The sequence below is a fragment of the Nocardia barduliensis genome (assembly GCF_013315795.1).
GTDB classification, from domain to species: domain Bacteria; phylum Actinomycetota; class Actinomycetes; order Mycobacteriales; family Mycobacteriaceae; genus Nocardia; species Nocardia barduliensis.
Window position 1 is genome coordinate 1 of record NZ_JABLTE010000013.1, and the last position, 107,459, is coordinate 107,459.

Annotated in this window: 110 protein-coding genes and 2 pseudogenes; 53 read left to right on the forward strand and 59 right to left on the reverse strand. The window is 68.9% G+C overall.

The features are described from left to right. Both HOV91_RS08265 and HOV91_RS08270 read right to left on the reverse strand, forming a co-directional pair. Positions 1-916 (reverse strand): histidine kinase (locus HOV91_RS08265; protein WP_246349927.1); only part of this gene is annotated, 916 nt, incomplete at its 3' end. Positions 917-1,033: 117 nt separating this feature from the next. Next, complete coding sequence (locus HOV91_RS08270; protein WP_174184843.1) at positions 1,034-1,642, reverse strand: TetR/AcrR family transcriptional regulator; 609 nt, start codon at positions 1,640-1,642, stop codon at positions 1,034-1,036. 107 nt (positions 1,643-1,749) lie between these two features. Here HOV91_RS08270 and HOV91_RS08275 point away from each other — a divergent pair, with 107 nt between their 5' ends. The 3 genes from HOV91_RS08275 to HOV91_RS08285 all read left to right on the forward strand — a co-directional run bounded on the left by HOV91_RS08275 (position 1,750) and on the right by HOV91_RS08285 (position 3,330). Continuing rightward, positions 1,750-2,397 carry an FMN-dependent NADH-azoreductase gene (locus HOV91_RS08275; protein ID WP_174184844.1) on the forward strand — a complete coding sequence of 216 codons (648 nt, stop codon included), beginning with the start codon at positions 1,750-1,752 and terminating at the stop codon, positions 2,395-2,397. Position 2,398: 1 nt separating this feature from the next. Further along, a complete protein-coding gene (locus tag HOV91_RS08280) occupies positions 2,399-2,719 on the forward strand; it encodes a DMT family transporter (RefSeq protein WP_174184845.1) in 321 nt (106 codons plus the stop codon). A 170-nt stretch (positions 2,720-2,889) separates the two neighbouring features. Next, positions 2,890-3,330 (forward strand): OsmC family peroxiredoxin, encoded by a 441-nt coding sequence (locus HOV91_RS08285; RefSeq protein ID WP_174184846.1) that lies wholly within the window; start codon positions 2,890-2,892, stop codon positions 3,328-3,330. Positions 3,331-3,395: 65 nt separating this feature from the next. On the opposite strand, the gene HOV91_RS08290 is transcribed toward HOV91_RS08285, so the two are convergent. From HOV91_RS08290 to mhuD, 4 genes are all read right to left on the reverse strand, one after another. Next, positions 3,396-3,878, reverse strand: a complete 483-nt coding sequence (locus HOV91_RS08290; protein WP_174184847.1) for a hypothetical protein — start codon at positions 3,876-3,878, stop codon at positions 3,396-3,398. A gap of 35 nt (positions 3,879-3,913) precedes the next feature. Beyond that, a complete protein-coding gene (locus HOV91_RS08295; protein ID WP_174184848.1) occupies positions 3,914-4,705 on the reverse strand; it encodes a CbtA family protein in 792 nt (263 codons plus the stop codon). Continuing rightward, positions 4,696-4,890 carry a CbtB domain-containing protein gene (locus HOV91_RS08300; protein WP_039794710.1) on the reverse strand — a complete coding sequence of 65 codons (195 nt, stop codon included), beginning with the start codon at positions 4,888-4,890 and terminating at the stop codon, positions 4,696-4,698. Before HOV91_RS08300 ends, HOV91_RS08295 begins: the two co-directional genes overlap by 10 nt. Positions 4,891-5,152: 262 nt before the next feature. Next, entirely contained in the window at positions 5,153-5,467 is a 315-nt protein-coding gene (mhuD, locus tag HOV91_RS08305; RefSeq protein ID WP_043686001.1) for a mycobilin-forming heme oxygenase MhuD, read from the reverse strand. Between the two features lie 58 nt (positions 5,468-5,525). Between mhuD and HOV91_RS08310 the strand changes: the two genes are divergently transcribed. Continuing rightward, positions 5,526-6,272 carry an alpha/beta fold hydrolase gene (locus HOV91_RS08310; protein WP_174184849.1) on the forward strand — a complete coding sequence of 249 codons (747 nt, stop codon included), beginning with the start codon at positions 5,526-5,528 and terminating at the stop codon, positions 6,270-6,272. Between the two features lie 75 nt (positions 6,273-6,347). Here HOV91_RS08310 and HOV91_RS08315 read toward each other — a convergent pair whose 3' ends face one another. Next, complete coding sequence (locus tag HOV91_RS08315; protein ID WP_312884518.1) at positions 6,348-7,265, reverse strand: HhH-GPD family protein; 918 nt, start codon at positions 7,263-7,265, stop codon at positions 6,348-6,350. A 90-nt stretch (positions 7,266-7,355) separates the two neighbouring features. On the opposite strand from HOV91_RS08315, the gene HOV91_RS08320 reads away from it, so the two are divergent. Then, entirely contained in the window at positions 7,356-7,979 is a 624-nt protein-coding gene (locus HOV91_RS08320; protein ID WP_174184850.1) for a carbonic anhydrase, read from the forward strand. Positions 7,980-8,102: 123 nt separating this feature from the next. After that, positions 8,103-8,753: a hypothetical protein gene (locus HOV91_RS08325; RefSeq protein WP_174184851.1), complete on the forward strand. Its 651-nt coding sequence runs from the start codon at positions 8,103-8,105 to the stop codon at positions 8,751-8,753. A gap of 225 nt (positions 8,754-8,978) precedes the next feature. On the opposite strand, the gene radA is transcribed toward HOV91_RS08325, so the two are convergent. Both radA and HOV91_RS08335 read right to left on the reverse strand, forming a co-directional pair. Continuing rightward, the gene (gene radA, locus HOV91_RS08330; RefSeq protein WP_174184852.1) at positions 8,979-10,376 is read right to left on the reverse strand and encodes a DNA repair protein RadA; all 1,398 of its coding nucleotides are present in this window, start codon (positions 10,374-10,376) and stop codon (positions 8,979-8,981) included. 355 nt (positions 10,377-10,731) lie between these two features. Further along, positions 10,732-11,454: a hypothetical protein gene (locus HOV91_RS08335; RefSeq protein WP_174184934.1), complete on the reverse strand. Its 723-nt coding sequence runs from the start codon at positions 11,452-11,454 to the stop codon at positions 10,732-10,734. 467 nt (positions 11,455-11,921) lie between these two features. Here HOV91_RS08335 and carD point away from each other — a divergent pair, with 467 nt between their 5' ends. The 6 genes from carD to HOV91_RS08365 all read left to right on the forward strand — a co-directional run bounded on the left by carD (position 11,922) and on the right by HOV91_RS08365 (position 16,634). Further along, positions 11,922-12,410 (forward strand): RNA polymerase-binding transcription factor CarD, encoded by a 489-nt coding sequence (gene carD, locus HOV91_RS08340; RefSeq protein WP_011206964.1) that lies wholly within the window; start codon positions 11,922-11,924, stop codon positions 12,408-12,410. An 8-nt stretch (positions 12,411-12,418) separates the two neighbouring features. After that, on the forward strand, positions 12,419-13,138 hold the full coding sequence (ispD, locus tag HOV91_RS08345; RefSeq protein ID WP_438822644.1) for a 2-C-methyl-D-erythritol 4-phosphate cytidylyltransferase: 720 nt from the start codon (positions 12,419-12,421) through the stop codon (positions 13,136-13,138). 2 nt (positions 13,139-13,140) lie between these two features. Beyond that, positions 13,141-13,608, forward strand: a complete 468-nt coding sequence (ispF, locus tag HOV91_RS08350; protein ID WP_174184935.1) for a 2-C-methyl-D-erythritol 2,4-cyclodiphosphate synthase — start codon at positions 13,141-13,143, stop codon at positions 13,606-13,608. Between the two features lie 64 nt (positions 13,609-13,672). Further along, on the forward strand, positions 13,673-15,079 hold the full coding sequence (gene cysS / locus HOV91_RS08355) for a cysteine--tRNA ligase (protein WP_174184854.1): 1,407 nt from the start codon (positions 13,673-13,675) through the stop codon (positions 15,077-15,079). Next, positions 15,079-16,056 (forward strand): 23S rRNA (guanosine(2251)-2'-O)-methyltransferase RlmB, encoded by a 978-nt coding sequence (rlmB, locus tag HOV91_RS08360; RefSeq protein ID WP_174184855.1) that lies wholly within the window; start codon positions 15,079-15,081, stop codon positions 16,054-16,056. Before cysS ends, rlmB begins: the two co-directional genes overlap by 1 nt. A gap of 299 nt (positions 16,057-16,355) precedes the next feature. Beyond that, positions 16,356-16,634 carry a DUF4190 domain-containing protein gene (locus HOV91_RS08365; protein WP_174184856.1) on the forward strand — a complete coding sequence of 93 codons (279 nt, stop codon included), beginning with the start codon at positions 16,356-16,358 and terminating at the stop codon, positions 16,632-16,634. Positions 16,635-16,793: 159 nt separating this feature from the next. On the opposite strand, the gene HOV91_RS08370 is transcribed toward HOV91_RS08365, so the two are convergent. The 7 genes and pseudogenes from HOV91_RS08370 to kstR form a co-directional block, all read right to left on the reverse strand. Beyond that, entirely contained in the window at positions 16,794-17,600 is an 807-nt protein-coding gene (locus HOV91_RS08370) for an enoyl-CoA hydratase/isomerase family protein (RefSeq protein ID WP_174184857.1), read from the reverse strand. 55 nt (positions 17,601-17,655) lie between these two features. Beyond that, a complete protein-coding gene (locus tag HOV91_RS08375) occupies positions 17,656-18,828 on the reverse strand; it encodes an acyl-CoA dehydrogenase family protein (protein ID WP_174184858.1) in 1,173 nt (390 codons plus the stop codon). Between the two features lie 199 nt (positions 18,829-19,027). Then, positions 19,028-19,897 carry a metal ABC transporter permease gene (locus HOV91_RS08380; protein ID WP_312884520.1) on the reverse strand — a complete coding sequence of 290 codons (870 nt, stop codon included), beginning with the start codon at positions 19,895-19,897 and terminating at the stop codon, positions 19,028-19,030. Between the two features lie 143 nt (positions 19,898-20,040). Continuing rightward, positions 20,041-20,901: pseudogene (locus HOV91_RS08385) on the reverse strand (metal ABC transporter ATP-binding protein); the annotation flags it as partial. Positions 20,902-20,905: 4 nt separating this feature from the next. Next, positions 20,906-21,787, reverse strand: a complete 882-nt coding sequence (locus tag HOV91_RS08390; RefSeq protein WP_174184860.1) for a metal ABC transporter solute-binding protein, Zn/Mn family — start codon at positions 21,785-21,787, stop codon at positions 20,906-20,908. A 162-nt stretch (positions 21,788-21,949) separates the two neighbouring features. After that, positions 21,950-24,523, reverse strand: coding sequence for a trehalose-phosphatase (gene otsB / locus HOV91_RS08395; protein ID WP_174184861.1), 2,574 nt, complete (start codon positions 24,521-24,523; stop codon positions 21,950-21,952). Positions 24,524-24,780: 257 nt separating this feature from the next. After that, positions 24,781-25,431 (reverse strand): cholesterol catabolism transcriptional regulator KstR, encoded by a 651-nt coding sequence (gene kstR / locus HOV91_RS08400; RefSeq protein ID WP_174184862.1) that lies wholly within the window; start codon positions 25,429-25,431, stop codon positions 24,781-24,783. Between the two features lie 145 nt (positions 25,432-25,576). Here kstR and HOV91_RS08405 point away from each other — a divergent pair, with 145 nt between their 5' ends. From HOV91_RS08405 to HOV91_RS08435, 7 genes are all read left to right on the forward strand, one after another. Next, positions 25,577-27,724, forward strand: a complete 2,148-nt coding sequence (locus HOV91_RS08405; protein WP_174184863.1) for an acyl-CoA dehydrogenase family protein — start codon at positions 25,577-25,579, stop codon at positions 27,722-27,724. Positions 27,725-27,746: 22 nt separating this feature from the next. Continuing rightward, positions 27,747-28,811, forward strand: a complete 1,065-nt coding sequence (locus tag HOV91_RS08410; protein ID WP_174184864.1) for an acyl-CoA dehydrogenase family protein — start codon at positions 27,747-27,749, stop codon at positions 28,809-28,811. After that, positions 28,796-29,956: an acyl-CoA dehydrogenase family protein gene (locus HOV91_RS08415; protein ID WP_174184865.1), complete on the forward strand. Its 1,161-nt coding sequence runs from the start codon at positions 28,796-28,798 to the stop codon at positions 29,954-29,956. Before HOV91_RS08410 ends, HOV91_RS08415 begins: the two co-directional genes overlap by 16 nt. Before the next feature lie 18 nt (positions 29,957-29,974). Then, a complete protein-coding gene (locus HOV91_RS08420) occupies positions 29,975-30,910 on the forward strand; it encodes a bifunctional MaoC family dehydratase N-terminal/OB-fold nucleic acid binding domain-containing protein (protein WP_174184866.1) in 936 nt (311 codons plus the stop codon). A 70-nt stretch (positions 30,911-30,980) separates the two neighbouring features. Beyond that, entirely contained in the window at positions 30,981-31,400 is a 420-nt protein-coding gene (locus HOV91_RS08425; protein WP_312884521.1) for a MaoC family dehydratase, read from the forward strand. Continuing rightward, positions 31,393-32,571, forward strand: coding sequence for a lipid-transfer protein (locus HOV91_RS08430; protein WP_174184867.1), 1,179 nt, complete (start codon positions 31,393-31,395; stop codon positions 32,569-32,571). The genes HOV91_RS08425 and HOV91_RS08430 overlap by 8 nt, the downstream gene beginning before the upstream one ends. A 104-nt stretch (positions 32,572-32,675) precedes the next feature. Next, a complete protein-coding gene (locus tag HOV91_RS08435) occupies positions 32,676-33,113 on the forward strand; it encodes an NUDIX hydrolase (RefSeq protein WP_174184868.1) in 438 nt (145 codons plus the stop codon). Positions 33,114-33,118: 5 nt separating this feature from the next. Here the strand turns inward: HOV91_RS08435 and HOV91_RS08440 are convergent, their stop codons facing one another. Further along, on the reverse strand, positions 33,119-33,697 hold the full coding sequence (locus HOV91_RS08440; protein WP_174184869.1) for a TetR/AcrR family transcriptional regulator: 579 nt from the start codon (positions 33,695-33,697) through the stop codon (positions 33,119-33,121). Between the two features lie 62 nt (positions 33,698-33,759). Here HOV91_RS08440 and zapE (HOV91_RS40470) point away from each other — a divergent pair. From zapE (HOV91_RS40470) to HOV91_RS08470, 7 genes and pseudogenes are all read left to right on the forward strand, one after another. Beyond that, positions 33,760-34,239 (forward strand): annotated as a pseudogene (gene zapE / locus HOV91_RS40470) (cell division protein ZapE); the annotation flags it as partial. Between the two features lie 182 nt (positions 34,240-34,421). Continuing rightward, on the forward strand, positions 34,422-34,772 hold the full coding sequence (gene zapE, locus HOV91_RS40475) for an AFG1/ZapE family ATPase (protein ID WP_312884522.1): 351 nt from the start codon (positions 34,422-34,424) through the stop codon (positions 34,770-34,772). Between the two features lie 178 nt (positions 34,773-34,950). Continuing rightward, positions 34,951-35,868, forward strand: a complete 918-nt coding sequence (locus HOV91_RS08450) for a DUF4129 domain-containing protein (protein ID WP_174184870.1) — start codon at positions 34,951-34,953, stop codon at positions 35,866-35,868. 34 nt (positions 35,869-35,902) lie between these two features. Beyond that, positions 35,903-36,388: a hypothetical protein gene (locus HOV91_RS08455; protein WP_174184938.1), complete on the forward strand. Its 486-nt coding sequence runs from the start codon at positions 35,903-35,905 to the stop codon at positions 36,386-36,388. 29 nt (positions 36,389-36,417) lie between these two features. Beyond that, positions 36,418-37,380 carry an AAA family ATPase gene (locus HOV91_RS08460; RefSeq protein WP_174184871.1) on the forward strand — a complete coding sequence of 321 codons (963 nt, stop codon included), beginning with the start codon at positions 36,418-36,420 and terminating at the stop codon, positions 37,378-37,380. Then, complete coding sequence (locus HOV91_RS08465; RefSeq protein ID WP_174184872.1) at positions 37,377-38,651, forward strand: DUF58 domain-containing protein; 1,275 nt, start codon at positions 37,377-37,379, stop codon at positions 38,649-38,651. The genes HOV91_RS08460 and HOV91_RS08465 overlap by 4 nt, the downstream gene beginning before the upstream one ends. Beyond that, positions 38,648-39,109, forward strand: coding sequence for a hypothetical protein (locus HOV91_RS08470; RefSeq protein ID WP_174184873.1), 462 nt, complete (start codon positions 38,648-38,650; stop codon positions 39,107-39,109). The genes HOV91_RS08465 and HOV91_RS08470 overlap by 4 nt, the downstream gene beginning before the upstream one ends. Before the next feature lie 357 nt (positions 39,110-39,466). Here HOV91_RS08470 and chsH3 read toward each other — a convergent pair whose 3' ends face one another. Next, complete coding sequence (chsH3, locus tag HOV91_RS08475; protein WP_174184874.1) at positions 39,467-40,333, reverse strand: enoyl-CoA hydratase ChsH3; 867 nt, start codon at positions 40,331-40,333, stop codon at positions 39,467-39,469. Between the two features lie 190 nt (positions 40,334-40,523). Further along, positions 40,524-42,224: a 3-oxosteroid 1-dehydrogenase gene (kstD, locus tag HOV91_RS08480; protein WP_174184875.1), complete on the reverse strand. Its 1,701-nt coding sequence runs from the start codon at positions 42,222-42,224 to the stop codon at positions 40,524-40,526. Between the two features lie 114 nt (positions 42,225-42,338). Between kstD and HOV91_RS08485 the strand changes: the two genes are divergently transcribed. Genes HOV91_RS08485 through dmpG form a run of 4 tightly spaced genes read left to right on the forward strand, consistent with a single transcriptional unit; the run spans position 42,339 to position 46,720 of the window. After that, positions 42,339-43,964: an FAD-binding protein gene (locus HOV91_RS08485; protein ID WP_174184876.1), complete on the forward strand. Its 1,626-nt coding sequence runs from the start codon at positions 42,339-42,341 to the stop codon at positions 43,962-43,964. A 1-nt stretch (position 43,965) separates the two neighbouring features. Further along, positions 43,966-44,751, forward strand: coding sequence for a 2-keto-4-pentenoate hydratase (locus tag HOV91_RS08490; protein WP_174184877.1), 786 nt, complete (start codon positions 43,966-43,968; stop codon positions 44,749-44,751). Positions 44,752-44,761: 10 nt separating this feature from the next. After that, entirely contained in the window at positions 44,762-45,670 is a 909-nt protein-coding gene (locus HOV91_RS08495) for an acetaldehyde dehydrogenase (acetylating) (protein ID WP_174184878.1), read from the forward strand. A 12-nt stretch (positions 45,671-45,682) separates the two neighbouring features. Then, the gene (gene dmpG, locus HOV91_RS08500; RefSeq protein ID WP_174184879.1) at positions 45,683-46,720 is read left to right on the forward strand and encodes a 4-hydroxy-2-oxovalerate aldolase; all 1,038 of its coding nucleotides are present in this window, start codon (positions 45,683-45,685) and stop codon (positions 46,718-46,720) included. Between the two features lie 162 nt (positions 46,721-46,882). Here dmpG and HOV91_RS08505 read toward each other — a convergent pair whose 3' ends face one another. Next, positions 46,883-48,022, reverse strand: coding sequence for a baeRF10 domain-containing protein (locus HOV91_RS08505; protein WP_174184880.1), 1,140 nt, complete (start codon positions 48,020-48,022; stop codon positions 46,883-46,885). Positions 48,023-48,301: 279 nt separating this feature from the next. Next, positions 48,302-48,865, reverse strand: coding sequence for a YdeI/OmpD-associated family protein (locus tag HOV91_RS08510; protein WP_174184881.1), 564 nt, complete (start codon positions 48,863-48,865; stop codon positions 48,302-48,304). A 61-nt stretch (positions 48,866-48,926) separates the two neighbouring features. On the opposite strand from HOV91_RS08510, the gene HOV91_RS08515 reads away from it, so the two are divergent. Then, the gene (locus tag HOV91_RS08515; RefSeq protein WP_312884523.1) at positions 48,927-50,513 is read left to right on the forward strand and encodes an AAA family ATPase; all 1,587 of its coding nucleotides are present in this window, start codon (positions 48,927-48,929) and stop codon (positions 50,511-50,513) included. Between the two features lie 149 nt (positions 50,514-50,662). Next, a complete protein-coding gene (locus tag HOV91_RS08520; protein ID WP_174184882.1) occupies positions 50,663-51,520 on the forward strand; it encodes a 3-hydroxyacyl-CoA dehydrogenase in 858 nt (285 codons plus the stop codon). Between the two features lie 157 nt (positions 51,521-51,677). Here the strand turns inward: HOV91_RS08520 and HOV91_RS39450 are convergent, their stop codons facing one another. Genes HOV91_RS39450 through hsaA form a run of 5 tightly spaced genes read right to left on the reverse strand, consistent with a single transcriptional unit; the run spans position 51,678 to position 55,493 of the window. Beyond that, positions 51,678-51,884 carry a PIN domain-containing protein gene (locus tag HOV91_RS39450; RefSeq protein ID WP_217439900.1) on the reverse strand — a complete coding sequence of 69 codons (207 nt, stop codon included), beginning with the start codon at positions 51,882-51,884 and terminating at the stop codon, positions 51,678-51,680. Positions 51,885-51,943: 59 nt separating this feature from the next. Next, complete coding sequence (gene hsaB / locus HOV91_RS08530; RefSeq protein WP_174184883.1) at positions 51,944-52,516, reverse strand: 3-hydroxy-9,10-secoandrosta-1,3,5(10)-triene-9,17-dione monooxygenase reductase subunit; 573 nt, start codon at positions 52,514-52,516, stop codon at positions 51,944-51,946. Between the two features lie 20 nt (positions 52,517-52,536). Next, a complete protein-coding gene (hsaC, locus tag HOV91_RS08535; RefSeq protein ID WP_174184884.1) occupies positions 52,537-53,442 on the reverse strand; it encodes an iron-dependent extradiol dioxygenase HsaC in 906 nt (301 codons plus the stop codon). Beyond that, the gene (gene hsaD, locus HOV91_RS08540; protein WP_174184885.1) at positions 53,442-54,320 is read right to left on the reverse strand and encodes a 4,5:9,10-diseco-3-hydroxy-5,9,17-trioxoandrosta-1(10),2-diene-4-oate hydrolase; all 879 of its coding nucleotides are present in this window, start codon (positions 54,318-54,320) and stop codon (positions 53,442-53,444) included. The genes hsaC and hsaD overlap by 1 nt, the downstream gene beginning before the upstream one ends. A gap of 9 nt (positions 54,321-54,329) precedes the next feature. After that, the gene (gene hsaA / locus HOV91_RS08545) at positions 54,330-55,493 is read right to left on the reverse strand and encodes a 3-hydroxy-9,10-secoandrosta-1,3,5(10)-triene-9,17-dione monooxygenase oxygenase subunit (RefSeq protein ID WP_174184886.1); all 1,164 of its coding nucleotides are present in this window, start codon (positions 55,491-55,493) and stop codon (positions 54,330-54,332) included. Positions 55,494-55,691: 198 nt separating this feature from the next. Here hsaA and HOV91_RS08550 point away from each other — a divergent pair, with 198 nt between their 5' ends. The 3 genes from HOV91_RS08550 (at position 55,692) to HOV91_RS08560 (ending at position 58,282) form a co-directional block, all read left to right on the forward strand. Next, the gene (locus tag HOV91_RS08550) at positions 55,692-56,963 is read left to right on the forward strand and encodes a 3-ketosteroid-9-alpha-monooxygenase, oxygenase component (protein WP_246349928.1); all 1,272 of its coding nucleotides are present in this window, start codon (positions 55,692-55,694) and stop codon (positions 56,961-56,963) included. After that, on the forward strand, positions 56,963-57,295 hold the full coding sequence (locus HOV91_RS08555) for a hypothetical protein (protein WP_174184887.1): 333 nt from the start codon (positions 56,963-56,965) through the stop codon (positions 57,293-57,295). Before HOV91_RS08550 ends, HOV91_RS08555 begins: the two co-directional genes overlap by 1 nt. Positions 57,296-57,463: 168 nt before the next feature. Beyond that, complete coding sequence (locus HOV91_RS08560) at positions 57,464-58,282, forward strand: MBL fold metallo-hydrolase (protein ID WP_174184888.1); 819 nt, start codon at positions 57,464-57,466, stop codon at positions 58,280-58,282. A gap of 6 nt (positions 58,283-58,288) precedes the next feature. On the opposite strand, the gene HOV91_RS08565 is transcribed toward HOV91_RS08560, so the two are convergent. Together HOV91_RS08565 and HOV91_RS08570 are read right to left on the reverse strand one after the other, a co-directional pair. Continuing rightward, a complete protein-coding gene (locus HOV91_RS08565) occupies positions 58,289-58,699 on the reverse strand; it encodes a cupin domain-containing protein (RefSeq protein WP_174184889.1) in 411 nt (136 codons plus the stop codon). Between the two features lie 22 nt (positions 58,700-58,721). Next, positions 58,722-59,771, reverse strand: a complete 1,050-nt coding sequence (locus tag HOV91_RS08570) for an NAD(P)H-binding protein (protein ID WP_174184890.1) — start codon at positions 59,769-59,771, stop codon at positions 58,722-58,724. Positions 59,772-59,867: 96 nt separating this feature from the next. Between HOV91_RS08570 and HOV91_RS08575 the strand changes: the two genes are divergently transcribed. Continuing rightward, complete coding sequence (locus tag HOV91_RS08575) at positions 59,868-60,785, forward strand: AraC family transcriptional regulator (protein WP_174184891.1); 918 nt, start codon at positions 59,868-59,870, stop codon at positions 60,783-60,785. Between the two features lie 214 nt (positions 60,786-60,999). On the opposite strand, the gene HOV91_RS08580 is transcribed toward HOV91_RS08575, so the two are convergent. Then, positions 61,000-61,752 carry a DUF427 domain-containing protein gene (locus HOV91_RS08580; RefSeq protein ID WP_174184892.1) on the reverse strand — a complete coding sequence of 251 codons (753 nt, stop codon included), beginning with the start codon at positions 61,750-61,752 and terminating at the stop codon, positions 61,000-61,002. Between the two features lie 179 nt (positions 61,753-61,931). Continuing rightward, positions 61,932-62,423: a cupin domain-containing protein gene (locus HOV91_RS08585; RefSeq protein ID WP_174184893.1), complete on the reverse strand. Its 492-nt coding sequence runs from the start codon at positions 62,421-62,423 to the stop codon at positions 61,932-61,934. 75 nt (positions 62,424-62,498) lie between these two features. On the opposite strand from HOV91_RS08585, the gene HOV91_RS08590 reads away from it, so the two are divergent. Further along, positions 62,499-63,092, forward strand: a complete 594-nt coding sequence (locus tag HOV91_RS08590; RefSeq protein WP_217439905.1) for a TetR/AcrR family transcriptional regulator — start codon at positions 62,499-62,501, stop codon at positions 63,090-63,092. A gap of 10 nt (positions 63,093-63,102) precedes the next feature. Here HOV91_RS08590 and HOV91_RS08595 read toward each other — a convergent pair whose 3' ends face one another. The 6 genes from HOV91_RS08595 to HOV91_RS08620 form a co-directional block, all read right to left on the reverse strand. Beyond that, on the reverse strand, positions 63,103-64,500 hold the full coding sequence (locus tag HOV91_RS08595; RefSeq protein WP_174184895.1) for an FAD-binding oxidoreductase: 1,398 nt from the start codon (positions 64,498-64,500) through the stop codon (positions 63,103-63,105). Between the two features lie 217 nt (positions 64,501-64,717). Further along, on the reverse strand, positions 64,718-65,773 hold the full coding sequence (locus HOV91_RS08600; RefSeq protein ID WP_174184896.1) for an acyl-CoA dehydrogenase family protein: 1,056 nt from the start codon (positions 65,771-65,773) through the stop codon (positions 64,718-64,720). Positions 65,774-65,912: 139 nt separating this feature from the next. Next, complete coding sequence (locus tag HOV91_RS08605; protein WP_174184897.1) at positions 65,913-66,944, reverse strand: acyl-CoA dehydrogenase family protein; 1,032 nt, start codon at positions 66,942-66,944, stop codon at positions 65,913-65,915. Continuing rightward, positions 66,941-68,083: an acyl-CoA dehydrogenase family protein gene (locus HOV91_RS08610; RefSeq protein WP_174184898.1), complete on the reverse strand. Its 1,143-nt coding sequence runs from the start codon at positions 68,081-68,083 to the stop codon at positions 66,941-66,943. The genes HOV91_RS08605 and HOV91_RS08610 overlap by 4 nt, the downstream gene beginning before the upstream one ends. Further along, on the reverse strand, positions 68,083-68,988 hold the full coding sequence (locus tag HOV91_RS08615; protein WP_174184899.1) for an enoyl-CoA hydratase: 906 nt from the start codon (positions 68,986-68,988) through the stop codon (positions 68,083-68,085). Before HOV91_RS08615 ends, HOV91_RS08610 begins: the two co-directional genes overlap by 1 nt. Beyond that, positions 68,988-70,541 (reverse strand): FadD3 family acyl-CoA ligase, encoded by a 1,554-nt coding sequence (locus HOV91_RS08620; protein ID WP_312884524.1) that lies wholly within the window; start codon positions 70,539-70,541, stop codon positions 68,988-68,990. The genes HOV91_RS08615 and HOV91_RS08620 overlap by 1 nt, the downstream gene beginning before the upstream one ends. Before the next feature lie 75 nt (positions 70,542-70,616). On the opposite strand from HOV91_RS08620, the gene HOV91_RS08625 reads away from it, so the two are divergent. The 5 genes from HOV91_RS08625 (at position 70,617) to HOV91_RS08645 (ending at position 75,458) form a co-directional block, all read left to right on the forward strand. Continuing rightward, entirely contained in the window at positions 70,617-71,834 is a 1,218-nt protein-coding gene (locus HOV91_RS08625) for an acyl-CoA dehydrogenase family protein (protein ID WP_174184900.1), read from the forward strand. After that, on the forward strand, positions 71,831-72,628 hold the full coding sequence (locus tag HOV91_RS08630; protein WP_174184901.1) for an SDR family oxidoreductase: 798 nt from the start codon (positions 71,831-71,833) through the stop codon (positions 72,626-72,628). The genes HOV91_RS08625 and HOV91_RS08630 overlap by 4 nt, the downstream gene beginning before the upstream one ends. 243 nt (positions 72,629-72,871) lie before the next feature. Further along, positions 72,872-73,600, forward strand: a complete 729-nt coding sequence (locus HOV91_RS08635; RefSeq protein ID WP_174184902.1) for a hypothetical protein — start codon at positions 72,872-72,874, stop codon at positions 73,598-73,600. Between the two features lie 96 nt (positions 73,601-73,696). Next, positions 73,697-74,254, forward strand: a complete 558-nt coding sequence (locus HOV91_RS08640) for a TetR/AcrR family transcriptional regulator (RefSeq protein WP_217439949.1) — start codon at positions 73,697-73,699, stop codon at positions 74,252-74,254. A 49-nt stretch (positions 74,255-74,303) separates the two neighbouring features. Next, positions 74,304-75,458, forward strand: coding sequence for an acetyl-CoA C-acetyltransferase (locus HOV91_RS08645; protein ID WP_174184942.1), 1,155 nt, complete (start codon positions 74,304-74,306; stop codon positions 75,456-75,458). A 182-nt stretch (positions 75,459-75,640) separates the two neighbouring features. Here HOV91_RS08645 and HOV91_RS08650 read toward each other — a convergent pair whose 3' ends face one another. From HOV91_RS08650 to HOV91_RS08665, 4 genes are read right to left on the reverse strand one after another with little or no spacing between them, the layout of a single operon-like run. Then, positions 75,641-76,420 carry an ESX secretion-associated protein EspG gene (locus HOV91_RS08650; protein WP_174184904.1) on the reverse strand — a complete coding sequence of 260 codons (780 nt, stop codon included), beginning with the start codon at positions 76,418-76,420 and terminating at the stop codon, positions 75,641-75,643. Continuing rightward, the gene (locus HOV91_RS08655) at positions 76,413-77,714 is read right to left on the reverse strand and encodes a hypothetical protein (RefSeq protein ID WP_174184905.1); all 1,302 of its coding nucleotides are present in this window, start codon (positions 77,712-77,714) and stop codon (positions 76,413-76,415) included. The genes HOV91_RS08650 and HOV91_RS08655 overlap by 8 nt, the downstream gene beginning before the upstream one ends. Further along, the gene (locus HOV91_RS08660) at positions 77,711-78,091 is read right to left on the reverse strand and encodes a hypothetical protein (RefSeq protein WP_174184906.1); all 381 of its coding nucleotides are present in this window, start codon (positions 78,089-78,091) and stop codon (positions 77,711-77,713) included. Before HOV91_RS08660 ends, HOV91_RS08655 begins: the two co-directional genes overlap by 4 nt. A gap of 9 nt (positions 78,092-78,100) precedes the next feature. Continuing rightward, positions 78,101-78,712 (reverse strand): DUF3558 domain-containing protein, encoded by a 612-nt coding sequence (locus HOV91_RS08665; protein WP_174184907.1) that lies wholly within the window; start codon positions 78,710-78,712, stop codon positions 78,101-78,103. Positions 78,713-79,143: 431 nt separating this feature from the next. Between HOV91_RS08665 and HOV91_RS08670 the strand changes: the two genes are divergently transcribed. Beyond that, a complete protein-coding gene (locus HOV91_RS08670; protein ID WP_246349929.1) occupies positions 79,144-79,956 on the forward strand; it encodes an alpha/beta fold hydrolase in 813 nt (270 codons plus the stop codon). A gap of 360 nt (positions 79,957-80,316) precedes the next feature. On the opposite strand, the gene HOV91_RS08675 is transcribed toward HOV91_RS08670, so the two are convergent. Then, a complete protein-coding gene (locus HOV91_RS08675; RefSeq protein ID WP_174184908.1) occupies positions 80,317-80,688 on the reverse strand; it encodes a VOC family protein in 372 nt (123 codons plus the stop codon). A gap of 104 nt (positions 80,689-80,792) precedes the next feature. Between HOV91_RS08675 and HOV91_RS08680 the strand changes: the two genes are divergently transcribed. Continuing rightward, on the forward strand, positions 80,793-81,269 hold the full coding sequence (locus tag HOV91_RS08680; protein ID WP_312884525.1) for a MarR family winged helix-turn-helix transcriptional regulator: 477 nt from the start codon (positions 80,793-80,795) through the stop codon (positions 81,267-81,269). Positions 81,270-81,473: 204 nt separating this feature from the next. On the opposite strand, the gene HOV91_RS08685 is transcribed toward HOV91_RS08680, so the two are convergent. The 9 genes from HOV91_RS08685 to HOV91_RS08725 form a co-directional block, all read right to left on the reverse strand. Further along, positions 81,474-81,776 carry a hypothetical protein gene (locus HOV91_RS08685; protein WP_174184910.1) on the reverse strand — a complete coding sequence of 101 codons (303 nt, stop codon included), beginning with the start codon at positions 81,774-81,776 and terminating at the stop codon, positions 81,474-81,476. A gap of 13 nt (positions 81,777-81,789) precedes the next feature. Then, complete coding sequence (locus tag HOV91_RS08690) at positions 81,790-83,265, reverse strand: ADP-ribosyltransferase family protein (protein ID WP_174184911.1); 1,476 nt, start codon at positions 83,263-83,265, stop codon at positions 81,790-81,792. A gap of 6 nt (positions 83,266-83,271) precedes the next feature. Next, the gene (locus HOV91_RS08695) at positions 83,272-83,565 is read right to left on the reverse strand and encodes a WXG100 family type VII secretion target (protein WP_174184912.1); all 294 of its coding nucleotides are present in this window, start codon (positions 83,563-83,565) and stop codon (positions 83,272-83,274) included. Continuing rightward, complete coding sequence (locus HOV91_RS08700) at positions 83,562-83,885, reverse strand: WXG100 family type VII secretion target (protein WP_174184913.1); 324 nt, start codon at positions 83,883-83,885, stop codon at positions 83,562-83,564. The genes HOV91_RS08695 and HOV91_RS08700 overlap by 4 nt, the downstream gene beginning before the upstream one ends. A gap of 241 nt (positions 83,886-84,126) precedes the next feature. Next, complete coding sequence (locus tag HOV91_RS08705) at positions 84,127-84,591, reverse strand: YbhB/YbcL family Raf kinase inhibitor-like protein (protein WP_174184914.1); 465 nt, start codon at positions 84,589-84,591, stop codon at positions 84,127-84,129. Positions 84,592-84,964: 373 nt separating this feature from the next. Then, positions 84,965-86,059 carry an NAD(P)H-dependent flavin oxidoreductase gene (locus tag HOV91_RS08710; RefSeq protein ID WP_174184915.1) on the reverse strand — a complete coding sequence of 365 codons (1,095 nt, stop codon included), beginning with the start codon at positions 86,057-86,059 and terminating at the stop codon, positions 84,965-84,967. Then, positions 86,056-86,814, reverse strand: a complete 759-nt coding sequence (locus HOV91_RS08715; RefSeq protein ID WP_174184916.1) for a CoA-transferase subunit beta — start codon at positions 86,812-86,814, stop codon at positions 86,056-86,058. Before HOV91_RS08715 ends, HOV91_RS08710 begins: the two co-directional genes overlap by 4 nt. Then, positions 86,814-87,689, reverse strand: coding sequence for a CoA transferase subunit A (locus tag HOV91_RS08720; RefSeq protein ID WP_174184917.1), 876 nt, complete (start codon positions 87,687-87,689; stop codon positions 86,814-86,816). Before HOV91_RS08720 ends, HOV91_RS08715 begins: the two co-directional genes overlap by 1 nt. A gap of 89 nt (positions 87,690-87,778) precedes the next feature. Further along, complete coding sequence (locus HOV91_RS08725) at positions 87,779-88,543, reverse strand: enoyl-CoA hydratase family protein (RefSeq protein ID WP_039794869.1); 765 nt, start codon at positions 88,541-88,543, stop codon at positions 87,779-87,781. A gap of 62 nt (positions 88,544-88,605) precedes the next feature. Between HOV91_RS08725 and HOV91_RS08730 the strand changes: the two genes are divergently transcribed. The 4 genes from HOV91_RS08730 to HOV91_RS08745 all read left to right on the forward strand — a co-directional run bounded on the left by HOV91_RS08730 (position 88,606) and on the right by HOV91_RS08745 (position 91,914). Beyond that, positions 88,606-89,397, forward strand: coding sequence for an SDR family oxidoreductase (locus tag HOV91_RS08730; protein ID WP_174184918.1), 792 nt, complete (start codon positions 88,606-88,608; stop codon positions 89,395-89,397). 95 nt (positions 89,398-89,492) lie between these two features. Continuing rightward, positions 89,493-90,404 (forward strand): SDR family oxidoreductase, encoded by a 912-nt coding sequence (locus HOV91_RS08735; RefSeq protein WP_174184919.1) that lies wholly within the window; start codon positions 89,493-89,495, stop codon positions 90,402-90,404. 525 nt (positions 90,405-90,929) lie between these two features. Then, entirely contained in the window at positions 90,930-91,148 is a 219-nt protein-coding gene (locus tag HOV91_RS08740) for a hypothetical protein (RefSeq protein WP_174184920.1), read from the forward strand. A gap of 409 nt (positions 91,149-91,557) precedes the next feature. Continuing rightward, positions 91,558-91,914, forward strand: a complete 357-nt coding sequence (locus HOV91_RS08745; RefSeq protein ID WP_174184921.1) for a hypothetical protein — start codon at positions 91,558-91,560, stop codon at positions 91,912-91,914. Positions 91,915-92,205: 291 nt separating this feature from the next. On the opposite strand, the gene HOV91_RS08750 is transcribed toward HOV91_RS08745, so the two are convergent. Next, on the reverse strand, positions 92,206-92,622 hold the full coding sequence (locus HOV91_RS08750; RefSeq protein WP_011207048.1) for a helix-turn-helix domain-containing protein: 417 nt from the start codon (positions 92,620-92,622) through the stop codon (positions 92,206-92,208). Positions 92,623-92,981: 359 nt separating this feature from the next. Continuing rightward, complete coding sequence (locus HOV91_RS08755) at positions 92,982-94,145, reverse strand: steroid 3-ketoacyl-CoA thiolase (protein WP_174184922.1); 1,164 nt, start codon at positions 94,143-94,145, stop codon at positions 92,982-92,984. 102 nt (positions 94,146-94,247) lie between these two features. On the opposite strand from HOV91_RS08755, the gene HOV91_RS08760 reads away from it, so the two are divergent. Continuing rightward, positions 94,248-95,549, forward strand: a complete 1,302-nt coding sequence (locus HOV91_RS08760) for a cytochrome P450 (protein ID WP_246349930.1) — start codon at positions 94,248-94,250, stop codon at positions 95,547-95,549. A gap of 53 nt (positions 95,550-95,602) precedes the next feature. Here HOV91_RS08760 and HOV91_RS08765 read toward each other — a convergent pair whose 3' ends face one another. Genes HOV91_RS08765 through HOV91_RS08785 form a run of 5 tightly spaced genes read right to left on the reverse strand, consistent with a single transcriptional unit; the run spans position 95,603 to position 100,062 of the window. Next, positions 95,603-96,019, reverse strand: a complete 417-nt coding sequence (locus HOV91_RS08765; protein WP_174184924.1) for a nuclear transport factor 2 family protein — start codon at positions 96,017-96,019, stop codon at positions 95,603-95,605. Between the two features lie 28 nt (positions 96,020-96,047). Beyond that, entirely contained in the window at positions 96,048-96,932 is an 885-nt protein-coding gene (locus HOV91_RS08770) for a TIGR03619 family F420-dependent LLM class oxidoreductase (protein WP_174184944.1), read from the reverse strand. Positions 96,933-96,937: 5 nt separating this feature from the next. Continuing rightward, positions 96,938-98,104, reverse strand: coding sequence for a thiolase family protein (locus HOV91_RS08775; RefSeq protein ID WP_174184925.1), 1,167 nt, complete (start codon positions 98,102-98,104; stop codon positions 96,938-96,940). After that, positions 98,101-99,129 carry a thiolase family protein gene (locus HOV91_RS08780; protein ID WP_174184926.1) on the reverse strand — a complete coding sequence of 343 codons (1,029 nt, stop codon included), beginning with the start codon at positions 99,127-99,129 and terminating at the stop codon, positions 98,101-98,103. Before HOV91_RS08780 ends, HOV91_RS08775 begins: the two co-directional genes overlap by 4 nt. 12 nt (positions 99,130-99,141) lie before the next feature. After that, complete coding sequence (locus HOV91_RS08785) at positions 99,142-100,062, reverse strand: Zn-ribbon domain-containing OB-fold protein (RefSeq protein ID WP_174184945.1); 921 nt, start codon at positions 100,060-100,062, stop codon at positions 99,142-99,144. Positions 100,063-100,222: 160 nt separating this feature from the next. On the opposite strand from HOV91_RS08785, the gene HOV91_RS08790 reads away from it, so the two are divergent. After that, a complete protein-coding gene (locus tag HOV91_RS08790) occupies positions 100,223-101,260 on the forward strand; it encodes an LLM class F420-dependent oxidoreductase (protein ID WP_174184927.1) in 1,038 nt (345 codons plus the stop codon). A 73-nt stretch (positions 101,261-101,333) separates the two neighbouring features. Further along, positions 101,334-102,872: an acyl-CoA synthetase gene (locus tag HOV91_RS08795; RefSeq protein ID WP_174184928.1), complete on the forward strand. Its 1,539-nt coding sequence runs from the start codon at positions 101,334-101,336 to the stop codon at positions 102,870-102,872. A 162-nt stretch (positions 102,873-103,034) separates the two neighbouring features. Here the strand turns inward: HOV91_RS08795 and HOV91_RS08800 are convergent, their stop codons facing one another. Continuing rightward, positions 103,035-104,033 carry a sigma-70 family RNA polymerase sigma factor gene (locus HOV91_RS08800; RefSeq protein ID WP_174184929.1) on the reverse strand — a complete coding sequence of 333 codons (999 nt, stop codon included), beginning with the start codon at positions 104,031-104,033 and terminating at the stop codon, positions 103,035-103,037. 182 nt (positions 104,034-104,215) lie between these two features. Here HOV91_RS08800 and HOV91_RS08805 point away from each other — a divergent pair, with 182 nt between their 5' ends. Continuing rightward, positions 104,216-104,635, forward strand: a complete 420-nt coding sequence (locus tag HOV91_RS08805) for a VOC family protein (RefSeq protein WP_174184930.1) — start codon at positions 104,216-104,218, stop codon at positions 104,633-104,635. 76 nt (positions 104,636-104,711) lie between these two features. Here the strand turns inward: HOV91_RS08805 and HOV91_RS08810 are convergent, their stop codons facing one another. Continuing rightward, a complete protein-coding gene (locus HOV91_RS08810) occupies positions 104,712-105,494 on the reverse strand; it encodes a crotonase/enoyl-CoA hydratase family protein (protein WP_174184931.1) in 783 nt (260 codons plus the stop codon). A 60-nt stretch (positions 105,495-105,554) separates the two neighbouring features. On the opposite strand from HOV91_RS08810, the gene HOV91_RS08815 reads away from it, so the two are divergent. Further along, the gene (locus tag HOV91_RS08815; protein ID WP_174184932.1) at positions 105,555-107,204 is read left to right on the forward strand and encodes an acyl-CoA synthetase; all 1,650 of its coding nucleotides are present in this window, start codon (positions 105,555-105,557) and stop codon (positions 107,202-107,204) included. Positions 107,205-107,459: the final 255 nt, after the last annotated feature.

Below are 107,459 nucleotides of genomic sequence, written 5' to 3' on the forward strand. Positions count from 1 at the left end.
GGGCGGGTGGCGGCTCGGCCGTTGCCTCGGTCGTGTCCTCGTCGCCGTCGTCGCTCGAAACATGCTCGGGCGCAGCCGAATTACGGTTGCGTATGGAGCGGCGGCTCCGGCGCCTGCCGGTTTCCTCCACGTCGGCGTCGGTCGTGGCCGGTTGCTCGTCGTCCTCGGTCGCGGCGGTGCCGGAGCGGATGGTGTGCAGCAGCGCGTGCACCTCGGCGAGCGCGTCGCGGCTGGCGTTCTTGATCGCGGTGAGTGCCGTCTCGGCCTGGTCCGGGCGCTTGTCGAGCAGTTCCAGCGCGACGGAGGACTGCACGTTGATCATTGAGAGGCTGTGTTCCAGCACGTCGTGCAGTTCCCGCGAGATGGCGAGGCGCTCCTCGCTGGCCCGCCGCTCGCGCTGCGCTTGCTCGTCCCGGCGCGTGGCCTCGGCGCGCTGCCCGCGCGCGACGAGCACGGCCCTGCGCTGCCGGATGCCCTCGGCCGCCAGCAGGAGGACGACCAGCCACGCCATCAGCGCGGAGATCTGCCACAGGTGGGCGGGGTGGCCGAGTAGCGCGGGCAGCGGCCAGACCAGCGCGAGATACCCGAGCGGGACGAGCGGGTAAGTCCACCATCGCGATCCGGCGCTCGCGGCGGTGAGGAAGGCGACGACCAGCGCGACGAAGACCGGCCCGTATCCGTAGCCGCGCAGGAGATACGCCGCGCACATGGCCAGCGCCACGATCAGCACGGGCACCGGCTGTACGCGCCGCCAGATCAGCGCCACCGGCCCGGCGAGCAGCAGGAGATATCCGAGGACGTCGAGCGAGTGCACCCCCGTCTGCCGCATATTCGCGAAGGTGCCACCGACCAACTGCACTGCGGCCACGACGAGCGCGACCCCCCAGTCCCAGCCGACCGAACTTCGATCCGTCATCCCTGCCACCCGCACCCACGTAGCCTATGCGGCTCGGTCGCGATTCGACGGCCGCCTGGGAACGTATTTCGCGAGAATCGCGCCGATTCGGGCGGTTTCCGCTGTCGCGGGCCGGCGTCACCGAGCGCCGAGGACCGACTCGGCGATCGATCGGAGGGCCTCGGTGATCTGCTCGGAGGTCAGTCCGCGCTCGCGCTGCTGCCGATAGACCTCGGCCGCCAACGGGGCGAGGAGCGGATCGACCATGGCGTCCGGGGCACGGATTCCGGCGGCTATCAGGAGCGTTCGCACATGCGCGTACCAGAAGCCGTAGGCCCCCGTCGCGTAGCGCGCTCCGCCTGTCTCGGCGCCCAGCACCAGATGCGCGTGCGCGTCCAGCAATTCGACCATCGCGGCGTAGAACGCCGCCAGCCGTTGTGCAGGCGGAGCGCCGGGGCCGAGGGGCGGCGGGCCGGACAGCAGTCTGTCCTGCAGCGCTCGTTCGTGTTCGTCCAGGAGGGCTACCGCGACCGAATGGGTGTCCGGGTATCGCCGGTACAGGGTGCCGCGGCCGACGCCCGCGGCCTTGGCGATGTCGTCCATCGTCACCGTGCGGGGTTCCCGGGTGGCGAACAGTTCCGCGGCGGCCGCGAGCACCTTGGCCCGGTTGCGTGCCGCGTCGGCGCGTTCCGCGGGGGCCGCCGACGGGCCCGGCCCGGTGGCGAGCAGGTCGGATCGGGGTTCCATGCCGTGACTGTAACCGATTCGAATGTAAGTGGACAATATGTCCATATATGCCTATCGTCGATCGGGTACGAATCGGACGCGATGTCCAGTTAGTCGGAGGCTTGATCATGAGTACGTTGTTGCACCTCGACACCAGCGCCCGGCGGCAGTCGATCAGCCGGGAATTGAGCGCCGCTTTCGCCGACGCATGGCGCGCGCGACATCCCGGCGGCGGGTACCGCTACCGTGACCTCGCGGCCGAGCCGGTGCCGTTCATCGGTGCGGCGTGGACCGAACTGTGCGACGCGGTCCTCGCCTTGCCGAGCACGGACCTGGAGCGGCTCGGTGACCTGGTCCGCACCCCGGAGCAGGCCGCGGCGTGGGGCATCGTGGAGCCGCTGCTCGCAGAATTGCTGGCGGCGGACGTAATCCTGATCGGCACGCCGATGTACAACTACTCCGTACCGGCCGCGCTGAAGGCCTGGCTGGACCAGGTGACGTTCCCGCGAATGACGCTGGGACACCGAAGGTTCGTGGTGACGAGCGCCCGCGGCGGCGCTTATTCGCCTGGCGCGCCCAAAGCGGCCTACGACTACCAGGAGCGCTTCCTGCGCGACTTCTTCGCGGGCCATTTCGCCGTGTCCGACACCGTCTTCGTGCACGCGGAACTAGCCAATTCCCGCCAGGACCCCGCGCTGGCACACCGGCGTGCCGAGCACGACGCGTCCTATGCCGACGCTCTGGCCACCGCTCGCGCTCTGGCCGGGAAGTATTGAGATGAGCTGGGTCATCCTCGCCGCGGCCGGTCTGGTGGAGATCGCCTGGTCGCAGAGCATCAAGCCGACCGAGAATTTCACCCGCTTCGTCCCGACTCTAATATGTTTCGCGCTCGGGGTCACCGCCGTGTACCTGCTGTCCCGAGCCATGCAGACGTTGCCGGTCGGCATCGCCTACGCGGTGTTCACCGGCATCGGGGCGCTCGGCGCGATCACGCTCGGGATCGTCGTCCACCGGGATCCGCTCAGCGCGGGCCGGATCCTGGCGCTCGCGTTGATCCTCGGCGGCATCGTGCTGGCCAGGATCACGAATCCGGAGTAGTCCCGCCGACCGCGCGGATTCGCCTGGCGCGCGGAAGGTTTACCGCCGAGTCACCGTGCCCGCGGTCCGCGCCGCGCCGTGGACTCGATCGGCGAACCGGTGGGCTCGGGCGAGTCGGCCGGGGTAGGTTCGTGCTGCATCGTCAAACGATCATCGGCGAAAGGACCGTGATGCCCACACGTACCGCGCGTACCGCCTGGACCGGCACCCTGCAGGAGGGTTCGGGACAGGTCGAACTGGCCAGTTCAGGGGTCGGTAAGTACGACGTGTCGTTCCCGAAGCGTTCCGCCGAGGAGGCCGACGGCACCACCAGCCCGGAGGAACTGATCGCGGCCGCGCACTCCTCCTGCTACGCGATGGCGCTCTCGGCGCAGATCGGCAACGCGGGTGGCACCCCCGAGAGCCTCGATGTCACCGCCGACGTGACCCTCGGCCCCGATCCGGCGGGCGGTTTCCGGATCAACGGGATCAAGCTGACCGTCCGCGGCCGTGTCTCCGGTATCGACGCCGACGCGTTCCAGGCCGCCGCCGAGGCTGCCAAGGCGGGCTGCCCGGTCAGCAAGGCGCTCGCGGGAGTCGACCACATCACTCTCGACGCGGCGCTCGCCTGATTCGGATCACCGCCTCGTGCCCCGCACCGGGAAGTGCGGGGCACAAAAGCGCGGGTGCCCGCGCGTCAGCGCTTGCCGAAGTAACGCCTGGCGGGGCGAGTGTAGAGGGCGGGGACGGCGATCAGCACGGCGATGACATGGACCGTGCGGAACGCGGCGAGCAGCAGCGACGCCGCGGACGCGTCCCGGAAGAGGTCGCGCATGTCGTCGGCGGACATGGCAGCGGCGAGTGGTTCGACGATCAGTGACAACAGACCGAATACGCCGATGCCGACGGTGATCAGCAGCCGGGCCCAGCGGTCGCCGTAGGTCATCCGTACCGCGACTGCCAGCACCAGAAGGTAGATCGCCGTGCGCGTGCCCGCCCCGGTCGCGAGGTCGGCCGGATCGGTGTGAGGAAAAGCGCGGGCGGCCCGTACGATCGCCTCGGCCATCCCCGCGAGCAGAGCGACAACCAGAGCGACGAACGCGACCCGTACTGCCCGCGGTGGTCCAGCGGGGTGGACACGCAGCGGTGCGGGCCAGACGGAGAAGGCAGTGCCGATCATGGGACCGACACTGCCTCAGCTCTCCTGGACGCGAATCACCCCGCCGTAGCGGCCGCTGCCCCTACCGGGGTATCGGTGCGCGTCGCGAATTCGGTGAGCGCCGCGAAGCCCAGGGCCAGGCAGGCCCACAAGGTCGCGGTCTCGGCCAGTGACGCCACCCGGAACTCCCACAGCAAGGTGGCCGGGAAGTTCGCGCTGACCTCGTTCACGCCGGGCAGCAGGAGATAACCGAGCGTGGTCACCAGCACGAATGCCGCGACGCCACCGATCAGCCGGAACGTGGGAAGCTGGGCGCGCAGCGCGGTGAACGCCGCCACCGCCGCGCCGACCGCCACGATGCCGAGCACGACGGCCGCCAGCCACAGCAGGGTGCGCTCGTTGATGGTGTCCGGATCACTCACCGCGGGCGGGTTCGCCGGGTACTTGAAGAACGGCACCGCGACGATCGCGGCCCACCCTGCCGCGCCGAGCGTCAGTGCGAGCCGTGGACCGGACAGCGCGGTGTAGCGCCGTGCGAAATGCGCGACCGAGGCGTAGATGGCGCCGAGCGCGAGCCCGGCCAGTCCGAGCGCCAGGAACTGCCCGAACTTCTGGCCGCCGCGGCTCACCAGCGGTTCTTCCTCGTCACCGTGGGTATGCCCGCCCGGCGATTCGGCGTGCTCGCCGTGCGTGTGCTCGGCGGCGGAGCCCGCTTCCTCGATGGCGATGGCGGCGTCCACCTTGGGTTCGCCGACGAAGTAACCGACTGTGGCGGCCAGCAGGCCGGCGACGAGGCCGGCCAGCAGGCCGCGCAGCAGCAGTGTGCGGAGCGAACCGGTCAGTGGCACGGAAGCCCCAGCAGGTGGCGTCCGTCGTGCATCAGCTCGTGCAGGTACATCCCGCTGCGCGAGATGACTCCCTGGTCGAAGCCGACCAGGTACAGCGTGAGCAGTGCGAGAAGAACGACACCTACCGTGACGAGCACGGTGGCCAGGGAATCGGTCGCCCGGCTGGGTGAATGCGCGATGGCCATTCGAGTCCTCCTTGGGATGCGCGTCCCATCGGGTGGTGGCGCGACGGTGCCGGTGTCTGGCTTTCCGGCACCGGACTCGATGCGTGGAACACAGTGGCGCGACCGCTCCGGATTCGCACCGGAATTACCGCGTCACCCTCGCGTTTGTCCTTCGAACTGTGACACCCGCATGCCCCCGGCGTCAACCAGGTCCGGCACGGGCGTACCACGGCGTCGGGCGAGTCGCCGGGCAGGCGGACCTACCCGGCGGCCGGAGTCCGACTCAGTTCGCGGGCTTCGCGTCGACGTCGAGCACGACCTCGAATTCGAGCAGGGACGCACCCGTCGAGACCGGCTTCTGGCGCTCGCCCGCATGCGCCTCGCGCGCGGGCCCGTCCCGCCACGCCGCGAAGGACTCTTCCGAATCCCACTGCGTGACAACGAAGTACCGCTTCTCCCCGGCGACCGGACGGAGCAGCTGGAAGCCGAGGAAGCCGGGGGAGCCCTCGACCGCGTGCGCGCGGTGGGCGAACCGCTTCTCCAGCTCGGGGCCCGCGCCCTCGGGAACCTCGATCGCGTTGATCTTCACAACAGCCATGCGTCCAAGCTAGCGGCTGATGCCGAGCAGGTGCTCGGTGCCTCGTATTGTCGGAGCGATGTTGCACGACGAAGGCGGAGCGGGCGCGCCGATCCTGCTGCTGCACGGACTGATGGGCAGCGCGCGCACCTGGCGCGATCAGCTGGACTGGCTGCGCGAGCACGGCCACGTCTACACCTTCGACGCCGCCGGTCACGGCAGGCCCGCGCCCGCGGAACTGACGACTGAGGCCTTCGTCGCGGACCTCGCCGCCTGCACCGCCGCGATCGGCGAGCCGATGGTGGTGATCGGGCATTCCATGGGCGGCCTGCACGGCTGGGTCTTCGCCGCGACCCACCCCGATCGGGTCCGGGCGCTGGTGATCGAGGACATCGCGCCGGACTTCACCGGCCGCACCGCCGCGCACTGGGCGGCGATGATCGAGGCATGGCCGCAGCCGTTTCCGGACGAGGACGCCGTCCTTTCCTTCTTCGGGCCGGTGGCGGGGCGGTACTTCCTGAACTCCTTCGAGCGCGGGCCGGAGGGATACCGGCTGCACGGCTCCGTCACCACCTTCCGCGATATCTCCGAGGAGTGGGGGACGCGCGACTTCTGGCGGCACTGGGACGCGGTGCGCGTCCCAGCGCTGCTGTTGGAGGGCGAGCACAGCATCACCCCGCCGGGGCAGATGCGGCAGATGGCCGCCGCGCATCGGGGGGCCGACTACGTCCTGGTCCCCGGTGCGGGTCACCTCGTGCACGACGACCAGCCCGAGCGCTACCGAGCGGAGGTCGAGCGCTTCTTGCGCAGGGTGCTGGCCGACTAGGGGGAAGGGCTTCGGCCGGTCCGATCACCGGTCACCGCGACAATTTGCCGCACGCCTGCGCGGACGGGTCGCGGCTCAGCTGGGCGCCTCGGGGTGCCCGCCCTCGCCCGCCAAGGCGAACAAGCCGTCGGGCGTCTGTTCGATCAGGCCGTCCACCAGCAGCGAATCCAGGGCGCGGTCGCGCTGGCCCGGGTCGCGGGTCCAGGCCAGGTCCAGGCGCATCCGCTCCACCGGCCCGCTGGCATGCCGCAGGACGTCCAGCAGGCGGCCCCGCGCTTGACGGTCGGTGCCCTCGTACTTCTGGGTGCGGCGGACCACGTCGCTCACCGGCCGGCCCGCGGTGACCCACGCGCAGCTCGGCAGCGGGCAGCGCGAGCAATCGGGGGTCCGGGCGGTGCACACCGTCGCGCCGAGTTCCATCAGGGCGGCGGAGAACACCGCGGCGCGGTCGACCTGGAGCGGGAGCAGCGCCTCGGTTTCGGAGAGATCCCGCGGCGAAGGGTTGCCCGCTTCCGCCCGCCCGTGCACCGCTCTGGCAACCACTCGGCGAACATTGGTGTCCACCACCGGGACGCGTTGCCCATAGGCGAAACAGGCCACGGCGCGCGCGGTGTAGGCCCCGATGCCGGGCAGGCCGAGCAGCACGTCCACGTCGGCGGGCACCTCGTCGCCGTGCTCGGCCGCCAGCACCCTGGCGCACTCGTGCAGTCGCAGCGCCCGGCGCGGATAGCCGAGCTTGCCCCAGGCACGCAGCACCTCGGCCTGCGATGAGGCGGCCATCGCCGAAGGAACCGGCCAGCGCGCCACCCACTCCCGCCAGATCGGCTCGACCCGCACGACCGGGGTCTGCTGCAACATGATCTCGCTCATCAGGATCTGCCACGCGGTGACGCCGGGCCTGCGCCACGGCAGATCGCGCGCCGTCTGCCCGTACCAATCCAGCAACGTGTCCGCGTCGATGTCCCTCGGTGCGCCGTTCCGCACTGCCCTCACTGTCCCCGTCCTACTGCCGCCAGGCGGTATTTGCCCACACGTAACCAACCGAACTCGCTGGTAGCGCTGTCATCCTGCACAATGGTCGGTATGCCGGATTCCAACCCGATCAGTGCCTGGAAGTCCCTGCGAGAAGGCAACGAGCGCTTCGTCAGCGGCGCGCTGCTGCATCCTAGCCAGGGTGCCGCGGACCGGGCCAAGCTCGTCAGCGGCCAGCACCCGCAAGCGATCCTGTTCGGTTGCGGCGACTCCAGGGTCGCCGCCGAGTTGATCTTCGACCAGGGCCTCGGCGACATGTTCGTGGTGCGCACCGCGGGCCATGTGGTGGACAGCTCGGTGCTCGGCTCGATCGAGTACGGGGTGCAGGTGCTCAACGTGCCGCTCATCGTAGTGCTCGGGCACGACAGCTGCGGAGCCGTGAAGGCCACCATCGACGCCTTGGACGGCGGCGAGGTGCCGGGCGGGTTCATCCGCAGCGTGGTCGAGCGGGTCACGCCGTCCATTCTGATCGGACGGCGCGAAGGCCTGTCCACCGTCGACGAGATGGAGGCCAGGCACGTGGTGGAGACCAGCCGCCTGCTCATGCAGCGGTCGATGATCATCTCGCAGCAGGTCGCGACCGGTGCGCTCGCGATCGCCTGCGTGACCTACAAACTGGCCGAGGGCAAAGTGCAGCTGCACCGGGTCGTCGGCAATATCGGCGAGGTGGTCTGAGCCGGGGCGCGTCCCCGGTTCGCCCAGCGTGCCGGCGGAATGTACTCGTCGCCGATGGGGGCGGGCGGCCGACACGCCGTGCCCCTGAGACGATGTGCCCGAGCGTGCCCTTACCGTTGAGTCGTGCTGGAACCGAATGGACCGCTGCCACCGGAGATCTATTGGCGTCGCCGCGCGTTCGCCATCGGAGTCCTGGTGGTCGCGCTGGCGCTGGTGATCTGGGTCGTGCTCGCGGTCGCGCGCGGCGGCGACTCGCCCGGTGACGCCAAGGCCGCCGGGTCCAGCTCGGTCGCGGCCAAGCCCGTCGACGCGGCGGCCAAGCCGCCGGGCGAGTCCGGCCCGCCGAAGACTTCGGCGGCGGCCACCAGCGGCGCGGCGGCGGGCCCCTGCCCGGACCAGTCGCTGGCGATCAAGGTGACCGTGGAGCAGCCCACCTACAAGACCGGCGAGCAGCCGGTGTTCGGGATCGTCATCACCAACATCTCGGCGGTGGCGTGCACCCGCGACATGGGCTCCGGCCTGCAACAGGTTTCGGTGCACACGCTCGACGGCCAACGACGGCTGTGGTCGAGCACCGACTGCTACCCGGACGGCCAGCCCGACGTCCGCACCATGAGTCGCGGTGAGCAGGCGGCATTCACGGTGACCTGGTCGGGCACCACATCCCAGCCCAATTGCGCGGGCGAACGCGTCCAGGTGCCGCCGGGGCCGTACAGCGTCATCGCGCAACTCGGTTCGGTACGCAGCATGGCCGAGCCGTTCAATATCGCTTGAGGTGTGTTTGATTGGCCGCGACTTCGTCGGGAACGGCGGATGCTTGGTCTCGCTTCGGTCGAAAGTCGTGGTTGCGGTGGGCTGGGCGCGCTGAGCGGTTCGGGCCGTGACCGGCGGATGGTCGGTCTGGTTCCCACATCGGTGGTTCGGCCGGTGCGCCTGCGTGGTGGGTGCCGGCGATTTGCCGGTGTGGGTGGCGGTGGCGCGGTAGGGGGGCCGGCCTATTCAGCTGGCTGCCTCTTCGGGGGCGGCGCGTAGTTTGCGCAGGCCCGCGATGCGGATGGCGGAGCGGAGGTCGGTGACCTCGTGGATCTTCATGGTGTTGCGCACCGGGGAGAGGCCGGGCGGTATCAGGGCGGTGGTGAAGCCGAGGCGTTCGGCCTCGGCCAGTCGGCGGTTGAGGCCGGTCACCTTGCGGACCTCGCCGGCCAGGCCGACCTCGCCGAGGATCACCCAGCCCGGCGGGATCGGGACGTCGGATTCGGCGCTGGCGATGGCCAGCGCGATGGCCAGGTCGGCGGACGGCTCGACCAGGCGCATGCCGCCGACCGTCGCGGCGTAGACGTCGCTCTTGCCGAGGAACACCCGCCCGCGGCTCTGCAGGACGGCCAGCACCATGGCGACCCGGTTGTAGTCCAGTCCGCTCACCGCGCGGCGCGGCTGCGGGATCTCGGTCTTCACGGTCAGGCCCTGCACCTCGCCGACCAGCGGTCGCTTGCCGTCCATGGCGACGGTCACCGCCGTGCCGGGCACCGAATCGGTGCGGTGATGCAGGAACAGGCCCGACGGGTCGTCGACACAGGCGATGCCGTCCTCGTGCAACTCGAAACAGCCCACCTCGTCGGCGCTGCCGAAACGGTTCTTGATGCCGCGCACCATGCGCAGCGTCGAGTTCTTGTCGCCTTCGAACTGCAGCACCACGTCGACCAGATGCTCGAGCGTGCGCGGGCCCGCGACGTTGCCGTCCTTGGTGACGTGCCCGACCAGCAGCACCGCGATCCCGCTCGACTTGGCCAGCGACGTCAGCGCGGCGGTCACTTCGCGTACCTGGGTGACGCCGCCGATCACGCCGTCCACCTCCGGTGCGAGCATGGTCTGCACCGAGTCGACCACCAGGAGCGACGGCCGTACCTGCTCGACATGCCCGAGCACGATCGACAGATCCGATTCCGCCGCCAGGTAGACCCGGTCGTGCACCGCGCCCGTGCGATCGGCCCGCAGCCGGACCTGCCCCGCCGACTCCTCCGCGGTGACGTACAGCGCCTTCTCCTCGCGCTGGGCCGCCCATCGATGCGCCACCTCGAGCAGCAGCGTCGACTTGCCCACCCCCGGCTCGCCGGACAGCAGGACCACCGAGCCGGGCACCACCCCGCCGCCGAGCACCCGGTCCAGCTCACTGACGCCCGTCGGCCGGGCCTTGGTGATCTTGGAGTCGATCTGCGAGATCGGCGCGGCCGCGGTGCTGGGCAACATCGCCTTGCGCCCCGGCGAACCGACCGCACCCGCTCCGACGACTACCTCGTCGACCGTCCCCCAAGCCCCGCACTCAGGGCACTTGCCCACCCATTTGGCGACTTCGTGCGAACAGGCGGAGCAGCGGAAGGTCGGCTTGGTCTTTGCCACAGGGGCACCATACGGTGTTTGATCGGCCGCGACTGCGTCGCGGCGTGTTCGCGGCCCTCTTGTGGCTCGCGTTTGCGCGGCCGCCGCTTGCTCCTTCGTCGCTTGCGCGGCGGCCGCGCAAACTCGAGCCGGGCCGCGAACGGGCAATGCTCGGTCTCGCTTCGCTCGAATGACGTGGTTGCGGTGCGCTGGGCGCGTTGGGGCTGGCCCCGGCCACATGATGTGTGCCTCTCAGCCGGAGGCTTGCCAGGTCGAGCGATCCATGTTCTCCCGGCCCGCGCGGGGTCCGAGTCTTACGGGTGGCGTTCCCGGCCCGGGAGGGGCCGGGAGACGCCGTGGGTGCGGCTGAGCGAACTCAGTGGCCGCCGCTGCCGTGGGCGCCGCTGCCGTGCTCGGTCTTGGCGGGGCCGGACTTGTCGGACTCGTGCCGTTCGGTGTGCAGGCCCGCGTCGACCGGGACCTGGATCTGGACGGTGCCGTTCTGCTTGAAGTTGAACGAGATGTTGTAGGTCAGACCAGGGGTGATGTCCTTGGTCAGGCCGGTGATCTCGATCTGGATCGGCTGAGCCTCGGGGTCGGCGGCGGGCTGGGAGCCGTGGTCGTCCCCGCCGTGCGAATCGGCCGTGGTGGTCGGCGCGGTCGTTCGCGCCGTGGTGGTCGGCGCGCCCGCGGTGGTGGTCGGCGCCGCGCTGGTGGTGGTCGGCGCGGCCTCGCGCTTGACCGGCGTGCTCGCCGCGACCACGGTCTGCTGCGGAGCCAGCTCGACGACGGACTTCCCACCAGGTCCGGTGAGCTTGACGGTGCCGAGGTCGGTGGTGATGCTGGTCAGCTCGTCGGGGACGGACGGGCTGTTGTTGATGATGGACAGCGCGATGAGCGCCTTGCCGCCCTTCGCGTTGTTGTACCCGCCGCCCTCGTTGGGGTACACGATGTGCACGTTGCGCAGCGCGATGCGGCCGACGTCGGCGTAATTGCCGTTCACGGCGGCGACCTGGTCCGCGGTCTGCGAGATCTGGCCCGCGCCGCAGCCGGACAGTGCGATCGCCGCTCCGGCAGCGAGTGCGGCAACCGTCACCATGCGACGTCGCGCCCCCTTCGGGGCGGTCACAGCTTTCAGGGCAGTCACGGGTTGTCCCTCCATGTCGACCGGGCTCTGCTCCGCGCGGGAGCGTAGTAACTAGGCAGCGTAGTAGTTCCTCCGGCAGCGCGGGCGCGGGGGCCGTGTCAACCCGGTTGCCCGGGTGTCGACGGCTCGCGCGCTCCGGAGGGCCGCGGTGGGGCGGAAGACTGGGACGTCCGTGCCGACACCCCCGTGTCGATAACAGTTCGGTCGAGCTTCGAAGGTTGCCGGGAACATGCCGGGCCGTGGGACGGGAACGACGCCGACCGAGCCGGGAGATAACTCGTTCTGGCACAACGTAATGCACACCGCCTGGCATCTGTCAAGCCCCAGGGTTGCCTCGTTGTGGCCCTGACCTGCACAGTTGATCGCGCCGTTATCGAGTCGCATGTTAAACTGTGAACATCGAAAGGGGCACGGGACACATGATTTTTAAGGTCGGAGACACCGTCGTTTACCCCCACCACGGAGCGGCGCTGATCGAAGCAATCGAGACTCGCACCATCAAGGGTGAGCAAAAAGAGTATCTGGTCCTGAAGGTCGCCCAGGGCGATCTCACTGTTCGGGTTCCCGCGGAGAACGCCGAATACGTCGGCGTGCGTGACGTCGTGGGTCAGGAGGGTCTCGATCGGGTCTTCCAGGTGCTTCGGGCGCCGCATACGGAGGAGCCGACCAACTGGTCCCGCCGCTACAAGGCCAACCTCGAGAAGCTCGCTTCCGGCGATGTGAACAAGGTGGCCGAGGTCGTCCGCGATCTGTGGCGCCGGGAACAGGACCGCGGCCTGTCCGCGGGTGAGAAGCGCATGCTCGCCAAGGCTCGGCAGATCCTTGTCGGTGAGCTCGCGCTGGCCGAAGGCACCGATGACGGCAAGGCTGAGACCCTGCTCGATGAGGTCCTCGCAGCGGCTTCCTGACCGTGTACATACCTGACAACGGTGTCCGTTCCACCGACGGGCCCGTCGTTGCTCTGGTGCCTGCCGCCGGCCGTGGCGTGCGTCTGGGTGAATCGACACCCAAGGCGTTCGTCGCGGTCGGCGGCACGCCCATGGTCCGGCTCGCCGTCGAAGGCTTGATCGCCTCGGGCGCGGTCGACCGGATCATCGTGATGGTTCCCACCGAATTCGTCGACAGCGCCGTTGCCCTGCTGCCGCCCACGGGTTCGGTCCAGGTGGTCGTCGGCGGCGCCGAACGCATCGACTCGGTGCGCGCGGGTATCGCCGCGGCGCCCGACGCCGCCTACTTCCTGGTGCACGACGCCGCCCGCGCCCTCACGCCGCCCGAGCTCATCGCCCGGGTCGCGGCGGAACTGCGCGCGGGCCGTCCCGCCGTGGTCCCCGGTCTTCCGGTGGCCGACACGATCAAATCCGTCGACGCGGCGGGCGCGGTGACCGGTACCCCGGACCGCGCGCAGTTGCGCGCCATCCAGACCCCGCAGGGTTTCGCGGCCGAGCTGCTGCGCTCCGCCTACGCGACCGAGGGCGTCCAGGCGACCGATGACGCGGGCTTGGTCGAGCGGCTCGGCGTCGGAGTCCACACCATTCCCGGCGATCCGTTGGCTTTCAAGATCACCACTCCGCTCGACCTCCGGCTCGCGGCCGCGGTGCTCGACGGCGCGGGCATCGGACCGGCGGTGGCGCGGTGACCATGCGCGTCGGCATCGGCAGTGACGTCCATCCGATCGAAGCGGGCCGGCCCTGCTGGATGGCCGGTCTCTTGTTCGACGGCGACGACGGCTGCGCCGGCCACTCCGACGGCGACGTCGCCGCGCACGCGCTGTGCGACGCGCTGCTGTCCGCGGCCGGCCTCGGCGATGTCGGCGCGGTGTTCGGCACCGGACGCCCGGAGTGGGTGGGTGTCTCCGGCGCCGCCATGCTGAAGGAAGTGCGCAGGCTGCTCGGCGAAGCGGGCTTCGAGGTGGTCAACGCCGCGGTGCAGGTGATCGGCAATCGTCCGAAGATCGGGCCCCGGCGCGCCGAGGCGCAACAGGTGCTCGGCGAGCTGCTCGACGCCCCGGTCTCGGTGTCCGGCACCACCACCGACGGCCTCGGCCTGACCGGTCGCGGCGAGGGCGTCGCCGCCGTGGCGACGGCCCTGCTGCAATCCTGTCGTTGATCCTGCTCCGGCGGACCCGAGCCGGTCCGTGAACGACCTTATACACCAGCTAGGATCGACTGCCGTGACCCTGCGCCTCTTTGACACCGACACGCGGACCATGCGCGACTTCGCGCCCTTGGTCCCCGGCCGTGCTTCGGTGTACCTCTGTGGCGCCACCGTGCAGGGCGAGCCGCACATCGGCCATGTGCGCAGCGGAGTCGCGTTCGACGTGCTGCGCCGCTGGTTGCTGGCGCACGACGTCGACGTCTGGTTCATCCGCAACGTCACCGATATCGAGGACAAGATCCTGATCAAGGCCGCTGAGGCGGGCAGGCCGTGGTGGGAGTGGGCCGCCACGCACGAGCGCGCCTTCGACCGCGCCTACGAACAGCTCGGCGTGCTGCCGCCGTCCGCCGAGCCCCGCGCCACCGGCCACATCACCCAGATGGTCGAGATGATGCAGCGGCTGATCGACCGCGGTCACGCCTACGCCTCGGCGGGCAACGTCTACTTCGACGTGGTCAGCTTCCCTGATTACGGAAAACTGTCCGGGCACCGGCTCGATGACGTGCACCAAGGCGAGAGCGCGGGCGAGGGCAAACGCGACCCGCGCGACTTCACGTTGTGGAAGGCGGCGAAGCCGGGCGAGCCGACCTGGCCCTCGCCGTGGGGGCCCGGCCGCCCTGGTTGGCACCTGGAGTGCTCCGCGATGGCCGGGTTCTACCTCGGCCCGGAATTCGACATCCATTGCGGCGGTATGGATCTGGTGTTCCCGCACCACGAGAACGAGATCGCCCAGTCGAAGGCAGCCGGTGACGGCTTCGCCAGGTACTGGCTGCACAACGGCTGGGTGACCATGGGCGGGGAGAAGATGTCCAAGTCGCTGGGCAACGTGCTGTCGGTGCCGAATGTGCTGAAACAGGTGCGTGCCGTCGAACTGCGGTTCTACCTGGGCAGCGCGCACTACCGCTCGATGCTGGAGTACTCCGACAAGGCGCTGCACGACGCGGCGCAGTCCTACCAGCGCATCGAGGCATTCGTGAATCGGGTGCTGGACCGGGCCGGTGAGATTCCGGTGGGCAAGTGGACCGACGCGTTCGCCGCCGCCCTCGACGACGATCTCGCGGTGCCGAAGGCGCTGGCGGAGATCCACCGCGCGGTGCACGAGGGCAACAAGGCGCTGGAGGTCGGCGCGGTCGACTCGGCGCGCGATCTGGCGAGCCAGGTGCGTGCCATGCTCGCCGTCCTCGGCGTCGACCCGCTCGACCCGCACTGGTACACCCCGAGTGATTCCTCCGCCGCGCTCGGCGCGCTGGACGTGCTGGTGCGTGCGGAACTCGACCGCCGCCAAGAAGCGCGGGCGACGAAGGACTGGGCGACCGCCGACGGGGTGCGCGACCGCCTGCAGTCCGCGGGCATCGAGGTCACCGACACCGCCAACGGCCCCGAATGGGCGCTCGGCGCACCGCAATCCGGAAAGGCCGAGTAATGGCAGGAAATTCGCAGCGCCGAGGTGCGGTCCGCAAGACCGGTAGCAAGAAGGGGGCCGTGGTCGGCTCCGGTGGCAAGCGCAGGCGCGGGCTGGAAGGCCGTGGCGCGACTCCGCCCGCCGAGATGCGGACCAAGCATCCGGCGGCCAAACGCGCGGCCGCGAAAGCCAAGGCCACACCGAGTCGTTCGACCGGTCGCGGCGCGGCGGGCCGGCCCGCGGGACGCAAGACCGACGACGGTCCGGAGTTGGTGCTCGGGCGCAATCCGGTGGTCGAGTGCCTGCGCGCGGGCGTGCCCGCGACGGCGCTGTACGTCGCGGTGGGTACCGAGAACGACGACCGGCTGACCGAGAGCGTGCGGATCGCCGCCGACGCGGGCATCTCCATCCTGGAAGTTCCGCGCACCGACCTGGATCGGATGAGTGCCAACGGATTGCACCAGGGCGTGGCCCTGCAGGTGCCGCCGTATCGCTATGTCCACCCGGACGACCTGCTCGACCGGGCTCGCGGTTCCGCGCAGCCCGCACTGCTGGTCGCCTTGGACAACATCTCCGACCCGCGCAACCTCGGCGCGGTGGTCCGCTCCGTCGCGGCCTTCGGCGGCCACGGTGTGCTGATCCCGCAGCGGCGCAGCGCGAGCGTCACCGCGGTGGCCTGGCGCACCAGCGCGGGCGCCGCCGCTCGGCTCCCGGTCGCCCGTGCGACGAATCTCACTCGAACGCTGAAGGATTGGGCGGCCCAGGGGGTGCAGATCGTCGGTCTGGACGCCGGTGGCGACACCTCCCTGGACGACTTCGACGGCCGTGAGCCGACCGTGATCGTGGTCGGCTCGGAGGGCAAGGGGCTGTCGCGCCTGGTCCGGGAGTCCTGTGACGCGATCCTGTCGATCCCGATGGCGGGCCCGGTGGAATCGTTGAACGCGTCGGTCGCCGCCGGTGTGGTGCTGTCCGAAGTCGCCCGGCAACGTCGCGCCTGAGAACGTCGACGCACCGCTCGGGCCGATCAGGCAGTTCTGGCCCGGTGCGGTCGCTCGGTCGACCCGGGACGTTCCCGCGTCCATGAACTGAGCGCTGGTTACGCGGAACCCACTGGTACTGCCGCCCCGGCTCGCGGAAAAACAAGCGTGTCAACTCATTTCGCAAGAGGATGGGTACCTCGCCGGTACGCCCAGAACTGCGGTATCACCAAACGTAAGTTCTGAGCGTAAATCTCGCGTTCCCGACTCGTCCGGCCTAAAGACTCGGAGAGGCGGCACATCCCAGTAGAATTCGGCTGGTGGTGATACCCAATCAGCCCATCGGTCAGACGGTCGAGCATCCGAACGCGACGGCGGTGTTGTTCCTCGGCGCGGCGAGCGTCCTCTGCTGCGGGGTGCTGGGGCCGGTGGCGTGGGCGCTGGGGCGGCGCGCGCTCGACCAGATCGAGGAATCCGGCGGCGCGTTCAGTGGTCGCGCCCAGGTGATGGTCGGCTACATCCTCGGCGTCATCGGCACCATCCTGATGATCATCTTCGCGGTGCTGTTCCTGCTCATCCTGCTCGGCGGCAACGCCTGAGCAGCGGGGCGCCGCCGGACCGAGTGGGCAAGCGGTAGCGCGCGGCCACGGGGCGGCGGGACGGAGGTTCGTGCACCACGCCGTGCTGTGGCAGGCAGGGGCCGTAGTTCGGGCCGGAGGCCCCTCCACGGCGCTGTACTCGGCTGAGCGGGGTGTTGCCTAGTCCAGGCTGGGCCGTTCGCGCTCTGCGCCGTCCCAGGCGGGCCATTCCGTGCTGACGCTGCCGGACCAGCTGGGCTGTCTGCGATCCCGGAAGGCGGCCATGGCCTCGCCGCCGTCGATGCTCTTGCTCGCGTGCTGGTTCAGCTCGGTCTCCAGCTGCCCGACCACGGTGGGGCTCATCCCGAGCCCCTCCCAGAGCAGCCGCTTGGATAGCGCCACCGGTAGCGGTGCCGATCCGTTGGCGATGTCGTGCGCGACGGCCAGCGCGGTGGGCAGCACCTCGCCCCCGGGTAGCGAGCTGTTGGCCAGGCCCATCGCCTTCGCCTCGTCACCGTCGAACGTGCGCCCGGTCAGCATGATGTCGGCGGCGTTGGCCATGCCGACGAGCCGGGGTAGCGTCCAGTGCGCGTAGCCGTCGGCCAGGACACCGCGGCGGACCTGGTTCAGCCCGTAGACCGCGTCGCGCGCCATGTACCGCAGGTCGCACTGCAGGGCCAGCGCCAACCCGATGCCGACGGCATGGCCGTTCACCGCCGCGATCACCGGTTTGCGCACCCGCCACGGCGGCGGATCGATGGTGGCGCTGACCTCGCCGACCCGATTGGACAGGTCGGCGCCCGCGCAGAACGCGGGCGGGGTGCCGGTGACGATCACGGCACGAATGGCGTCTTCCGCGTCGCAGCGCTGCAACGCGGCGCCCAATTCGGCGGCCATCGTGGGGGTGAAGGCATTTTGCTGCGCGGGCCGGTTGAGCGTGAGCACGGCGACGCCCCGGGAGACGTCGACGTGCAGTTCCGAACTCATGCCACAGGATGTTAGCCGACGGAGGCGGACCTCACCTCGGGCCGAAAGTCCTCTGCTATCCGCGCAGGACTTTGCGCCCGATAGCGTACTTGTGCACCTCGGTCGGACCGTCGTAGAGCCGGAAGGCGCGCATGTCGCGGAAGATCATCTCGACCACGGTCTCGTCGCTGATGCCGATGCCGCCGAGCACCTGTACGCACCGGTCGGCGACCTTGAACAGCTCCTCGGAGACGAACGACTTGGCGATCGAGCTCTCGTGCCGGGCCTTCTCGCCGTTGTCCATCAGCCAGCACGCGTGCCAGATGGTCAGCCTGCACTGGTGCAGCGCGATCTCGTTGTCGGCCAGCATGAACGAGACGCCCTCGTGTTCACCGATCGGCTTGCCGAAGGCGGTGCGGGTGCGCGCGTGCTCGACCGCGATGCTCTGGGCTCGTTCGGCGGCGCCCAGCCAGCGCATGCAGTGGGTCAGGCGGGCCGGGGCGAGCCGGAGCTGGGCGTAGCGCAGCGCCTGCCCCGCCTCACCGAGCAGCGCCTCCCTGGGCAGCACGAGGTTGTCGAAGCGGACAACGCCGTGCCCGGCGACGTAGTTGCGGTCCATCGTGTTCATCGTGCGTTCGATGACGATGCCGGGCTCGTCGCCGTCGGCGAGGAACAGCGTGGGGCCCTCGGGCAGGTGCGGGTTGGCGGCCAGCCGCGCCATGATGATCCAGGTCTTCGCGCCGTTGGCGCCGGTGATCAGCCATTTGCGGCCGTTGATGGTGAAGTTCGCGCCGTCGAAGGTGGCCGCGGTGGCCAGCTGGGCCGGGTCGGAGCCGGCCCCGTCGGGCTCGGTCATGGCGAAGACCGAGCGCTGGTGGCCGGCGATCACGGGAACCAGGTAGCGCTGGACCTGGTCGGGGTCGGCCACCTTGGACAGCAGGAACATGTTGCCCTCGTCGGGAGCCGCGCAGTTCATCGCGACCGGGCCGAGCGTGGACCAGCCCGCCGCCTCGTAGATCACGGCTTGCTCGATGTGGGTCAGTCCGCGCCCGCCGAGCGCTTCGGGCGCCTGCACGGTGAGCAGCTTCTCGGCGCGGGCGAGTTCGACCAGTTCCTGCCGCAGCTCGTCGGTCGGGCCGTGCGCGGTCAGGCGCGGGTCCCGCTCGTACGGGACGATCTTGTCGATGACGAACCGCCGTACTCGGTCGCGTTCGGCGGCGAGTTCGGCGGGAATCGCGAAGTCGATCATCGTTGGTCACCATTCGTTCGGGGGCGCGATGGGACGAGCATACGAAAGCATGCGTGCATGACTGAAGGCGGCTGCCATCACAGGGTGCGTCCGTTGTGCTCAGGGGTATTTCCGGACGACGCTTCCCGCGGATCACCGTCTGCGGCACTGCGCGGGCTCCGGGATGCGCCAGGTGGCGCAACTACGTCGGAGAGCGGTCTCAGCGGGCGCGGGCGAGCTTGCGGTTGCGGTTGCCCAGCAGGCGGCAGGCGAGGTAGACCAGGAACGAGATGGTGGTGACGAAGGTCGACACGGGAACGCCCGGCGCGAGCGAGAGCAGGATGCCGCCCACGGCGGCCACCTCCGCGAACAGCACGGCGAGCAGCGTGGCCCGGATCGGGTTCGCCGTGAGCTGGGCGGCCGCGGCGGCCGGGGTGATCAGCAGGGCGAGGACCAGCAACGCCCCGACGATCTGGACGCCGAACGCCGCCGTGATACCCAGCAGCACGGCGAACACGATGGACAGCCCGCGCACCGGGACGCCGCGCGCCACCGCGACTTCCGGGTCGGAGCTGGCGAACAGCAGCGGCCGGTAGACGAACGCGAGCACGGCGATCACTCCGGCGGTGCAGACGGCGAGCAGGCCGAGGCCGTTGTTGCCGACGCTCACCACCTGACCGGTCAGCAGGGAGAACTTCGAGCCCGCCCGATCGGGGCCGAGCCACAGGAACAGCACCGAGAGGCCGAGGCCGAACGAGAGCACCACCGCGATCACCGAATCGCGCTCGCGCGCCCTGGTACCGAGCAGGCCGAACAGCACCGCCGCGACCACCGACCCCGCGATGGCGCCGAGACCGACCCCGATACCGGCGAGCAGCGCGGCGGCGGCCCCGGTCAGGGACAGTTCGCTGGTGCCGTGCACGGCGAAGGACATCTGCCTGCTGATGATCAGCGGACCGATCACCCCGGACAGCAGCCCGAGCAGGGCCGCGGCGAGCAACGCCTGCTGCACGAAACCGTAGGACAGCAGGTTCGCCGTGGTGCCGAAGTCCAGCATCTTGCCGAGGACGCCGGAGAGCTTGTCGATCACGAACGCACTCCGCTTTCATCCGGATCCGCGGACCGGGCCGGGCGGTTGCCGTTACCGTCCGCCAGGTCGGTGGGAACGTGGGGGACCGGGTCCGGCGCGGTCACCCCGCCTGCGAATTCGTCGCCTGCCGGACCGTGGCAGTGACCGCCCGCCGTGCCGAGCGCGTCCATGGTGTCACCGGTGCCGACGACGACCAGGCGCCCGCGTACCCGCAGTACGTCGACCTCGGTGCGGTACAGCTGCGAGAGCACCGCCGAGGTCATCACCTCCTCCGGCGTCCCGATCCGGAACCGGCCGTCGACCAGGTACAGCACTCGATCCACCAGCGGCAGGATCGGATTGATCTCGTGCGTGACGAACAGCACCGCGGTGTCGTGGGTGCGCCGCCTGCGATCGATCAGCTCGGCGACCAGTCGCTGATTCGCCAGGTCCAGGCTGAGCAGCGGCTCGTCGCACAGCAGTACCTTCGGATCGCCGACCAGCGCCTGCGCCACCCGCAGGCGCTGCTGTTCGCCGCCGGACATGGATTCCAGTGGCGCGTAGGCGAAATGCTCCGCGCCGACGTCGGCGATGGCCGCGGCCACCTTGCGCTTGCGTTCGGCCCGGGAGCGCAGGCCGAGTCCCCAGCGATGCCCGTCGACGCCCAGCCCGACGAGGTCGACGCCGCGCAACTGCACCCCGGCGTCGATCGTCTTCTGCTGCGGCACGTAGCCGATGTCGGGATTGCCGGCGCGAGCGGGCGAGCCCGCGATCCGAGCCGTGCCGGAACTGAGGGCGAGCTGGCCGAGCAGCACCTTCAGCAGCGAGGTCTTGCCCGACCCGTTCGGGCCGAGCACCGCGACGAATTCACCGCGGGCGACGCTGAGATCCAGCCCCTCCCACAGCGTTCGGTCGCCGAACGACAATCGCGCCGCCTCCAGGCGTACCGCGGTCGAGTCGGCACCGATGCCCGGTCGCCGCTCCACCCGGTCGGTGTGCTCGGTCAGCGCGGCTCCCTCGTTCATCGGCTCAACCCAGTGCGGCGGCCAGCGCCTGCGCGTTCTTCGTCTGCCACTGAATGTAGTCCTGGCCCTCGGGGAGGGTTTCGGTCACCTCGACGATGGCGACACCCGCGTTCTGCGCGGTGCCGCGCAGGTCTTTGGTGATCTTGTCCTGGGTCTGCACGTTGTAGATCAGCGCGCGGACCCGCTTGCCGCTGAGCAGATCCTGGGTCGCCGCGACGGCCGCGGGCGCCGGATCGGTCTCCTGCTCGATGGCTTCCTGGAACTCGTGCGGCGTCAGGTCGTCGGCCCCGGCGGCGGCGAGGAGGTAGTGGGCGAGGGGTTCGGTCTGCAGCACCGGCGTTTTCGGGTGCTCGGCGGCGAGTTTGCCGGTGATGGCGGTGACCGCGCCGAGCTTGTCCTTGAACGCCGTCGCGCGCTCGGTGTAGGCCGCGGCCTTGTCCGGGTCGATTTCACCGAGCTGGGCGGCGATCCGGTCGGCCACCACGCCGACGGTGCGCACGTCGTACCAGACGTGTTCGTTCTCGTCGCTCTGGTCGGCCCGCAGGGAGAACGCGTCCACCGTGCGCTTGTTCGTGCCCGCGACCGCCTTCTCGGCGAACTCGTCGTAGCCGCCGCCGTTGTAGACCACCAGGTCGGCATCGGTGAGCTCGGCCGACTCGACGGCGGAGGTCTCGTGCGAGTGCGGGTCGGCGGACGGATCGGTGATCAGCGATCGGACGGTGGCGTCGGAGCCCGCGACGGTGGCGGCGATATCGCCCCAGACGTCGGTGGAGGCGACGACGGTCGGTTTGCCGTCGTCGGTGGAGCCGCCGCAGCCGGTCAGCGTCAGGGCGGAGGCGACCCCCACGGCGATGCCTGCGCAAGTGATGGCGAATCGGGTTCTCACGTGGGGGTACTCCTGGCAGTGCTCTAGATCATAATGGAAATCGTTGCCGTTTAACTCTAGCAGGGGGCGTCAAACGGTAGGATGCGACGCCCGCCGGGGAAGTGAAATGCGAAGGGCCCGTGAACGATTCCTCGTTCGCGGGCCCTCGGCTGGTAGCGACCGTCAGACCAGCGCGGCCTCCACCGGCTGTCCGAGCAATTGCGCGCAGCGCAACAGGCCGAGATGGCTGTACGCCTGGGGATGGTTACCGAGCGAGCGTTCGGCTACCGGGTCGTACTCCTCGCTGAGCAGCCCGGTCGGACCGGCGACGTCGACCAGCTGGGCGAACAGCGCCTCGGCGTCCGAGCGCTTCCCGATCAGCAGGTACGCCTCGACCAGCCAGGCCGCGCACAGGTGGAATCCGCCCTCGCCGCCGGGCAGACCGTCGTCGTGGTGGTAGCGGTAGACGGTCGAACCGCTGCGCAGCTCGGCCTCGGTCGCCACGACGGTCGCCGCGAAGCGCGGGTCGGACGGGTCGATCAGGCCGCTCAACCCGATGTGCAGCGTCGCCGCGTCCAGGTCGGTGCCGTCGTAGGCGGCGGTGTAGGACTGCACCTCGTCGTTCCAGCCCTTGGCCTTGACCTCGTCGGCGATGGTGTCGCGCAACACCGGCCAGGCCGGATCGGCCTCGCGGTCGAACTTCTGCGCCAGGGTCAGCGCCCGGTCGACGGTCAGCCAGCCCATCACCTTCGAGTACACGTGGTGGCGCGGGTTGCCGCGGATCTCCCAGATGCCGTGGTCGGGCTCCTGCCAGCGCCGCTGCACGGCCGAGACCATGGCGCACACCAGCTCCCAGTCGGCGTCGGGCAGCACGCCCGCCGGATCGGTGACGCCGCGCAGCTCCCTGGCGTGCGCCAGGGTCGCGATGAGGTCGACGATCGGACCGAAGACGTCCAGCTGGACCTGCATGTTGGCCGCGTTGCCGACGCGTACCGGGCGAGAGCCCGCGTAGCCGGGCAGCTGGTCGATCGAGGCCTCCGGCGGCAGCGTCTCGCCGTACAGCGTGTACAGCGGGTGCAGACGCTCGGGGCCGGGCAGCGTCTCCAGCACCCGGTGCACCCAGCCGAGGTAGTCCTCGGCCTCGGTGAGCGAGCCAAGCGAAACCAACGCCTGCGCGGTCAGCGCCGCGTCGCGCAGCCAGCAGTAGCGGTAGTCCCAGTTGCGCACGCCGCCGATGTCCTCGGGCAGCGAGGTGGTGGCCGCCGCGAGGATCGAACCGCTCGGCGCGTGCACCAGGCCGCGCAGGGTCAGCGCGGAACGCTTCATCAGGTCGGGCTTCAGCGGCGGCAGCGTGAGCTTCGAGGCCCACTCCGACCAGTACCGCTCCGCCTCCCTGCGCCGCTGCGTCTCGTCGGTCGCGGCGGGTTCCAGATCGGTGGTGCCGCAGCGTAGTTCGAGCACGACCGCGCCCTTGGACGGGTCGACCACGGCCCGCGCCGACTCGTGCGTTCCGTCGGAGACGATCTCCCAGCGCACGCCGGGGGAGCGCAGCACGATCGGGTCGTTGGTGCCGTGCACGCGCAACCCGCCGTCCTGCGCTTCGAGGTTCACCGGCACCTGGCCGAACTCCGGCCTGGGCGCGAAGGTGACCACGGCTCTCGCGTCGCCGGTGATCACCCGGGTGAGATCGGTCCGGGTGGGCGCGACGTCGTGCGGCAGGTAGTCGGTGACCTGCAGGCTGGCCCAACGGGTTTCGACGGTCATCGTGCCGTCGACGTAGCGCTGCGACAGCGGCAGCCCCGGCCGCTCGGGCTCGATGGTGAAGTGACCGCCCTGCGGGCCGCCGAGCAGGTGCGCGAACACCGCGGCGGAATCCGGTTCCGGATGGCAGAACCAGGTCACCGTGGCGTCCGGGGTGAGCAGCGCGACCGAGCGCGGGCTGGCCAGCATGGTCAGCCGCTCGATGCGCGGCGCGCTCGCGCCCGCCAGCCAGGTCCGGCGCTCCTCCAGCAGGTAGGCCAGCGCCCAGGCCACGGCCTCGGTGCTGTCCACCCGGAACTTGGCCAGGCTCTCGCCGTCGCCGACCTTGATGCCGACGTCCGGGCCCGCGAGCACCCGGAAGGCCTTCTCGTCGGTGACGTCGTCGCCGAAGAACACCGCGGCCGAGGCCCCCGCCTGATGCCGGACGGTGTCCAGTGCGGTGCCCTTGTCGGTCTGCACCACGGCCAGTTCGATGACGGCCTTGCCCTCGGTGACCTGCACGCCGAACCAGCACGCCGGGCCGAGCCGGACCTGCGACAGCGCGCGATGGCCGATCTCCGGGCTGGCGTTGCGCACGTGCAGGGCGACACTGGCCGGTTTGATCTCGACGGTGACGCCTGGGTTGTCCGAGGCGATCTGGTTCAGCGCCGTCTGCACCTCTTGGAGCAGGTGCTTGGCGTCGTTATCGATCGCGTGCACGAAACCGACGTCGAATTCCGAGCCGTGGCTGCCGATCAGCTGCACCTCGACCGGCAGGCGCGACAGCGCCGCGAGATCTCGCAGCGCGCGGCCGGAGATCACGGCGGCGGTGGTCCCGGTCAGGCCGGCGAGGGCTCGTAACGCGCTCACCGATTCCCGATGGGGGAAGGCTTTGGCCGGGTCGGACACGATGGGCGCGAGTGTCCCGTCGTAGTCCGATGCGACCAGCAGCCGTGGCACGCGCGCGACCGTCGACAGTGCACGGCGAAGTTCCAGTGGCAGATCCTGTGCGCTCACGCATCCAACCTAGTGATCGGAGGAGTTTTTTCCGGGGGCGGGCAAAACAATACTGTGTTGAATTTGCCGCACAGAAGCGCGCCGGTCCGCGTGCGCACGATAACGCAGCTGCTGAACCGGTGTCCGGTAGATCTGCCCAGCTAACGGCGACGGGATCCGAGCGGGTGAGCTACGTCGCAGCACAGGGGGCCTTTCGGGCCCGGTGGGTGACCGGGCGCCGAATTCGCTCGATGTGCGCTGAGAGATCCCGGTAGAGCTTACTGGGTACGTTCGCCGAGCAGGAGGTCGACGGTCAGTTCCAAGCGTTCGGTGACGTCGGTGGCCGAGGCGCGCCGAGTCAGCCAGGCGACCAGATTGGACAGCCACACGTCGCTGATCACCCGCGCGATGGCCAGCTGACGTTCGGTGGGCTCGCCGTCGTTCATGGCCCGTGCGAAGACGCGGTCCATCACCTTGCCCACGCGATCGACCTCGGCGGCGGCGGAGGCGTCGGCGAACATGAACGCCCGGGTCATCGCCTCGGTGAGCAGCGGGTCGCGCTGCATCATCCGGGTGATCTGGGTGAGCAGCAGGTGCATGCGCTCCTGTGGAGACTGCCCGGCAAGCGGCTTGCGTTTGCCCTCGATCTGCTCGAACTCGCGCGACAGCGCCGAGACCAGCAGGTGCACCTTCGACGGGAAGTAGCGGTACAGCGTGCCGACCGCCACGTCGGCGCGCTCGGCGACCGCGCGCATCTGGACCGCGTCGTAACCGCCCTTGGACGCGAGGGCGAGGGTCGCGTCCAGAATCCGCTTGCGCCGTTCGCGCTGCGCCGCCGAACTCAGCTCGTCCTCACTGAGCGTGGTGACCGTGGCAGCGGGCCGGGCCGCGCTCGGGTCGGCTGGCTGCGATCGGGACGGACTGGCCATTGATGAAAGTCCTTTCCGGAAACGTCGTTTCGTCGGCTGCGTGCGCGGTCTCGCCGCGGCGGCGATGGTGTCTTGACTTCCGCCGGGCTAGGATATTAGAACATGTTCTAGGTGTGGGAGTCACGCCGGAAAGGCGGTATGGAGTGTGACCATCGCCACCACTGACGAGCATAAAGCCGTTCAGGAGTCGATGCGCGGATGGGCCGCCTCGGTCCGTCCGATTGCAACAATGCGAACCGGCGCGGCCGACTTCTGGCGCGCCTACTGGCCCGCACTCGCGGAGATCGGGATCTTCCGGGTCGCGGTGGCCGAGGACGCGGGCGGGGCGGGTGGCTCGGTCGCCGACCTCGCCGTGCTGGTGGAGCAGGCGGCGCACGACCTGGTCGGCGGGCCCGTGCTGGCAACGGCTCTGGCCAACCTGATCACCGCGGGAAAGCTGGACGAGGACCTGCCGTGCGGTGTCGCGCTCGACTTCGTCGTCGGTGCGACGGTGAGCGTACCCGCCGCAAGCGACGGCGTGTTGCTCACGGGTACCTGGGATTCCGTGCTCGGCGCCGCACCGGGCACCGCCGTGCTGTTGCCGGTGGACCACCCGCGCGGGCAGCGCTGGTGCCTGGTCCCGCCCGACGCCGCCGGACTGCGGGTGGAGGCGCTCGCGCCGCTGGACCCGAGCACCCCGCTGGCCCGGGTGCACTGCGCCGATCTGCGCGTTCCTCCCGATCGGGTGTTCGTCGCGCCACACGCCGCCGAGGACCTCCTCGTCGCGCTGGTCGCCGCCGAGCTGGCGGGCTTGGCGGGCTGGTGCCTGGAGACCGCGGTCGAGTACGCCAAGGTGCGCGAGCAGTTCGGCCGCAAGATCGGTTCCTTCCAAGCGGTCAAGCACATCTGCGCCTGGATGCTGTGCCGCACCGAGCTCATCCGTGCCGTCGCCGCCGACACCGCGGCCGCCGTGGACGACGGCGGCGCGGAACTGCCGATCGCCGCCGCCATCGCGGCCGCCATCGCCCTGGACGCGGCGGTCGAGACCGCCAAGGACTGCATCCAGGTGCTCGGCGGCATCGGCTTCACCTGGGAGCACGACGCGCACCTGTATCTGCGCCGGGCGACGGCGCTGCGGCAACTGCTCGGCGGCTCCGCGCGCTGGCGGGCCCGGGTCACCGAGTCGACCCGCCGCGGCCTGCGGCGCACCACCGGCGCGGACCGGGTCTTCGCCGCCGAGGGCGTGGCCGCCGACGGCGGCGCGGACGAACTGGCCGCCGAAGTCGCCCGGATCGCGGCGCTGCCCGCCGAGGCCCGACGCGACGCGCTGGTCGAGGCGGGGTTGGCCATGCCGCATTGGCCGCGGCCGTACGGGCGCGCCGCCGACCCGATGACCGGCCTGGTGATCTCCGAGGAACTGCGGCGCGCCGGGCTTTCCACGCCGGACCTGGCCATCGGCGGCTGGGCGGTCCCCACGCTGCTGCAACACGGCACACCGGAGCAGATCGAGCGGTTCGCCTGGCCGACCCTGCGTGGCGAGGTGGTCTGGTGCCAGCTGTTCAGCGAACCCGAAGCGGGCTCCGATCTGGCGGCGTTGCGCACCACCGCGAAGAAGGTGGACGGCGGCTGGGTGCTGCGCGGGCAAAAAGTGTGGACTTCGCTGGGCGACAAGGCGAATTGGGCGATCTGTCTGGCTCGCACCGATCCGGAAGCGCCCAAGCATCGCGGTATCACATACTTCTTGGTGGATATGCACGCCGCCGGACTCGAAATTCGTCCGCTGGTGCAGATAACCGGCGAAGCGCGTTTCAGCGAGGTGTTCCTCGACGACGTGTTCGTGCCCGACGATTGTGTGGTCGGCGCACTGAACAACGGATGGAAGATCGCCCGTTCCACACTGGCGACCGAACGGGTCGCGATGGGCGGCAATGGCATCGGTCCGGTACTCGAGGAACTCATCGCGAAATCGCCCGCCACCGGGCCCGGCGCCGAACTGGTGAACGACCGGCTCGGCGGATTCGTCGCCGAAGCCGTCGCCGGACTTTTGCTCGAGCAACGCGCGGCAGTGAAGTTGCTTAAGGGGGGAGACCCGGGTGCGCAGAGTAGTGTTCGCAAATTGGTCGGGGTGCGCCACCGCCAAGCGGTCGCGGAATTCGCTGTCGAGATGGCAGGGCCTTCCGGCGCGCAGGATTCCGAAGTAGTGAAGGAATTCCTGCTCACACGCTGTCTAACGATCGCTGGTGGAACTGAGCAGATCTTGCTCACCGTGGCTGGTGAGCGGATTCTCGGGCTGCCTCGCGACGCGGACAGCTAGTCGCCGACAACCGGGAGAAAACGTGGACTTCACCAGGGACGAAGGCCAAGACGCGGTGGCCGAGGTCGTCGTGAGCTTGCTGGAGCGAGAACCCGCTCGCGATATGGAATTGTGGCCGAGATTGGTCGATTCCGGACTGCTCGTCGTCGCGGTGCCGGAGCGGCACGGCGGTGACGGCATGGGGCTGCTCGAGGTGGCGGCCCTCTTGACCGAGCTGGCGACGGACGCGGTGGCGGTACCCGCCCTCCCGACGCTGGGCTTCGGCGTGCTGCCGCTGGTGGCGAGCGCGCCGGAGAGCGTCGGGGCGCGGGTGCTGCCCGACATCGCCAAGGGGACGGTGGTCACCGCGGCGCTGAGCGAAGCCGCTGCGCCGTTTACCGTCAAACCGGAGACCATCGCGGTCACCAACGGAAACACCGTGCGCATCAGCGGGCGCAAGGTCGCCGTACCCTACGCCGAGCAGGCCAGCTGGCTGCTCGTGCCGACCAGTTCCGGGATCGCCCTCGTGGACGCGCAGGCCGAAGGGCTCACGCTGACGCCAACACCGGTCTCCGGCGGCATCCCCGAATGCACCGTGCAACTGGACCAGGTGGAGATACCCGCCGAACAGTTGTGGCCGACCGGCCTGGCGGAACTGCACCGCTTGGCGCTCGCGTCCATCGGCGCAGTAGCCGACGGGTTGCTCAAGGGGGCGATCACGCTCACCGCGGAGCATCTGCGGAGCCGGCGGCAGTTCGGCAGGCCGCTGGCCGAGTTCCAGGCCGTCGCCCAGCAGATCGCGGACCTGTACGTCGTCTCGCGGACCCTGCACGTGGCCGCGGTCTCGGCGAATTGGGCGCTCGCCCAGGATGACCCGAGCCAGGAGCACCGCGAACGCACCGACGACGACCTGGACGTCCTGGCCTACACCGTCGCCGAACAACTGCCCGCGGCCATGCAGAAGTGTCATCACCTGCACGGCGGCCTCGGCGTGGACGTCACCCACCCGATGCACCGCTACTACTCACAAGCCAAGGACATCGCTCGCTGGCTCGGCGGCGCGTCGTTCCGACTCGACCGATTGGGCGCCAGATGTTCATCGACCTGACCACCGAGCAACGTCGCCTCCGCGAGGAATTGCGTGCCTACTTCGCCGATCTCGTGACTCCCGAGGAGGAGGCCGAGATGGCGGTGAACCGGCACGGCGACGCCTACCGCGCCGTGGTGCGCAGGATGGGACGCGACGGCTGGCTCGGCGTGGGCTGGCCCAAGGAATACGGCGGCCAGGGCTTCGGACCGGTCGAGCAGCAGATCTTCTTCAACGAGGCGGTCCGGGCCGACGTCCCGCTGCCGCTGGTGACGTTGCTGACCGTCGGCCCCACCCTGCAGCAGTTCGGCACCGCGGAGCAGAAGCAGCGGTTCCTGCCCGGCATCCTCGCCGGCGACATCCACTTCGCGATCGGCTACTCCGAGCCGGAGGCGGGCACCGACCTCGCCGCGCTGCGCACGTCGGCGGTGCGCGACGAATCCGGGGATTGGATCGTCAACGGACAGAAGATCTTCACCACGGGCGCGCACGAAGCCGACTTCGTCTGGCTGGCCTGCCGCACCGGCTCGGTCGAGTCGCGCCACCGCGGCATCACCATCCTGATCGTGGACACCACCGACCCCGGCTACTCCTGGACGCCGATCATCACCTGCGACGGCGCCCACCACACCAACGCGACCTATTTCGACAATGTGCGCGTTCCGGCCAGCATGCTGGTCGGCGAGGAGAACCGGGGCTGGAAGCTGATCACGACGCAGCTCAACCACGAGCGGGTGAGCCTGGGTCCGTCCGGCAAGATCGAGCAGCTCTACGACCGGGTGCGCGACTGGGCGCAACCGCGCGGCGTGCTCGCCGAGACGGACGCGCGGCGCGCGCTGGGCCGCATCCACGCCATGGTCCGGCTGAACGAACTGCTGAACTGGCAGGTGGCCGGGACCATGGACGGCGACCAGTCCCAGGTGATCGCCGACGCGTCGGCCACCAAGGTCTACTCCACCGAATCGCTGCAGGAGGCGGGCAGGCTCGCCGAGGAGATCGTCGGCCGCTACGGCGACCCGGCCGACCCGGCCACCGGCGAACTGCTGACCTGGCTGGATCGCAGGACCAAGCAGAACCTGGTGGTCACCTTCGGCGGTGGCGTCAACGAGGTGATGCGCGAACTGGTGGCCTCGGCCGGTCTGCGGTTGCCGCGAGTACCCCGATAACGAGTGAAGGAGCCGCGCGTGCCGGACACCACTACTCCGGAAGCGATCATCGCCGCCGCCGAAGCGATTCGGGCGGCGGGCGAGAGCGCGCCCCGTTTCGGGCGGGACCCGGTGAACCAGCCGATGATCAACAACTGGATCGAGGCGCTCGGTGACGCCAACCCGATCTACGTGGACGAGCAGGCGGCGCGCGCCGCCGGACATCCCGGCGTCGTCGCGCCGCCCGCGATGGTTCAGGTGTGGACCATGTTCGGGCTGAACGGCTCCCGGCCTGCCGACGACCCGATGGGGGCGGCCACCGAGCTGCTCGACGCCGCGGGTTACACCTCCGTCGTAGCCACGGACTGCCGGCAGACCTACCACCGCTACCTCAATGTCGGTGAACAGATCTCGGTCACCAGCACGCTGTCGGACATCCGCGGCCCGAAGCGCACCGCGCTGGGCGAGGGGTGGTTCGTCACCTTCCAGACCACCTGGCGGGTCGGCGACGAAGTGGTGGCCGAGATGCTGTTCCGGCTGCTGAAGTTCGCGCCGGGCGCCGCTGCGCCGGAACCGGCCGCGGGCGAGCGGGTGAAGCCACTGGTCTCCTGGGACACCGAATTCTTCTGGGAGGGGACCAGAGCGGGCGAGTTGCGCATCCAGCGGCTGCCGGACGGATCGCTGCGGCATCCGCCCATCCCGGCCATCTGGCAGGACAAAGCGAAACCGACCGATTACGTCGTGGCCTCCGGGCGCGGCACCGTGTTCAGCTACGTCGTGCACCACGCGCCGAAGGTGCCCGGACGGCGGCTGCCGTTCGTGGTGGCGCTGGTCGAATTGGAGGAGGGTGTGCGCATGCTCGGCGAATTGCGCGGCATCGACCCCGCCGAGGTGCGGGTCGGCCTGCCGGTCGAGGTGGGCTTCGAGAAGCTCGACGACGAGGCGACCCTGCCGGTGTGGCAGGTGGTCGCGTGAGCGGGCAGGCCAGGAGGAAGCAGCGGAGTGTGACCACGCATGGCCCCGCTCCGGCGAGAGAGGAGGCACTGTGAGCGCCGCCGTGGAACCGGTGGACGTGCGGATCGGCACGGTGCTGCCGGAGCTGGTGATCGACGTCGATCCCACGTTCGTGATCAGCACCGCGCTGGCCACCCGAGATTTCCAGGACGTGCACCACGACCGGGACAAGGCCGTCGCCCGCGGGTCCAAGGACATCTTCGTCAACATCCTCACCGACACCGGCCTGGTGCAGCGCTTCGTCACCGACTGGGCGGGCCCGCGCGCCGTCGTCAAGTCGGTCGCGCTGCGCCTCGGCGTGCCGCTGTACGCCGGGGACACGCTGAGGCTGACCGGCACGGTGACCGCGCTGGACGGCGACGACATACACATCGACGTGGTCGGCAAGGACAGCCTGGGCGACCACATCACGGCCACGGCCGTCATCGCGTTGCGGAGTTCCGATGACTGAGCAGGGACTTTCCGGCCGCGCGGCCGTCGTCGGCATCGGCGCCACCGATTTCTCCAAGGACTCCGGCCGCAGCGAACTGCGGCTGGCCGCGGAGGCGGTCACCGCCGCGCTCGCCGACGCCGGCCTGACGCCCGCCGACGTGGACGGCCTGACCACGTTCACCATGGACACCAACACGCAGGCCGCCGTGGCCAGGGCGGTCGGCATCCCGCAGCTGAAGTTCTTCAGCCACATCGGCTACGGCGGCGGCGCGGCCTGCGCCACCATCCAGCAGGCCGCCATGGCGGTGGCCACCGGCATCGCCGACGTCGTGGTGGCCTATCGCGCGTTCAACGAGCGGTCGGTGTCGCGGTTCGGGCAGTTCTCCACGGCGCTGGCCACCGCGCCCACCTCCTCGGGCGTCGACGCGGGCTGGTCCTACCCGCAGGGGCTGGGCACGCCGGCCGCGCAGGTGGCGATGGTCGCCCGGCGCTACATGCACGTCTACGGCGCCACCAGCGAGGACTTCGGCCGCGTTGCGGTCGCCGATCGCAAGCACGCGGCGGTGAATCCGGCGGCCTTCTTCTACGGCAAGCCGATCACCCTGGCCGACCATCAGAATTCCCGCTGGATCGCCGAGCCGCTGCACCTGCTGGACTGCTGCCAGGAATCCGACGGTGGCGTCGCCATCGTGGTCACCAGCGTCGAGCGGGCCCGCGACCTGCCACAGCGGCCCGCGGTCATCGCCGCGGCCGCCCAGGGTTCCGGCGCGGACCAGTACGTGATGACCAGCTACTACCGCGACGCCATGACCGGCCTGCCGGAGATGGGCTTGGTCGGCGATCAGCTGTGGGCCCAGAGCGGCCTGCGTCCGGAGGATATGCAGGCGGCCATCCTCTACGACCACTTCACCCCGTTCGTCCTCATGCAGTTGGAGGAACTCGGCTTCTGTGGCCGGGGCGAGGCGAAGGACTTCATCGCCGACGGGGCGATCGAGCTCGGGGGCCGCCTGCCGTTGAACACCCATGGCGGCCAACTCGGTGAGGCGTACATCCACGGCATGAACGGCATCGCCGAAGCCGTGCGCCAGATTCGCGGCACCTCGGTCAATCCCGTGCCCGGTCTGACCAACGTGGTGGTCACCGCGGGCACCGGCGTCCCCACGTCCGGCCTCGTCCTCACCGGCGACTGAGCCGCTTCCCACGCGGCGCTTCGCACTCGCGACGGCTGATCCGAAGACCTGTCGGCCGGTGCGAAGCGCCTCGGGTGGACGGGCGGGCGCGTAGGTTGGGGGCGGTGGTGGACCGGCATGTGGTGGACGTGCATGTGCTGTTGCTGCGCGGCGCGGAGTTGTTGCTGAGCAGGCGGCGCAGCGCGGACGAGTTCGACGGGCTGTGGCACCTGCCTGCCGGGAAACTGGAAGCGGGGGAGTCGGCGCTCGCCGCGGCGGTCCGCGAGGCCGGCGAGGAGGTCGGAGTGGTGATCGACCCGGCGGATCTGCGGCATGTCCACACCGCTCACGTCGTGGATTCCGGGCGGGAAGCCCGGGTCGGGTTGTTCTTCCGGACGCGCCGCTGGTCGGGTGAGCCGGTCAACCGCGAACCCGACAAGTCCTACGAACTCCGCTGGTTTCCTATCGCGGACCTGCCGGAAAAGCTCATCCCGTATCCGGCGGCGGGTATCCGCGGTCATCTCACCGGGGTGACCTATAGCCAGCGGGGTTGGCCGAGCTGAGCCAATCACACGCTCAGATAGGGCACGAGTAGCCGGGTGAGTTGCCGCACGCTTTCCGGTGTGTCCGGGCGCAGTGCGGTGCGGTTGCCCGCGAAGCGGTCGAAAACGGCTCCTTCGACGACGGCGACGAAATCGGCCGCCCGGGTGTCCGGATCGGGTGCGCGCATGGCGCGGAAGAGGTCTCGGGCGCGTGCGATGGAGAAGAGGCTGCGCGCGAGCCGGGGACGTAGGTCGTGATCGTCCAGGAGTTCCAGCAGCAGGGCGTGGCGGGCGATCAGGTGCGCGCGCCGCTCGGCCAGCAGCCGGTCGAGCCAGATGGCGATGGCCTCCGCGATCGCCTCGGGCGCGGCGGCGCCGGTCGGCGCGAGCGCGGCGACGGCGAAATCGTCGCGGGAGCGGGTGGTGATCCGGTCCACGACGGCCTCGATCAGCGCGCGTTTGGTGCGGAAATAGTAGGAGGCCGACCCGCCGGGCAGTCCCAGTTCGGTGTCCAGCGCCCGGTGCGTGAGCGCCCGCAGGCCCCGCGCCGCGATCAGTTCGATGGCCGTGTCGGCGAGAAGCGCCCGCCGGTCGCCTGTGGACATGATCACCCTTCCTGTCTGCGGCACGACTCGTCCTCTACAAATGTAGAGGACGAGGAGGTGTCATGGAACCCGATGTTTCGCAGTGGGATTCCGGCCAGCGGCGGGCGGCCGCGCGATTGCGGGAGTTGGTGGACCGGCGCGGACGGCCGGTGCGGCGTCATCGTGGCATCTATCTCTACGGCAGGCCGGGTCGCGGCAAGACCATGCTCATGAACCGGTTCTTCGCGGAGGTGGCCTCGGAACGCAAACGGCGGTATCACTTCCACCAGTTCTTCGCCGGCCTGCACGCCGCCGCGCACGAATCCGGCTCGATCGACGCCGCCGTGGACGCGCTGCTCGGTGCCGCCCGGCTGGTGTGCTTCGACGAGTTCCACGTGCACGACATCGGGGACGCGATGCTGATCGCGCGCCTGCTCGACGCGCTGTTCGCCCGCCGCATCGTGCTGGTGGTGACCTCGAACTACCCACCGGCCGAGTTGCTGCCCAATCCGCTGTTCCACGACCGATTCGTGCCGACGATCGAGCGCATCCTGGCGCACTTGGACGTCGTGGCGGTCGACGGCGCGGTCGACTATCGCGCCCTCGGTTCGCGTGGCGCCCGCGCCGGATTCGCGGCCGGGCGATACGTCGTGGCGCCACAGTGGCGCGCACTGCCGATTTCCGCGGCGGGCGCGTGGAATACCGCTGTGGCACAGGGGGGAACGAATCAGCGGTCGAGATATCGGTGGGCGCTCGGAGTTTGCGCGCCATTGCGACGGACGGCGGCAGGCTCGTCATCGACTTCTTCGCATTGTGCGGTGTCCCAACCTCCGCTGCGGATTATGTTGCACTGGCCCAACGTTTTCAGCGTTGGGAAATCCGAGATGTGCCGCCGCTGAGTGAAGTTCCGCCCGACTGGGCGATGCGTTTCGTGAACGTCGTGGATGTTCTCTATGACGCCGATCGTGAACTCTCCCTCGTCGCGTCTTCGGCGCTCGGCGAGCTGCTACGAGGCGTTCCAGGGGTGCCGGATATCTCACGTTTAGCCAGCCGGCTTTGTGAATTGTCCCAATCCTCGCCTGAAATCACCCGGTAGCCGCCGTCGCGACAGCTGCCCGATGGCGGCCGACCACAGTCGCAGTTCAAGAGGAGGGACTCCGAAGTATTCCATTCCATCCCGAGCGGACCGCCCGGCATGTAACTATGTGGCTGTTTTGTGCAGTACTCAGATTTGGTGGTATGCAGTGGCCAGGGCGCGAGCGCCGATATCGCGCGTGATCGTGCTGATCACGCTGCTGGCTTTTGCCGCCATCACCCTGCACGGATACATCCCAGGAATTACCGAAGCCGCGCCGCGCAGGCATGCCCCGTCCGCCTTGTCGGTCGCGCTCATGCCGGTGCTGCTCTCGGTGTCGATCGTGATCCTGCTGGCGGGCGTGATCGCCAGCCAGCACCGGTTGCCGCTGGCCATGCCGGAACCGGAACGCGAGGACGAGCGCGCGCAGTGGAGTCTCGGCCGGGCCGGTCTGGCGGTGCTCGGCGCGCTGGCGCTGCTCGCGTTGCTGATCGCGGCGGCGTCGGCTATCTACTTCATCGGCGGGAGCAAGCCCAGCGAACCGGCGCGCCCGGCAGCGCCCGCCACCACCACGGGCGCCGCGCCGGAGCCCGGAACCCAGCCACCCGCCGAATACGACCCCACGTCGGCGGAGCTGACCGGGACGGCGCTGGTGCTGGCCTCGATCGCGGCCGCGGGCCTGCTGACGGTGGCGATGAGCGGATTGGTCGTGGTCGCGGTGTCCTCCCGGCGCAAGCCCGCGCCCACCGCGGCGCCCGCGGTCGCGGCGGCGCCCACCGTGGCGGACTCGCTGGCCCGCGCGGCCGAGATGGGTCTGGCCGCGATGAACGCGCCCGGTCAGGACCCGCGCACCGCGATCATCGCCTGCTACGTCGCGATGGAGCGCGGTCTCGCCTCCGACCGCGCCGCCGCCCCGCTGATCTCGGACACGCCGATGGAGGTGCTGGCTCGCGCGTTCGAACGCGGCGCCCTGCACGACGCGTCCGCCCGCGAGCTGGTCGCCCTGTTCGAGGAGGCCAGGTTCAGCCCGCACGCCATGCTCGAGTGGCAGCGCATGCGGGCCGAGCAACTGCTGCGCATCGTGCTCGCCGACCTGCAAGGGGAGGTGCCCGCATGACCGGTGGGGCCGGAAAGGACACGGCGTGAACCGGATGGGGGTGGTGATCACCTGCGTCCTCGTCGTCGGGGTGATCGAACTGGCGGCCGTCGAGCGCGCCCGCGGGCTGGTGCTGGTCGTCGCCGGGATCCCGGTGGCGGTGGCGCTGGCCTGGCTGGTCTGGTCGCTGCTCGAGCGCGCCGAGTCCGCGGACGACGAGATCGACGATATGGAGAACGGCCCCGCGGAGATGCTGCAGCGCTGGCACGCCAGGGCGCAGATGCTCGCCGACCGCGCGGACGGCACCCGCGCCGATTGGGACCGGCACCTGCGTCCGCTGCTCGCCAGGGAATTCGAGCTCTCCACCGGCCAGCGGGTGGCGAAGAACCGCAGAGCGGTCGAGACGGCGGGTATCCACCAGTTCGGACCGGAGCTGTGGCGGTGGGTGGATCCGGCCAATTCGGCCCTTCGAGATCAGACCAGCAGGGCACCGGGACGTGCGGCGCTGGACGAGATCCTGAGCCGCCTGCAGAGAATGTGAAATGGGTTGAGGCAAGTGCGGGTACACAAATGACCATGCCGATGGACGTGACCATCCAGCGCAGCGAGGCCGTGCTCCGGGAGCTGTCCCGGGTCGTGGTCGGCAAGCAGGACGAGTTGCAGTTGATCATGATCGCCGTGCTGTCCGGTGGGCACGTGCTGATCGAGGACTTACCCGGCCTCGGCAAGACGCTCATCGCGCGATCGTTCGCGGCCGCGCTCGGGTTGCAGTTCAACCGCGTGCAGTTCACCCCCGACCTGCTGCCCGCGGATCTGCTGGGGTCGACGATCTACGACATGTCCTCCGGCCGGTTCACCTTCCGCCGCGGGCCGGTGTTCACCAACCTGCTGCTGGCCGACGAGGTCAACCGCACCCCGCCGAAAACGCAGGCCGCGCTGCTGGAGGCGATGGCGGAGGGCCAGGTCAGCATGGACGGCGAGACGTTCGTGCTGCCGCAGCCGTTCGTCGTGCTGGCTACCGACAACCCGATCGAGTACGAGGGCACCTACCCGCTGCCGGAAGCCCAGCTCGACCGGTTCGCCATCCAGCTGCGGCTGGGATACCTGTCCGAGCAGGACGAGACGCGGATGATCCGGCGCAGGCTGGAACGCGGGGCACAGCAGCCGCAGGTCAACCAGGTCGTGGACGCCAACGGACTGCTGGAGATGCGGCAATCCGTCGAATACGTGACCGTGCACCCCGACGTGGTCAGCTATGTCGTCGCGCTGGCGTCGGCGACCAGGGGACATCCTCAGGTCGAGGTCGGCGCGAGCCCGCGCGCGGAACTCGACCTGGTGCAGATGTCCCGGGCGCGGGCACTGCTGCTCGGCCGCGACTACGTGATCCCCGAAGACGTCAAGGCGCTGGCCGTGCCCGCCATGGCGCACCGGATCACGCTGCGGCCGGAGATGTGGGTGCGCCGGATCCGGGGCGAGGACGTGATCACCGAACTGCTGCGCCGTCTGCCGGTCCCGCGCGCCACCGTGACATGAGGCACCGCGACGCCAGCTCCGCGGTCGACGCCGAATTGCGGTGGCGGCCGGCACCGCTGGTCTTCATGCTCGCGGGCTGCGCCGCGGCGGCTCTGGTGCTGGCGGTGATCCTCGGCAGGTGGCAGCTGGTCGTGTTCGCCGCTCCGCTGCTCGGCGTGCTGGCCACCGCGCCGTGGCAGCAGTCCTCGACCAGGATCCAGGTCGACGGCGGCGGCACGCTGCGCTGTTTCGAGACCGAGGAAGTGGTGCTCACCGTGGCCGCTTTCGTGGAGAAGGGGCACGCGCTGCTGCGCCTGAAACCGGAGCGTTCGACGGGGATGGGCATCCAGGTCGAGGAGGCCAGCGATTCCGGCGTGGCGCCCGCCGGGCTGCGGCTCGCGCTCTCGGCGGGCCGGTGGGGGCGCTATCCCGTGTCGGTGCGGGTCTCGGCGCTGAGCCCGGCCGGGCTCGCGGTCGCCACCGCGGTGCTGCCCGCGGGCCAGCTGTTCGTGTACCCGATCACCGATCCGCAGCGCATGCGCCTGCCGCGCACCGAACTTCCCGAGCGGCTCGGCACCCACTTGACCCGCAGGCACGGTCCGGGCGTCGAGTACGCCGACATCCGCGCCTACGCGCCCGGCGACCAGTTGCGCATCGTGAACTGGCCGGTGAGCGCGCGGCGCGGGCGGCTGTACGTCACCGAGCGGCTGACCAACCGCTCCGCGGACGTCGTGGTGCTGGTGGACACCTCCCAGCAGGCGCCGGGACCGGCCACCGACTCGCTGGAGCTGTCGGTGCGCGGCGCGGCGCAGGTGGTGCAGTCGACCTTGCAGGCGGGCGACCGCACCGCGGTGGTCTGCCTCGGCCAGGCGCCGCGCTGGCTGCGGCCGGACATCGGACGCCGCCAGTTCTACCGCATCGTCGACACCGTGCTCGACGTCGGCGACGAGCACATTCCGACCACCGGCACCCTCGCGCCGCACGCGGCGGTGCCGCTCGGCGCGATCGTGGTGGCGTTCTCCACGCTGCTGGACACCCAGTTCGCGCTCGCGCTGATCGATCTGCGCAAGCGCGGGCACGTCGTGGTCGTGGTGGACGTCCTGCGCGGCACGCCCTTCCACGCGGACCTCGACCCGACCCTGGCCAAGATGTGGCAGCTCGAGCGCGCGGCGATGTACCGGGACATGGGCACGGTCGGCGTCGACATCGTGGCGTGGCCGGAAGACGCGCGTCTGGATCAGATCATGCGGGTGCTCCCCGAGCACCGCAGGACGGTACGGGTGCGCCGATGACCAGATTCCTCGCCGTTCTCTCCGGGGTGCTGCTGGTGGCGTCGGTGGCGCTGCTGGAGCCGTGGGTCGGTCTGCCCGCGCTGCTGCTGGTGGCGCTCGGCTGGTGGTTCCGTCCGCTCGCGGTCTGCGCCGTGCTGCTCGCGCTCGGCGTGCTGGCGATCGCCGACGCCGGGGTGCTCGCCTCCGCCGCGACGGGATTGGTGGCCACCACCTATATGCTCAACGCCGCGACGGTGACCGCACCGCACGGCGTGGTGCCGACGACGATCCCCTCGGTGACCGGCGCCGTCGGCTTCACCGCGGTCGCCGTCTGCGCGGCCCTGGTCCCGGTGCGCCTGGCCTGGGCCCCGCTGGCCGCGCCGATTCTGGTCGTGGTGCTGTACGCGCTGGTGATCCAGGGCGTCGCCGCCCGCCGCGGACGCGGCGACCGGGAACTTCCGGTGTCGGGCGGAATCTGACCGCGCCAGCAGGTCAGGAGGCCAACCGATCCGCTATCTCCGCAACGGGTCCACTCAGGAACCTGCGGCCGGAGTGATGATTTCCGGCACAACGGACCGCGGATCGCGAAGTCAGGAACCCAGGAACGGCTTACCGGTTGTCAGCAGATTGTGCAGAAGGCCCAGCAGGAAGTCGATCAGCAAGGTGGCGTCCTTTCATGACCGGCGTCTCTTGCGCCGCTCTCCGGACCCTTTCATGAGTTCCGATCCGCGGACGAAGTCTGGTGTACCCAGACCTGGGGACGTCGAGCTGACCTCGATCTTGCGCCGGGCCGTAGCCCGGCGTGATCGGGTTCGGACGTTCCGTGGAACTCCGCGTCAGGCGGGCCGGAAGCGCAGGGTGACATCGCTGAGGACCGGTGCCTCCTCGCGTTCGACCACGGTCGCGGAGATGGTCAATTCGTCGCCTTGCCGCCAGATCCGGGTGCGGATCGTCTCACCCGGGTAGAGCACGCCGGCGAATCGGGCGCGAAACCCGGTGACGCGGCTCGCGTCGGAGTCGAGCACGGTGTCGGTCGCGGTCTTGCAGACGATGCCGTAGCTGCACAACCCGTGCAGGATGGGCGCGGGAAACCCGGCGGCGCGAGCGAATTCCGGATCGGAGTGCAGTGGGTTGCGATCGCCGGACATCCGGTAGATCAGCGCCTGCTGCGGCAGCGTGGGCGTGGTGACGTCGAAATCCGGGTCACGGCCGGGCAGTTCGGACTTGTTGCTGGGCCCGCGCTCACCGCCGAAGCCGCCCTCGCCCTTGGCGAAGATGGACGAGCGCTCGGTCCACAGCGGGGCTCCGTCGGAGCCGGTGACCGTGTGCTCCTGCACGATGACCGCCGCCGAGCCTTTGTCCCACACCTCGGCGATCCGGCTGACTTTGGTCGCCTTGCCCGCGGCTGGAATCGGCCGGTGCACCTCGACCTCCTGATGACCGTGCACCACCTTCGCCAGGTCGATCTCGATCCCGGGGAAACTGACCCGCGGCGGCTCGGTCTCGTGCACGGTTGCCGCCACGGTGGCGAAGGTGGGCAGCACCTGGGGTTCCCGATCGTCGAGATAGCGCAGCTCGGCCGGGTCGGTCCAGCGTGTACCCGCGCCCAGGCCCAGCTGGTAGAGCTGCACGTCCGAGGGGGTCCAGGCGAACTCTCGGCTCGGCAGTTGCGCGCCGAGCGCGATCTTCGGGTCGATGGGCATCAGTTCTCCTTGTGCATGATTGTGGATCGATCCGCCCGCGCGCCGCGAGCGAGACCGCGCCGGGAATCGATGGCGCCCTGCTGACGATCCTGCGCGGCCCGGCAGCGGCGAGCCAGTGCGTCGTCCGGTCGGCGGGATCAGTGCGCGATCACGGTGCGGGTCCGGCGCGACCCGCACCGCGCTCTCGTCGTCAGGCGCCCGCCGTCGCCGCGGCGGGCTGCTCCTTCTTGCGCTTGGCGATGTCCAGCACCGCGAGGTAGCCGAAGGTGATCGCGGGGCCGATGGTGGCGCCGGGTCCCGCGTAGGTGTGGCCCATCACCGGCGCGCTGACGTTGCCGGAGGCGTACAGGCCCTCGATCACCGTCCGGTCCTCGCGCAGCACCCGCCCGGCCGTGTCGGTGACCAGTCCGCCCTTCGTGCCGAGGTCGCCGGGCACGATCTCGGCCGCGTAGAACGGGCCCTGTACCAGCGCCGCCAGGCACGGGTTCGGCTTGACGGTCGGATCGCCGTAGTACTTGTCATAGGCGCTGTCGCCGCGGTGGAAGTCCTCGTCCACACCGCTGGCCGCGAAGCCGTTGAACCGCTCGACGGTGGCGGTCAGCTTCTGCTCCGGCACGCCGATCTTCGCGGCCAGCTCGGCCAGGGTCGGCGCCTGCACGATGTGGTCGTTTTCCATCCAGCGGGACGGAAACCGCTGGCCGGGCTGCAACCCGGCGAAGATGTAGCGGTTGCGGTAGCGCTGGTCGAACACCAGCCACGCGGGCACGTTCTCGCCGGGACCTTCGCCCTGGCCGTACTCGCCGCCGTACATCGTGTGCACGGCCTCGACGTAAGGAGCGGACTCATTCCCGAAACGCTCACCGTCGGCGTTCACGATGATGCAGCCGGGCAGATTGCGCTCGGCCAGGCAGAACCAGGGCTTGCCGCCCTTGAAGATCGTCGGCCCCCACCACGCGTCGGCCATGATGTCGATGTCCGCGCCGAGTTCGAGACCGGCGCGGATGCCGTCGCCGGTGTTGGCCGCAGCGCCGGTGGTCCATTCGGTGGTGATGGGTTCGCGCTGGTAGGCGTGCCGCATCTCGGCGTTGTGCTCGAACCCGCCGCTGGCCAGCACCACGCCGTGGCGGGCGGTGAAGCGCACGGTCTCGCCCTCGTGTTCGGCCTCGACGCCCGCCACGCGATCGTCCTCCACGATCAGCTTGGTCAGCGGAGTGTTCAGCAGCAGCGGCACGTCCGCGTCCAGCAGGCCCTTGCGCAGCGCGGCGGCCAGCGCCTGCCCCATGCCGAGCAGATGTTTGCCGGTGAGCCGGGCCCAGGTGGTCCGCGCGCCGACCCGCATGGCGCGCAGCATGCCGCGCGGGTGACGACGGATGAGATTGAGCTGCTTGAAATCGGCTTGGGTGACCACGACGTTCAGCGGAGCCTTGCTGTAGGCGGGCTCCAGGTTGAACCGTTCCGCGCCGAGGATCTTGGCGTTGAACGGCTTGGGTTCGCACGAACGTCCCGCGGCGCGTCCGCCCGGCGCCTCGGGGTAGTAGTCGGAGTAGCCCGGCACCCAGCGCATCTTCAATGGCGTGTGGTCGAGCACGAAGTCGAAGGCTTCGGCGCCGCGATCGATGTAGGTGTCGATCCGTTCCTTGGGCACGACGTCGCCGATGATGCTGTGCAGGTAGGTCCGCGCGTCCTCGCGGTCGTCGGGCCGACCGGACGCGCGCAGCGCCTTGTTGCCCGGGATCCACACGCCGCCGCCGGAGCGCGCGGTCGACCCGCCGTAGTGCGCGGCCTTTTCGATGACCACCACGCTCAGCCCGTGCTGGGCCGCGGTGAGGGCGGCGGTCATGCCGGCGGCGCCGCTGCCGACCACCACCACGTCGTATTCCCGATCAGTCATGTAGAACACGTTATAGAATGGACGCGCCATTGGTCTATGTTGTGTGGCAGAAGACTTGCTCGACCTTCCGTTTGTCGAGGAAACTTGTTTCAGTTTCGGACCGGAGTTAAGAACATGGGCCTCGAATGGGACCTGACCACCGACGTTGTCGTGGTCGGATACGGCGCCGCGGGCGCGGCCGCCGCGCTGGAAGCGACCGCGGCGGGCGCGCAGGTGCTCGTGCTGGAACGCTTCGCCGGAGGCGGCACCTCGGCGCTGTCCGGCGGCATCATCTACGCGGGTGGTGGCACCTCGGTGCAGCGGGAGGCGGGGGTCGAAGACACCCCGGAGGCGATGTACGCCTATCTCGAGCGCGAGGTCGGCAACGCGGTCACCCCCGAGACGCTGCGCAAGTTCGTCGACGAGAGCCCGCAGCTGATCGAGTGGCTGAAGGCGCACGGCGTCCCGTTCGAAGCTTCGCTGTGCCCGTACAAGACTTCCTACCCCAACGACCGCTACTACCTGTACTACTCCGGCAGCGAAATCTCCGGCGCGTTCCGCGACATCCCGGCCGCGCAGCGTGGGCATCGGGTGAAGGGCAGGGGCACGTCGGGCAAGAAGCTCACCGGCCCGCTGGCCGCCGCGGCCTCCCGGGCCGGAGTGCGGGTGGAAACTCTCACCCGGGTGACTCGCTTGATCACCGACGGCACCGGCGCGGTGATCGGCGTCGAGTGCCACACCCTGCGCGACGCCCCGGGCCGGGTCCGGGACCGCTACACCCGCATGGCGAAGGTCGCGGCCAAGCCGGGCATCTACTACCCCCCGCTGCGGCGCGCGCTGGAACAGCGGCTGGACCGGCTGGAACGCCGATACGGCAGCACGATTCGCGTCCTCGCGCGGCGCGGGGTGGTACTCAGCGCGGGCGGGTTCATCGCCAATCGCGACATGGTGCGGCAGTACGCGCCCGCCTTCCACGGTGGACTCGCGCTGGGCACCACCGCCGACGACGGCAGCGGCATCCTGATGGCCCAGCAGGTCGGCGCGGCCGTGGACCGCATGGACAACGTCTCCGCGTGGCGGTTCCTGCTGCCACCCAGCGCTTTCACCGGCGCGCTGCTGGTGGACGCCGCCGGTCGCCGGGTGATCGACGAGACGCGCTACGGCGCCGCGGTGGGCAACGCGCTGATCACCGAGCACGGCGGCAAGGGTTGGCTGCTGGCCGACGACCCGCTCATGCGCATCGCGATCGGGCAGATCGGCAAGCAGGGCGCGTGGTTCCAGCGGGGACAGTTCGAGACCATGCGGCGCACCGCGATCCGCGGCGCCACCCTGGAGGAAGCCGCGACGAAGGCGGGCATCGACCCCGCCGGGCTGCGCGCGACGGTCGACGCGCACAACACCGCGATCGCGACCGGAGCCCCCGATCCGGTCGGCAAGCCCGCCGAGTTCACCGAACCGGTGCGCACCGGCCCGTTCTGGCTGTTGGATGTGGGCATCAAACCGAGCCTGACCAACCCCTGCCCCATGCTCACCCTCGGCGGCGTCGTCGTGGACGAGCACACCGGCGCGGTCAAAACCGCCGAGGGCGAGGACATCCCCGGGCTCTTCGCGGCCGGGCGCACCGCGCTCGGCGTCTGCTCCGAGTCCTACGTCAGCGGGCTGTCGCTGTCGGATTGCATCTTCTCCGGCCGCAGGGCAGGCCGGTCCGCCGCGGGCGAACAGGTCTCGGCACTGGAAAACGCAACTGTGGAAGGAAACTAGCGTGCTGTCCGACGCGGTACGAACCGAACTGGCCGACGAACTCGAGCGCGCGGAGCGCGAACGGGTGGCGATCGATCCGCTGATCACCCGCCACCCCGATATCGACGTGGTCGACGCCTACGAGATCCAGCTGATCAATATCCGGCGCAGGCTCGACGCGGGCGCGCGCGTGGTCGGGCACAAGGTGGGTCTGTCCTCGAAGGCCATGCAGCAGATGATGGGCGTGGACGAGCCGGACTACGGGCACCTGCTCGCGGAGATGGAAGTCCACGAGGACGTTCCGGTGGAGGCGGGCCGCTACCTGTTCCCCCGCGTCGAGGTGGAGGTCGGGTTCGTGCTCGGCGCCGACCTGCCCGGCGCGGAGTGCACCGAAGCGGACGTGCTCGACGCCACGGTCGCCTTCGCGCCCGCGATCGAACTGATCGACTCGCGGATCAAGGACTGGAACATCGGCCTGGCCGACACCATCTCCGACAACGCGTCCTCCGCCGGTTTCGTGCTCGGCGCCGAACGGGTCGCGCCGAAGGACATCGACGTCAAGGCCATCGACGCGGTGCTCACCCGCAACGGCGAAGTGGTCGCCGAAGGCCGCAGCGACGCCGTGCTGGGCGATCCGGTGATCGCGGTGGCCTGGCTCGCGCGCAAGGTCGCGAGCTTCGGCGTCCGGTTGAAGGCCGGTGACATCGTGCTGCCCGGCTCGTGCACCCGCGCCATCGACGCCCGTCCGGGCGACGCGTTCCACGCCGAGTTCGCCGGACTCGGTTCTGTCCGTCTGCAATTCACCTAGGGAGGCTGTCGTGTCCAACGGGACCGTCACCGCCGCGATCGTCGGGTCCGGCAACATCAGCACCGACCTGCTCTACAAACTGCTGCGCTCGGAGAAGATCCAGCCGCGCTGGATGATCGGGATCGACCCGGACAGCGAGGGCCTGAAGCGGGCGCGCGGGCTCGGGCTGGAAACCTCGCACGAGGGCGTGGACTGGCTGCTCGGGCAATCCGAACTGCCCGACCTGATCTTCGAGGCCACCTCGGCGTATGTGCATCGCGCCGCCGCCCCCCGCTACGCCGAAGCGGGTATCCGCGCAGTCGACCTCACCCCAGCCGCCGTCGGCCCCGCCGTCGTGCCGCCGGTGAACCTGGGCGCGAATCTGGACGCGCCGAACGTCAACATGATCACCTGCGGCGGCCAGGCGACGATCCCGATCGTCGCCGCGGTGTCGCGCGTGGTCCCGGTGCCGTACGCGGAGATCGTCGCGTCGGTGTCGTCGGTCTCCGCGGGCCCCGGCACCCGGGCGAACATCGATGAGTTCACCAAGACCACCAGCCGCGGCGTCGAGACCATCGGCGGAGCGCAGCGCGGCAAGGCCATCATCATCCTGAATCCGGCCGAGCCGCCGATGATCATGCGCGACACCATCTTCTGCGCCATCCCCGAGGACGCCGACACCGACGCGATCGCCGACTCCGTGCACCGGATGGTCGCCGACATCCAGCAGTACGTGCCCGGCTACCGGCTGCTGAACGAGCCGCAGTTCGACGAACCGTCGGTGGTGTCCGGCGGTTTGGCCAAGGTGTCGGTGTTCGTCGAGGTGGAGGGCGCCGGTGACTTCCTGCCCCCGTACGCGGGCAACCTCGACATCATGACCGCCGCCGCGACGCAGGTGGGCGAGGTCATCGCCGAACAAATCGTCACGGCCCGGGTGTAAGGAGCTATTCGAATGGCCTACTCAGCAGAACTCGACATCCGCGTCACCGACACGTCGCTGCGCGACGGATCCCATCACAAGCGCCACCAGTTCACCGCTACCGAGGTCCGTGACATCGTGGCCGCGCTGGACGGCGCGGGCGTCCCGGTGATCGAGGTGACCCACGGCGACGGCCTCGGCGGCTCCTCGTTCAACTACGGCTTCTCCAAGACGCCGGAGCAGGAACTGGTCACCATCGCGGCCGAGACGGCGAAGCGGGCGAAGATCGCCGTGCTGATGCTGCCCGGCGTCGGTGTGAAGGAGGACATCAAGATCTCGCAAGACAACGGCGCGTCCATCTGCCGTATCGCCACCCACTGCACCGAGGCCGACGTGTCGATCCAGCACTTCGGCCTGGCGCGTGAACTCGGGCTGGAGACGGTCGGGTTCCTGATGATGTCGCATACCCAGCCGCCGGAGGTGCTGGCCGAGCAGGCGCGCATCATGGCCGATGCGGGCTGTCAGTGCGTCTACATCGTGGACTCCGCCGGAGCGCTGGTGCTGGAGCAGGTTTCCGACCGGGTCGCGGCGCTGGTCGCCGAACTCGGTGACGACGCCCAGGTCGGCTTCCACGGCCACGAGAACCTCGACTTGGCCGTCGCCAACTCGATCTACGCCATCCGCGCCGGTGCCACCCAGATCGACGGCAGCGCACGGCGTTTCGGCGCGGGCGCGGGCAACACGCCCGTCGAAGCGCTGGTCGGTGTGTGCGACAAGCTGGGTGTCACGACCGGCATCGATTTCTTCGCCATCGCCGACGCGGCCGAAGACGTCGTCCGCCCCGCCATGCCACAGGAATGCCTGCTCGACCGCCAAGCGCTGATGATGGGCTACGCGGGCGTCTACTCCAGCTTCCTCAAGCACGCCGAACGGCAAGCCGAGCGCTACGGCGTCTCGGCCGCCGAGATGCTCGTGCGCGCGGGCAAGCGCAAACTCGTCGGCGGCCAGGAGGACCAGCTCATCGACATCGCCCTGGAACTGCAACGAGAGAAGGCGACCGTCACCGCCTGACCCCCGATGCCAAGGCCGCGAGCGGATTCGACCGTTCGCGGCCCTTCGCATGATTGGACTGATCGTGTAGGACTTGCCTGCTCGTTCGGATTGTGTTGTGGGCCGAGGAGCGGATTCCGGACTCACAGGTGCAGTTGTGGACACCTGTGGACAACGTCGCGCCTACGGCAGTGGGGGGAGTGGGAAGCGCAGGAGCGCGGCGGCCAGGTGTTCTTTGAGGTCGGTGTCGGCCTTGACGTGGCGGACGGAGCCGCTCTGGTCGATGACTTCCTGAGCGAGTTCGTCGAGGATGTCCTCGGTCGGCCGGGTCCGATCGCCGGAGACCGGGCATTCGCCGCCGGAGAGGCCGAGCCAACCGCAGCTGTCGCACACCACGCCGTGCACCAGCGCGCCGTCCTGGAGCAGCAGGGTGTCCACCGCCTTCACGCCGCAGGCGCGCAGGCAGTTCGCGACGTCCAGGGTGGCCGGTGCGCCGGTGGCGATCCGCTCCAGCACATCGCCGACCCGGCGGGCATCGATGTCCCGCTCGTAGCGCGTGACCAGCTCGACGGCGTTCTGTTTCACCTCACCCAGCGTCGCCGCGCCGGTGTCGATCGTGAAGGTGCCCGCGACGCGCTCGCGGAGTTCGCGCGGCAGCGTGTCGAGGAAGTGCGGTATCTCGTCGCGATGTCCGCCGACCGCGAGCAGGTCGTAGTCGTCGGCGCCGAACAATTCGGCCAGCTCCGTCGCGGTGTGGCGATAGTGCTTCTTGACCAGTTCCTCGACCTTGTGGTGCACCTTGTTCTCGAGGCGGTTCGCCGCGTAGTTCGGATCGCGCAGCGCGGGATCCCGGATCTGGCGCGCTTCCTCGATCTCGTCGGCGAACAGCTCCCACACCGCCGCGGACGCCCGGTCGACCACCGCGACGCAGCAGCGCGCGTACTCCTCCAGGACGGCCAGCATCGGCCGCGTCCATGCGACGGCGTCCACCACGACCCGGTCCCGGACGGCGCGCGGCAGCTGCACCGCCTCGAACAGGTCCTTGCCGCCGCAGGCGAACATCGCGACCGCGCCGGGCTGCCAGTTGCCGGACCGCACCGTCTCGCGCATGCGCTCGAGGTCGTCGCGGACCGACAGTCTGGCCGCGTGGTCCGACGACCGGTCCTTCACCACCGGGTTGACCTCGTCGGCCATGCTGTTCACTCGGCTCAGGAGGCCGGAGCGCTCGCCGGGATCGACCGGAACGTGCGCGTACATCGATACGACAGGAATCCCGTCACCCCGCATCCGGCGGATCCGGCCGATCGTCTCGGCTGTGATCATTGTTCCTCGCTTCCACCGTCTGTACCCGGTCAGCGACGCCTCGCACGCCACAGGCAGGAGGGCATGGAGAAACTCCGTCGCGCCCGGACGTCCAGCTCGACCCTGATTGTTCTCGGTGGCGGGTGTGCGCACCTCGACCTGCCGGGTCCAGTAATGCCACCCGAAATCATCCGGCCGGGCCGACCCGATCAGATCGCCTTGCTCGATCGCGTAGTGACGCGCGACTGACGGTGCCGTTCGTGCCACGACCGGATCGCGAGTGCGCCCGGGGACCGGCCGCTACACCGCCAGCTCGGCGACCACCCGCCGCAGTTGATCGGCGCGCCCCGCCGGAGTCCGAGTCTTCATCAGCCGCAGGAAGTACGCGTACTGCGCGGTGCGGTCGAGCTGCTCGAACCTGCTCTGGGCGCGAGGATTCAGGCTGAGCGCGTCACGCAGGTCGGCCGGGCAGACGGCCGTGCGCTGACGTTCGTACGCGGCTGACCAGCGGCCGTCCGACCGCGCGGCGGCGATGGCCGCGAAGCCGGGTGCGCGCATCCGGCCCTCGGCGATCAGCGCTTCGGCTTTGGCCACGTTGACCTGCGACCACGGGCTCTTCGACCGGCGCGGGGAGTACCGCTGCAGGTAGTGATCCGCGTCGAGGCCGCGCCGATGGCTGTCGATCCACCCGAAGCACAACGCCCCGTCGAGCGCCTCGGCGATGCTGATCGTCGTCCCCGCCGCACGCTTCTTGGCGATCTTCAGCCATACGGCGGCAGCCCGGTCGTGGTTGGCGGCGAGCCAGCTCTCCCACTGTGCGACGTCGTTCAGTGCGAGCACTTCGGTGCCTTCGAGCTGGTCCATGGTGGTCTCCCGTGCCGCGTTGGTGGTCTCACACCATCTTCCAGCTAAAACTACTCACCAAGTGAGCGCTTTAGCGCGGTGTGGTGTGTGGCCCTTTAGTGACGCCGACGTCCACCGGAGCGAGAGTAGTACACTTATCATAACTTTACTTCTCTTAGGGGATCAGGTGCGGAAGCCGTCCGACATATTCGATCGCGACCGGGAATGGGACGCGCTGACCCGGTTCGTCAACGACCCCGCGCCGGGCGCGTCGCTCGGCGTGGTTTCCGGTCGCCGCAGGCAAGGCAAGAGTTTCCTGCTCGAGGCGGTGTGCGAGGTCGCGGACGGCTTCTATTTCTCCGCGCAGGAGGCCACCGACGCGGAATCGCTCGCCGCGCTCGGCGAGGCGCTCAGCCATCACCTGGACCTGGTCGCTCCCTTCACCCCGGCGAACTGGGGACAGGTGATCGATGTGCTCCTTCGCATGGGCGTCGAGCGGAACACGCCCGTGGTTATCGATGAGTTTCCCTATCTGGCCAGGGCGAACCCTGCACTGCCCTCGATCATCCAGGGGGCGTACGCGCCGAGGCGCACCGAGCGCACCGCTTCCCGCACCCGGTTGCTGCTGTGTGGTTCCGCGCTGTCATTCATGGGCGGCCTACTCTCGGGAAACGCCCCGCTGCGCGGCCGCGCGTCGCTCGAATTGCCGATCGCCACCTTGAATTACCGCCGAGCGGCGGAGTTCTGGGGGATCACCGATGCCCGGCTGGCTCTGCTCGTGCACTCGGTGGTAGGCGGAACGCCGGCGTATCGGACCGAGATGATCCGCTACGACGCCCCCGCGGATCTCGCGGACTTCGACGACTGGGTGGTTCGAGCGATTCTGTCCCCCGGAAGCCCGATGTTCCTGGAGGCACGGTACCTGCTCGCGGAAGAGCCCGATCTCCGGGACGGCGCGCTCTATCACTCCGTGCTCAATGCCATCGCCAACGGCAACACCGGCCGGGGTGGCATAGCCGGCCACGTCGGCCGCCCGGTCAACACGCTGGCGCACCCCTTGACCGTGCTCGAGGACGCCGGTTTCATCACCCGGGAGGCCGACGCGTTCCGTGCCAACCGCAGCGATTTCCGGATCGCCGAACCGCTGATGAGCTTCTACCACGCGATCATGCGGCCGTTCTGGCCTCAGTTGACTTTGGCCGCAGACACCCATCGCATCTGGCAACGGGCGTCACACCGGTTCGTCAGCAACGTGGTCGGTCCGCACTTCGAGCGGATCTGCCGAGAATGGGCCATGCTTTTCGCCCAGGAAACCACCGGACGGAATCGGCTCGGCGACCTTCCGGTGCGGGTTTCGTCCGGCACGGTCAATGATTCGGCGAACCGCACGACCCACGAGGTCGACGTCGTCGCGATCGGTTACGCCGAGGACGGTCGCCCACCGCTGCTCGGGATCGGAGAGGCGAAGTGGAACGAGGTGATGGGCCTCGGTCACTTGGACCGGCTGCGGCGCATCCGCCTGCTGATCACCGCGAGCGGAAAATTCGATGTCACCGGCACGCGCCTGCTCTGCTTCTCCGGCGCGGGGTTCAGCGAAGACCTCCGACGCGCCGAGCGCGACGGCGAAGTCGAGTTGGTGGGGTTGGACGAACTGTACGGCCGTTCGTGAACGCGCGGCGGCCTCGAAATCGGCGCGGAACCTGGACGCGTCCGTGGCGGGGGTGATCGTCGAGCGATCGGCGGCGTAGTGTCTCTGCCGCCGTGCATGCGCAGGCATCCCGGCCGGTGACCGGGCCCTACAGTCGAGAGGATCGGCGAATGACCATCGATATTCGCAAGGTGACCGTGCTCGGCACCGGAGTGCTCGGGTCGCAGATCGCATTCCAGACCGCCTTCCGCGGTTTCGAGGTGACGGCCTACGACATCGACGACAAGGCGCTGGCCGCGGCCAGGGAGCGACTCGACAAGCTCGCGGCGGTCTACCGGGAGCAGGTAGCCGGCGGCGGGGAGGGCAAGGCCGAGCAGACGGCGGCGGGCATCGCGCTGAGTTCTGATCTGGTTCGGGCGGTGCAGGACGCGGACCTGGTCATCGAGGCCATTCCCGAGGTGCTGAGCATCAAGCAGCAGACATATCAGGAGCTCGGCCGGGTCGCTCCGGAGCGCACCATCTTCGCCACCAACTCCTCCACCCTGCTGCCCAGCGCCATGAAGGACTTCACCGGCCGCCCGGACCGGTTCCTAGCGCTGCACTTCGCGAATCAGGTGTGGCACTTCAACACCGCCGAGATCATGGGTACAGCCGACACCGACCCGGCGGTGTACCGAGCGGTAGTCGACTTCGCCTCGAATATCGGCATGGTGCCGATCGAAATCCACAAGGAGAAGGCCGGTTACGTCCTGAACTCGCTACTGGTGCCGTTGCTCAACGCGGGCATGAGCCTGGCGGCGGGCGGCTACGCCGATCCCGAAGCGGTGGACAAGACCTGGCAGATCGGCACCGGCGCACCGGCCGGGCCGTTCCGCATCCTCGACATCATCGGTCTGACCACGCCGTACAACATCTTGGTCAACAACGAGGACGAGGACTCCCAACGGCTGGCCCGGTGGTTGAAGGAGAACTACATCGATAAGGGCAAGCTCGGCATCGCCACCGGCGAGGGGTTCTACAAGTACTGACCTGCGAGGGCGACAGCGCCACCCGCTCGGTCGGCCACACGGCCGATCGAGCGCTTGATGCGCTAGACCGCGACGATCTGGAGCATGCTTTCCAGCCCGCGGAAATCCGCGCTGTGGCGGGTGTACAGCGGTAGTCCACGTACCGACGCGATCGCCGCTATGAGCAGATCCATCCGGCGCGGGGCCGCGGGTCGCGTTTCGCTGCCAGGGTAAGTGCTACCAGGGTGCCGTAGCGTGTCGCGGCCTCCGCGTCGAAAGGCAACGGATCGAAATCCACTATGGCGGCGCCGAGTTGCTCGTATCGTGCGGCGCGAGTAGCCGCCGCTGAGTTGTTGCGGAACTCGCGCTGGGTGATCACCTTCATCACACGGTTGTAGCCCCATGTAGCGCGACGAGCTACAGACGTTCGTTTCTTTCGGGTCGCTACAACCAGGTATCGAGCGTCGTCGTGGTGAGGAAGTGCTCCAAGTCCGCGCGCCAGGGGGCCGGGGTGGTCTTCTCCGGTTCGATGGCGGTGTATTGGCCGCGGTAGAACAGCAGGGGGCGGCCGGTGGCCGTGCTCTCGGAGAGGGCTTGGACGCGGCCGATCACGATGTAGTGGTCGCCGCCGTCGATGACGCTGTCGACCTTGCACTGGATGGTGGCCAGGGCGTCGTCCAGGACCGGTAGTTCCAGGTCGGAGGTGTGCCACGCCGCGCCGGCGAACTTGTCGGGTTCGCGGGAGCCGAAGCGGGCGCACAGTTCGCGCTGCTGTTCGGCGAGCACGTTCACGCAGAAGCGCCCGGATTTCTCGATCGCCGCCCAGGACCGGGACGCCTTGGTGGGACAGAACAGCACCAGCGGCGGTTCGAGGGAGAGGGCGGCGAACGATTGGCAGGCGAAGCCGATCGGGGCCTGCTCGCCGTCGAAGGTGGTGATCACGGTGATGCCGGTGCAGAACTGTCCCAGCACATTCCGGAACTGCCGTGGATCGATCTCGGATCCGTCCGCGGTCATCGTTTCGCTCGCCCTCTCGGTCACTGCTGCCGCTGTCCGACGGTGAAGTCGTGGCCCCACAGGCTCACGGCGGTGGATTCCCGCGCGATCCAGTCCTGGTCGTCCACTTCCAGGCCCTCGCAACCGAATTCGACGTCGAAACCGCCCGGCGTCTTCATGTAGAAGGAGAGCATCTTGTCGTTGACGTGCCGTCCGAGCGTAGCCGACATCTTGACCTTCTTACGCAGCGCGCGGTCCAGGCAGAGCCCGACGTCGTCGGCGTTCTCCACCTCGATCATCAGGTGCACGATGCCGCTCGGCGTCGGCATGGGCAGGAACGCCAGCGAGTGGTGGCGCGGGTTGCAGCCGAAGAAGCGCAGCCAGGCCGGCTCGCCGTCGGCCGGGCGGCCGACCATCTGCGGTGGCAGCCGCATCGAGTCGCGCAGCCGGAAGCCGAGCACGTCGCGGTAGAACTCCAGCGCCGCCTTGTCGTCCTTGGTGCTGAGCACCACGTGCCCGAGCCCCTGCTCCTCGGTGACGAACCGGTGCCCGTAGGGGCTGACCACCCGGCGATGCTCCAGTGCCACGCCGTGGAACGCCTCCAGCGTGTTGCCGGAGGGGTCGTCGAACCGGATCAGCTCGTACACCCGGCGATCGGCCAGTTCGGCGGCGGTGCCCTCCTTGAAGGGGACGCCCGCCGCGTCCAACCGGTTGCGGATGTCCTGCAGCTCTTCGGCGTTGGCGGTTTCCCAGCCCGAGATCTGCAGCCGGTCCTTCTCGCCGGGGACGATCACCAGCCGGGCCGGGAACTCGTCCATGCGCAAGTACAGCGCCTCGGGATCGGCGCCCTTGCCCTCGACCATGCCGAGGACTTTCAGGCCGTACTCCCGCCAGGCGGCCATATCGGTCGCCTCGATTCGCAGATATGCCAGTGAACGGATTCCCATCACTTCTCCTTGACGCCCGCGAGGAAATCGATGGCCAGGCGGTTGAACTCGTGGAACTTCTCCAACTGTGCCCAGTGTCCACACCCGCCGAAGACGTGCAACTGCGCGCGCGGGATCAGCTTGGTCGCCACCAGCGCGCCGTCCAGCGGGTTGACCCGGTCCTCGCGACCCCAGATCAACAGCACCGGCTGACGCAGCTTGTAGGCGTCGCGCCAGAGCATGCCCTTCTCGAAGTCCGCGCTCGCGAACGACTTGCCCATCGCCCGGGTCGCGGCGAGCGCCTCCGGCGTGCTCGCCGAGGCGAACCGCTCGTCGATCAGTTCGTCGGTGACCAGCGACTGGTCGAAGACCATGATGCGCAGGAACGCCTCCAGGTTCTCCCTGGTCGGCTCGTAGTTGAACTTGGCGAGCAGCTTGACGCCCTCGGTCGGGTCCGGGGCGAACAGGTTGGTGCTCAGCCCGCCCGGTCCCATCAGCACCAGCTTTCCGGCCCGATCCGGGTAGTCCAGCGCGAACCGGACCGCCGCGCCGCCGCCGAGCGAGTTGCCCAGCAGGTGCACCCGCGAAGTGATCTCCAGGTGGTCGAGCAGGTCCTTCAGCGCCGCGGCGCTGTGCACGAAGTACTGCGGATGCTCGGTGGGCTTGTCCGAGCGGCCGTAGCCGGGCTGGTCCACCGCGAGCACGTGGAAGTGCTCGGCGAGCACCGGGATGTTGCGCGCGAAGTTCGACCACGAGGACGCGCCCGGTCCGCCGCCGTGCAGCAGCACGATCGTCGGTCCGTTGCCGACGCCCGCCTCGTGGTAGTGCAGCCGCAGATCCGGCCGCACCTGCGCGTAGCGGGAGGTCGATTCGGCGGTGAGTTCCACGGTCGATGTCACTGCTACCCCCTACACCATGCCGTCGGTGACCGGCAGGCCGAACTCGTGCGTGCCGTACATCAGATACGCGCGCTCGGGATCGTTGGCCGCGTGCACCCGGCCCGCGTGCGCGTCGCGCCAGAAGCGTTGCAGCGGTGTGCCGTTCGCCAGCGCGGTGGCGCCGGAGCTCTCGAACAGCTTGTCGATCGCGGCGATCGAGCGGCCGGTCGCGCGCACCTGGTCGCGCCGGGCCCGCACGCGCAGGTCGAACGGAATCTCCTGGCCCGCCACCAGCAGCGCGTATTCGTCGGCCACGTTGCCCGACAGCTGTCGCCACGCGGCGTCGATGTCGCTGGCGGCCTCCGCGATGCGCACCTTGGCGAACGGGTCGTCCTTGGCCTTCTCGCCCGCATAGGCCGCGCGCACCCGCTTGCCCTGGTGCTCCACGTGCGCTTCGTAGGCGCCGTAGGCCATGCCGACGATCGGGGTGGAGATGGTGGTGGGATGGATGGTGCCCCAAGGCATCTTGTAGACCGGATCGGTGTTCTGCTCCAGGCCGGGCGATTTCAGTTCGCTCATCGCGCGGAAGCTGAGGAAGCGGTGTGACGGTACGAAGACGTCCTTCACCACGACGGTGTTGGAACCGGTGCCGCGCAGGCCGACCACGTTCCACACGTCGTCGATGCGGTAGTCGTCGCGCGGGATGAGGAAGCTGCCGAAATCGACCGGCTTGCCGTCCTTGATCACCGGGCCGCCGAGCACCGCCCAGGTGGCGTGGTCACAGCCGGAGGACCAGGCCCACGCACCGTTGACGAGGTAGCCGCCGTCGACCACCGTGCCAGCGCCCATGGGCGCGTAGGAGGAGGAGATCCGCACTTCGGTGTCCTCGCCCCAGACGTCCTCCTGCGCCTGCTGCGCGAACAGCGCGAGGTGCCAGTTGTGCACGCCCACGATGCCCGCCACCCAGCCGGTGGAGCCGCACGCGCCGGCGATCTTGCGCACGGTGTCGTAGAAGACCACCGGATCGGCGGCATGACCGCCCCACTGCTTGGGCTGGAGCAACCGGAAGAAGCCGGTCTCCTGCAACGCCTTCATGCTTTCGTCGGGGATGCGCCGCAGGTCCTCGGCCTCCTGTGCGCGTTCGCGCAACGTCGGCAACAGCGCTTCGACCCGTTCGGTCACTTCTTGCGTCATCTCGGGACCTGCTCCTGCCTGGTCGGTTGATGTCCGGAATCTCATTTGCCTCTGAGACTAGAACAGGTTCCTATTTCTGTCGAGAACCGGTGTCCACCCCTGCGCGGACATGCGCTCATGCAGGAAGTGAGGGGAATCGCTGGCGTCCGGAGCGCCAGTTTTGTAACGTGTTCTAGTACAGATGGAGGAGGAAACGCGATGGCAGTTACCCCACCGCCGCCGAGCGACGGGCACGGAGGCGGCAGCGTGCGTAACCACGGAGGGCCCCGGGAGGCGGCTCGATCGACACCGGGCGGTGCGAAGGTCCGTGAACTGGATGTCGGCACCACACCGACCCGCTATGCGCGGGGATGGCATTGCCTGGGTCTGGTCAAGACGTTCCGGGACGGCAAGCCGCACGCGGTGAACGTCTTCGGCACCAAGCTCGTCGTCTGGGCCGACAGCAACGGTGAACTGCGGGTGCTCGACGCCTACTGCAGGCACATGGGCGGCGACCTGAGCATGGGCGAGGTCAAGGGGGACGACATCGCCTGCCCCTTCCACGACTGGCGCTGGTCGGGGACCAACGGCAAGTGCACCGCGATTCCGTACGCGCGCCGGGTGCCGCCGTTGGCGCGCACCAGGAAGTGGACCACGCTGGAGCGCAACGGCCAGCTGTTCGTCTGGCACGACCACGAGGGCAGCCAGCCGCCGCCGGAGATCACGATTCCGCACATCAAGGGTCCTTACACCGACGCGGACGGCAACCCCACCGAACAACTCGACAGCGGATGGACCGACTGGACCTGGAACTCGATGCTGATCGAGGGCGCCAACTGCCGCGAGATCATCGACAACGTGGTCGACATGGCCCACTTCTTCTACATCCATTTCGCCTTCCCGACGTACTTCAAGAACGTCTTCGAGGGGCACATCGCCACCCAGTTCCTGGAGACCAAGGGCAGGCCGGACATCGGCATGGCCTCCAAGTACGGCGGTGACACGCTGCTGAAGTCCGAAGCCTCGTATTTCGGACCCTCGTACATGATCAACCCGCTGATCAATATCTACAGCGGTTACGAGGTCAAGAGCGTCCTGATCAACTGCCACTACCCGGTCACGCAGGACTCCTTCGTCCTGCAGTGGGGCATCACGCTGGAGAAGCCGAAGGGCGTCGAGGGCGAGATGGCGACCAAGCTGGCGGAGAAGATGACCGAGGGCATCAGCGTCGGCTTCCTGCAGGACGTCGAGATCTGGAAGCACAAGTCCAAGGTCGAGAACCCGCTGCTGTGCGAGGAGGACGGGCCGGTCTACCAGCTGCGTCGCTGGTACGACCAGTTCTACGTCGACCTGGCCGACGTCACCGAGAAGATGACCCAGCGGTTCGAGTTCGAGGTGGACACCACCAAGGCGAACGAGGCATGGGAGGCCGAGGTCGCCGAGAACCTGCGGCGCAAGCGCGAGTCCGAGGAAGCCGAGGCGAGCGTCTGATGGCGGCCACCTGGGCGAAGGCACCCGATTTCGCCGACCAGCCCGCTCGGCGAGCCGAAGTGCGCGCCCAGACGGTGGCCGACAAACAGCGGTATCTGGACGACGGCCTGACCCCGCTGCGGTGTCAGGCATGCCACAGCCAGGTGCTGGTGCGCAAGAGCAGTACGCACCAGACCTCGGTGCAGTGGACCGGCGACCCGGCCGAGCGCTGCCCGGTTTTCGCCGAACTCAGTGCGAGCGGTCACGGGCCGGGCCGCCCGGACTCGTGTCCCGACCTCGAGCGCACGATCGCCTGGGCCGTGACCGAGGGATTGCTCGAAATACCTGACTGACAGGGCATTTCGCGGTGTGCGGAGCCGATCGGTTTGCCCGCAGTTCGCCACGGCGGCGACCGCGCTGTCGCGGCCGCGCCGTGCGCGGGTTACGTTGACGGGAACAGTAAGACCTTGGCGCCGGGTCGGAGCAACGCCGATCCGGCACCGCAGGAGGGAGTTTCCGCGATGCTGGTGCGGCATCTGGACTGCGCGACCATGTGCCCGGTCGGCGGGCGCGCGCTGCTCGGCAGCGGTGGGCTGTTGACCGGCGGGCTGGTCGGCCATTGCCTGCTCGTCGAGTCCGATGACGGGCTGGTGCTGGTCGACACCGGCTTCGGCATGGCCGACGTGCTCGACCGCGGCCGACTCGGGGTCGGCACCGCGCGGCTGCTGCGGCCGCGGCTGCGTCCGGAACTCACCGCGCTGCACCAGATCCGCGCGCTCGGCTATCGGCGCGAGGACGTCCGGCACATCGTGCTCACCCATCTCGATGTGGATCACGCCGGCGGGCTGGCCGACTTTCCCGACGCCACCGTGCACGTCTTCGCCGATGAGCTCGACGCGGCCACCCAGCGCCTCACCCTCGCTGAGAAGCTGCGCTACCAGCCGCGCCAATGGGAGCACGGGCCCCGCTGGCTGGCCCACGAAACCGGTGCGGACACCTGGTTCGGCTGCACGGCCGTCCCGGTGCTCGAGGACATCATGCTGATCCCGCTGGTCGGGCACACCCGCGGGCACAGTGGCGTGGCGGTCCGCCAGAGCGACGGCTGGCTGCTGCACTGCGGTGACGCCTACTTCCACCACCGGCAGTTGGCGGCGGGGAAGGGGCGTCCGCCGGTCGGGCTCGGCGTCTTCGAGGTGTTGGCGAGCACGATGGCGCGTGCGCGGGTGGAGAACCTGGAGCGCCTGCGCGCGCTGCGCGCCGATCACGGCGACCGGGTGCGGATGTTCTGCGCGCACGATCCGCACGAGCTCGCCCAGTTCACCGCGGTGCCGGTGCGCTGAACCCGGTCAGTCCAGCCGGAAGTCCGCGAAGTCGAATCCCGGCGCGACGATGCAGCTGACCAGCACGTACTCCGCGCCCGCCGGTCGCGCCGACTGGCTGACACCGCCGGGCACCACGGCCTGGAGCACTTGACCGCGCTCCAGGCCGGGACCGAGGATCACCGTCTCGCCGCCGATGTCCAGCGCCAGCGGGCCGCCGCGATGCCAGAGCCACAGCTCGTCGGATCGCACGGTGTGGGGGGCGGACTGCTCGCCCGGCAGCAGCAGGAAATGGATCGCCGTGGCGGCGGCACGCGGACCGGGGTAGCCCTCCGGCGTGAATTCCACCGGGCTGCGCCAGGTTTCGCGAAACCAGCCGCCCTCGGGATGCGGCGCGAGGTCGAGGGCGACGGCGAGCGGCGGTCGATTGTCGGTCATCGTTCGACTATGCCCGATCCGCTCAGCTCTCCTCGATGCGCCAGGTGATCCCGAAAGGCGCCAGCGCGTCGAGGAACTCGGCGGCGTCGAACGCTTCGGCGGGTGCTAGCGCGCCCGGCGCGGCCGCGCCCTCGGCCAGCCGGACAGCCGTCTCCACCGCCATCAGCGCCGAATCGCGATAGGAGTCGACCCCGCTCACCACACCGCGGACCTGGCGACCGTCCACGCCGAACGTATCCACCACGAGGTCGTAGCGCAGATCCGAACTGGGCTCGTCGGGCAGCGTATCGATGAGTTCGGCGGTGAATGCGCTGAGCGTATCGAGGATCGACGTGGCGAGCACGCCCTCCACGTAGGCGACCCGCGCGTGCCGGGGGATGGTGAGAACCGGGGGTTGCGGGAACTTCGCGACGGCGGTCGGCTCCGCGTGCCCTGGGAAGGTCATCTTGTCGTGGCGTGCCGTCGCGCCGGTGCGGAATTCGCCGTCCGCGTAGTGCCAGCCACCGGTACGGAACCAGTCCAGGCTGGCGTACACCGTCTTCGCGCTTCCTTTCGAACCGTTGCCGCCGCTCTTGCTCAGGTGGCTCAGCACCACTTCGGCCGGTCCGGCCACCCGGCGGGTGGTCAGGTGAGCCAGCAGGTCGCCGGGGAGGTTGCTGTCGGTGATGCCGGAGACCAGGGTGACCCCCGCCGCTTCGGCGCGCGGACCGAACTCGTCGAAAACCCGCCGCGCGAACAGTTGTTCGCCGGACATGTCGGTGTAGTGCGCGTGAGCGTCGATCGACGCCGCGAGCACCGCCGCACCGTGCTCGACGTAAGCGGGCAAGCTGCTGATCACGACGTCGGCGCCGGTGAACGCGGTGACGAGGGCCGCGTGGTCGGTCAGCTCCGCTACCCGGATGTCGGCGTTCGGCAGGTCGACGGCATCGGCGGCGGACCGGATGCGATCGGCGTCGCGGCCAACCAGGATCGGGGTGATACCGCGGCGGCGCAGTTCGGCGAGCAGGTAGCCGCCGGTGTGGCCGGTGGCGCCGTAGACGGCAATGGCGGGAGTGGCTTCGGTTGATGTCATGGGAAGAAATCTATTGCCCAGCAGTGAGTCAACCAATGCTTGTAAAGCTCGATGTTTTGTCCATAACGCTCACATCGGGAGTGATACGGTGATCTGGTGGACATCCTCAGCGAGGCCATCGCCGCCATCCGCACCGGTAGCCCGACGTCGGGCCTGTTCATCCGGCACGCGCCCTGGGGGCGCCGGTATCCCGTGGTACCCGGCGCGGGGTTCCACGTGGTCTTACAGGGCTCGTGCTGGGTGGTGCCGCCGGACGGCCGCCCGATGGCGCTCGGCGCGGGGGACGTGTTGTTCATGCCGCGCGGCGCCGACCACGATTTGGTCGACAGCTTGGACTCCCCGGTCACCGAGCACGCGCTGCCCGGCGAGCCCAGGGAGATCGTGGGGCCCGGTGTCCGGACCGCGTTGCTGTGCGGCGCCTACGAACTCGGCCGCGGCCGTAGCCATCCCATCCTCGACGAGCTGCCCGAATTCATCCACCTGCCCGCGCGCCCCGGGCGCCATCCCGCGCTGCGCGGCGCCGTCGATCTGCTGGCCGCGGAGATCGCCGAGCCGCGCCAGGGCAGCGACGCGGCCGTACCCGCGATCCTGGAGACGTTGCTGCTGTTCATCCTGCGTGCCTGGTTCGACGAGCAGGCCGACGTGCAATCCTCCGGGTGGGCGGGCGCTTTCGCCGATCCCGCGGTGGCTGCGGTGCTTCGAGCCGTGCACGAGGAGCCCGCACGCCCCTGGACCGTCTCCGATCTCGGTCGCGTCGCGGGCGTCTCCCGCGCCACCCTCGCCCGCCGCTTCACCGCGACGGTCGGCGAACCGCCACTGGCCTACGTCACCCGCTGGCGCATGCTGACCGCCGCCCGCCTGCTCCGCGACACCGACAGCAGCCTCGGCGCTGTGGCCCGCCGCGTCGGCTACACCTCCGAATTCGCCTTCGCGAAGGCATTCAAGCGCGAATACGGTTCGGCCCCAGGGCAGTACCGTCGCGCGGGCGACAGCACGCCCCTGGTCGCTGTCTGATCGGTTCCGAGAGTCATTGCCCGTCAGCGCCGTTCGCTGCTCGGCGCTTGTCGGCGGTCACGGCCGACCGCGGATTCGCGCCGCGTTACCCGTCGCAGCGCCCGGCCGGTGGCGCGAATTCGCCCGGACGGTCCTGGCTGTCCGACGGCCGACCAGGGTCGCGAGCCGAGCGCGCACTCGGCGCGGCCGAGGGGCTCGCGGACTACCGCTGAATTCAGCTGAACGGCGAGTTCGGCCGTTCCTGGAGTTCGCCGTCGACGTAGATGTCGACCTTCTCGTTGTAGAAGCACACCAGCCCGGCGACCTTCTGGCTCTCCGGAAGCGGCGTGCGGTAGCCCCAGACGTAGTCGGGGTACTCCTTGCCTGCTACCCGGGCGGTCCAGTAGTCGGCGGTGCCCTTGTACGGGCAGCTGGTCTGGGTGGCCGAGGGGTGCAGCAGGTCCATGCGGACATCGGTCATCGGCAGGTAGTACCGCGCGGGCAAGCCCGTCTCGAACAGGATGCGCGGCGCTCGGGAGTCGGCGACGGTGACGCCGTCGATCTCCACCCGCACATGCCGTGAACTGGCCAGGATGTCGACGCGCGAGTAGGGGTTGCGCGGATGGACGTAGATCGGTTCGTCTTCCTCGAACCACTCGTCCATCGCGTTCCACTCCAGCCGCACCAGATCGCGCAATGCGGTGAGCGGCGAGTCGTGATACCGCAGCGCGGCCCCGCCCGCTGTCGTTCCGTCGACCATGACGTCGTAGACGGTCGCGTCGCCGCGGCTCGCGGAGTGCTGGGTATGCCCGTTCGGCTCGAGCTTCGCGCGCACATCCGCGACCGGCAGATAGTAGGCCGGGTAGTGCGGGTTCTCCCAGACGAGCACCGGCCGCACGCTGTCGGCCACCAAGTGGCCGCCCAAGTAGACCCGCACTCGCTTCTGGCTGGTCTCGACGCTGACGCGGCCCCGCTTCGCTTCGGTCATATCTGTCGACCGTACTCCTCGCACCAGGCGCGCGCGGAGTGAGAACGACGAAGGCGGCCACGCTCGTGGCCGCCTCCGGTGCGCGGTCGGCTCAGTTGTCGCCGACCGTGCTGGCCTTGGCTTCCTCGACGCTGCGCGGTGCGGGATCGCGCTCGTGCTCCGCGGGGCTCGCGCTGGAATCAATTCTGTTGCGGGGCAGTGGGTTCGGGCGCCGGCTCGGCGTAGTGGATGTCGTAGGCCGCTGCGATCGGATTGATCTTCACCGGGTCCAGCACGCCGTCGGTCAGCACCGACGCCCCGGCTTCGAAGAGGTCTTCCAGGTAGCACTCCCATCCGCCGGGTGAGGAGATCTGCAGTACCCGCGGCGGTGGCTGCGACCCGCAGCGCAGGGCGTGCGGCACGCCATGCGGCAGGAGCACGAACATGCCTTCGGTCGCGGAGAGGGTCCGGTCGTCGAACTCGACCTCGAGCGTGCCCGCGAGCACGTAGATGCATTCGTCCGCGACGTGGTGCGTGTGGCGGGGGATGTCGCGCGCGAGGGTCACCTCGAGCAGGGAGAACCTGCCTTCGGTGTCGGCGGTGGTGGCTTTCACCGCGAACGCGGGCGGTAACGGCACTCGGCCGGGACGCGCCTCGCCGGGCTCCAGGAGGCGGAAACGATTGTCGGACATACTGCTACCCTTCGATGACATGAAACGGAATCGGATTCCGATTCCGTTTGAAGCGTAAACATGGAGGGATCGCCAGTGTCAAGCCCACCGACGCCCCGGCGGCAGCGCGCCGACGCCACGCTCAACCGCGCCCGCATCCTTGCCGTGGCTCGCACGCTGTTCGCCGAACGCGGTGCGGCGGTGCAGCTGCCGGAGGTGGCTCGCGCGGCCGGAGTCGGCGTGGGGACCGTCTATCGCCATTTCCCCACCCATGCCGACCTCATCGAGGCGGCCGCCGAGCAGCGTTTCGCCGAGATCGAGGACTTCGCCCGCACCGTATGCCTGCGAGCCGAGCCCGGTACGGGGCTGGCCCGCTATTTGCACCACGTCGGCGCGGTCCTCGCGGCCGATCGCGGACTCTCGGCGGCGATCGGGGCGGCTCGGCAGTCGGCGGGGAGCGAGCCGCGGGGCGAATCCCGCACCAAACTCGAGGGTGTGATCGGCGAACTGCTCGAGCGGGAGCGCGCCGCGGGAACGCTACGCGACGACTACACGGTGGCGGACGTCTACCTGATCGTCGGCGCGATGTCCGCGACCATCAGCGCCGGTAACGACTGGCGGCGACTGGTGGACATCGTGCTCGACGGCCTGCGCCCGCGGGCCGCCGACGCGGCCCGCGAACGCGGGTGATCCGCCCGGCTCAGCCGGGGACGATATTGGCGTTGCGGTGGAAGACGTTGCCCGGGTCGTAATGGGACTTGATCTCGGCCAGCTTCGCGTATTTGGCGCTTCCGTAGGATTCGCGGACCCGGTCGTGCTCCGCCTCCGCCATAAAATTCACGTAGCCGCCGCGGTTGGACGCCATAGGCAGCAGCGCTTCCCACGTCCTGCGCACCCACTCCCGGTCGATGGCGAGCGTCTCGGCGTCGGGAGTGATCGCGGTGATATTGCAGCCGTAATGCGGGGTGCGCGCGCCGCCGAATGCGGTGTCGGCTTCGCGGACAGTGCTGAACGCGCCGTTGAGCGGAAAGATCGGCATGAACGACAGCGGGGCGGTTTTCTCGGCGGCGTTCGCGGTGAGCACTGCGATGACGTCGTTCGAGAAATCGTCCAGATCGAGCGCCTTCTCGTACCCGTGGACGCCCCACGGCGCCGCCGCGTCGAGCATCCGCTGCAACCCGGTATAGGGGATCGGGCTGAGGAATTCGAACAGCGGCGGCATCGCGTCCCGCATCGGCGCCACCGCGGCTGCGTGCTCCTCCGCGGTGCCGAAACCCACGACGATCAGGGCGTGGCCCGCTCGGCCGTGGTATCGCTCCGGGACGAAAGCAGCGGGCGGCGCCGACATCGCCAGCGCTATCAGCGCTCCCGACCGGCGCGGCAACGTGGGAATGAACTCGCGAATCAGCCGGAGTGCGTCGGTGCCGTCCGGCATGTCCCAGAAGAACAGGCCGAGATGTACTTCCGGCCCGACGCGATGCAGGCGATATTCGAATTCGGTGACCACGCCGAAATTCCCGCCGCCCCCGCGAAGTGCCCAGAACAAATCCGCGTTCTCGGTCTCGGACGCCCGCACCACCGAGCCGTCGGCGAGAACCACCTGCGCCGAGACGAGATTGTCGATGGCCAGCCCGGCCATCCGGGTCAGCCAGCCCATGCCGCCGCCGAGCGTGAGGCCGCCGACGCCGGTATCGCTGATCACCCCGCCGGTCACCGCCAGCCCGTGCGCCTGGGTCGCGGCGTCCAGGTCGGCCATCGTCGCCCCGCCGCCGACGCGGGCGCGCTCGGTCTCCGGATCCACCGCGACGCCCTTCAGCGCGCTGAGGTTGATCATCAGGCCGCCCTCGCCGACCGCGGTCCCGCTGTAGGAGTGGGCGCCACCGCGAACGGATATCTCCAGCCCGCGGTTCTCGGCGAAGCCCAACGCCGCGGTCACGTCACGGGGCGACAGGCACTGGGCGATCACCGCGGGGCGCCGATCGATGTCCGCGTTCCACACGGCGCGGGCCTGCTCGTATCCGACGTCTGCGGGGCCGTACACCGGCCCGTCCATGGTGGACCGTAATACCTCGAGATCGGAATTCACTGTTTGCGTCATGGCATCCTCCCGGCTGGTAGGCCCCGACGACTTGTTGGGAGACGAGCCGGCATCTCGACTCGCTACGGCACCGATCCCGACCTGCGGTGCCACTCGAAAACGCACCCCCGACCATGCAAAATGTGGCGCGTATCACATCATAGTTCATCGTATCCGGCCACCGGCGGTTTCCGGACAGGGCGCACCGCCGATCAGCGCGGTGCGCCGCTGCCCCGGCTCACGCGGGCTGCGTCGCCGGGCGGTGCGCGGAGCCGAACAGCTGTGCGTCCCCGTGGGCGCGCTTGAAGAACAGGTGCGCGTCATGTTCCCAGGTGATCGCGATGCCGCCGTGCAGCTGGACGGTCTCGGCCGCGATCGCGGTGAGCGCTTCCGAGCAGTGCACCCTGGCGACCCAGACGTCCTCGGCGGCCGACGGACGGTGCGCCGCCACCGCCGCGGTGGCCGCGACGGACGCGGACCGGGCCGATTCCAGCAGCACGTACATGTCCGCCATGCGGTGCTTGAGTGCCTGGAAGCTGCCGATCACCCGGCCGAACTGCACGCGGGACTTGGCGTAGTCCACCGTCATCTCGAGGCAGCGGTCCGCCGCGCCGACCTGCTCGGCGGCCAGCGCGGTCCACGCGATCTCGCGCAGCCGCACTACCGTCGCCGCCGGGTCGCCCGAGCCGAGCCGTCGTGCGGGCACGCCGCTGAAGCCGACTTCGGCCAATCTGCGGGTGGGGTCCATGGTGGGCGTGGATCGCCGGGTGACGCCAGGTGCGGTGGGCTCGATCTCGAAGAGGCCGGTCCGGGTGACCACGACGAAGGTGTCCGCCGACATCCCGTCGAGCACGTAATGCGCGGTTCCGGTGAGCGCGCCGTCCGTCTCGTGCACGCCCGGTTCGTCCCAGCCGCGCTCGCCCGCCCAGCAGACCGCGATCGTGCGGGTACCCTCCGCCACTTCGGGCAGCAGCCGCGCGCACGCCTGCGCGTCACCGGACAGCAGCACGGCCTGTCCGCCGAGGACGGCGGAGCCGAGCATCGGCACCCCGGCGAGTGTGCGGCCCAATTCGCCGACCACCAGCAAGGATTCGACCAGGCTCGCACCGAAGCCGCCGTACTCCTCGGGAATGGCCAGCGCGGCGACGCCGATCTGCTCGCAGAGCAGCCGCCACAGCGCCGGGTCGTAGCCGAGTTCGGTGTCCATCGCCGCCCGCACGGCCGCCGACCCGGCGTGCTTGGTCAGCAGCGCCCGGACCGACGCGAGGAATTCCTGATGTTCGGCGGTGCTCATCGGTGTCCTTTCGCGCATGAGCGGGTGGTCACGCTGCGCTGCCGCCTCGGGGACCGGCCGCTCATGCTGTGCGCGTATTGGGCGTGAGCGGGGCCCTCCGTGGTGGTCATGCTGCGCTGCCGCCTCCGGGCCTGACCGCTCATGCGATGCCTCGATCGGCGCGATCCCGGTCGGTGTCCTCGCGCAGCGCCGCCGCGATCCGGGAGCGGTGCAGATCCGGCGTGCCCCACGCCGAGCGCAGTGCGGTCACCTTGGTCAACCACAGCGACAGGTCGTATTCGGCGGTGTAGCCGATCGCGCCGTGCACCTGGAGGGCGGCGCGGGCAGCCCGATAAGCCGCGTCGCCGCAGGCGATCACCGCCGCCGAGACATCCCGGCCACGGGTGGGGCCGGTCATGGTCAGCGCCGCCCGGTACAGCAGTGGCTCGGCCAGATCCAGTGCGATCAACACGTCCGCGAGCTTCTGCTTCACGGCCTGGAACTCACCGATCGGCTTGCCGAACTGCTTGCGCTGCTTGGCATATTCCGTCGACGCGTGCAGCAGCGCCCGGCCCGCACCGAGTAGTTGGGCCGCGCAGGCCAGCGCGCCGGCGTCGAATCCCGCGGCCGCGGCCGCGCGGACCTGCTCGCCCTCGGCGACGCTCTCGCCCGCCGTGACCGCGAACAGGCGGCGTGCGGGATCGACCGAGCGCACCAGACCGGCGCGGTGTCCGGTGGCCAGCTGGTTCGCGTCGGCCAGCAGGACCACCTCGGCGGTGTCGGCGTCCAGCGCGACGCCGCCGAGGCCGGGCGAGGCGAAGGCGACGGTGCCCAGCGTCGCGCCCTCCGCGAAGCCCGGCAGCCACCGCGCGGCCGGTTCTTGCTCCGGGAGCGCTTGCAGCAGCGCCGGAAGCGCCGCGGCGGTCTCCACCAGCGGTCCCGGCACGGCTGCCCGGCCGATTTCCTGGAACGCCACGACCAGATCGATCGGCTCCGCGCCGATGCCGCCGTGCTGCTCGGCGACGGCCAGGCCGAGCACACCGGCCTCGGCCAGCTGCCGGATCAGCGCGCGACCGGGCCCGCTGTCGCCCGATGCCCACGCGCGCACGGCGGCGGGTGCGCGCCCCGCCTCCAGCAGTTTGCGCAGGCTGGCGCCGAAGTCGAGTTGTTCGGGGCTGAGCGCGAATCTCATCGGCTGCTTCCTCTCGGTAGTCCGAGCAGCCGCTCGGCGATGATGTTGCGCTGGATCTCGTTGGTGCCCGCGTAGATCGGGCCGGACAGGGCGAACAGGTATCCGTCGGTCCACGGCCCGGAACGTTCCGCCGACGCGCCGAGCACCTCGAGCGCGGTCTCGTGCATGGCGATGTCGAGTTCGGACCAGAACACCTTGGTGATCGAGGATTCCGCGCCCAGCTTGCCGCCCTCGTTCAACCGGGTGACCGTGCCGAAGGTGTGCAGCCGGTATGCCTCGCTGCCGATCCAGGCGTCCACCACCGCGTCGCGCTGCGTGGTGTTGGCCTCCTCGCCGGTCTCGCGCCACAAATCGATCAGCCGCTGCGCGGTGGCGCTGAACCGGCCGGGACTGCGCAGCGAGAGGCCGCGCTCGTTGCTGGAGGTGCTCATCGCCACCCGCCAGCCCTCGCCGGGCGCGCCGATCACGTCGCGGTCGGGCACGAACACGTCGTCGAGGAAGATCTCGGCGAAGCCGGGTTCACCGTCCAGCTGCGGGATCGGGCGCACCGACACGCCGTCGGCGGTCAAGGGGAACATCACGTAGGTGAGGCCCTTGTGCCGCTCGGCCTCGGGGTCGCTGCGGAACAGGCCGAAGGCCCAGTCGGCGAAGGCGGCGCGCGAACTCCACGTCTTCTGGCCGCTGAGCACCCAACCGCCGCTGGTGCGCCGCGCGGTCGAACGGATCCCGGCCAGGTCGCTGCCCGCTTCCGGCTCCGACCACGCCTGCGCCCAGATGTCGTCGCCGCGCGCCATCCGCGGCATGATCCGTTCCAGCTGTTCGGGCGTGCCGTGTTCGAACAGCGTCGGCGCCAGCAGGAATATGCCGTTCTGGCTGACCCGGCCCGGCGCGCCCGCCGCGTAGTACTCCTGCTCGAACAGCACCCATTCCAGCAGCGCGGCGTCGCGCCCGCCGAACTCCTCCGGCCAGGAGACCACCGAGAGCCGGGCGTCGGCGAGAGTGCGCTCCCACGCGCGGTGCGCTTCGAATCCCGCTTTCGTGTCCATCGAGGGCAGCGGTTTCGCCGGTTTGTTCGCGGCCAGGAATTCGCGGACCTCCCGCTGGAATTCCTGGGTCGCCTGGTCGAGATCCAGATCCACTACGTCGTTCCGTTCTGTTCTGCGGTGCTCGCCGAAGCCTTCATCGACTTGGCGTTCATGCCGCCCAGCGAGTCGGCGCCGACTTCGGCGTTGTGCGCGTGCGCGAAGTGATGCAGGCCGAAGACGGAGTCCATGCCCGACCGCATGCCCATCAGGTCCTCGGCCTGGTTGACCGCCTTCTTCGTCAGCGCGAGACCGAATTGCGGCATGGTGGCGATCTTCTCGGCCAGCGCCAGCGTCTCGGCCTCCAATTCGGCGCGCGGCACCACCCGGTTGACCATGCCCCATTCCTTGGCCTGCGCGGCGCCGAACCGGTCGCCGGTGAACAGGAACTCCTTGGCCGCGCGCGGACCCATCACCCACGGGTGCGCGAAGTACTCGACGCCCGGAATGCCCATGCGCACCACCGGATCGGAGAAGAACGCGTCGTCGGAGGCGATGATCAGATCACACACCCAGGCCAGCATGAGCCCGCCCGCGATGCAGGCGCCCTGCACCATCGCGATGGTCGGCTTGGGAATCTCCCGCCAGCGCCTGCACATTCCGAGGTAGACCTCGAGCTCCCGGGCGAAGCGCTGATCGCCCCCGGCCCGGTCCACGTGGTCCCACCACAGCGCGGCCTTGTTCTGGTATCGCACGTGGTGGTCGCGGCCTGGCGTGCCGATGTCGTGCCCGGCGCTGAAGTGTTTCCCGTTGCCTGCCAGCACGATCACCCCGACCTCGGGGTCCTCCACAGCCCGCTCGAAGGCCGCGTCGAGCGCGTAGGTCATCACCGAGTTCTGCGCGTTGCGGTAGTCCGGCCGGTTCAGCGTGACGATCGCGACGCGCCCGCGCCGCTCGTAGGTGACGACCTCACCCTCGTCCGGGATCGCCGGACCCTGGTCCGGGGTTGCCGGTTCCGACATTACGACTTCTCCTCACGTAGTTGACGCTTGAGCACTTTCCCGGCGGCGCTGTAGGGCAGCTGATCGCGGAACTCGACGAAGCGCGGCACCTTGAAGTTGGCCAGCACGGTGCCCGCGTGGGCGAGCACCTGCTCCTCGGTGAGGGCCGAGCCGGGCTTGCGCACCACGTACGCCTTGCCCACCTCGCCCATCCTGGTGTCGGGCACGCCGATCACCGCCGACTCGGCCACGCCGTCCAGCCGGGCCAGCGCCTGTTCGACCTCGGCGGGATAGACGTTGAAGCCGCCGCAGATGTACATGTCCTTGAGCCGGTCGGTGATCTTCAGGTAGCCACGGTCGTCGACCGTGCCGATATCGCCGGTGTGCAGCCAGCCGTCGGCGTCGATCGCCTCCGCGGTGCTGTCCGGATCGTCCAGGTACCCGAGCATCACGTTCGGTCCGCGCAGCAGGACCTCGCCCGCCTCGCCGATGCGCAGTTCGAAGTCCGCGATCGGCCTGCCGCAGGTGTTCGCGATGGTCTCGGCGTCGTCCTCGACGCGGCACATGGTGCCGAAACCCGCGCTCTCGGACAGGCCGTACGCGGTGATCACGACGTCGAAGGCAAGTTCCGAGCGCATCCGCTCGATCAGCACCACCGGCACCGTCGCCGCGCCGGTGACGGCCACCCGCAGCGAGCTCAGGTCGAACTCGGCGCGGCGGGGGAAGTCCAGGATGGTCTGGTAGATGGTCGGCGGGCCGGGCAGCACGGTGACCTGCTGCGCGCCGATCAGCCGCATCGTCTCCGGCACGTCGAAGGTGGCCTGCGGGATGATCGTGGCCCCGGTGACCAGGCAGGCGAGGATGCCCGCTTTGTAACCGAAGTTGTGGAAGAACGGGTTCACCACCAGGTACCGGTCGTCACCGCGCAGCGTGGCGCACTCGGCCCAGGCGCGCACCACCGACAGCGCCTGCCGGTGCGCGACCAGGGTGCCTTTGCTGCGGCCGGTGGTGCCGGAGGTGAACAGGATGTCCGACAGGTCGTCCGGGCGCACCGACTCGGCGCGTTCCTCGGCGTCCGCCACGGTCACCCCGGCGGCGACGGTCGCCAGTTCCGACCAGTCCAGCGCGGCGATGTCGGTGTTCTCCGTGCCCGGCTCGGCCGGGATCACCACCACCGTGTCGATGGCCAGATCCGGCGCGGCCGTGCGCAGTTCGGCGAGCCGGTCGCGACCGAGGAACGGACCCGCGATGAACAGCGCCTTCGCGTGCACCCGGCCCAGCACGTCGGCGGCCTCGTCGGCCACGTAGCGGGTGTTCAGCGGTACCAGCGCCGCGCCCGCGTAGTGCGCGGCCAGCGCGGCGATCACCCAGTGGTGGGTATTGGGCGCCCACATGGCCACGCGGTCGCCGGTCCGCACGCCGCGCGCGATGAGCGCCCGCGCCACTTCCTGGACCGCCTCGAGCAGCCCGGCCCAGTCCAGCCGGACCTCGCCGTCGGCTATCGCGGGGGCGTCGCCGAAGGTCCGAGCGGCATGGTGCAGTGCCATCGGTGTCGTCTGTGCAGGGGTTGTCACGGTTTTCCTTACCGTCGGCGAGTCACTTATGCGAGTGCTCTACAAAGCAAGTGCTTGGTAGGTTATCCTACCGGCGTGGGTGCGATCCAGACCTCAGAATCCGACACCGCCGCTCCGGACGGGCGGTTTTCCGCCGCGCAGGACGAGCGATTCGCCGCCGACGTGCGCGATTGGCTGGAGGAGAACCTCAACGGCGAATTCCGCGAGTTGCGCGGCCTCGGCGGTCCCGGCCGCGAACACGAGGCCTTCGACGAGCGCCTGGCCTGGGACCGGCACCTGGCCGCGGCGGGCTGGACCTGCCTGGGCTGGCCGAAGGAGTACGGCGGCCGCGCGGCCACGGTGCGCCAGCAGGTGATCTTCCACGAGGAATACGCCAAGGCCAACGCGCCCGCGCGGGTGTCGCACGTCGGTGAGGAACTGCTCGGCCCGACCTTGCTCGCCTTCGGCACGCAAGCCCAGAAGGACCGGTTCCTGCCCGGCATCCGCAATGTCGGCGAACTGTGGTGCCAGGGTTACTCCGAACCCGGCGCGGGCTCCGACCTGGCCGCCATCACCACCGCCGCGCACCTGGACGGCGACGAGTGGTCGATCAACGGGCAGAAGATCTGGACCTCCCTGGCGCACGTCGCGGACTGGTGCTTCGTCGTTGCCCGCACCGAGCGCGGCTCCGCACGGCACAAGGGCCTGTCCTACCTGCTGGTCCCGATGAAGCAGCCGGGCATCGACGTGCGCCCGATCATCCAGCTGACCGGCACGTCGGAATTCAACGAGGTCTTCTTCGACGATGCCCGCACCGCGGCCGACCTGGTGGTCGGCGAGCCGGGTGACGGGTGGCGCATCGCCATGGGCACGCTCACCTTCGAGCGCGGCATCTCCACCCTGGGCCAGCAGATCCGGTTCGCCCGCGAGCTGGCCGACATCGAGGCGCTGGCCCGCCGCATCGGCGCGGCCGACGACCCGCTGATCGCCGACCGGATCGACCGCGCCTGGGTCGGGCTGCGCGTACTGCGCGCGCACGCCATGCGCACGATGGAGGGCGCGGGCGTGGACGACGGAGCGGGCCAGGCCTCGGTGGCGAAGCTGCTGTGGGCCAACTGGCATCGCGGGCTCGGCGAACTGGCGATGGCGGTGCTCGGCGCCCGGGGCCTGGTGGCGGGCGAGGACGATCTCGACGAATGGCAGCGGCTGTATCTGTTCACCCGCGCCGACACCATCTATGGAGGTTCGAACGAAGTGCAGCGCAACATCATCGCCGAGCGCGTGCTCGGCCTGCCGCGCGAGGCTCGCCCATGACCGGCCCGCTGTCGGTCGCCCCCGAGCCCGTCGCCGGGCACGGCCTGCTGACCGGGCGCACCGCCGTGATCACTGCGGCTGCGGGCACCGGCATCGGCTCGGCCACCGCGCGCAGGCTGCTGGCCGAGGGCGCGGACGTGGTGGTCTCCGACTGGCACGAACGACGGCTGGCGGAGACCGCGACCGAGCTGGCCGCCGAGTTCCCGGACCGGCGGGTCGCCTCGATCGCGTGCGACGTGCAGAGCACCGAACAGGTGAACGCCCTCGTGCGCGGCGCTGCCGAGGCCGTCGGGCGGATCGATGTCATGGTGAACAACGCCGGGCTCGGCGGCGAGACGCCCGTGGTCGACATGACCGACGAGCAGTGGGACCGCGTCCTCGACATCACCCTCAACGGCACCTTCCGCTGCACCCGCGCCGCGCTCGGCTATTTCCGCGAGGCGGGCCACGGCGGCGTCATCGTGAACAACGCCAGCGTGCTCGGCTGGCGCGCGCAGTACGGCCAGGCGCACTATGCCGCCGCCAAGGCCGGCGTGATGGCCCTGACCAGGTGCAGTGCGGTCGAGGCCGCCGAATTCGGCGTCCGGGTCAACGCGGTGGCTCCCAGCATCGCCAGGCACGCGTTCCTGGACAAGGTCAGTTCGACCGAGTTGCTGGACCGGCTCTCGGAGCGGGAGGCGTTCGGCCGCGCGGCCGAGCCGTGGGAGGTCGCCGCGACGATCGCGATGCTGGCCAGCGACTACACCACCTACCTGACCGGCGAGGTGGTCTCGATCAGCAGCCAGCGCGCCTGAGCCGCACCGCTTCCGGGATCGTCCGCTTCGCCGCGGGCGCACGAGCCCACCCGGCGACCGCCGAGCAGCCGCTCGTCCGGATCTTCGAGACCGACCTCGCACGCCGTATTGCGATCGCCTTCTCGCATCGCGTGCACCCCGCGAAATGGGCGGCTGATCAGCTGAAAAAGCGCGAGCAGGAGGGCGCCGAGGTGTGCCATGCTGGATGAGATCTGATCGGCGCTCTCCGAGGGGGCGATGGCTATGGGCCTGGATCGCCCACCTGCCCGCGAACAACTGGAACTCGACGTCGTGCGCGAAGTCGTGCTGGCTCGGCGACGGCTGGACAGCCTCGTCCTCTCGGCGCTGACCCTCGGCGCCGAGCTCATCGAGCACACCTCCGTACGCACGGTCGCCACGGCCGCCGTGCGCATCCTCGAGCAGCACGCCGTCGACGAGGGCGAGGTCGCCCGCGACCCGCGCGGCGCGCTACGGGCCGATCTGGCACGCGACCGCGAGCGCGCCCGCCGCATCGGCCTGGGTGCCGATGGCGCCGACGCCGAACAGGAGCGGCGCAGGCAGCGCCGAACGGCTCTGCTGTGCGAGGTACGCGCCGACCTGCTCGCGGTGGTGGCGAAATGCCGGAAATTCCGCTTCGACCGGGTGACTTTCGCCGACGAGATCGCCCAGGGGCTGTGCGCGGCCACCGACAAACTGGTGATCGGCGCCGATATGGACACCTACCACGCCTGGCAGCGCGGCATGGTGCTCAAGCTGATCGAGGAACCGGTGCGGGGCGGGCCGCCGCGGGTGATGGCCACCGTGGACGCGGGCCCGGACCGCGGTCAGCTCACCGTCGAGTGGGACAGCTGCGAACGTCGTCTCGCGCTCGTCGCGCGGATGGCGCGGGCGGGGGTCTCGCCCGTCGTCATCTGTGATCGTCTGCTCGCCGACCTCTCGGTCTCCTCGCCGCTGCGCTACTCGGCCCGTTGAGCGAGGCCACTCGACCAAGCAAATGCTTGGTTGTATGATGGCCGTGTGACCGCACCAGACGCCTCTAAATCAGCACGGCGCAGCGAGTTGCTCGCCATGGCGGCCGAATTGTTCGCCGAGCGGGGATTGCGCGCCACCACAGTGCGTGACATCGCCGACGCGGCCGGAATCCTCTCGGGCAGCCTCTATCACCACTTCGACTCCAAAGAGTCGATGGTGGACGAGATCCTGCGCGGATTCCTCGACGACCTGTTCGGCCGCTACCGCGAGATCGTCGCCTCCGGTCTGAGTTCGCGAGACACGCTGGAAGCCTTGGTGCTCGCGTCCTACGAGTCGTTCGACCGGTCGCACGCCGCGGTGGCGATCTACCAGGCCGAGGCGAAGCGGCTGCGCGCCTCGGAACGCTTCACCTATATCGCCGACTACAACCGCGAATTCCGCGAGCTGTGGCACCGGGTGCTCACCAACGGCGTCCAGGACGGCAGCTTCCGTGCGGAACTCGACGTCGAACTGGCCTACCGGTTCCTGCGCGACACGGTGTGGGTGGCGGTGCGGTGGTACCAGCCGGGTGGCTCCATCACCGTCGAGAACCTCGCCAAGCAGTACCTGACCATCGTGCTCGACGGGCTCACCGTCCCCGAGCGCACCACGTAGGAGTCCTTACATGTCAGCACCTTCCACGTCCCGCCGTCCGTATGCCCCGCTGCGGGACGCCTACGTGATCGATGCGGTACGCACCCCGGTCGGCAAGCGCGGCGGTGCGCTGGCGGGCGTGCACCCGGCCGACCTGGGTGCGGCCGCACTGCGCGGCCTCCTGGACCGCAGCCCGATCGACCCTGGCATCGTGGACGACGTCATCGTCGGTTGCGTCGACAACGTCGGCCCGCAGGCGGGCAACATCGGCCGCACCATGTGGCTCACCGCCGGATACCCCGAAGAGGTTCCCGGCGTCACGGTCGACCGGCAGTGCGGATCCAGCCAGCAGGCCATCAATTTCGGCGCGCAGGCCATCATGAGCGGCACCGCCGAGGTGATCGTCGCGGGCGGCGTGCAGAACATGAGCGCGATCCCGATCTCCGCGGCCATGTTCGCGGGCCGGGAATACGGCTTCGAGACCCCGTTCGTCGGCGCCCAGGGCTGGGACCACCGCTACGGCACCGGTGAGGTGACGCAGTTCCGCGCGGCCCAGCTGATCGCCGAGAAGTGGGGTATCAGCAGGGAAGAGATGGAGCGCTGGGCGCTGCGCAGCCACGAGCGGGCCCGCGACGCGATCAAGAACGGCCGCTTCGACAACGAGATCGTGCCGGTCGGCGACTTCGGGATCGACCAGGGACCGCGCGAGACCAGCCTGGAGAAGATGGCGTCGCTGCCGCCGCTGGCCGAGGGCAGCCCGCTCACCGCCGCGGTGGCCAGTCAGATCTCCGACGGGGCCAGCGCCACCCTGCTCGCTTCGGAGTGGGCGGTGCAGGAATACGGCTTGACCCCGCGAGCGCGCATCCACCACGTGAGCGCGCGCGGCGCGGACCCGATCTTCATGCTCACCGCCCCCATTCCGGCCACCAGGTGGGCGCTGGAGAAAACCGGTCTCACCATCGACGACATGGACGTCATCGAGATCAACGAGGCGTTCGCGCCGGTGGTGCTGGCCTGGCTGAAGGAGACCGGGGCCGACCCGGAGCGCGTCAACGTCAACGGCGGCGCGATCGCGCTGGGCCACCCGCTCGGGGCTACCGGCGCGAAGCTTTTCGCGACCTTGCTCAACGAACTCGAGCGGATCGAGGGCCGCTACGGCCTGCTCACCATCTGCGAGGGTGGCGGCACGGCCAACGCGACCATCATCGAGCGTCTGCCCCACTGAGTCGCGGCGAGCGGCACGTCGGCGAAAAACGAGTCGCCTGACGTGCCGCTCGGGTGCGCACATCGTCGGTTCGGCGGCGCGAGGCGAGTTCGTCGGACCGCGTTCCTCGGGCTCGCCCCGCTCGAGCGCCGTCGTGACAAGCTCGACATTCCGCCGTGACGCGACCGTTCGGTGCGGCGAGGCTATCGCTGGGAGCGCAGATACTCGTCGTGTTCGCGGTCTTCGCGGTAATAGCGCTGGGTCAGGACGGCGAGGCGGTTGATCTCGGCTGCCATGGCGGCGGGTTCGAGAGGCTTGGCGATGATGGGGTCGCCGGTCTTGACGTAGTAGCGGCCGTCCGCGTAGTCCATCCACCAGAAGCCGCGCCCGAAGCCCGGGCGGGCATCGACGGCCGGGCCCGCGAGCACCGTGATCTCGCCCAGGCCGAGTCGTTCGCGTTTGAAGACCCGGTCCAGCTGCGCGACGATGCCGATCTCGTACGGCTTGCGGACATGCCGTTCCCGGTCGGCGGTCACCTCTTCGCGGCGCACTTCGATCGGCGGGTGGTTGCCCGCCGGCATCTTGGGCAGCGCGGCTACCGCCTTCGCGGCGACTCGTCGGGCGGCGCAGTAACTCACGATCACGTCACCGCCGGTGTCCGGCGCTGTACCGGGAAGCTGGACCAGGGTGGCGCCGATCTGCCCGCGCACGGCCCCGTGGAAACGGAAGACGATCGACATGTCCGGGCCGCCCATTCCTTTGGACTCGACACGAACCTCCGGCTCCAGCAATACGTCGAGCGCCCGTTCCAGGTCGACAGCGTATCGACCCAGTAGCGCGTCGACCGCTTCCTCACGCTGACGCTTCAGGTCGGCGAAGTCCATCTCTTCCGGCCGGTATTGCAGCGGGTAGGGCAGGCGGTCGCGACCATAGGCGGCCCAGAGGATCTCGAATTCCTGTCCGGTGAATCGCCAGTCAGCCATTCGGGTTGTCCCCGATGACCGGAGGAACCGATTTCGGCAAAAAGTCCAGACCGGTGAGTTCCTCGCCGTTGTGCTGATTGACGAGGTAATCCTTGACGCCGGAGGTCTCGTGCTCATCGTCTTTGCCGCGAGCCCCCGTTCCCGGGGCGATGCCGGACGTGCCAGCCGTGCCGGTTCGAGCCGCCGGGCTGGCCGTGGCGGTGGCGGCGGGCACCGCACTCGGCTGCTGCGGACCGACCGGGATATTGCGGCCCGGGGCGGGAGTTCCGGTGGTGTGCGGGGTGCCTGGAGTGCCGAGACGGCCGGGACCGTTCGGGCTCGTCACACCGGGACGGCCCGGTGTCGTCGGAGCGGCGGTGGTGAGGGCCGGACTCGGTGTATTGGTGCTGTTCGGTGTGGTCGACGGCGCGGTGGAAGTGGTCGGCTGCACGCTGGTCGGCTGATCCATGCCCGCCGGGGTGACCGCTTGCGGTGTGGTGGCGGCGGGGTCGGTCCCGGGCGATCGCTGCGGGTCGCCGTCGGATTGTTCGGTGGACTCCGGTTGCGCGCCTTCCGGGTTGGTGGACTCAGGGGTCGCCTGTGGTCCAGAAGAATTCGCGGTACCAGGTGACGACGTACTTGGCTGTGGCCCGGCATCCGCCACGATCTGCGGGGCAGTGGGAAGGACGGGCACGCCATGGTCGGTCTGATAGGCGACTTGCCCGTACACCGTGCGCAGGATCCGCCGCGCCTCCTGCGTGGCTTCCTCTTCGGTGTAATCGCCCGCCTTCATGACGCCGTCTTGGGGCAAGGTTTTACCCAGCAGGTCCGGGCGTTCGGTGGCCTGCGGCATCAACGCCTGCGTCTGCTCGAGGCCGGTATGCATCTCGGACAGTTTGAAGCTCACGAGGGCCGCGGCATCGGCCAGATTCCCCGACTGGTTCCGGTAGTTCGTGACCGCGTCGGCGGCCGCCTTGCCGGATTGCCCCGTCCAGCCCGGATTGGTGCCGTCCCCGGTCACCGTGCGGCCGAACTGCTCGTTGAACGCCTGAATCGCGCCGGTCAGGTTCATCCCGATGTTCAACCACGCCTCGGACGCCTCCCGCACCGTCCCCGGCCGCATCGCGTTCACCGCGTCGACCATCTGCGCCAACGTCATGCTGTCGTAGTTGTCCGGCCCCGGAATCCGCGGCGGCTCGTACTCTCCCTGAAACGACGTGCCCAACCGATCGGTGAAGTCGTAGATCGTGTCGCGCTCCCGATTCCACTGCTCCTGCGCGGCGATGATCCGGTCGCGATACTCCTCGTAGGTCATGGTTGGGGGTCCAAACCGGTGAACTGATCGGCTCTCGTCCGATCCAGCTCTACGAAGTTCGCAATGGCTTTGGCGACAACTTGTTTCGCGATCTTCACGGCGTCGATGTGTTGCATGAGGACGGCGTCCAAGGATTGGTCGGTTCCGCTCGACTTCAGCCTGAACTTCTCCTGCAGCACAACCCCCGACGGAAACGGGCCGAACCCGGTGACCTCGATGATTCGGTCGGTCATCCGCATAATGCCGTCTAGACGATCGAGGTAGTTGTCGCATGCTGTATCCAGACCTCGGCCGACATCCGGATGCAGCATCAACTCACCAGCGTTGGCTTGGTCCAGCAGCCTGCGCCATTCCGCTGGATCGACCCCTATGACCATCGCCCCTCCTCAGCTCGTGGGCAGGTACCGCACCAGGTCGTCGGCGTGACGACCTGCCTCCTGACACGGATCGCCTTGTCTTCCAATCGAGTAGCGCGTCGTCACCTTGAAAATTACTGTTCCGTGAGGGTTCTCGACCGCGACGCTGCATTTGAGTCGCTTGCTATCCCCGACATCCAGATACTGCAGGGCCCGGTGCGGGCCGACCTTCAACGGAGTAAACGATTCCTTGTCCTGACGTTGACGAACTTCGTCCAAAGCGAAGACTCCGGACAGGATGCCGAGGTCGTACCATCGCGCTGCGGCCTGCCAGCCACATACCTTCCACCCGGTGAAGTCCACCCCGGCTACATCTCTCTCCTTGGTCGCCTGATTGAGACCGGTGCCGGAGATTGCTGATTCCGGCAGCGTGCACGGATCCCACAAAGTGGCTTCGGAGTCGGCCGACCTCGAAGCCGATGAGGACGGTGAGGCCACGACAGTGGTCATCGTTGTCGTCGGCGTATCCGTGGCGTCATCGCATCCGACGACAACAGAAGTGGCAGCGAACGCGAGCGCGGCACCGCGCAGAACCTTCCCCCAGCTCGTCATCGGTTCCTCACCGCCGGTGCCGTAACGCATCGACGGGGGCCGGACCGGCTTCTCCGCCCCCTGCAAGCTGGGATCGACGCTACTGCCCGGTCCCCACCGGTGCAATAAACTCGGTGTTGATCACTCCATCCCGATTGTGAAGATGTGCAACGCGTTTCAACTGCCACGATCGTGTGCGACGGTGATGGTCTTACGCCCTCAGTGCGGGCGGCTCGCGTAAGGCTCGCGTCGAGGCTCCAGGGTCAGGTAGCGGATGAAGGCGACGATCAACTGCCCCTGGGGGTATGCGCCGCGCGGCGGCTCGATCCAGTGGCGGAAGCGGGCGCACTTGTCGGTGGGTGAGGGGAGCGCGATCTCGCCGCCCGCACGCACCACGGACTGTGACCAGGTCGAACACCGTGTCAGTGCATGTGTCAGGTCAGTATCAGGCCGGTATCAGCCGGTCTGGCGACAGTATTCGCATGAACAACGCAGCGAACATGATCACCACAGCGAACAACGCGCCCTGGACGGGCATGGTGCCGGTCGACGACACGGCCCTGGCCGTGACCGACACCGGTGGCGCCGGTCGTCCCATCGTCTATTTGAACGGCGCGTACGCCGACCAGTCGCACTGGCGGCACGTCATCGCCGAACTCGGTAGCGACTACCGGCACATCACCTTCGACGAGCGCGCTCGCGGCAAATCGAAGCGCTCGGCCGACTACTCCTTCGAGGCGTGCTTGCGCGATGTCGATGCCGTCCTGGCGGCGAGGGGCGTGCGGCGGCCGATTCTCGTGGGCTGGTCCTACGGTGCGGCGACCGCGGTGCACTGGGCAGATCGGAATCCGGACCGCGTCGCCGCTGTGGTGTGCGTGGACGGCGCTATGCCGTACGGCCTGACCGGCGAGGAGGGTCGTGAGCGGATCCGGAAGCTGTTCCACCGGATGCGTTTGCTGCTGCCGCTGGCGCGCCCGCTGGGTCTGGCCGCGCGGATGAGCGCCGACCAGCACGCCGAGGTCAACATCGAGGTCAACGAGATCAACGCCGCTATCGCGCCGGTCCTCGACCGGGTGAGCTGCCCGGTGCGGTACGTCCTGGCCACGGGAGCCAACCTCGGTGGAGGCGAGGATGAGATGGAGCAGGTGCGGGCCTCGCTCGATCCGGTGCTCGCCCGCAACGCGAACATCCAGGTGGGCGCGAAGGTCGCGAGCAATCACTCGCATATCTTGCGCAAGGATTTCCGAGCCGTCGCCGAGATCGTCCGGGAAACCGCGATGGCCCGAGAGGGTTGACCCCGACTGCCTTCATCCGCTCGATTTCCGAACAGCAGATTTCAAGGAGCACATCACCATGTCCCTCACCCTGACCGACCAGGACCGTCCTCGTCGCCCTCGAAGCCGGCCGGATCCGCCGAGACCGGCCCAGCCCCGCCATGGCCGAGATGACCCGCAAGATCACGGCAGCCCTCGACGCCGCCTGATGGATCGGGCCGGGGCCAGACACCGGCGTGAGCCCAGGATTATGCGCACCGGGAGACCGGACAGGGCTGATGCTCTGTCCGGTCCCGGAGGGCTAGCGCTATGACCTGCCGGTATGGTCCCGCGCGCCGTTGATCTGAGAAACGCTTCACCATAGGTGACGTAAGAGTCTGCTCACGGCGCGGCGGTGAACAACTCGTAACTGTGTCCGTTGGGGTCGCGGACATAGACCCCCCGTCCTCCGCCGAGGTGGTTGGTCCGCCGGTCCCAGCCGTTTTCCGGGCCGGATCCGTAATCGACATCGGGCCAACTCATCAAGCGACGCAGCACCGCGTCGAAGATGCCGTCATCGACCAGGAACGCGTAGTGGCCCGGCTCGACTCGTCCGCGTTGATCGAAGTCGAAGGTCAGGTCGTCGTTGACACGCACCGGTGCGAACGGCCCCGCCGAGGCCGCGACCTCCAGACCCAGCAACTCGGCGAAAAAGCTCGCCGCCGCCTGCTTGTCGGCCGCAGGCACGATCGTGTGATTCAGGACGATGGGCATTGCTGCCTCCACTCGATTTGTATGCGATACGCATGCAATCTATATGCGCATCGCATGTATTGTCGAGCTGTGCACCGAGACGAGTACTGGTAGGTTGGCTGGCCGTGAACCGCTCCAGCGCCGATATCCCGGAGGCGGACGGCGGACCCGCGCTGTTCCGGCTGGTCCGATTCTGGTCGCGCCGCTGGGTCGGTCAGGCGCTGACCGGCGTACCGGCGGAATCCGGCGGTGACCAGCGCCGAATCCAGCACGTCCAAGTCATCGAAGCGGTCGCGGCCACGCAGCACACCGCCGAGGAAGCGACCGTCGGCACCGTCGCCACGCAACTCGGCCTCGACCACTCCGGAGCCAGCCGAATGGTCCGCGACGCCGTGGCGGCGGGCTACCTCGCCCGCGCCGACTCCGCACACGACCGCCGCCGCGTGGTCCTCCATCTCACCGGAGCCGGCAGCCAACTGCTCACCGCATCCCGCGACTGGCAGCGCAACTGCTTCGACCAGCTCACGGCCACCTGGGACGAATCCGACCGCCGCCGCTTCGCCACCTACCTGCAACGCCTGGCCGACGAGGCGAACACCTGAACCCGGCCATCACGGCGTAATCGACTGCCGCTGAGACAAATTAGGCTCCCGAAGAAACGTTGATTCGTGCGGCACCGATCGCCAGCTCCTCAGACGCGCGCTGAGCGGGTGGAAACCTCTCCGCGACAAGCTGTCCCAGCACGGTGGCACGGCTGGCATCGGGTCGGCCAGTAGCTAATGGCGAGACGCTCGAACGCACCTAGCCTACGGATGCTCCTGCTGGCGCTGCTCCCATTCCGCCTTTTTGTGCAACCATTCCGCTTCGCGCCGGTCGCGGGCCTCCTCGGTTTTCGATTGCTGATACCACTCATCCTTCTCGGTACCGGCTAGATCATCTTTGAATCGCTCAGGCAGATCGTCCCAGTTCACTTGCGGGGGCCGCGCGTCGAATTCCGCGAACGCTGATTCTGCGGCGGCCCTCACGTCCGGAGGAATATCGTCGGGACTGCCAGGACTGAAAGTCTTCCCGAACGCTCGGAACGTATCATGCTCATGCTCATGATCCATGATGTTCTCCTGTCTACTTCGGCACTACTTCGATCATGCGGATGACTGTCCGGCCGGTCGTCCAGTCGGTTCCGATGTAGGTGGGCTTGAAAGTGGTGCCCGCCTTGAAAAGAACTTCTGGGTTGCCCGGTGCCGAATGCTGCGTTATGTCTTTACCGGTCTGCGAGAAATAGCGGAATTCGACACTTCCCTCTCGAACGCCGCCGCCGTCTTTCAACGGTGATGTGCTGGTGAATGCATCCTCTGTTACATTTCCGTTTCTGCGGTATGCCGCGTAGTACTTGTCGAGCTCTTCGGGCTCCATATTGGTAATGCGGGTGACCGGGCCTTGATGGTTGGGCAGTTTGTCCAACGCGGAGTTCAGTGTGTCGACATAGCGCTGCTGCTCCGGGGTGAGGGGCCGCCCGGCCCGCAATGGAAGATTCGCGTACTGGTGACCCGAGCCGGAGTAATCGGCGATCGCGTCCACCTCGGCACGCGAGAGGGAGGCAGGCCGCGTCGGTGTTGCCGCCTGCTGGCCCATCCGCTTGAGCCGCTGTAGCTCTTTCTCCTTCTGCGCCAGGCCGCCGAGTCGGTTGGCGCTGAACGGCTTGAGCTTTCGTGCGATCTTCCACCCGTCGACCAGTGCGCGAATAGGTGCCGAGCAGCGCGCGATGATCTGGGTGACCCGCGCGGCGCCCAGTGCCGCGCCGAGACCGGCCGTAATCACCGACGCGGCCACTGCCAGCGCAATCGTTATTCCGACTTCTGCGGCGATTTGTTTACCGAGGTCCTGTAGCAGAACGAGGAGCTTGTCCCGCAACTCTTTCAAGTCGGCCTTATGGTCCAGGCACGCCGTGGAGAACTCGCCGAAAGCGGCAATAGCTTCGTTCGCAGAATCCCGCAGAGTGTTCAAGTTCTCGACGATGAGTAAGATTTCCGGGGCGGTGTTCTGACCGATTTCCTTCGCGATCTGATCGAGCGCGTCCGAGAAACCGGCCACCGCCGGATCGCTTTGAATCTGCTTCCAAGCATCCGCTACGGCCTGCAACTTGTCGGTATCCCCATCCGGGACGATGACGCCGATCTTCTCGATAAGCTCGACCGAATCCGATACCAACCCATTTCCCGGCCCGCCCGCGCTGGGCAGTGGAACGCGGCACAGGTATACAGCTGGAGGAAACGGGGCAGGTTTCTCCGGGCCGGAACCGCCCGCGTTGATCGTCGCCGTGAAATCGGCTACCGCGTAGTTGTAGCCCACCGTTTGGAGGACGGAGGCGAAATTTCCCGCCGCTTCGGCGATGAGCGTGGTCTGCCGCAGGAGCTCAGCGGCACCGTTGTCGTAAGCGTCGGCCCATTCCCGGGCCTCGGTGTAGCTTCCCGCCATGCCGGAACAATTCGACAGGGCGCCGAAACGTCCGTCGATCGCGGAAAACCAGTTGGTCGCGACTTCCTGCAATCTGGTCGCTGTCGAATAGTACGTTCGCGGGTCGACATCCATCACGGTCATGCCGGCTCAACTCTCCAGCATTCGCATGTTGGTACTGATCGCCTCGCTGTAGGCGGCATGTGCTGCTGCGGCAGCGGCACGCATCGCGGCGATGCCGTCGCGCACGTCGGCCGCACCTTCGGCCCAATCCCGGTGCGCCTCGGCATGTGCGGCCGCAGCGGCGCCGGTCCATGTGCGATGCAGCGCGGCTACTCGCTGCTCGACTCCGGTGAAGGTGTCCTCGGTGAATCCGACCAATCCGCCGATGCGCGCGGTTACGGCGTCCAGGTGCGCCAGATCCACACCGAATGCCGCCGTCATGGCAACTCCAGTGAGGAAGTTGCCGCGGCGCGGTCGACGTCGACCGACACCATGGCATCGACCGAGACGCCGAGTAGATCGCCCATGCCGTCCAGCGCTTCGAGGACGCGCACCGCACCACGGCGCGCCTCATCCCATGCCGTGGAGTAGGCGTCGGCGGCGGGGCCGCGCCATGTCGCCATGAGTCCGGCCACCTCCGTATCGGCCGAACGGATGCCGTTGATGAGCGTTTGCGCGGCCTGCTGGACGTAGCGGCCCGCATCGGACACTTCGGCCGGGACGATCGCGAAATCGGAGTCGGCGCCTGCGGTGTCGGTCATACAGCCCCTTTCTGCGAGATACGCCATGCGTTCTTACATCGGCGATCTTGTCCTCTTGGACGTACCGACGCGCTTGTCGGTTCCATTCGGGATGGTCTCGCGGCATAGGTCGAGCCCGCAACAGCTTTCGATCGTACGGTGACCGAGCTGTGCTACGACGCGCAGAACAGCAGCATCGAGTCGAAAACCGTTGATGGATGTCGAAATTCGTAAGTCCGGTGCGGCGCCAGTTTCAGGACTTTCACCGGTCGGTGGTGTAGGTGCCGACCAGTTGTCCGTCGCCGAGGCTCGCGTCGACTATCGCGGATCGCGCCTCGTCCGGTGGGGTGTCCGTGTCCACCGGTACGGGACCCGAGAGCGCGTACACGATGAATCGGTAGTGGTGGACGCCGGTGCCTGCGGGTGGGCACGGGCCGAAGTATTCGGCTCGGTTGGCGCTGTTCAGGCTGACGACTCCGCCCGCCGGTGTTTGCCCTTCCTCGGTGGAGGTGGTGGTCGGCGGGATATTGCTGACCACCCAGTGGGTGAACAGGCCGCTGGGGGCGTCCGGGTCGTCCACGATCAGTGCGAGTTTGGTGGCTGTGGGTGGGGCCGTCCAGGTCAGGGGCGGTGGCTGGTTCCTGCCGTTGCAGGTGTAGACCGTCGGGATCGGATCGCCATGGTTGAAAGCGGTACTACGCACCGAGATCTCGGTCGTCGCGGGCATCGCGGCCTCCGCTCGGGTCGAGGGACAGTGGTCGAGTCCAGCGATTCGCCTGTCCCGGTCCTGCGGACGAGCCCGGCGCACGACGGCGGCGGATACCAGGCGAACCCGGTATGTCGTTATCAGTCCAGCGTAAGCCGCTGACGTCCGGGCAACCAGGCTCGACCGCGAACGCGCAGATACCGGCAGGGTCCCTGCGAGGCCGCCGCACTGTGTAGCCCATCTCCGGTGCCGGTGCCGGTGCCGGTGCCGGTGCCGGTGCCGGTGCGTAGTGCCGATGCGCGGTGCCGATGCCGATGCCGGTGGGGATGCCGATGGGGAGAACGGCGGCCGCCTATCGCGGCCGCCAATCCTCAGTCGGCCCCATCACCACCGCTCAGTCGGACCCCGCGACCGCCGACGACCTGTCCCCGGTGAGCGCAGCGATCGTCTCGATCCGCGCCACCGCCTCGGTGACGATCCGCTCGATCAGCTCCTCGCACGTGGGCAGGTCGTCGATGATGCCGGTGACCTGTCCCGCGGCGAGCACGCCCGCCTCGGTATTGCCCTCGACCAATCCGGCGCGCAGCAGCATCGGCGTGTTCGCGGCCATCACGACCTGAGACCAGCTGAGGTCCTTGGCTTTTCGCATGGCCAAGCCGTCGCGAACCATGGTGGACCACTTCATGCCCGTCATGCTCTTGAACCGTGCGGCGTTGCCGACCGCGGCGGCGAGGCCGCGCCAGCGGCCCGAATGCTCCAGCCGCTGCACCAGTTCGGTGTTCAGCACGCGGTGGGGCATGCCGTCGACCTTGAGCGACACCACCGTGTCCTGGAGCTGCCGCCGCAGATACTCCTGCTTGACGGCGTCGGGAACGGTGCTTTCCTGGGTGAGCAGGAACCGGGTACCCATCGCGACGCCCGCCGCGCCGTAGGCAAGGGCGGCGGCCAGGCCACGCCCGTCGAAGAACCCGCCCGCCGCGACCACGGGGATGTTCACCGCGTCCAGCACGGAGGGCAGCAGCAGGGTGGTGGCCACCGGGCCGGTGTGCCCGCCGCCCTCGCCGCCCTGCACGATCACCGCGTCCGCGCCCCAGGACGCGACTTTGACCGCGTGCTTGGCCGCGCCGATGGACGGGATCACCACCACGCCTGCGTCTTTCAACTTGGCGATCAGGTCCTGTTTGGGCGCCAGCGCGAACGACGCGACCGCCACCTTCTCCCGGATCAGCAGATCGATCCGCTCCGGGGCGTCCGCGGCGTCGGCGCGGATGTTCACGCCGAACGGTTTCGCGGTGTGCGCCTTGGTCTTCGCGATGGCCGCTTCCAGCTCCGCGAAGGTCATGGTGGCCGAGGCGAGAATGCCGAGGCCACCCGCCTCTGCGGTGGCCGAGACCAAGCTCGGGCCCGCGACCCAGCCCATGCCGGTTTGCACGATCGGGTGTTCGATGCCGACCAGATCGGTCAGCGCGGTGCGTAAGCGCTGGCTCATGACGGGACCTCGGTTTCGCGAATCTTCTTGGGGTCGAGCACCTCCCGGATCAGCCGCAGCTCCTCGGCGGTGGGCTGGCGCGTCTCACCCGCCTCGGCGAGACCGGCGATCTCGAACGAGGTGTTCTCGGCGACTTCCTCGGCGGTGACGCCGGGATGCAGACTACGGGCGCGCATGGTGTTGTCCGGGCCATCGAAGTCGAAGACGCCCAGGTTGGTCACCACGCGATGCAGATGGTGGAAGCGGTAGGCGGGGTTGGCGGCGTCGACCTTGTCGTATCCGACACCGGAGACGATGTCGACGCCGTCGGTGAACACGCGCTTCGTGTGCCGCGCGACCCAGTAACTGGTGGCGTGGTTGATCGTATTGCCCGGCGCGCCACGCACACCGAACATCTGCCGGGTCGGCTGCTGCAACGGGCCGAACGCCGAGAGGTTCTGGTTGCCGAACCGGTCGATCTGATTGGCCCCCATCACCACGTGCCGCCGCCCGGAGGCCACCACGTCGAAGACCTTCCGGAACGGAATCCAGCCCTCGATGGGCGCTTTGCCACCGAGCGGGGGAGTCTCGGCGAACAGCAGCGCCTCACCGTCGGACAGCAGCAGGTCGGGCTCGGTGGTGAGCTTGGCCAGGCGCGCGCCGATGATCGACATCGGCGACATCGGGCTGGCCATGATCTCCCCCGCGCCGCTGAAGATCTCCGCGCAGGCGACCGCGCAGATCTCGGCGCGGGTGATCGTCTCGGTGCTGGTCATCACGCCTCCTCGGCGAATCGGCGGACAGCGGCCTGATACTGCTGCTCGGAACCGGTCAGGTAGGTGTCGACGAACCGCTGCCACGTCTCCGGCGTCTTCGCCGCTGCCACGTAGTGCTTCTGGAACTTCTCGTCGCGGCCGTAGTCGTCGCCGGCCAGGGTGAAATGCGCGCCGCCGGGGGCCTCGACCACGCCGTCCACCATCATGCGGTTGAGCAGCAACGCTTGCAGCGGAACGGTTTTCACCAGTTCGTCGGTCTCCACCACGCGCTCCACGGAGACGTAGCGGCGCTGCGCGGCGAGGCAGAACAGGTCGTCGAAGTACGGGTCGACGCCGGTGTAGGCGGCGTTGCCGTGCGCGTCGCCGAGGTTCAGGTGCACGAGTGCCGCGTCGAGATTCAGCGCGGGCATGGCGATCAGGGTCTCGGGCGTGCCGTCGACGGGGTAGGGCGATTCGATCGTCTTCAGCTCGCCTTCCCAGAAATTCGGCACGTCGGAGCCGAGCCCGGCGCGGATCGGCAGGAACGGCAGTCGCGCCGCGGCCGCTTCCAGTCCGCATTTGAGCATGCCCTCGTCCATCTCGCGGGCGGCCAGTGCGCCCGACGTGCGCGCGTGGGCGAACCACGGGTCGTAGAACGGCGCCGAATCCAACGACACGAAACCGTAGTACGCCTTGCGCACCTTGCCCGCCGAGCACAGCAGCCCGAGGTCCGGGCCGCCGTAGCTGACCACGGTCAGGTCCGTGATGTCCGAACGCAGGATGGCCCGCACCAGCGCCATCGGCTTGCGTCGCGACCCCCAGCCGCCGATGCCGATGGTCATCCCGCTGCGCAGCTCGCCGACGACCTCGTCGAGCGACATCCGCTTGTCTCGCATGGGGTGTTTCCTCTCCTGTTGGCGGCGCTCTCGGGGCCCTCCGTGGTCGCGCATACCGCCGGCTGCGGGCCCGTCGTTCGCGCCGCGTCTCACTGGCCGCTCTTGCGCGCCGCGAGGTCGTCGTCGAACCGGGCGCGGATCTCGTCGGCGACGCCGGCGAGGTTGAGTTCGAAGGTGAAGCCCTGCTCGTACCGGTAGCTGCGGTGCACGTCCTGCACGTCGATGCCGTTCAGGGCGCGCTTGGCGGCCCGGATCACCCGGCCGTCCTTGGCTGCGATGTTCTTGGCCAGCTCCAAGGCGGCGGCGTCCAGCTCGGCGCGCGGCACCACCTGGTAGACCGAGCCGTAGTGGTGCAGCTGCTGCGCGGTGATGGTGCTCGCGGTGTAGAACAGCGCGCGCATCAGGTGCTGGGGCACCAGCCGTGCGAGGTGCGTCGCCGCGCCGAGTGCGCCGCGGTCCACCTCCGGCAGCCCGAAGGTGGCGTCGTCGGAGGCGATCACGACGTCCGCGTTGCCCACCAATCCGATACCGCCGCCCAGGCAGAACCCCTGCACCACCGCGATCACCGGTACCTGGCACTCGTACACCGCGGCGAACGCCTCGAAGCAGCCGTGGTTGGCGTCGATCAGCGCTTGGTGGCCGGGCTTGCTCTGGATCTCCTTGATGTCCACGCCCGCGTTGAACCCCCGGTTCTCCGCGCGCAGCACCACGACCTTGGTGTCGGGATCGCGGCCCGCCGCGCGCACTTCGTCGGCGATGGCGAACCAGCCGTCGGTAGGGATGGCGTTGACCGGCGGATAGTCCACCGTGACCACGCTGATGCCGGTCGATTCGGAGTGGCGGTTGATCCCCATGGCAAGTCCCGTCCTGTGTGCGCGCATTGGCAAAGCAAGCAGTTGCTTGGTAGGTTAGCACGGTGGCACTCGAAATCGATCTGGCCGGGCGCGTCGTTCTGGTGACGGGCGGCGTACGCGGCGTCGGCGCCGGCGTGAGCAAGGCATTCCTCGCCGCGGGCGCGACCGTCGTGGCTTGCGCGCGGCGACCGGCCGACGCGCCGGTCGAAGTCGACGGTCGCGCGATCGATTACCTGCCCTGCGACGTGCGGGACGAGGACGCGGTCCGCGCGCTGATCGACACGATCACCGAGCGCCACGGCCGTCTCGACCATCTGGTCAACAACGCCGGTGGCGCTCCTTTCGCGCTCGCCGCCGAAGCGAGCAAGAACTTCCACACCAAGATCGTCGAGCTGAACCTGCTGGCCCCGCTGCTGATGGCGCAGGCCGCCAACGCGGTGATGCAGCGGCAGGACGAGGGCGGCTCGATCGTGAACATCTCCAGCGTGAGCGGGCACCGCCCGTCGCCGGGCACCGCGGCCTACGGCGCGGCCAAGGCGGGCATGGACAGCCTCACCGGCTCGCTCGCTGTCGAGTGGGCGCCGAGAGTGCGGGTCAACTCGCTGGTGGTCGGCCCGGTGGACACCGAGCTGAGCCGTCTGCACTACGGCGACCAGGACGGCGTCGACGCGGTGGGACGGACCATCCCCATGGGCCGCATGGCCCGCCCCGACGACGTGGGCCGCTGTGCGGTATTCCTGGCCTCGCCGCTGGCTGCCTACGTCAGCGGCGCGACGCTGCTGGTGCACGGCGGCGGCGAGCGGCCCGCCTTCCTCGCCGCCTCCACCGCCGAGGACCACGGAGGTCACCGCTGAGGTCGGAAGGGACACCGGGCATGAGCGGTCAGGCCCGGAAGCGGCAGCGGAGCGTGACCACGGAGGCCACCGCTCGTATCGGAAAGGGACACAGTATGGACACCGAGCAGATCTGCGCCGGGCGCGTCGTCATCGTGACCGGCGCAGGCCGGGGCATCGGCCGGGCACACGCCCTCGCCTTCGCCGCGGCGGGCGCCCACGTGGTGGTCAACGACATCGGTTCGACGCTGGACGGCGCGGCCACCGCGGAAACGCCTGCCGCGCAAGTGGTCGCGGAGATCGAGGCGCTCGGCGGCCAGGCCGTGGCCAACGGCGACGACGTCGCCGATTGGGCAGGCGCCCGCAATCTCGTCCGTCAGGCCGTCGACACCTTCGGCAGGCTGGACGTGCTGGTCAACAACGCCGGTTTCGTACGCGACCGGATGCTGGTCAACCTCAGCGAGGACGAGTGGGACGCGGTGGTCCGCGTGCACTTGAAGGGCCACTTCGCCACCATGCGGCACGCGATCGAATACTGGCGCGCGGAAGCCAAAGCGGGCCGCCCAGTCGACGGCCGGATCATCAACACCAGCTCCGGCGCCGGTCTGCAGGGCAGCGTCGGTCAGGGCAATTACGGTGCCGCCAAGGCGGGCATCGCGGGCCTGACGCTGACCGCCGCCGCCGAGTTCGCCCGCTACGGCGTGACGGTGAACGCGATCGCCCCGTCCGCGCGCACCAGGATGACCGAGACGGTGTTCGCGGACATGATGGCCAAACCGGAGAACGGCTTCGACGCCATGGCCCCGGAGAACGTGTCTCCGCTGGTGGTGTGGCTGGGCAGCCCGCAATCGGCGGCGGTGACCGGGCGGGTGTTCGAGGTCGAGGGCGGCAAGGTGGCGCTGGCCGACGGATGGCGGCACGGGGTGGCCGTCGATCGCGGCGCGCGCTGGGATCCGGCCGAGCTCGGACCCGTGGTGGCCGATCTGATCGCCAAGGCGACTCCGCCGGAGCCGGTCTACGGGGCCTGATCGGCTTCGCCCTTTCCGGGGCGCGTTCCCGGGCCGGGGTCTAATATGGGCACCCATCCGTTCGGAAAGTCCCGTGTGAGAGTGGCGACCGGGCACAGAACTGCGCTTCGACTGATGAGGGGAAGGCTCGGCGCATGGCAGGAGGTCGCGCACTCCGTGTGCTGGCCGCAGCCTGCGCCGTCGCGGGCTCCGCGCTGCTCGGCGGGCGCGGCCTCCGCCGACGCGCAACCCTCCCGCCCCTCATGCGTCGCAGTCCCGCTCCGCCGCCCTATGCCAACGGCGACCCCTGGTACCCACTGACCGTGCCGGGCCAGCAGTCGCAGATCAGCGCGGCCGCGGCCGACCCGACCGCCGGAACCGGATCGACCAGAGGGGATTCCGCGTCCGCTGGTTCCACTGCCGGTCCAGCCGAGTCGGGTGCGGTTCTCGATTCCGGGTCGACTGGTCCGGGTGCGGTGCTCAGCACCGGTGCGACCGCGCGGGCGACGGATTCCGCTGGGTTGGGTGCCGGTTCCGCTGCCGTGAGTGGCACGGGTTCTGCTGCGTTGGGCACTGGCTCGGCTGGGGGTAGTGGTCCTTGGTTCCGGTTCGTCCGGTCTGGCGCCCGCCCTCGGTTACGGTTCGGCTGGTCTCGGCGTGGTGCTCGGCACCGGTTCGGCGGCCGTCAGCTCGGTCGTGACGGGCACCGGATCGGCGGTGCTCGGCACCGGATCGGCTGCGCTGGCACGGGTTCCGCTGGATTAGGTACCGGTTCTGCTGTCGTGGGCGGTACCGGTTCTGCTGCGTTGGGTATTGGTTCCGCTGTAGTGGGCGGCACCGGCTCAGCCGCGGTCGGCTCGGCTGGTATCGGTTCGGCGGGCGTCGGTTCGGCGGGTGTCGGTTCTGCCGCGACCGGTTCGGCTGGTATCGGTTCGGCGGGTGTCGGTTCTGCCGCGACCGGTTCGGCTGGTATCGGTTCGGCGGGCGTTGGTTCCGCCGCCACCGGTTCGGCTGCAACGGGTTCTGCCGCGACCGGTTCGGCCGCAAGGGGTTCCGCCGCCGTCGGCTCGGCTGCACGGAGCGCGCCCGGCAATCCGGCTTGGGCCTGGCCCGCCTGGGCGCTCTCGCGCCTGCTCATTGCGCTCGGCGCGGTGTGGATCGTGATGGAACTCGGGTGCGCGCCCGGGTGCCGCTGCGCCGGATCCGGTCGCTGCACCAAGTCGTGGTCGACCGCTTCCCCGAAATGGTGGCGCACGAACAGAGTGGATTCTCCGCGCAGTTCAAAGCTTCCGACCAAGTGGCGCAGCTCATCGACGCGCTGTACCTGCAGTCCGGCAGGGCTCGTGCTGGCGGAACTCGCACCGCCGCAGGCCTCGGTGCCGGACCGGCCGATCGGGTCGCGCGGTGGGCGCACGATCCCGCGGGGGAGTTCGCGGTGGATTGCTCCGCCCGAAGCATTAGTCCTCGGGGCTGGGTTCAGGCCATCGTGCGCGCCTATCGGGCCACCGGGGTTGTGAACGCGCGAAATTGACCAACTTCGCGCGAATACGATCACTCCGACGCAATAGCGCGACCGATCGGACTTTTCGGACAGACCGGTTGGATCAGGAATCTCGTTCGGCCCGAACGTAGACCGCTCTATCGAGTTGAAAGCGGTTAAGCGGGTGAGTGATCCGTACCACAGCGAAGACCGGAGCGCGTGCGTGCCCGTAATTATCGGGGCACGCACGCGCGCCGGCAGTGTGCTGTGCGCACATTTGCACGTGCATAACGCAGCACAGTGCGACCCGGTGGGTCGCACTGTGCAGCCGTGCGGTAGAACCTATTCGGTGCCATCCGGAGGAATTTCGGGCAAGCCTTCGCTGGCCCGCAACTTCTCCGCCATGGACGTGAGCAGGTTCTGTGATTCTTCGGACAGGTCGAACGCTCTACTCGACAGCCGTCGCAGTCCGTAGCCCTGCAGCTGGGACAGCAGCTCCAGATCGTGATCGATCTTGGCGGCATAGATGTCGTTGAAGAAGTAGTCCGGCTTGACCTTGAAGAACTTCGCCAGGGCGGCCACCGTCTCATCCGACGGGTTCGTCCGTTGTCCCGACCGCAACTGCGACAGGTACGGTTTCGAGATCGGATGTCCGGAGGCCGTCAGCGCCGCCGCAACCTCCGCGTTGGTGTGCGGCTTACGCCCCGGGGGATGCACGGTTTCGAACAGCTTGTTCAGCCGCGCCGCGAAATCAGCCATTGTGAGCCGCCCAATTCCCTTCGCTGTACTAACAGTCGTTATCTCGGATACGTATCATTGATATTAGCGGCTCAGTAACTGAAAACCTACGCCTGATTCCGGATTTCCTTGAAGCTTCTAGGTCGAAGGGCGGCGAAGGCACTGGGACGGTCGCGTTTGCGGGTCACGCCAAGGCCTCTCGAGAAGCCGCAGTACGAACCGGTTCTGGCCCGTCGCTGCGGTCTCGACGCAAGGGGTCTTGATAGCCGCAAGATAGCTGACGTCTCATGGACTCGGCGGTACATGAGTTTGTGTGGCGTACGACACGTTTGTGCCCCTAGGGGATGAACGTTCAACCAACGCGCACGAAATGGTTGAAGTCACAAACGTTCGATGATGGTTCCTGTCGCGAGTGCGCCACCGGCGCACATGAGAACCATTGCGGTGGAGCGATCGGAGCGCTCGAGTTCGTGCAAAGCCGTTGTGATGAGGCGTGATCCGGTGGAGCCGACCGGATGCCCGAGGGCGATGGCGCCGCCGTTGACATTGACCCGGTCCATATCCGGCTGATGGACCGAGGCCCAGGACAGCGCGACCGAGGCGAACGCCTCGTTGATCTCGAACAGGTCGATGTCCCCGATGCTCATGCCGGACCGCTCCAGCAGCCTGCTGCACGCCTGCACCGGGCCGTCGAGGTGGAACTCGGGCTCGGCGCCGACCACCGCCTGGGTGACGATCCGCGCCCGCGGCCGCAAACCAGCACGCTGGGCGGCCTTTTCGTCCATCAGCAGCACCGCCGCCGCGCCGTCGGAGATCTGCGAGGACGAGCCCGCGGTGTGCACGCCGCCTTCCAGCACCGGCTTCAGCTTCGCCAAGCCCTCTACGGTGGTCTCGCGCAGGCCCTGGTCCCGTGACACGTCGAGCTTTTCGCCGGTGAGATTGCCCTCTTTGTCGACCGCGGGCGCGGTGACGGTGAGCACTTCGCGATCGAACCGGCCCTCCGCCCAGGCCTGTCCGGCCAAGCGCTGCGAGCGCGCGCCGAACGCGTCCACGTCCCCGCGAGTGATGCCGCGCCGCTTGGCGATTCGCTCCGCCGCCTCGAACTGGTTGGGCAGGTCGATGTTCCACGACGCGGGCCTGCGCGGCCCGGCGTGCTCACCCACGTTGGCGCCGAGGGGAACCCGGCTCATCGCCTCCACGCCGCAGGCCATGCCGATCTCGATGGCGTCGGTCGCGATCAGCCCTGCGATCAGATGGTTGGCCTGCTGGGCCGAGCCGCACTGGGTGTCGATCGTGGTGGCGCCGACCTGCCACGGCAGGCCGGCGTGCAGCCACGCGACCCGGGTGACGTTGTTGGACTGCTCGCCCGCCTGGGTGACGCAGCCGCCGATGACCTGTTCGACCTGTGCGGGGTCCAGGTGCGCGCGCTCGAGCAGTCCGCGCTGGGCCGCGCCGAGCAGTTCGGCCGCGTGCAGGCCCGCCAGCCAGCCGCCGCGCTTGCCGATCGGGGTGCGTGCGGCCTCGACGATCACGGGTGTGCCCATGTCCAACCTCTCCTTATGGGACAGAAAACTGAAACGCGTTCATAGCACTTGCCAGGGGCGGATCTGTCCGGTTTCTTTCCTCATACTCGCGCCTGTGCTTCAATGATTATAGAACGTGTTTCAGTTTGTCGAAGGAGACATCTGGTGGTAGACACTCGGAATGCCCGGCCGAATCTTCCGGACGGGTTCGACGTCACGGACCCGGACATCTACGCCGAGCGTGTTCCGGTCGAGGAGTTCGCCGAACTGCGCCGGACCGCGCCGATCTGGTGGAATCCGCAGTCGCCCGACGTCAGTGGCTTCCACGACGAGGGCTTCTGGGTGGTCAGCAAACATGCCGACGTCAAGGAGGTCTCGCGGCGCAGCGACGTGTTCTCCAGCTACGAGAACACCGCCATCCCGCGATTCAACGACGACATCGCCCGCGAGCAGATCGAGCTGCAGCGGATCGTCCTGCTGAACATGGACGCCCCCGAGCACACCAAGCTGCGCAAGATCATCTCCCGCGGATTCACCCCGCGCGCCATCAACGGCCTGCGCGCGGAGCTGTCCGCGCGCGCGGAGTCGATCGTGAAGGCGGCGGCCGAAGCCGGCTCCGGGGACTTCGTCACCCAGATCGCCTGCGAACTGCCGTTGCAGGCCATCGCCGAGCTGATCGGCGTCCCGCAGGAAGACCGGATGAAGGTCTTCACCTGGTCCAACGACATGACCGGCTACGACGACCCGGAGAGCACCGCCGACCCGGTCGCGGCCTCCGCCGAGATCCTGGGGTACGCCTACCAGATGGCGGCCTCCCGCAAGCAGTGCCCGGCCGACGACCTCGTGACCACGCTGATCGAGGCCGACGTAGACGGTGACAAGCTCAGCGAGGAGGAGTTCGGCTTCTTCGTGATCATGCTCGCCGTCGCGGGCAACGAGACCACCCGCAACGCCATCTCGCACGGCATGATGGCGTTCCTGGAGAATCCGGACCAGTGGGAGCTGTTCAAGAAGGAACGGCCCGCCACGGCCGCCGACGAGATCATCCGGTGGGCCACGCCGGTCACCTCGTTCCAGCGGACCGCCCTCGAGGACACCGAACTCGGCGGCGTGCGGATCAAGAAGGGCGATCGGGTGGTCATGCTGTACCGCTCGGCCAACTTCGACGAGGAGGTCTTCGACCACCCGGAGAAGTTCGACATCATGCGCAAGGACAACCCGCACCTGGCCTTCGGCGGCACCGGCGCGCACTTCTGCATCGGGGCGAACCTGGCCAGGCTGGAGATCGACCTGATCTTCAACGCCATCGCCGACCATCTGCCCGACATCACCAAGGTGGCCGACGCGAAGCGGCTGCGCTCGGGTTGGCTCAACGGGATCAAGCAGTTTCCGGTCGACTACAAGACCTGCCCGGTCGCGCACTGAAACACGAGAGGGCTCTCGCGCCACGGTGCGAGAGCCCTCCTTCGTGTGCCCGCTCAGTCGGCCGGTCGCGCGGTCTTCATGGCGCGATCGACCTCCCAGAACGCACGTAGCGCGGAGATCTTGCCCTCGTCGTCCACCCGGTAGGTGAACACGCCGTCGGCGTCGATCCGGTGACCGCCGATGGTGCTGCGGATGGTGCCGGTGAAGGCGACCTCGTTGCCGCACGCGAAGGAGTCACCGAACAGGAACTCGATCAGGTCGGTCTTCGCGATCGCCTTGTCCCAGAACGCGGCGATGGCCTCCGTGCCGCGGTGGCCCTTGCCTTCCGGATCGAAGCCGGACGGGCCGATGGGGTCCTCCACGATGCCGTCCGCCGCGAACAGCGCGACCCAGGCCCGCTTGTCCCGTGCCCGCACGGCGGCCTGCGAGGCCAGGCCCGCGGCCCTGGCCGGATGCTCGGTGGTGGTCATATGGCCTCCCTTGGCCAGCGGGTAGTCCTCACCGCGCGGCGAGGACGGGTTCGGCTATGTACTGCTGCGCGAACTTGCGCAGTGAGTCCTGTTTGGCGGACAGCTCGCCGTCGAAACCGATGCCGTCGGCCAGCCAGGGCACCACGATCGCGTCGGTGACGCCCGCGTCGGCGAGGTCCTGATAGCCGGACCTGCCGAACCGGTCGACGCACACCGCCTGGATCTCGAACGGCTCGCCGGCCCGGCCGAACTCGGCGCGCAGCGCGTCGAGCTTGCCGATGGTGCGTCGCAGTTCGTCGTAGGTCATCATGGCCGAGGTCCAGCCGTCGCCCACCCGTGCGGCGCGGCGCAGCGCCGCCTCGGTGTGCCCACCGATGTAGAACGGCACCGGCGCGCTCGGCGCCGGGCTGATCTGCAGCGGATCGAAGTCGAAGAACTCGCCGTGGTACTCCACCATGCCACCGGCCAGCACCAGCTTGATGACCTCGATCATCTCGTCCACCCGAGCGCCGCGGCGGGCGAACGGCACCCCGCACCACTCGAATTCCTCCGGCGCCCAGCCGATCCCGACGCCGAAGCCGAAGCGGTTGCCGGACAGGTTGGCCACCGAGCCGACCTGCCGGGCCAGCAGCAGCGGATTGCGCGAGCCCAGCTTCAGCACGTTGGTGTAGAAGCGGATGCGGCTGGTGACGGCCGCCATCGCGGTCGCGCCGATGAGCGGGTCGACCCACGGTGTGTCCGGTCCCCAGAACCGGCTGCCGTCGGCGGTGTAGGGGTACTTCGCCGACGCCGACTTCATGTAGAACAGCGAGTCGGGCAGCGCGATGGAAGCGAAACCGCACTGCTCGGCCGTTTTCGCGAGCTCGGGGAGCTGGTCAAGTGGACTCAGCGCGATGCCGAGGGTGAACTTCAGCGCGGTCACCGCCGCTCCGATCCGACCACCCACATCGAGAAGTACTGCGAACCGCCGCCGTAGGCGTGCCCGAGCGCTTTGCGCGCGCCCTCGACCTGATAGTCCCCGGCCCGCTGCATGACCTGCTTGGCGGCCTCGGCGAACCGGATGAGCCCGGACGCGCCGATCGGGTTGGACGACAGCACGCCACCGGACGGATTGACCGGGAGGGTGCCGCCGACGTCGGTCTCGCCCTTGTCGGTGAGCTTCCAGCCGTCACCCTGCGGCACGAAGCCGAGGTTCTCCAGCCACATCGGTTCGAACCAGGAGAACGGGACGTAGATCTCGGCCACGTCGATCTCTTCGAGCGGATTGGTGATGCCCGCCGCCTCCCACAGCGCCGCGGCCGCGTCCCGGCCCGCCTGCGGGTTGACCTGGTCGCGCCCGGCGAAGGTGGTCGGCTCGGTGCGCATCGCGGTGGCGTGCACCCAGGCGACCTTCCGGCCGGTGGCCTCCACCTCGGTCGCCGCGTCGGCGTCGCCGAGCACGATCGCGCACGCGCCGTCGGAGGACGGGCAGGTCTCGTCGAAGCGGATCGGGTCCCACAGCATTTGGGAGGCCAGCACCGATTCCAGCGTGATGTCGGGCTGCTTCAGGTGGGCCAGCGGGTTCTTGGCGCCGTTGCGGCGATCCTTCACCGCGACCATGGCGCCGATGTGGCTCGGGGCGTTGGAGCGCCGGATATAGGAACGCACGTGCGGCGCGAAGTACCCGCCCGCGCCCGCGCCGACCGGCATGGTGAACGGCACCGGAATCGACAGCGCCCACATGGCGTTGGACTCCGACTGCTTTTCCCAGGCCACCGCGAGCACGCGCTTGTGCACGCCCGCCTGCACCAGGTTGGTCGCCACGATGCCGGTGGAGCCGCCGACCGAGCCCGCGGTGTGCACGCGCAGCAGCGGCTTTCCCGTGGCGCCGAGGGCGTCGGCCATGAACAACTCGGGCATCATGACGCCCTCGAACAGGTCGGGCGCCTTGCCGACCACGACCGCGTCGATGTCGGCGATGGTGAGACCGGCGTCGGCGAGGGCGCGATCGATCGCCTCACGGCACATGCCCGCCATGGACACGTCGGTCCGTTTTGTCACGTGATGGGTTTGTCCGGTGCCGAGCACCGCCGCTGGCAAGGTCATCGGGTCTCCAAAACGGTCACAAGGTTCTGCTGCAAGGCGGGGCCGCTGGTGGCATGGGCCAGCGCTCGATTCGCCGAACCCGCGATGATCGCCTCGGCCGCGAAGCCGATGCGCTCGAGGCCCGCGGCGAACATCGGGTTGGCCGCGAGCGCGCCCCCGGACGGATTCACCTTCGTGCCGTTCGTCAGCCCGATCGCCTCGGCGAGGATCAACTGCTGGTGACTGAACGGGGCATGCAACTCGGCGATGTCGAAGCCGCTGACGTCGCCGCCGGTGACCGCTCGGGCGGCGGCGGCTGTGGAGGGCGAGACCGTCAGGTCACGGGCGCCGAGCACCGGAGTGTCGACCCGGTGCGCCATGCCGGTGATCCAGGCCGGACGCTCGCACAGTTCGCGGGCGCGGTCGCCCACGGCGAGCACGATGGCGGCCGCGCCGTCGGTGACCGGCGCGATATCGTGCGCGCGCAGCGGATCGGCGACATAGGGCTGGTCGAGCAGGCTTTCGACGTCGCCGTCACCGGCGGACACGGCCGCCATGTCCCGCTCGGTCCAGCGGCCCGCGTCCAGACCGGCGCGCGCCTGCAAGCCCGCGATGGACCACGCGTCCGGCCACAGCGGCGCGACCAGGTAGGGGTCCAGCTGCATGGTGAGCAGCTGGCGCAGCGTGCCCGCGGAGGACTTGCCGAAGCCGTAGACCAGCGCCGTCGTGGCCTGCCCCGAGCGCAGTTTCACCCACGCCTCGTACAGCGCCCAGGCCGCGTCCATCTCCACGTGCGACTCGTTGATCGGCGGCACCGCGCCGATGGCGTCGATCGCCGAGATGAACGAGAACGCGCGTCCGGCGAGGTAGTCGGACGAGCCCGAGCACCAGAAATCGATATCGGACTTGGTGATGCCGAGTCGGTCGTAGAGCTGCTGGAAGCAGGGCACCAGCATCTCGACACCGTTGGTGGTGCCGAAGGTCTCCGGCACGTGCGGCGCGTGGGCGAACCCCACGACCGCGATGTCGGTGGCGTTGTCAGTCAACGTGCGCCTCTCTCAGAGGTGATGGGAGTAGGTCTCGTACTCGGCGTCCGGCTCGCCGGTGGGACGGAAGTGGTCCACGTTCTCCAGGCCGTAGCCCCACTCCTCGCGCGGCTTCCACACCGCCTCCACCCGCATGCCCATGCGCACCTCGCTCGCGTCGCAGCCGAGCACCAGGTGCAGCACCGGGATGTCGGCGCCGTCGAGCAGCACGTACGCCGCGACGTAGGGCGGCTTGATCCGCTGCCCGAGGAACGGCACGTTGACGATGCAGAAGGTGGTCACCGTGCCGCGGTCGGACAGCTCGATGAACTCGTCGGTCGGCCTGCCGTCGGTCGGGTTCGCGCCGCGCGGCGGGAAGTACACCTTGCCCGCGGCGTCGGTGCGCGCGCCGATGAGCTTGCCTTCGGCGAGTCCGCGCAGGTAGACGGTCTCCTGCGGGGACGCGGTGTGCTTGTAGGACAGGTCGACCGGCGTGGTGATCACGGCAACCGGTTCGGCGGACGCGGATTCCACCGGCGCGGCGACCTTCTCGCCCGGCTCGAAGCAGACGATGTCGCGGATGCTGCCCTCGGTCTGCTCGGCCCACCGTGCGGTCACCCGCAAGCCGGTGCTGATGTCCTCGGGCGCGGCGACGTCGACCGCGTGCAGCAGGGTGGTGTCCGCGCCGTCCAGCCGGATCAGCGCCCAGGCGAACGGGCGGTCGAACGGCTGGCCGGGCAGCGGCTCGCGCACCCAGGTCCACGATTCGACGGTGCCGGTGGCGGCGACGTCGACGAATTCGGTCAGCGGTTCGGCGGTGATCGGGTCGTATTCCGGCGGCGGCACGATCACCCGGCCGTCCGAGCCGCGCGCGCCGACGATCTTGCGGTCGCGCAACCGGTTCAGAAAAGTGCCGATGGTGGGTCCGACGGAGCGGGTGTAATCGAAACGCATCCGTAGGGGCGCGCTGAGTACATCGGGCACGGCGGCTGTGTTCAATGCCGTGCCGCTACCACCAGCGATTGCCGTGGATGCAGTATTCCCCTGAGTCACGATATCGAGTAGAACAGGTTCTAACTCTGGTGGCAAGCAGTTGATCGGAAAGGGGTCCGGCGTGAAGTTCGGATTGCAACTCGGGTACTGGATGGCGCAGCCGCCCGCGAACGCGGGGGAGCTGGTGGTGGCGGCCGAGGAAGCCGGGTTCGACGCCGTGTTCGCCGCCGAGTCCTGGGGGTCGGACGCCTTCGGTCCGCTCACCTGGTGGGGCTCGTCCACGCGGCGGGTCCGCCTGGGCACGTCGGTGGTGCAGATGTCGGCGCGCACGCCCGCGGCGACCGCCATGCACGCGCTCACCCTCGACCACCTCAGCGGCGGGCGCGCCATACTCGGCCTGGGCGTCTCGGGTCCGCAGGTGGTGGAGGGCTGGTACGGCCAGCCGTTCGCCAAGCCCTTGCAGCGCACCCGCGAGTACGTCGGGATCGTGCGCCAGGTGCTGGCGCGCCAGGCGCCGGTCACCAACGACGGGCCGCACTATCCGTTGCCCTACACCGGGCCGGGCTCGATCGGGCTCGGTAAGCCGCTGAAGCCGATCGTGCATCCGCTACGTGCCGATTTGCCGATCTGGCTGGGCGCGGAGGGGCCGAAGAACGTCGCGCTCACCGCCGAGATCGCCGACGGCTGGCTGGCCATCTACTACGCGCCCCGTTTGGCCGGGATGTACGACGACTGGCTCGACGAGGGGTTCGCGCGGGCCGGCGCGCGGCGCAGCAGGGACGATTTCGAGATCGCCGCGAGTTGTCAGGTGGTGATCACCGACGACCCGGCGAGCGAGCTGGAGCGGATGCGCTGGATCATGGCGCTCTACATCGGCGGCATGGGTGCGCCCGAGCTGAACTTCCACGCCCAGGTGTACCGGCGGATGGGCTACAACCGCGAGGTCGACGAGATCGGCCGGTTGTTCCAGTCGGGCAAGAAAGCCGAGGCGGCGGCGATGGTGCCGGACGAGCTGATCCTGGACACCGCGATCATCGGCGACGAGGAGCATGTGCGCAAGCAACTGCGGGTCTGGGAGGCCGCGGGCGTCACGATGATGCTGGTGTCGGTTCCCGATGTCGCGCAATTGCATCGGCTCGCACCCCTTGTCGAACAGTAGAACACGTTCTAAATTCATTGGGGTGAATGCCTCACCCTCCCCGTCGGCTCCGCCTCCCTCCACGCAGGAGTCAGTGAAAATTCTCGGTCTGTGGAACATCGCCGAAGCCGAACCCGATCGGATCGCGATGGTCGATCCCTGGGGCCGGGAGGTGACGTATCGCGAATTGGCCACGCTCGCCAATCGGTACGCCACCGGCCTGCGCGGGCTGGGCCTGAAAACCGGTGACGTGCTGGTGAGCATGGTGCACAACTGCGTGGAGGCGATCGCGGCCTATTTCGCGGCCTACCAGTCCGGGTTGTACATCGTGGCGGTGAACTGGCATCTCACCGGTCCGGAGGTCGCCTACATCCTCGGCGACAGCGAGGCCAAGGCGTTCATCGCCAGCGATCGTTTCGCCGCCGCCGCGAAGGCCGCCGCCGACGAGGCGGGGCTGCCCGCGACGGCACGTTTCGCGGTGGGCGAGATCGAGGGCTTCAAGTCGGTGGCCTGGCTCGGCGCCGCGGACACCGGGCGCCCGTCCGACCGCAGCACGGGCGCGCCGATGCTGTACACCTCGGGAACCACCGGACGGCCCAAGGGTGTCCGTCGGCCGCTGACGGGAGCCGACCCCGATGTCGTTCCGCCGCACACCACCGCGTTCTTCGGCCTGTTCGAGCTAGCGCCCTACGACGATCACGTGCACATCTGCGGTTCGCCGCTGTACCACACGGCGGTGCTGAACTTCGCCACCATCTCGATCCAGCTGGGCCACAAGCTCGTCCTGATGGATCGCTGGGACGCCGAGGACATGCTGCGGTTGATCGACAAGCACCGGGTGACGCACAGCCACATGGTGCCCACCCAGTTCCACCGCCTGCTCGCGCTGCCGCAGGAGGTGCGCGCCAAGTACGACGTGTCCTCGCTGCGCAGCATGGTGCACGGCGCCGCGCCCTGCCCGCAGGAGACCAAGCGGCAGATGCTCGAGTGGTGGGGGCCGACGGTCACCGAGTACTACGCGGCCACCGAGGGCGGCGGCACGGTGATCAACGGCTCCGAGTGGTTGCGCAAGCCCGGCTCGGTCGGCAAGGCGTGGCCGTGGTCGGTGATCAAGGTGCTCAGCGAAGAAGACGGCTCGGAGGTCCCGGTCGGTGAGCCCGGCCTGGTCTACATGCGCATGGGCGCGTCGAGTTTCGAATACCACCACGACAAGGCCAAGACCGAGGACTCGCGCGTCGGCGACCTGTTCACCGTCGGCGACATCGGACACCTCGATGAGGACGGCTACCTCTACCTGCACGACCGGCGCTCGGACCTGATCCTGTCCGGCGGTGTGAACATCTACCCCGCGGAGGTCGAGAACGTCCTGATCACCCACCCGAAGGTCGCCGACGTGGCGGTTTTCGGCATTCCGCACCCCGATTGGGGTCAGGAGGTGAAGGCAGTCGTGCAGCCCGCCGACGGCTCCACCGCCGACGAAGCGCTCACCGAAGAACTCCTCGCCTTCGCCGCCACCCAACTGGCGAAATACAAGATGCCGAAGTCGATCGACTACCTCCCCGAACTACCCCGCGACCCCAACGGCAAGCTCTACAAGCGCAAACTCCGCGAGCGCTACATCCCCGCGTCCTGACCCGCGCCGCCGGACGGCCTCGGGCGAGAGCCTGCCCGGGTCCGGCGGAGACCCGGCGGTCGAGTAGCCGGTTCGCTGGGGCTGCGGTCCGGCCGCGCGACGACGCCGAAAAGCGAATGCGCCTGCCGTGATCGCTGCGAAGGGCGCATTCGCGCGCTGCGGTCAGATACTCTCGCGGAGTTCGGGGGCCAGGCCGAACAGCGGGAACAGCTTCTCGGTGTCCAGGAAGAAGTTCAGGCCGGAGATGGTGTCGCCGTCGAGTTCCAGGACCGTGATCGACCAGGGCACCCACACGCCCGGCTCGTCGCTCGGCTTGTAGTGGCCGAAGGCGGGCAGGCCGTTGGCGCCCTCCAGGCGGACCATCCGTGAATCGCGGCAGGCGCTTCCGTGCCCGAGCATGAACGCGGCCACGTTCTGCGGGCCGGAGACCCACAGCTCGATCGGCGGCATGGCCAGGGCCACATCCGCTTTCAGCAGGGAAGTGAGCGTGTCCATGTCGTATGCCTCGAACGCCTTGACGAAATTGTCCACCAGCTTGCGCTGGCCCTCGTCGGACTCGTCGTAGGTGTCGGTGGCCGCGGGCTGGACCTTGGACATGGTGGCGCGCGCCCGTTGCAGCGCGCTGTTGACCGACGCGGGGGACATGGTGAGCGCCTCGGCGGTCTCGTTGGCGGAGAATCGCAGCACCTCGCGCATGATCAGGATCGCGCGCTGGGTGGCGGGCAGGTGCTGGCAGGCGGCGACGAAGGCCAGGCGCAGCGTGTCCTTGGCGCTGGCGTGCTCAGCCGGATCGGCGCCGAAGGCCAGCGCGTTCGGTATGGGCTCGATCCAGACGTAATCCGGCTGGGGCGCGGGCAGCGGCGCGTCCGGCCGCGACGGACCGGACAGATCCATCGGCCGGGCCCGGCGCTGCGGGCCGTCGAGCATGTCCAGACAGACGTTCGTGGTGATCTTGTACAGCCAGGAGCGCAGGCTGGCGCGACCCTCGAACGAGTCATAGGACTTCCACGCCCGGGTCAAGGTCTCCTGCACGGCGTCTTCCGCCTCGAAGGAGGAGCCGAGCATGCGGTAGGCATACGCGCACAGTTCCCTGCGATGGGTCTCGAATGCGGCGAGCACATCGGGAGCGAGGCCGGCAGAGGAGCCGGACGAGTCGTTCATGGGAGCCACCCTGCCACAGGCCACCGACACAAAACAGGCCATCGAACTCGAGTTCTCCTCTGATCAAGATCGTTAAACCTGTCCGCCCTGTGGGACCTGTCACGGGCGCTCTGGCGATGAGTTCTCCGGGCGTGGCCCGTCATATCCAGTGACACAACGGACTTGCTCGAGAGGAAGAGGCCATGAGCAGCAAGATGATCTTCATCAATCTCCCGGTCGCCGATCTGAACCGGTCGAAGGCGTTCTACGAAGCGCTGGGCTGGAAGGTCAACCAGGAGTTCACCGACGACAACGCCGCCTGCATCGTGGTCGACGACAACATCTGCCTGATGCTGCTCACCAAGGACTTCTTCACCACCTTCAGCAAGCGGCCGGTGGCCGACACCCAGACGGCGATCAACGCCGCGTACGCGCTCGCGCTCGGCAGCGCCGAAGAGGTGGACAGCCTGACCGACGCCGCGGTCGCCGCGGGCGCGACCGAAGAGGTGAACGAGGACAAGCGTGCGCAGGAGGCGCAGGTCGGCATGCACGGCCGCACCTTCATCGACCCGGACGGCCATCAGTGGGAGCCGTTCTGGATGGATTACCCGGGCGCCGACTGAGCCCGGCGAGGGGTCGTCCCCGATGCGCGCACCGGCTCGGTGCGCGCATCGGGGGCGTAGGGCTCTCGCCGAATCTTCAGTTTCCGGTGAAAGAAGGCTTGCGCTTTTCCGCGAAGGCCCGCGGGCCCTCCTTGGCGTCGGCCGAGCGGAATACCGACATGCCGAGCTTGGCGTCGATTTGGAAGGCGTCCTCCTCGGGCATGGCCTCGGTCTCCCGGATGGTGCGCAGGATGGCCTGCACCGCGAGCGGTCCGTTGGCGGCGATCTGCCCGGCGATTTCCAGCGCCTTGTCCAGTGCCGTTCCGTCCGGCACCACGTGCCCGATCAGGCCGATCTCCTTGGCCTCGGCCGCGGTGACGTGCCTGCCGGTGAGCAGGATTTCCGCGGCTACGGTGTAGGGGATCTGGCGGACCAGTCGCACCGCCGAGCCGCCCAGGGGGAACAGCCCCCACCGCGCTTCGGACACGCCGAATTTCGCGCTCTCCCCGGCGACCCGGATGTCGGTGCCCTGCAGGATCTCGGTGCCGCCCGCGATGGCCGGGCCCTCGACCGCCGCGATCAGCGGCTTGGTCAGCCTGCGGCCCTTGAGCAGCGCCTCCAGCTTGGCCGGATTCCAGCCGCCGCCGTCGATGGTGTCGCCGGGGTGCTCGGAGGTCATGCCCTTGAGATCGGCGCCCGCGCAGAACGCGCCACCCGCGCCGGTCAGGATCGCCACCCGGATGTCCGGATCCTCGTCCACCTGATTCCAGGCGTCTTTCATGATCGCCATCATCTCCCCGGACAGCGCGTTGCGCGCCTCGGGCCGGTTCATGGTGACGATGAGGACATGGTCGCGCTTCTCGACGAGGCAGTGCGGCATCGCTGATTCTCCTGACTTCGAGCCTTGTCAGAAACAGTAACACGTTCTATTTTTAAGGCTGTGAGCTACAACATAGCGGACCTTGTCGAACATGCCGTCGACCTGATGCCCGACCGCGTCGCGCTGGCCGACGACGGCCGCGAGGTCACCTACGCCCAATTGGAGGAGCGGGCCAATAAACTCGCTCACTACCTGCAAAAACAGGGAGTCCAGCCGGGCGACAAGGTGGGTATCTACTCACGGAACACGATCGAGGCCGTCGAGGCCATGGTCGCGATCTTCAAGGCGCGCGCCGTGATGATCAACGTGAACTTCCGATACGTCGAGAACGAGTTGCAGTACATCTTCGACAACTCGGACATGGTCGCGCTGATTCACGAGCGGCGCTACAGCGACAGAGTCGCTGCCGTCCGGCCGAAGACCCCGCAGCTGCGCACCGTCATCGTCGTCGACGACGATACGACCGGCACGATTCCCACCGCAGCGGATTCGGCGGATTACGAGACGGTGCTCGCGCAGTCCTCGGGCGAGCGCGATTTCGGCGAACGCTCCCCGGACGACCTGTACATGGTCTACACCGGCGGCACCACCGGCATGCCCAAGGGTGTGATGTGGCGTCAGGAGGACGTGTGGCGCGTGCTCGGCGCCGGCATCAATTTCATCACCGGCGAATACGTCCAGGACGAGTGGGAACTGGCGAAGGTCGGCGCGGGCAGCCCGGCGATGGTGCGGTTCCCGATTCCGCCGATGATCCACGGCGGCGCGCAGTGGGCCACGTTCCACAGCCTGTTCGGCGGCGGCAAGGCCGTGATGATCCCGGAGTTCTCCGGGCACGGCGTGTGGCGGGCCGTCGACAAGCACAAGATCAACCTGATCTTCATCACCGGTGACGCGATGGCGCGCCCGATGCTCGACGCGCTGATCGAGGGCAACCCGGAAACCGGTCAGCCCTACGACCTCTCCAGCCTCTACGTGATGGCCAGCAGCGCGGCGCTGTTCTCACCCGCGCTCAAAGACCAGTTCCTCGAACTGCTGCCCAACCGGATGATCTCCGATTCGATCGGTTCATCGGAGACCGGTTTCGGCGGTATCTCCATCGTGACCAAGGGCGCGACGCACACCGGAGGCCCGCGGGTGAAGATCGACGCCTCCACCGACGTGCTCGACGAGGACGGCAATCCGGTGCAGCCGGGCTCCGGGGCGGTCGGCATCCTGGCCCGGCGCGGGCACATCCCGCTCGGCTACTACAAGGACGAGGTGAAGACCGCGGCGACCTTCAAGGAGTTCAACGGGATTCGCTACGCCATTCCCGGTGACTTCGCTCGGGTGGAGGAGGACGGCACGGTCACCATGCTCGGCCGCGGCTCGGTCAGCATCAACAGCGGCGGCGAGAAGATCTATCCTGAGGAGGTCGAGGGCGCGCTCAAGACGCATCCCGAGATCTTCGACGCACTCGTGGTTGGCATCGACGACGAGCGCTGGGGGCAGCGGGTGGTCGCCGTCGTGCAGTGCCGCGGCGCGGCCCGCCCCACCCTGGAAGAACTGCGCCCCATGCTCACCCAGGAAATCGCGCCGTACAAGCTGCCCCGCAGCTTGTGGTTCGTCGACGAGATCAAGCGCTCACCGGCGGGCAAGCCCGACTACCGCTGGGCCAAAGAGCAGACCCAGGCCCGCCCGGCCGACGACCACGCCGAGGCGAGCGCGAAGTAGCAGCACTTCGCATGGTCGGCCGCCACGAGTGGTGGCCGACCATGAAGGATCTATGCGGACATCCCCCGCAGACCGTCCTGCCGTGCAGCCTGGTGCGGACGAGTGCAAGTCACAGCTCGGGAAGACGTCCGGACAGCTTGCCGGATGAGCGGACCGAGTGACCGGCAACCCGTCTTCGGCTTCGCTGCACCCACCTATCAGCGGTTGGCGAGTTCGGCCAGTTGGTAGGCCAGGCGGTGGCGGAAGGCGGGGATG

Excerpts from the sequence above, each read along its gene's own strand:
- HOV91_RS08505 (WP_174184880.1), bottom strand. The coding sequence starts at position 48,022 with ATGATCACAGCCGAGACGATCGGCCGGATCCGCCGGATGCGGGGTGAC.
- HOV91_RS08805 (WP_174184930.1), top strand. The coding sequence starts at position 104,216 with ATGAGCAGCAAGATGATCTTCATCAATCTCCCGGTCGCCGATCTGAAC.
- HOV91_RS08650 (WP_174184904.1), bottom strand. The coding sequence starts at position 76,420 with ATGGCTGACTGGCGATTCACCGGACAGGAATTCGAGATCCTCTGGGCC.
- rlmB (WP_174184855.1), top strand. The coding sequence starts at position 15,079 with ATGGCAGGAAATTCGCAGCGCCGAGGTGCGGTCCGCAAGACCGGTAGC.
- HOV91_RS08775 (WP_174184925.1), bottom strand. The coding sequence starts at position 98,104 with ATGACCTTGCCAGCGGCGGTGCTCGGCACCGGACAAACCCATCACGTG.
- HOV91_RS08655 (WP_174184905.1), bottom strand. The coding sequence starts at position 77,714 with ATGACCTACGAGGAGTATCGCGACCGGATCATCGCCGCGCAGGAGCAG.
- HOV91_RS08635 (WP_174184902.1), top strand. The coding sequence starts at position 72,872 with ATGGGCCTGGATCGCCCACCTGCCCGCGAACAACTGGAACTCGACGTC.
- ispF (WP_174184935.1), top strand. The coding sequence starts at position 13,141 with ATGCGCGTCGGCATCGGCAGTGACGTCCATCCGATCGAAGCGGGCCGG.
- dmpG (WP_174184879.1), top strand. The coding sequence starts at position 45,683 with ATGGCCTACTCAGCAGAACTCGACATCCGCGTCACCGACACGTCGCTG.
- HOV91_RS08640 (WP_217439949.1), top strand. The coding sequence starts at position 73,697 with ATGGCGGCCGAATTGTTCGCCGAGCGGGGATTGCGCGCCACCACAGTG.
- HOV91_RS08555 (WP_174184887.1), top strand. The coding sequence starts at position 56,963 with ATGGCGGCCACCTGGGCGAAGGCACCCGATTTCGCCGACCAGCCCGCT.
- HOV91_RS08585 (WP_174184893.1), bottom strand. The coding sequence starts at position 62,423 with ATGTCCGACAATCGTTTCCGCCTCCTGGAGCCCGGCGAGGCGCGTCCC.
- HOV91_RS08455 (WP_174184938.1), top strand. The coding sequence starts at position 35,903 with ATGGGGGTGGTGATCACCTGCGTCCTCGTCGTCGGGGTGATCGAACTG.
- HOV91_RS08710 (WP_174184915.1), bottom strand. The coding sequence starts at position 86,059 with ATGAGCCAGCGCTTACGCACCGCGCTGACCGATCTGGTCGGCATCGAA.
- HOV91_RS08290 (WP_174184847.1), bottom strand. The coding sequence starts at position 3,878 with ATGATCGGCACTGCCTTCTCCGTCTGGCCCGCACCGCTGCGTGTCCAC.
- HOV91_RS08755 (WP_174184922.1), bottom strand. The coding sequence starts at position 94,145 with ATGGGCACACCCGTGATCGTCGAGGCCGCACGCACCCCGATCGGCAAG.
- HOV91_RS08375 (WP_174184858.1), bottom strand. The coding sequence starts at position 18,828 with ATGATCGACTTCGCGATTCCCGCCGAACTCGCCGCCGAACGCGACCGA.
- HOV91_RS08690 (WP_174184911.1), bottom strand. The coding sequence starts at position 83,265 with ATGACCGTGATGGATGTCGACCCGCGAACGTACTATTCGACAGCGACC.
- kstD (WP_174184875.1), bottom strand. The coding sequence starts at position 42,224 with ATGACTGATCGGGAATACGACGTGGTGGTGGTCGGCAGCGGCGCCGCC.
- HOV91_RS08275 (WP_174184844.1), top strand. The coding sequence starts at position 1,750 with ATGAGTACGTTGTTGCACCTCGACACCAGCGCCCGGCGGCAGTCGATC.
- HOV91_RS08580 (WP_174184892.1), bottom strand. The coding sequence starts at position 61,752 with ATGACCGAAGCGAAGCGGGGCCGCGTCAGCGTCGAGACCAGCCAGAAG.
- HOV91_RS08270 (WP_174184843.1), bottom strand. The coding sequence starts at position 1,642 with ATGGAACCCCGATCCGACCTGCTCGCCACCGGGCCGGGCCCGTCGGCG.
- hsaC (WP_174184884.1), bottom strand. The coding sequence starts at position 53,442 with ATGGGAATCCGTTCACTGGCATATCTGCGAATCGAGGCGACCGATATG.
- HOV91_RS08320 (WP_174184850.1), top strand. The coding sequence starts at position 7,356 with ATGCCGGATTCCAACCCGATCAGTGCCTGGAAGTCCCTGCGAGAAGGC.
- HOV91_RS08665 (WP_174184907.1), bottom strand. The coding sequence starts at position 78,712 with ATGCGTTACGGCACCGGCGGTGAGGAACCGATGACGAGCTGGGGGAAG.
- HOV91_RS08735 (WP_174184919.1), top strand. The coding sequence starts at position 89,493 with ATGGACACCGAGCAGATCTGCGCCGGGCGCGTCGTCATCGTGACCGGC.
- HOV91_RS08695 (WP_174184912.1), bottom strand. The coding sequence starts at position 83,565 with ATGACGGCGGCATTCGGTGTGGATCTGGCGCACCTGGACGCCGTAACC.
- HOV91_RS08285 (WP_174184846.1), top strand. The coding sequence starts at position 2,890 with ATGCCCACACGTACCGCGCGTACCGCCTGGACCGGCACCCTGCAGGAG.
- HOV91_RS08660 (WP_174184906.1), bottom strand. The coding sequence starts at position 78,091 with ATGGTCATAGGGGTCGATCCAGCGGAATGGCGCAGGCTGCTGGACCAA.
- HOV91_RS08765 (WP_174184924.1), bottom strand. The coding sequence starts at position 96,019 with ATGACCACCACCGAGCATCCGGCCAGGGCCGCGGGCCTGGCCTCGCAG.
- chsH3 (WP_174184874.1), bottom strand. The coding sequence starts at position 40,333 with ATGCCCATCGACCCGAAGATCGCGCTCGGCGCGCAACTGCCGAGCCGA.
- HOV91_RS08430 (WP_174184867.1), top strand. The coding sequence starts at position 31,393 with ATGACTGAGCAGGGACTTTCCGGCCGCGCGGCCGTCGTCGGCATCGGC.
- HOV91_RS08470 (WP_174184873.1), top strand. The coding sequence starts at position 38,648 with ATGACCAGATTCCTCGCCGTTCTCTCCGGGGTGCTGCTGGTGGCGTCG.
- HOV91_RS08720 (WP_174184917.1), bottom strand. The coding sequence starts at position 87,689 with ATGCGAGACAAGCGGATGTCGCTCGACGAGGTCGTCGGCGAGCTGCGC.
- HOV91_RS08750 (WP_011207048.1), bottom strand. The coding sequence starts at position 92,622 with ATGGCTGATTTCGCGGCGCGGCTGAACAAGCTGTTCGAAACCGTGCAT.
- HOV91_RS08335 (WP_174184934.1), bottom strand. The coding sequence starts at position 11,454 with ATGGTGACGGTTGCCGCACTCGCTGCCGGAGCGGCGATCGCACTGTCC.
- HOV91_RS08700 (WP_174184913.1), bottom strand. The coding sequence starts at position 83,885 with ATGACCGACACCGCAGGCGCCGACTCCGATTTCGCGATCGTCCCGGCC.
- HOV91_RS08800 (WP_174184929.1), bottom strand. The coding sequence starts at position 104,033 with ATGAACGACTCGTCCGGCTCCTCTGCCGGCCTCGCTCCCGATGTGCTC.
- HOV91_RS08300 (WP_039794710.1), bottom strand. The coding sequence starts at position 4,890 with ATGGCCATCGCGCATTCACCCAGCCGGGCGACCGATTCCCTGGCCACC.
- mhuD (WP_043686001.1), bottom strand. The coding sequence starts at position 5,467 with ATGGCTGTTGTGAAGATCAACGCGATCGAGGTTCCCGAGGGCGCGGGC.
- HOV91_RS08550 (WP_246349928.1), top strand. The coding sequence starts at position 55,692 with ATGGCAGTTACCCCACCGCCGCCGAGCGACGGGCACGGAGGCGGCAGC.
- HOV91_RS08630 (WP_174184901.1), top strand. The coding sequence starts at position 71,831 with ATGACCGGCCCGCTGTCGGTCGCCCCCGAGCCCGTCGCCGGGCACGGC.
- HOV91_RS08510 (WP_174184881.1), bottom strand. The coding sequence starts at position 48,865 with ATGGACCAGCTCGAAGGCACCGAAGTGCTCGCACTGAACGACGTCGCA.
- HOV91_RS08725 (WP_039794869.1), bottom strand. The coding sequence starts at position 88,543 with ATGGGGATCAACCGCCACTCCGAATCGACCGGCATCAGCGTGGTCACG.
- HOV91_RS08675 (WP_174184908.1), bottom strand. The coding sequence starts at position 80,688 with ATGCCCATCGTCCTGAATCACACGATCGTGCCTGCGGCCGACAAGCAG.
- HOV91_RS08520 (WP_174184882.1), top strand. The coding sequence starts at position 50,663 with ATGACCATCGATATTCGCAAGGTGACCGTGCTCGGCACCGGAGTGCTC.
- hsaB (WP_174184883.1), bottom strand. The coding sequence starts at position 52,516 with ATGACCGCGGACGGATCCGAGATCGATCCACGGCAGTTCCGGAATGTG.
- HOV91_RS08600 (WP_174184896.1), bottom strand. The coding sequence starts at position 65,773 with ATGAGCACCGCCGAACATCAGGAATTCCTCGCGTCGGTCCGGGCGCTG.
- HOV91_RS08570 (WP_174184890.1), bottom strand. The coding sequence starts at position 59,771 with ATGACATCAACCGAAGCCACTCCCGCCATTGCCGTCTACGGCGCCACC.
- HOV91_RS08310 (WP_174184849.1), top strand. The coding sequence starts at position 5,526 with ATGTTGCACGACGAAGGCGGAGCGGGCGCGCCGATCCTGCTGCTGCAC.
- HOV91_RS08465 (WP_174184872.1), top strand. The coding sequence starts at position 37,377 with ATGAGGCACCGCGACGCCAGCTCCGCGGTCGACGCCGAATTGCGGTGG.
- HOV91_RS08615 (WP_174184899.1), bottom strand. The coding sequence starts at position 68,988 with ATGTCGGAACCGGCAACCCCGGACCAGGGTCCGGCGATCCCGGACGAG.
- HOV91_RS08370 (WP_174184857.1), bottom strand. The coding sequence starts at position 17,600 with ATGAGTTCGGAACTGCACGTCGACGTCTCCCGGGGCGTCGCCGTGCTC.
- HOV91_RS08565 (WP_174184889.1), bottom strand. The coding sequence starts at position 58,699 with ATGACCGACAATCGACCGCCGCTCGCCGTCGCCCTCGACCTCGCGCCG.
- carD (WP_011206964.1), top strand. The coding sequence starts at position 11,922 with ATGATTTTTAAGGTCGGAGACACCGTCGTTTACCCCCACCACGGAGCG.
- HOV91_RS08785 (WP_174184945.1), bottom strand. The coding sequence starts at position 100,062 with ATGCGTTTCGATTACACCCGCTCCGTCGGACCCACCATCGGCACTTTT.
- HOV91_RS08705 (WP_174184914.1), bottom strand. The coding sequence starts at position 84,591 with ATGCCCGCGACGACCGAGATCTCGGTGCGTAGTACCGCTTTCAACCAT.
- HOV91_RS08760 (WP_246349930.1), top strand. The coding sequence starts at position 94,248 with ATGATTATAGAACGTGTTTCAGTTTGTCGAAGGAGACATCTGGTGGTA.
- HOV91_RS08685 (WP_174184910.1), bottom strand. The coding sequence starts at position 81,776 with ATGGATCATGAGCATGAGCATGATACGTTCCGAGCGTTCGGGAAGACT.
- HOV91_RS08560 (WP_174184888.1), top strand. The coding sequence starts at position 57,464 with ATGCTGGTGCGGCATCTGGACTGCGCGACCATGTGCCCGGTCGGCGGG.
- HOV91_RS08670 (WP_246349929.1), top strand. The coding sequence starts at position 79,144 with ATGAACAACGCAGCGAACATGATCACCACAGCGAACAACGCGCCCTGG.
- HOV91_RS08605 (WP_174184897.1), bottom strand. The coding sequence starts at position 66,944 with ATGAGATTCGCGCTCAGCCCCGAACAACTCGACTTCGGCGCCAGCCTG.
- HOV91_RS08810 (WP_174184931.1), bottom strand. The coding sequence starts at position 105,494 with ATGCCGCACTGCCTCGTCGAGAAGCGCGACCATGTCCTCATCGTCACC.
- HOV91_RS39450 (WP_217439900.1), bottom strand. The coding sequence starts at position 51,884 with ATGAAGGTGATCACCCAGCGCGAGTTCCGCAACAACTCAGCGGCGGCT.
- HOV91_RS08460 (WP_174184871.1), top strand. The coding sequence starts at position 36,418 with ATGACCATGCCGATGGACGTGACCATCCAGCGCAGCGAGGCCGTGCTC.
- HOV91_RS08485 (WP_174184876.1), top strand. The coding sequence starts at position 42,339 with ATGGGCCTCGAATGGGACCTGACCACCGACGTTGTCGTGGTCGGATAC.
- hsaA (WP_174184886.1), bottom strand. The coding sequence starts at position 55,493 with ATGACGCAAGAAGTGACCGAACGGGTCGAAGCGCTGTTGCCGACGTTG.
- HOV91_RS08440 (WP_174184869.1), bottom strand. The coding sequence starts at position 33,697 with ATGTCCACAGGCGACCGGCGGGCGCTTCTCGCCGACACGGCCATCGAA.
- HOV91_RS08715 (WP_174184916.1), bottom strand. The coding sequence starts at position 86,814 with ATGACCAGCACCGAGACGATCACCCGCGCCGAGATCTGCGCGGTCGCC.
- HOV91_RS08415 (WP_174184865.1), top strand. The coding sequence starts at position 28,796 with ATGTTCATCGACCTGACCACCGAGCAACGTCGCCTCCGCGAGGAATTG.
- kstR (WP_174184862.1), bottom strand. The coding sequence starts at position 25,431 with ATGGCCAGTCCGTCCCGATCGCAGCCAGCCGACCCGAGCGCGGCCCGG.
- HOV91_RS08595 (WP_174184895.1), bottom strand. The coding sequence starts at position 64,500 with ATGACGCAAACAGTGAATTCCGATCTCGAGGTATTACGGTCCACCATG.
- HOV91_RS08280 (WP_174184845.1), top strand. The coding sequence starts at position 2,399 with ATGAGCTGGGTCATCCTCGCCGCGGCCGGTCTGGTGGAGATCGCCTGG.